110 protein-coding genes, 3 tRNA genes and 1 other RNA gene (2 of these 114 only partly in view) are annotated in these 111,477 nt (G+C 64.9%); 70 read left to right on the top strand and 44 right to left on the bottom strand.

The genetic code is table 11. The features are described from left to right. Window positions 1-412 carry the 3' portion of a VOC family protein gene (locus GR158_RS04370; RefSeq protein ID WP_134650822.1) on the top strand. The gene continues 17 nt to the left of window position 1, outside the view, so the window shows 412 of its 429 coding nt (coding positions 18-429); the start codon falls outside the window, past its left edge; it ends in the stop codon at window positions 410-412. Between the two features lie 70 nt (window positions 413-482). Beyond that, window positions 483-908, top strand: coding sequence for a plastocyanin/azurin family copper-binding protein (locus tag GR158_RS04365; RefSeq protein WP_246665534.1), 426 nt, complete (start codon window positions 483-485; stop codon window positions 906-908). Window positions 909-917: 9 nt separating this feature from the next. Here the strand turns inward: GR158_RS04365 and GR158_RS04360 are convergent, their stop codons facing one another. The 9 genes from GR158_RS04360 to GR158_RS04320 all read right to left on the bottom strand — a co-directional run bounded on the left by GR158_RS04360 (window position 918) and on the right by GR158_RS04320 (window position 8,551). Continuing rightward, window positions 918-1,142, bottom strand: coding sequence for a hypothetical protein (locus tag GR158_RS04360; protein WP_167719318.1), 225 nt, complete (start codon window positions 1,140-1,142; stop codon window positions 918-920). A gap of 84 nt (window positions 1,143-1,226) precedes the next feature. Then, window positions 1,227-1,466 (bottom strand): 30S ribosomal protein S21, encoded by a 240-nt coding sequence (gene rpsU, locus GR158_RS04355; RefSeq protein WP_134650823.1) that lies wholly within the window; start codon window positions 1,464-1,466, stop codon window positions 1,227-1,229. Window positions 1,467-1,530: 64 nt separating this feature from the next. Continuing rightward, on the bottom strand, window positions 1,531-1,821 hold the full coding sequence (locus GR158_RS04350; RefSeq protein ID WP_160870123.1) for a cold-shock protein: 291 nt from the start codon (window positions 1,819-1,821) through the stop codon (window positions 1,531-1,533). 129 nt (window positions 1,822-1,950) lie between these two features. After that, entirely contained in the window at window positions 1,951-2,160 is a 210-nt protein-coding gene (locus GR158_RS04345; RefSeq protein ID WP_134650825.1) for a cold-shock protein, read from the bottom strand. A 335-nt stretch (window positions 2,161-2,495) separates the two neighbouring features. Beyond that, window positions 2,496-4,706, bottom strand: a complete 2,211-nt coding sequence (locus GR158_RS04340; protein ID WP_160870122.1) for an FAD-dependent oxidoreductase — start codon at window positions 4,704-4,706, stop codon at window positions 2,496-2,498. A gap of 151 nt (window positions 4,707-4,857) precedes the next feature. Then, window positions 4,858-6,066 (bottom strand): acetyl-CoA C-acetyltransferase, encoded by a 1,209-nt coding sequence (locus tag GR158_RS04335; RefSeq protein WP_134650827.1) that lies wholly within the window; start codon window positions 6,064-6,066, stop codon window positions 4,858-4,860. 39 nt (window positions 6,067-6,105) lie between these two features. Then, window positions 6,106-6,435 (bottom strand): type II toxin-antitoxin system PemK/MazF family toxin, encoded by a 330-nt coding sequence (locus tag GR158_RS04330; RefSeq protein WP_160870121.1) that lies wholly within the window; start codon window positions 6,433-6,435, stop codon window positions 6,106-6,108. Next, the gene (locus GR158_RS04325) at window positions 6,435-6,695 is read right to left on the bottom strand and encodes an AbrB/MazE/SpoVT family DNA-binding domain-containing protein (RefSeq protein WP_160870120.1); all 261 of its coding nucleotides are present in this window, start codon (window positions 6,693-6,695) and stop codon (window positions 6,435-6,437) included. Before GR158_RS04325 ends, GR158_RS04330 begins: the two co-directional genes overlap by 1 nt. A gap of 59 nt (window positions 6,696-6,754) precedes the next feature. After that, on the bottom strand, window positions 6,755-8,551 hold the full coding sequence (locus tag GR158_RS04320; RefSeq protein ID WP_160870119.1) for an acyl-CoA dehydrogenase C-terminal domain-containing protein: 1,797 nt from the start codon (window positions 8,549-8,551) through the stop codon (window positions 6,755-6,757). 468 nt (window positions 8,552-9,019) lie between these two features. On the opposite strand from GR158_RS04320, the gene GR158_RS04315 reads away from it, so the two are divergent. The 3 genes from GR158_RS04315 to GR158_RS04305 all read left to right on the top strand — a co-directional run bounded on the left by GR158_RS04315 (window position 9,020) and on the right by GR158_RS04305 (window position 15,057). Continuing rightward, complete coding sequence (locus GR158_RS04315) at window positions 9,020-12,883, top strand: peptidoglycan-binding protein (RefSeq protein ID WP_160870118.1); 3,864 nt, start codon at window positions 9,020-9,022, stop codon at window positions 12,881-12,883. A gap of 459 nt (window positions 12,884-13,342) precedes the next feature. Beyond that, window positions 13,343-14,269, top strand: a complete 927-nt coding sequence (locus GR158_RS04310; protein WP_134650832.1) for a sulfite exporter TauE/SafE family protein — start codon at window positions 13,343-13,345, stop codon at window positions 14,267-14,269. Beyond that, window positions 14,266-15,057, top strand: coding sequence for a TIGR02186 family protein (locus tag GR158_RS04305; protein ID WP_134650833.1), 792 nt, complete (start codon window positions 14,266-14,268; stop codon window positions 15,055-15,057). Before GR158_RS04310 ends, GR158_RS04305 begins: the two co-directional genes overlap by 4 nt. A gap of 4 nt (window positions 15,058-15,061) precedes the next feature. On the opposite strand, the gene GR158_RS04300 is transcribed toward GR158_RS04305, so the two are convergent. Next, window positions 15,062-15,502 carry a universal stress protein gene (locus GR158_RS04300; protein WP_134650834.1) on the bottom strand — a complete coding sequence of 147 codons (441 nt, stop codon included), beginning with the start codon at window positions 15,500-15,502 and terminating at the stop codon, window positions 15,062-15,064. 229 nt (window positions 15,503-15,731) lie between these two features. On the opposite strand from GR158_RS04300, the gene GR158_RS04295 reads away from it, so the two are divergent. Continuing rightward, window positions 15,732-16,955, top strand: a complete 1,224-nt coding sequence (locus tag GR158_RS04295; protein WP_160870117.1) for a PQQ-dependent sugar dehydrogenase — start codon at window positions 15,732-15,734, stop codon at window positions 16,953-16,955. Window positions 16,956-16,967: 12 nt separating this feature from the next. On the opposite strand, the gene pdeM is transcribed toward GR158_RS04295, so the two are convergent. Both pdeM and GR158_RS04285 read right to left on the bottom strand, forming a co-directional pair. Then, window positions 16,968-17,693, bottom strand: a complete 726-nt coding sequence (pdeM, locus tag GR158_RS04290; RefSeq protein ID WP_160870116.1) for a ligase-associated DNA damage response endonuclease PdeM — start codon at window positions 17,691-17,693, stop codon at window positions 16,968-16,970. Window positions 17,694-17,706: 13 nt separating this feature from the next. Continuing rightward, on the bottom strand, window positions 17,707-20,229 hold the full coding sequence (locus GR158_RS04285; RefSeq protein ID WP_160870115.1) for a ligase-associated DNA damage response DEXH box helicase: 2,523 nt from the start codon (window positions 20,227-20,229) through the stop codon (window positions 17,707-17,709). Window positions 20,230-20,337: 108 nt separating this feature from the next. On the opposite strand from GR158_RS04285, the gene GR158_RS04280 reads away from it, so the two are divergent. Further along, entirely contained in the window at window positions 20,338-20,835 is a 498-nt protein-coding gene (locus GR158_RS04280) for an Rrf2 family transcriptional regulator (protein WP_134650838.1), read from the top strand. 22 nt (window positions 20,836-20,857) lie between these two features. Next, on the top strand, window positions 20,858-21,322 hold the full coding sequence (locus GR158_RS04275) for a carboxymuconolactone decarboxylase family protein (RefSeq protein ID WP_134650839.1): 465 nt from the start codon (window positions 20,858-20,860) through the stop codon (window positions 21,320-21,322). 4 nt (window positions 21,323-21,326) lie between these two features. Here GR158_RS04275 and GR158_RS04270 read toward each other — a convergent pair whose 3' ends face one another. Then, on the bottom strand, window positions 21,327-21,962 hold the full coding sequence (locus tag GR158_RS04270) for a YitT family protein (RefSeq protein WP_134650840.1): 636 nt from the start codon (window positions 21,960-21,962) through the stop codon (window positions 21,327-21,329). Between the two features lie 55 nt (window positions 21,963-22,017). Then, complete coding sequence (locus GR158_RS04265) at window positions 22,018-22,959, bottom strand: methyltransferase domain-containing protein (RefSeq protein ID WP_160870114.1); 942 nt, start codon at window positions 22,957-22,959, stop codon at window positions 22,018-22,020. A 143-nt stretch (window positions 22,960-23,102) separates the two neighbouring features. Here GR158_RS04265 and GR158_RS04260 point away from each other — a divergent pair, with 143 nt between their 5' ends. The 5 genes from GR158_RS04260 (at window position 23,103) to GR158_RS04240 (ending at window position 25,773) form a co-directional block, all read left to right on the top strand. Next, window positions 23,103-23,369: a DUF6460 domain-containing protein gene (locus tag GR158_RS04260; RefSeq protein ID WP_134650842.1), complete on the top strand. Its 267-nt coding sequence runs from the start codon at window positions 23,103-23,105 to the stop codon at window positions 23,367-23,369. A gap of 2 nt (window positions 23,370-23,371) precedes the next feature. Then, window positions 23,372-23,860, top strand: a complete 489-nt coding sequence (locus GR158_RS04255) for a CAP domain-containing protein (protein ID WP_134650843.1) — start codon at window positions 23,372-23,374, stop codon at window positions 23,858-23,860. A 27-nt stretch (window positions 23,861-23,887) separates the two neighbouring features. Next, complete coding sequence (locus GR158_RS04250) at window positions 23,888-25,249, top strand: MATE family efflux transporter (RefSeq protein WP_160870113.1); 1,362 nt, start codon at window positions 23,888-23,890, stop codon at window positions 25,247-25,249. Between the two features lie 108 nt (window positions 25,250-25,357). Then, the gene (locus tag GR158_RS04245; protein WP_230640316.1) at window positions 25,358-25,594 is read left to right on the top strand and encodes a hypothetical protein; all 237 of its coding nucleotides are present in this window, start codon (window positions 25,358-25,360) and stop codon (window positions 25,592-25,594) included. Then, window positions 25,591-25,773, top strand: a complete 183-nt coding sequence (locus GR158_RS04240; RefSeq protein ID WP_160870112.1) for a hypothetical protein — start codon at window positions 25,591-25,593, stop codon at window positions 25,771-25,773. Before GR158_RS04245 ends, GR158_RS04240 begins: the two co-directional genes overlap by 4 nt. 15 nt (window positions 25,774-25,788) lie before the next feature. Here GR158_RS04240 and GR158_RS04235 read toward each other — a convergent pair whose 3' ends face one another. The 3 genes from GR158_RS04235 to GR158_RS04225 form a co-directional block, all read right to left on the bottom strand. Then, on the bottom strand, window positions 25,789-25,968 hold the full coding sequence (locus tag GR158_RS04235; RefSeq protein WP_134650846.1) for a DUF2934 domain-containing protein: 180 nt from the start codon (window positions 25,966-25,968) through the stop codon (window positions 25,789-25,791). Between the two features lie 136 nt (window positions 25,969-26,104). Then, window positions 26,105-27,190: a quinone-dependent dihydroorotate dehydrogenase gene (locus GR158_RS04230; RefSeq protein WP_160870111.1), complete on the bottom strand. Its 1,086-nt coding sequence runs from the start codon at window positions 27,188-27,190 to the stop codon at window positions 26,105-26,107. Further along, on the bottom strand, window positions 27,190-27,537 hold the full coding sequence (locus tag GR158_RS04225) for a DUF952 domain-containing protein (RefSeq protein WP_134650848.1): 348 nt from the start codon (window positions 27,535-27,537) through the stop codon (window positions 27,190-27,192). Before GR158_RS04225 ends, GR158_RS04230 begins: the two co-directional genes overlap by 1 nt. A gap of 106 nt (window positions 27,538-27,643) precedes the next feature. Between GR158_RS04225 and GR158_RS04220 the strand changes: the two genes are divergently transcribed. Continuing rightward, a complete protein-coding gene (locus GR158_RS04220) occupies window positions 27,644-28,072 on the top strand; it encodes a hypothetical protein (RefSeq protein WP_160870110.1) in 429 nt (142 codons plus the stop codon). A 68-nt stretch (window positions 28,073-28,140) separates the two neighbouring features. After that, window positions 28,141-28,794 carry a response regulator transcription factor gene (locus GR158_RS04215; RefSeq protein WP_134650850.1) on the top strand — a complete coding sequence of 218 codons (654 nt, stop codon included), beginning with the start codon at window positions 28,141-28,143 and terminating at the stop codon, window positions 28,792-28,794. Window positions 28,795-28,796: 2 nt separating this feature from the next. On the opposite strand, the gene GR158_RS04210 is transcribed toward GR158_RS04215, so the two are convergent. Beyond that, complete coding sequence (locus GR158_RS04210) at window positions 28,797-32,297, bottom strand: PAS domain-containing hybrid sensor histidine kinase/response regulator (RefSeq protein ID WP_160870109.1); 3,501 nt, start codon at window positions 32,295-32,297, stop codon at window positions 28,797-28,799. A 220-nt stretch (window positions 32,298-32,517) separates the two neighbouring features. Between GR158_RS04210 and mscL the strand changes: the two genes are divergently transcribed. Next, window positions 32,518-32,964 carry a large conductance mechanosensitive channel protein MscL gene (mscL, locus tag GR158_RS04205; RefSeq protein ID WP_134650852.1) on the top strand — a complete coding sequence of 149 codons (447 nt, stop codon included), beginning with the start codon at window positions 32,518-32,520 and terminating at the stop codon, window positions 32,962-32,964. A 54-nt stretch (window positions 32,965-33,018) separates the two neighbouring features. Here mscL and GR158_RS04200 read toward each other — a convergent pair whose 3' ends face one another. From GR158_RS04200 to GR158_RS04185, 4 genes are all read right to left on the bottom strand, one after another. After that, window positions 33,019-34,626: a 5-guanidino-2-oxopentanoate decarboxylase gene (locus GR158_RS04200; protein ID WP_160870108.1), complete on the bottom strand. Its 1,608-nt coding sequence runs from the start codon at window positions 34,624-34,626 to the stop codon at window positions 33,019-33,021. After that, window positions 34,623-35,813: a pyridoxal phosphate-dependent aminotransferase gene (locus GR158_RS04195; protein WP_160870107.1), complete on the bottom strand. Its 1,191-nt coding sequence runs from the start codon at window positions 35,811-35,813 to the stop codon at window positions 34,623-34,625. Before GR158_RS04195 ends, GR158_RS04200 begins: the two co-directional genes overlap by 4 nt. Before the next feature lie 27 nt (window positions 35,814-35,840). Continuing rightward, window positions 35,841-36,476, bottom strand: coding sequence for a TetR family transcriptional regulator C-terminal domain-containing protein (locus tag GR158_RS04190; RefSeq protein ID WP_134650855.1), 636 nt, complete (start codon window positions 36,474-36,476; stop codon window positions 35,841-35,843). An 87-nt stretch (window positions 36,477-36,563) separates the two neighbouring features. Further along, window positions 36,564-37,442: a dimethylarginine dimethylaminohydrolase family protein gene (locus GR158_RS04185; RefSeq protein ID WP_160870106.1), complete on the bottom strand. Its 879-nt coding sequence runs from the start codon at window positions 37,440-37,442 to the stop codon at window positions 36,564-36,566. Window positions 37,443-37,655: 213 nt separating this feature from the next. Between GR158_RS04185 and GR158_RS04180 the strand changes: the two genes are divergently transcribed. From GR158_RS04180 to GR158_RS04145, 8 genes are all read left to right on the top strand, one after another. Further along, window positions 37,656-38,429: an ABC transporter ATP-binding protein gene (locus GR158_RS04180; RefSeq protein WP_134650857.1), complete on the top strand. Its 774-nt coding sequence runs from the start codon at window positions 37,656-37,658 to the stop codon at window positions 38,427-38,429. Between the two features lie 28 nt (window positions 38,430-38,457). Continuing rightward, window positions 38,458-39,240: a transporter substrate-binding domain-containing protein gene (locus tag GR158_RS04175; protein WP_134650858.1), complete on the top strand. Its 783-nt coding sequence runs from the start codon at window positions 38,458-38,460 to the stop codon at window positions 39,238-39,240. A gap of 70 nt (window positions 39,241-39,310) precedes the next feature. Beyond that, on the top strand, window positions 39,311-40,042 hold the full coding sequence (locus GR158_RS04170; protein ID WP_160870105.1) for an ABC transporter permease: 732 nt from the start codon (window positions 39,311-39,313) through the stop codon (window positions 40,040-40,042). Further along, window positions 40,039-40,857: an ABC transporter permease gene (locus GR158_RS04165; RefSeq protein ID WP_134650860.1), complete on the top strand. Its 819-nt coding sequence runs from the start codon at window positions 40,039-40,041 to the stop codon at window positions 40,855-40,857. Before GR158_RS04170 ends, GR158_RS04165 begins: the two co-directional genes overlap by 4 nt. Window positions 40,858-40,870: 13 nt before the next feature. Beyond that, window positions 40,871-42,040 carry a M20 aminoacylase family protein gene (locus GR158_RS04160; RefSeq protein WP_160870104.1) on the top strand — a complete coding sequence of 390 codons (1,170 nt, stop codon included), beginning with the start codon at window positions 40,871-40,873 and terminating at the stop codon, window positions 42,038-42,040. Between the two features lie 232 nt (window positions 42,041-42,272). Beyond that, a complete protein-coding gene (locus GR158_RS04155; RefSeq protein ID WP_160870103.1) occupies window positions 42,273-43,691 on the top strand; it encodes a cytochrome ubiquinol oxidase subunit I in 1,419 nt (472 codons plus the stop codon). Continuing rightward, entirely contained in the window at window positions 43,681-44,685 is a 1,005-nt protein-coding gene (cydB, locus tag GR158_RS04150; protein WP_160870102.1) for a cytochrome d ubiquinol oxidase subunit II, read from the top strand. The genes GR158_RS04155 and cydB overlap by 11 nt, the downstream gene beginning before the upstream one ends. Window positions 44,686-45,009: 324 nt before the next feature. Then, window positions 45,010-45,309, top strand: coding sequence for a chorismate mutase family protein (locus GR158_RS04145; protein ID WP_134650864.1), 300 nt, complete (start codon window positions 45,010-45,012; stop codon window positions 45,307-45,309). A gap of 11 nt (window positions 45,310-45,320) precedes the next feature. Here the strand turns inward: GR158_RS04145 and galE are convergent, their stop codons facing one another. Further along, the gene (gene galE / locus GR158_RS04140; protein ID WP_134650865.1) at window positions 45,321-46,313 is read right to left on the bottom strand and encodes a UDP-glucose 4-epimerase GalE; all 993 of its coding nucleotides are present in this window, start codon (window positions 46,311-46,313) and stop codon (window positions 45,321-45,323) included. Between the two features lie 104 nt (window positions 46,314-46,417). Here galE and GR158_RS04135 point away from each other — a divergent pair, with 104 nt between their 5' ends. Further along, window positions 46,418-46,945 (top strand): AAA family ATPase, encoded by a 528-nt coding sequence (locus tag GR158_RS04135; RefSeq protein ID WP_160870101.1) that lies wholly within the window; start codon window positions 46,418-46,420, stop codon window positions 46,943-46,945. A gap of 6 nt (window positions 46,946-46,951) precedes the next feature. On the opposite strand, the gene GR158_RS04130 is transcribed toward GR158_RS04135, so the two are convergent. Further along, the gene (locus GR158_RS04130) at window positions 46,952-48,118 is read right to left on the bottom strand and encodes a pyridoxal phosphate-dependent aminotransferase (protein ID WP_160870100.1); all 1,167 of its coding nucleotides are present in this window, start codon (window positions 48,116-48,118) and stop codon (window positions 46,952-46,954) included. 561 nt (window positions 48,119-48,679) lie between these two features. Between GR158_RS04130 and GR158_RS04125 the strand changes: the two genes are divergently transcribed. Further along, window positions 48,680-54,130 (top strand): alpha-2-macroglobulin family protein, encoded by a 5,451-nt coding sequence (locus GR158_RS04125; protein WP_202402153.1) that lies wholly within the window; start codon window positions 48,680-48,682, stop codon window positions 54,128-54,130. A gap of 14 nt (window positions 54,131-54,144) precedes the next feature. Continuing rightward, entirely contained in the window at window positions 54,145-56,229 is a 2,085-nt protein-coding gene (gene pbpC / locus GR158_RS04120; RefSeq protein ID WP_160870098.1) for a penicillin-binding protein 1C, read from the top strand. A 77-nt stretch (window positions 56,230-56,306) separates the two neighbouring features. Here pbpC and GR158_RS04115 read toward each other — a convergent pair whose 3' ends face one another. From GR158_RS04115 to GR158_RS04110, 3 genes are all read right to left on the bottom strand, one after another. Then, complete coding sequence (locus GR158_RS04115; RefSeq protein ID WP_246665533.1) at window positions 56,307-57,413, bottom strand: DUF4041 domain-containing protein; 1,107 nt, start codon at window positions 57,411-57,413, stop codon at window positions 56,307-56,309. Then, window positions 57,346-57,843 carry a hypothetical protein gene (locus tag GR158_RS25285; protein WP_246665532.1) on the bottom strand — a complete coding sequence of 166 codons (498 nt, stop codon included), beginning with the start codon at window positions 57,841-57,843 and terminating at the stop codon, window positions 57,346-57,348. The genes GR158_RS04115 and GR158_RS25285 overlap by 68 nt, the downstream gene beginning before the upstream one ends. A 200-nt stretch (window positions 57,844-58,043) precedes the next feature. After that, window positions 58,044-58,118 (bottom strand) — tRNA-Thr (locus GR158_RS04110). A 148-nt stretch (window positions 58,119-58,266) separates the two neighbouring features. On the opposite strand from GR158_RS04110, the gene GR158_RS04105 reads away from it, so the two are divergent. From GR158_RS04105 to GR158_RS04050, 12 genes are all read left to right on the top strand, one after another. Next, complete coding sequence (locus GR158_RS04105; protein WP_134650869.1) at window positions 58,267-58,467, top strand: hypothetical protein; 201 nt, start codon at window positions 58,267-58,269, stop codon at window positions 58,465-58,467. 168 nt (window positions 58,468-58,635) lie between these two features. Further along, entirely contained in the window at window positions 58,636-59,928 is a 1,293-nt protein-coding gene (murA, locus tag GR158_RS04100) for a UDP-N-acetylglucosamine 1-carboxyvinyltransferase (RefSeq protein ID WP_160870097.1), read from the top strand. Between the two features lie 151 nt (window positions 59,929-60,079). Further along, on the top strand, window positions 60,080-60,520 hold the full coding sequence (locus tag GR158_RS04095; protein ID WP_160870096.1) for a DUF2948 family protein: 441 nt from the start codon (window positions 60,080-60,082) through the stop codon (window positions 60,518-60,520). 45 nt (window positions 60,521-60,565) lie between these two features. Next, on the top strand, window positions 60,566-61,864 hold the full coding sequence (gene hisD / locus GR158_RS04090) for a histidinol dehydrogenase (RefSeq protein ID WP_160870095.1): 1,299 nt from the start codon (window positions 60,566-60,568) through the stop codon (window positions 61,862-61,864). 3 nt (window positions 61,865-61,867) lie between these two features. Next, window positions 61,868-62,344, top strand: coding sequence for a UPF0262 family protein (locus GR158_RS04085; protein WP_134650873.1), 477 nt, complete (start codon window positions 61,868-61,870; stop codon window positions 62,342-62,344). Window positions 62,345-62,348: 4 nt separating this feature from the next. Continuing rightward, window positions 62,349-62,810, top strand: a complete 462-nt coding sequence (locus tag GR158_RS04080) for a low molecular weight phosphatase family protein (RefSeq protein ID WP_134650874.1) — start codon at window positions 62,349-62,351, stop codon at window positions 62,808-62,810. 161 nt (window positions 62,811-62,971) lie between these two features. Further along, window positions 62,972-63,190, top strand: a complete 219-nt coding sequence (infA, locus tag GR158_RS04075) for a translation initiation factor IF-1 (RefSeq protein ID WP_004435948.1) — start codon at window positions 62,972-62,974, stop codon at window positions 63,188-63,190. A 90-nt stretch (window positions 63,191-63,280) separates the two neighbouring features. Continuing rightward, entirely contained in the window at window positions 63,281-63,901 is a 621-nt protein-coding gene (locus GR158_RS04070) for a Maf-like protein (protein WP_160870094.1), read from the top strand. 1 nt (window position 63,902) lies between these two features. After that, window positions 63,903-64,112, top strand: coding sequence for a DNA gyrase inhibitor YacG (gene yacG, locus GR158_RS04065; RefSeq protein ID WP_134650876.1), 210 nt, complete (start codon window positions 63,903-63,905; stop codon window positions 64,110-64,112). Window positions 64,113-64,284: 172 nt separating this feature from the next. Beyond that, window positions 64,285-64,360: transfer RNA gene (locus GR158_RS04060), tRNA-Phe, on the top strand. Window positions 64,361-64,806: 446 nt separating this feature from the next. Beyond that, window positions 64,807-65,403: an alpha-ketoglutarate-dependent dioxygenase AlkB gene (locus tag GR158_RS04055; protein ID WP_160870093.1), complete on the top strand. Its 597-nt coding sequence runs from the start codon at window positions 64,807-64,809 to the stop codon at window positions 65,401-65,403. Between the two features lie 90 nt (window positions 65,404-65,493). Then, on the top strand, window positions 65,494-66,438 hold the full coding sequence (locus GR158_RS04050; RefSeq protein WP_160870092.1) for an AEC family transporter: 945 nt from the start codon (window positions 65,494-65,496) through the stop codon (window positions 66,436-66,438). A gap of 76 nt (window positions 66,439-66,514) precedes the next feature. On the opposite strand, the gene GR158_RS04045 is transcribed toward GR158_RS04050, so the two are convergent. After that, a complete protein-coding gene (locus GR158_RS04045) occupies window positions 66,515-67,306 on the bottom strand; it encodes a cytochrome c family protein (protein WP_160870091.1) in 792 nt (263 codons plus the stop codon). Between the two features lie 152 nt (window positions 67,307-67,458). Between GR158_RS04045 and GR158_RS04040 the strand changes: the two genes are divergently transcribed. From GR158_RS04040 to GR158_RS04030, 3 genes are all read left to right on the top strand, one after another. Beyond that, window positions 67,459-68,214 (top strand): 3-deoxy-manno-octulosonate cytidylyltransferase, encoded by a 756-nt coding sequence (locus GR158_RS04040; RefSeq protein WP_160870090.1) that lies wholly within the window; start codon window positions 67,459-67,461, stop codon window positions 68,212-68,214. Between the two features lie 14 nt (window positions 68,215-68,228). Further along, complete coding sequence (locus GR158_RS04035; protein ID WP_160870089.1) at window positions 68,229-69,080, top strand: prephenate dehydratase; 852 nt, start codon at window positions 68,229-68,231, stop codon at window positions 69,078-69,080. A gap of 70 nt (window positions 69,081-69,150) precedes the next feature. Beyond that, window positions 69,151-69,387: a hypothetical protein gene (locus tag GR158_RS04030; RefSeq protein ID WP_134649606.1), complete on the top strand. Its 237-nt coding sequence runs from the start codon at window positions 69,151-69,153 to the stop codon at window positions 69,385-69,387. On the opposite strand, the gene nudC is transcribed toward GR158_RS04030, so the two are convergent. Together nudC and GR158_RS04020 are read right to left on the bottom strand one after the other, a co-directional pair. Next, the gene (nudC, locus tag GR158_RS04025) at window positions 69,384-70,361 is read right to left on the bottom strand and encodes an NAD(+) diphosphatase (RefSeq protein WP_134649607.1); all 978 of its coding nucleotides are present in this window, start codon (window positions 70,359-70,361) and stop codon (window positions 69,384-69,386) included. The genes GR158_RS04030 and nudC overlap by 4 nt on opposite strands. Beyond that, window positions 70,358-70,768 (bottom strand): HIT domain-containing protein, encoded by a 411-nt coding sequence (locus GR158_RS04020; RefSeq protein WP_160870088.1) that lies wholly within the window; start codon window positions 70,766-70,768, stop codon window positions 70,358-70,360. The genes nudC and GR158_RS04020 overlap by 4 nt, the downstream gene beginning before the upstream one ends. Before the next feature lie 117 nt (window positions 70,769-70,885). Here GR158_RS04020 and ffs point away from each other — a divergent pair. The 3 genes from ffs (at window position 70,886) to GR158_RS04005 (ending at window position 73,257) form a co-directional block, all read left to right on the top strand. Continuing rightward, an RNA gene (ffs, locus tag GR158_RS04015) (signal recognition particle sRNA small type) lies at window positions 70,886-70,983 on the top strand. Between the two features lie 44 nt (window positions 70,984-71,027). Beyond that, window positions 71,028-72,908 (top strand): DNA polymerase III subunit gamma/tau, encoded by a 1,881-nt coding sequence (locus GR158_RS04010; RefSeq protein WP_160870087.1) that lies wholly within the window; start codon window positions 71,028-71,030, stop codon window positions 72,906-72,908. Between the two features lie 25 nt (window positions 72,909-72,933). Beyond that, window positions 72,934-73,257 (top strand): YbaB/EbfC family nucleoid-associated protein, encoded by a 324-nt coding sequence (locus GR158_RS04005; protein WP_134649610.1) that lies wholly within the window; start codon window positions 72,934-72,936, stop codon window positions 73,255-73,257. Window positions 73,258-73,264: 7 nt separating this feature from the next. Here the strand turns inward: GR158_RS04005 and GR158_RS04000 are convergent, their stop codons facing one another. Next, a complete protein-coding gene (locus GR158_RS04000; RefSeq protein ID WP_160870284.1) occupies window positions 73,265-73,876 on the bottom strand; it encodes an MOSC domain-containing protein in 612 nt (203 codons plus the stop codon). 55 nt (window positions 73,877-73,931) lie between these two features. Here GR158_RS04000 and recR point away from each other — a divergent pair, with 55 nt between their 5' ends. Both recR and GR158_RS03990 read left to right on the top strand, forming a co-directional pair. Beyond that, window positions 73,932-74,537: a recombination mediator RecR gene (recR, locus tag GR158_RS03995; RefSeq protein WP_134649611.1), complete on the top strand. Its 606-nt coding sequence runs from the start codon at window positions 73,932-73,934 to the stop codon at window positions 74,535-74,537. Between the two features lie 11 nt (window positions 74,538-74,548). After that, entirely contained in the window at window positions 74,549-75,802 is a 1,254-nt protein-coding gene (locus tag GR158_RS03990) for a lytic murein transglycosylase (RefSeq protein WP_371731609.1), read from the top strand. Between the two features lie 60 nt (window positions 75,803-75,862). On the opposite strand, the gene GR158_RS03985 is transcribed toward GR158_RS03990, so the two are convergent. Continuing rightward, window positions 75,863-77,491: an MFS transporter gene (locus GR158_RS03985; RefSeq protein WP_134649612.1), complete on the bottom strand. Its 1,629-nt coding sequence runs from the start codon at window positions 77,489-77,491 to the stop codon at window positions 75,863-75,865. Window positions 77,492-77,736: 245 nt separating this feature from the next. Between GR158_RS03985 and rimP the strand changes: the two genes are divergently transcribed. The 12 genes from rimP to GR158_RS03925 all read left to right on the top strand — a co-directional run bounded on the left by rimP (window position 77,737) and on the right by GR158_RS03925 (window position 91,549). Continuing rightward, window positions 77,737-78,354 carry a ribosome maturation factor RimP gene (gene rimP / locus GR158_RS03980; protein WP_134649613.1) on the top strand — a complete coding sequence of 206 codons (618 nt, stop codon included), beginning with the start codon at window positions 77,737-77,739 and terminating at the stop codon, window positions 78,352-78,354. 114 nt (window positions 78,355-78,468) lie between these two features. Then, on the top strand, window positions 78,469-80,070 hold the full coding sequence (gene nusA, locus GR158_RS03975; protein WP_160870086.1) for a transcription termination factor NusA: 1,602 nt from the start codon (window positions 78,469-78,471) through the stop codon (window positions 80,068-80,070). 74 nt (window positions 80,071-80,144) lie between these two features. Continuing rightward, window positions 80,145-80,801, top strand: a complete 657-nt coding sequence (locus GR158_RS03970) for an RNA-binding protein (protein ID WP_134649615.1) — start codon at window positions 80,145-80,147, stop codon at window positions 80,799-80,801. 104 nt (window positions 80,802-80,905) lie between these two features. Next, a complete protein-coding gene (gene infB / locus GR158_RS03965) occupies window positions 80,906-83,572 on the top strand; it encodes a translation initiation factor IF-2 (protein WP_134649616.1) in 2,667 nt (888 codons plus the stop codon). Window positions 83,573-83,644: 72 nt separating this feature from the next. After that, the gene (gene rbfA / locus GR158_RS03960; RefSeq protein WP_160870085.1) at window positions 83,645-84,055 is read left to right on the top strand and encodes a 30S ribosome-binding factor RbfA; all 411 of its coding nucleotides are present in this window, start codon (window positions 83,645-83,647) and stop codon (window positions 84,053-84,055) included. Window positions 84,056-84,067: 12 nt separating this feature from the next. Continuing rightward, a complete protein-coding gene (gene truB, locus GR158_RS03955) occupies window positions 84,068-85,000 on the top strand; it encodes a tRNA pseudouridine(55) synthase TruB (protein ID WP_160870084.1) in 933 nt (310 codons plus the stop codon). Between the two features lie 217 nt (window positions 85,001-85,217). After that, entirely contained in the window at window positions 85,218-86,870 is a 1,653-nt protein-coding gene (locus GR158_RS03950) for a sensor histidine kinase (protein WP_160870083.1), read from the top strand. A 37-nt stretch (window positions 86,871-86,907) separates the two neighbouring features. After that, on the top strand, window positions 86,908-87,225 hold the full coding sequence (locus GR158_RS03945) for an SH3 domain-containing protein (protein ID WP_160870082.1): 318 nt from the start codon (window positions 86,908-86,910) through the stop codon (window positions 87,223-87,225). 140 nt (window positions 87,226-87,365) lie between these two features. Next, complete coding sequence (rpsO, locus tag GR158_RS03940; protein ID WP_134649621.1) at window positions 87,366-87,635, top strand: 30S ribosomal protein S15; 270 nt, start codon at window positions 87,366-87,368, stop codon at window positions 87,633-87,635. A gap of 338 nt (window positions 87,636-87,973) precedes the next feature. Continuing rightward, window positions 87,974-90,115: a polyribonucleotide nucleotidyltransferase gene (pnp, locus tag GR158_RS03935; RefSeq protein WP_160870081.1), complete on the top strand. Its 2,142-nt coding sequence runs from the start codon at window positions 87,974-87,976 to the stop codon at window positions 90,113-90,115. Between the two features lie 90 nt (window positions 90,116-90,205). After that, the gene (locus tag GR158_RS03930; RefSeq protein ID WP_134649623.1) at window positions 90,206-91,222 is read left to right on the top strand and encodes a class I SAM-dependent methyltransferase; all 1,017 of its coding nucleotides are present in this window, start codon (window positions 90,206-90,208) and stop codon (window positions 91,220-91,222) included. Window positions 91,223-91,321: 99 nt separating this feature from the next. Then, complete coding sequence (locus GR158_RS03925; protein ID WP_160870080.1) at window positions 91,322-91,549, top strand: hypothetical protein; 228 nt, start codon at window positions 91,322-91,324, stop codon at window positions 91,547-91,549. Between the two features lie 48 nt (window positions 91,550-91,597). Here GR158_RS03925 and fabI read toward each other — a convergent pair whose 3' ends face one another. The 3 genes from fabI to fabA form a co-directional block, all read right to left on the bottom strand. Then, window positions 91,598-92,404: an enoyl-ACP reductase FabI gene (gene fabI / locus GR158_RS03920; protein WP_160870079.1), complete on the bottom strand. Its 807-nt coding sequence runs from the start codon at window positions 92,402-92,404 to the stop codon at window positions 91,598-91,600. A 5-nt stretch (window positions 92,405-92,409) separates the two neighbouring features. Continuing rightward, the gene (fabB, locus tag GR158_RS03915; RefSeq protein WP_134649626.1) at window positions 92,410-93,633 is read right to left on the bottom strand and encodes a beta-ketoacyl-ACP synthase I; all 1,224 of its coding nucleotides are present in this window, start codon (window positions 93,631-93,633) and stop codon (window positions 92,410-92,412) included. Between the two features lie 75 nt (window positions 93,634-93,708). After that, window positions 93,709-94,224, bottom strand: a complete 516-nt coding sequence (gene fabA, locus GR158_RS03910; RefSeq protein WP_134649627.1) for a 3-hydroxyacyl-[acyl-carrier-protein] dehydratase FabA — start codon at window positions 94,222-94,224, stop codon at window positions 93,709-93,711. Window positions 94,225-94,539: 315 nt separating this feature from the next. Between fabA and irrA the strand changes: the two genes are divergently transcribed. Continuing rightward, window positions 94,540-94,959, top strand: coding sequence for an iron response transcriptional regulator IrrA (gene irrA, locus GR158_RS03905; protein WP_134649628.1), 420 nt, complete (start codon window positions 94,540-94,542; stop codon window positions 94,957-94,959). A 5-nt stretch (window positions 94,960-94,964) separates the two neighbouring features. On the opposite strand, the gene GR158_RS03900 is transcribed toward irrA, so the two are convergent. Next, window positions 94,965-95,600, bottom strand: coding sequence for a trimeric intracellular cation channel family protein (locus tag GR158_RS03900; protein ID WP_134649629.1), 636 nt, complete (start codon window positions 95,598-95,600; stop codon window positions 94,965-94,967). A gap of 129 nt (window positions 95,601-95,729) precedes the next feature. Between GR158_RS03900 and GR158_RS03895 the strand changes: the two genes are divergently transcribed. Continuing rightward, window positions 95,730-96,203, top strand: a complete 474-nt coding sequence (locus tag GR158_RS03895; protein ID WP_160870078.1) for a hypothetical protein — start codon at window positions 95,730-95,732, stop codon at window positions 96,201-96,203. A 1-nt stretch (window position 96,204) separates the two neighbouring features. Here GR158_RS03895 and GR158_RS03890 read toward each other — a convergent pair whose 3' ends face one another. Together GR158_RS03890 and GR158_RS03885 are read right to left on the bottom strand one after the other, a co-directional pair. After that, window positions 96,205-96,996 carry a YdcF family protein gene (locus GR158_RS03890; protein WP_134649631.1) on the bottom strand — a complete coding sequence of 264 codons (792 nt, stop codon included), beginning with the start codon at window positions 96,994-96,996 and terminating at the stop codon, window positions 96,205-96,207. A 24-nt stretch (window positions 96,997-97,020) separates the two neighbouring features. Next, window positions 97,021-98,187, bottom strand: a complete 1,167-nt coding sequence (locus GR158_RS03885) for a TMEM43 family protein (protein WP_160870077.1) — start codon at window positions 98,185-98,187, stop codon at window positions 97,021-97,023. 102 nt (window positions 98,188-98,289) lie between these two features. Here GR158_RS03885 and GR158_RS03880 point away from each other — a divergent pair, with 102 nt between their 5' ends. Further along, a complete protein-coding gene (locus GR158_RS03880; protein WP_370359662.1) occupies window positions 98,290-98,607 on the top strand; it encodes a DUF2934 domain-containing protein in 318 nt (105 codons plus the stop codon). 30 nt (window positions 98,608-98,637) lie between these two features. Here the strand turns inward: GR158_RS03880 and GR158_RS03875 are convergent. Next, window positions 98,638-98,713: transfer RNA gene (locus GR158_RS03875), tRNA-Ala, on the bottom strand. A 144-nt stretch (window positions 98,714-98,857) separates the two neighbouring features. Continuing rightward, window positions 98,858-99,247 (bottom strand): TIGR02300 family protein, encoded by a 390-nt coding sequence (locus tag GR158_RS03870; RefSeq protein WP_134649645.1) that lies wholly within the window; start codon window positions 99,245-99,247, stop codon window positions 98,858-98,860. Between the two features lie 251 nt (window positions 99,248-99,498). Between GR158_RS03870 and aroA the strand changes: the two genes are divergently transcribed. From aroA to rpsA, 3 genes are all read left to right on the top strand, one after another. Beyond that, window positions 99,499-100,866, top strand: a complete 1,368-nt coding sequence (gene aroA / locus GR158_RS03865) for a 3-phosphoshikimate 1-carboxyvinyltransferase (protein ID WP_160870076.1) — start codon at window positions 99,499-99,501, stop codon at window positions 100,864-100,866. After that, window positions 100,866-101,498, top strand: a complete 633-nt coding sequence (cmk, locus tag GR158_RS03860; RefSeq protein WP_160870075.1) for a (d)CMP kinase — start codon at window positions 100,866-100,868, stop codon at window positions 101,496-101,498. The genes aroA and cmk overlap by 1 nt, the downstream gene beginning before the upstream one ends. A gap of 113 nt (window positions 101,499-101,611) precedes the next feature. Continuing rightward, entirely contained in the window at window positions 101,612-103,318 is a 1,707-nt protein-coding gene (rpsA, locus tag GR158_RS03855; protein WP_134649648.1) for a 30S ribosomal protein S1, read from the top strand. 69 nt (window positions 103,319-103,387) lie between these two features. Here the strand turns inward: rpsA and GR158_RS03850 are convergent, their stop codons facing one another. Continuing rightward, window positions 103,388-104,920: a hypothetical protein gene (locus GR158_RS03850; RefSeq protein WP_160870074.1), complete on the bottom strand. Its 1,533-nt coding sequence runs from the start codon at window positions 104,918-104,920 to the stop codon at window positions 103,388-103,390. A gap of 369 nt (window positions 104,921-105,289) precedes the next feature. Between GR158_RS03850 and GR158_RS03845 the strand changes: the two genes are divergently transcribed. Both GR158_RS03845 and GR158_RS03840 read left to right on the top strand, forming a co-directional pair. Beyond that, window positions 105,290-106,672, top strand: coding sequence for a nicotinate phosphoribosyltransferase (locus GR158_RS03845; RefSeq protein WP_160870073.1), 1,383 nt, complete (start codon window positions 105,290-105,292; stop codon window positions 106,670-106,672). A gap of 56 nt (window positions 106,673-106,728) precedes the next feature. After that, window positions 106,729-107,064: a DUF6665 family protein gene (locus GR158_RS03840; RefSeq protein ID WP_160870072.1), complete on the top strand. Its 336-nt coding sequence runs from the start codon at window positions 106,729-106,731 to the stop codon at window positions 107,062-107,064. Between the two features lie 3 nt (window positions 107,065-107,067). On the opposite strand, the gene GR158_RS03835 is transcribed toward GR158_RS03840, so the two are convergent. Together GR158_RS03835 and GR158_RS03830 are read right to left on the bottom strand one after the other, a co-directional pair. Next, window positions 107,068-108,324 (bottom strand): hypothetical protein, encoded by a 1,257-nt coding sequence (locus GR158_RS03835; RefSeq protein WP_160870071.1) that lies wholly within the window; start codon window positions 108,322-108,324, stop codon window positions 107,068-107,070. A 96-nt stretch (window positions 108,325-108,420) separates the two neighbouring features. After that, window positions 108,421-109,047, bottom strand: coding sequence for a ribonuclease D (locus GR158_RS03830; RefSeq protein WP_134649652.1), 627 nt, complete (start codon window positions 109,045-109,047; stop codon window positions 108,421-108,423). Between the two features lie 113 nt (window positions 109,048-109,160). Between GR158_RS03830 and GR158_RS03825 the strand changes: the two genes are divergently transcribed. Then, window positions 109,161-109,445 (top strand): hypothetical protein, encoded by a 285-nt coding sequence (locus GR158_RS03825; protein ID WP_134649653.1) that lies wholly within the window; start codon window positions 109,161-109,163, stop codon window positions 109,443-109,445. A gap of 54 nt (window positions 109,446-109,499) precedes the next feature. Continuing rightward, the gene (locus GR158_RS03820) at window positions 109,500-110,531 is read left to right on the top strand and encodes a hydroxyacid dehydrogenase (RefSeq protein ID WP_160870070.1); all 1,032 of its coding nucleotides are present in this window, start codon (window positions 109,500-109,502) and stop codon (window positions 110,529-110,531) included. Window positions 110,532-110,584: 53 nt separating this feature from the next. Here GR158_RS03820 and GR158_RS03815 read toward each other — a convergent pair whose 3' ends face one another. Further along, entirely contained in the window at window positions 110,585-110,839 is a 255-nt protein-coding gene (locus GR158_RS03815; RefSeq protein WP_134649655.1) for a GlsB/YeaQ/YmgE family stress response membrane protein, read from the bottom strand. 621 nt (window positions 110,840-111,460) lie between these two features. On the opposite strand from GR158_RS03815, the gene GR158_RS03810 reads away from it, so the two are divergent. Further along, window positions 111,461-111,477 carry the 5' end (the start) of a globin-coupled sensor protein gene (locus tag GR158_RS03810; protein ID WP_246665543.1) on the top strand. It continues 1,582 nt past the right edge of the window, so only the first 17 of its 1,599 coding nucleotides appear in the window; the start codon lies at window positions 111,461-111,463; the stop codon falls past the right edge of the window.

The following is a 111,477-nucleotide window of genomic DNA, read 5'->3' as shown; positions in this document are numbered from 1 at the left end:
GCATCGCGGCCGGCTGATCGACCATATCCAGCTCGTCGTGCGCGACCTCGAGGCCAGCCGGAGGTTCTACGAGGCGGTGCTCGGCGCGCTGAACATTCCGCTCGGCGGCGCGGAGGAAAAGTATTTCTGGTTCGACGAGCTGTTCGTCTCCGGCAGCGACAGTGCGGCCGCGACAGGAGCCCTGACCGGGCGGCATCACCTGGCGTTCCAGGCTGCGGACGAGGCGATGGTGGAGGCCTTCTACAAAGCGGGCCTCGCCGCCGGCGGCACGGACAATGGCGCGCCGGGAAAGCGCGCCTATCATCCCGGCTATTTCGCCGCCTTCCTGCTCGACCCTGACGGCAACAATATCGAGGCGGTCTTCCACGGCCCGCATAAGCGGAGCGCGCCATCCGTGACGATCACCTTCTGACGGCACCGTTCAGTTGCCCGTCAGCAAACCGGCCTAGCAGGGCGTCGGGCTTTCAGGAAAGGTTGACGCCATGACCCACCGCATGACCACGCTTGCCGTTCTCGCCACGCTCTGCCTCACAGCACCCGCCTTCGCCGCAACGACCGTGAAGGTCGTCGAGGGCGGGGAAGGTGGCGGGCCGATGACGCTGTCGATCGACCAGCCGACGATCAAGGCCGGCGACGTCGTGTTCCAGGTCCACAACGAGGCGGTGGGCGAGGCGCATGAAATGGTGCTGGTGAAGTTGAAATCGCCGGACCAGAAAATCCCCGTCGTCGCGGCAAAGCATCGCGTGGACGAGAAGAAGCTGAAGAGCCTGGGCGAGGTCGCCGACCTCAAGCCGGGTGCCGACGGTACGTTGAAGACAAGGCTGCAGCCCGGTACCTATCTTCTGCTCTGCAACATCAAGGGCCACTACGAGGCCGGCATGCATGCCAGGCTCGTCGTGACGAAATAGGCGGCGCGATCAGCGCTTTCTGGCGGCCGGAGCCTTTTTGGTCTTGGCCGCCGGCTCGGCCTTCTCCTGGATGGCCTCCTGCTCCATGCGCAGGGCGCGCAGGCGTGCGGTCTTCTTTTCGCGCGCGGTCACTTCGCTGGCGATGATGGTACGCGCGGCGCTGTCCGTCGCGGCCGCCTTGGCCTGCGAGGACGGTTTGACCGGGGTGGAAAGCGTATCCTTGGTCATGTCCATGATATCCCCTTTCTGAACCGTTCTGGTCTGAATCGTTCTGGGCGGGTTTGCCGGGTGACGCGGTCGTCACCCGGTCGGCATGTCTCAGCGTCCCGGACGCACGGCCTTCTTGGGCGCAGGCAGCAGGCCTTCGCGCTGCATCTTCTTGCGCGCGAGCTTGCGCTGGCGGCGGATCGCTTCGGCCTTTTCGCGCACGCGCTTTTCCGACGGCTTTTCAAAGGCGCTGCGCGCCTTCATTTCGCGGAAGAGGCCTTCGCGCTGCATCTTCTTCTTCAGCACACGCAGTGCCTGGTCGACATTGTTGTCCCTGACGAGAACCTGCAAGGTATGTCCTTTCTCGCGGCATAGCCGCATTCGGTGGGATTTCGCGCCGGCAATCCGGTCCGGATTACCGTGCGGTGCGGATGGTGAGTGGTTTCAGCCACGGGCTGCCCGCGCGGGGCGCTTCGCGTTTTCCGTTCGTGCGCGGCGCGCCGGCGGTCGTGTCGTCCGCCTCGATATCGCTCTGCACGATGCGGCGTTCGAAGTTTTCGCCTTCCAGGCGCACGCGATACTGAACCTCGCCGTGATCGGCCGGCAGGACGCCGACGATGCGGCAGGTCCGTTCACCCGTGGTCGCGCGGGAAAGGCCGGCCCTGAGCAGGACGTGGTCTCCGATGGCGTAGGTTTTACGGCTCATGAAAGTCTCCTTTGCGGGTGCCCGCAAGGTTGTCGAAACAAAAAGGCCGGGCGTTACCCCGACCTCTTCCCGTCATTCGAACTCTTCACTGCCAGTACATCCGTGGTCAGCGAGGAGGAACGACAATTCTTATGCGGCGCGGAGGCCGTCGGCAGAGTTCTTGCCGGACTTGCGGTCACGGACGATGTCGTACGTGATCTTCTGGCCTTCGTTCAGCGAGCCCATGCCCGCACGTTCGACAGCCGAGATGTGCACGAACACGTCGGTCGAGCCATCGTCAGGCTGAATGAAGCCGAAGCCTTTGGTGCTGTTGAACCACTTTACGGTACCTGAATTCATAACGATATCCTTTTCATCGCTAGTGTAATCGGGAGATGTTTTTCCCGTTATTGATCGATCTTGAAAGGAAATCTGACGAAGAGCGGGGCTCGGTGGCAAAGGTCGCAAGCAGTTATCGATGGCATCTATATAAAGTTTATTCCCGATAATGCAATGGTTTTGCAAAATTTTTCTGGAGGGATTCGCGTGGACCGCCGGAAAATACGGTGATCGATCGCCTCTTTTGGAAATTCAATTTATCGGAATCGCGTTTTTATTTTTGGCCGGAAATCGCGGTGCGCAAAAGAAAAGGGCGACCAGATGGCCGCCCCTGCATGGCGTGTCGGGCAGGGCGCTCAGGCGGCCTTCTTCGCCTCCGGCGCGAAGCGGCCGTAGAAGGTTTCGCCCTTGGCGGCCATGTCCTTCAAGAGCGGCGTCGGCTGGAAGTGGCTGCCGTATCGGGCGGCCAGTTTCTCGCAGAGTGCCACGAAGGCCTTCGCGCCCATGCCGTCGATGTAGGACAGCGTGCCGCCGGTATAGGGGGCGAAGCCGAAACCGAGAATGGAGCCCACATCGGCCTCGCGCGGATCGGTGACGATGCCTTCCTCCATGGTGCGGGCGGCTTCCAGCGCGATGGTGACGAGCAGGCGCTGCTTCAGCACCTGGATATCGACATCCTCGGGCTTCTGCTGCGGGTAGAGGTCCTTCAGGCCGGGCCACAGCTTCTTCTTCTGCGGCTTCGGCGGGTAGTCGTAGAAGCCCTTGCCGGCCTTGCGGCCGAGGCGGCCTTCGCCGTCCACCAGCGTCGTCACCAGCTCCATGTGGCGCGGATCGACGGCCTTTTCGCCGAGATCGGCGATGGCCGCCTTGAAGACCTTGTAGGAGAGGTCGACGGCTACCTCGTCGTTGAGCGACAGCGGGCCGACCGGCATGCCGGCCATCTTGGCGGCATTCTCGATCATCGCCGCCGGCACGCCTTCGATCAGCATGTCATAGGCTTCGGCCATGTAGCGGAAGACGCAGCGGTTGACGTAGAAGCCGCGTGTATCGTTCACGACGATCGGCGTCTTCTTGATGGCGGCGACATAATCCAGAGCGGTGGCGAGCGCCTTGTCGCCCGTTTCCTTGCCGAGGATGACCTCCACCAGCATCATCTTCTCGACCGGCGAGAAGAAGTGGATGCCGATGAACTGGTCCGGCCGCTTCGAATTTCTGGCGAGGCCCGTGATCGGCAGCGTCGAGGTGTTGGAGGCGAAGATGGCATCCTCGCGCAGTACGGCCTCGATCTTCTCCGTCACCTCCTTCTTGACCGTGCGGTCCTCGAAGACGGCCTCGATGACGAGGTCGGCATCGGCGAGCGCGGCATAATCGGGGGTCGGGGTGATGAGGGACAGCAGCCTTTCGCCGTCCTCCCTGGACATGCGGCCCTTGCCGATGGCGCCGGTGACGAGGCCTTCGGAATGGGTCTTGCCCTTGTCGGCGGCCTCCTGGTCGCGGTCGATGAGGACCACCGGAATGCCGGCGGCGGCCGTCACATAGGCGATGGAGGCGCCCATGAAGCCGGCGCCGACGACGGCGACCTTCTTGAACTCCGCCTTGGGAATGCCGGCCGGCCGGCGCGCGCCCTTGCCGAGCTCCTGCATGGAGATGAACAGCGACCGGATCATCGAGAAGGCTTCGGTCGTCTGCAGGATGTGGGTGAAGTAGCGCTGCTCGATCTTCAGGCCCGTCTCGAAGGGAACCTGCAGGCCCTCATAGACGCATTTGAGAATGGCGAGCGCGCCCGGATAGTTGCCGGCGGTCTCGCGGCGCAGGATGGCGGGGGCGGCCGGCCAGAGCTGGGCGGAGGCCGGCGTCCAGATGCCGCCGCCGGGGGCCTTGAAGCCCTTCTCGTCCCAGGGCTGGACGGGCTTGAGGCCGTCCTTGATCATCTGCCTGGCGGCGGGGATGAGCTCACCGGGCTCGACGACCTGATGCACGAGGTTCATCGCCTTGGCGCGCGCGCCGGTCAGCGACGAGCCGGTCGTCATCATCTGCAGCGCGTCCTGCGCATTGGCAAGGCGCGGCACGCGCTGGGTGCCGCCGGCGCCGGGGAAGATGCCGACCTTGACCTCGGGCAGCGCGATCTTGACCGACTTGGCATTCGAGGCGACGCGGCCGTGGCAGGCGAGCGACATTTCGAAGGCGCCGCCCATGCAGGTGCCGTTGATGGCGGAGACCCAGGGCTTGCCGGAGGTCTCCAGCTTGCGGAACAGCCAGGTCATGCGGCCCGTGGTTTCGAACAGTTTCTGCACGGCGGTCGCGGGATCGGCAGCCTGCGCGTCCTTCAGGAGGTCGAAGCTCGCCTTGATCATCGAGAGATCCGCGCCGCCGGAGAAGGAGGACTTGCCCGACGTGATGACCGCACCCTTGATGGCGTCGTCGGCCACGACCTGGTCGATGATCTTGTCCAGCTCGTCCATCACCTCGACGGTGAAGACGTTCATCGACTTGTCGGGCATGTCCCAGGTGACCAGCGCAATGCCGTCGGCGTCGGTCTCGATGGTGAAGTTCTTGTATGCGCTCATGATGGGATTCCTCTCCCTTGAAATCTATCTGGCTTCACACGCTGTCCTCTCCTCCGTCATGGTCGGGCTTGACCCGACCATCCAGCTCCGGGCTGTGGATCCTCGGGTCAAGCCCGAGGATGACGACCGGAGAGAGCGTGGCTTACCTCTCTCAGACCCGTTCGATGATCGTAGCCGTGCCCATGCCGGCGCCGATGCACAGTGTCACGAGGGCGGTGTTGAGGTCGCGGCGTTCCAGTTCGTCGAGCACGGTGCCGAGGATCATCGCGCCGGTCGCGCCGAGCGGGTGGCCCATGGCGATGGCGCCGCCATTGACGTTGATCCTGTCGTGCGGGATGTCGAAGGCTTGCATATAGCGCAGGACGACGGCGGCGAAGGCCTCGTTGAGTTCGAAAAGGTCGATGTCGGACAGCTGCATGCCGGTGCGGGCGAGCAGCTTTTCCGTGACGTCGACCGGGCCGGTCAGCATCAGCGCCGGATCGGAGCCGATATTGGCGAAGGCCTTGATGCGGCCGCGCGCCTTCCTGCCGAGGATCGCGCCGCCTTCCTTCGAGCCGAGCAGCACGGCGGCGGCGCCGTCGACGATGCCGGAGGAATTGCCGGCATGGTGCACATAGTTGATGCCTTCGATTTCCGGATGCGCCTGGATGGCGACGGCCTCGAAGCCGCCCATCTCGCCGGGCATCTGGAAGGACGGCTGCAACTGTGCGAGCGCCTGCATGTCGGTGCCGGGGCGCATGTGCTCGTCACGGTCGAGGATGACGAGACCGTTGATGTCCTTCACCGGCACGACGGAATTGTTGAAGTAGCCGTTCTGCCAGGCATGGGCGGCGCGCTTCTGGCTCTCGACGGCATAGGCATCCACATCGTCGCGGGAGAAGCCGTATTTCGTGGCGATCAGGTCGGCGGAGACGCCCTGCGGCATGAAATAGGCCGGGAAATTGACGGACGGGTCCATGAACCAGGCGCCGCCCGACATGCCGAGCCCGACGCGCGACATGGATTCCACCCCGCCGGCGACGACGAGGTCGTCGGCGCCCTGCGCGATCTTCGCCGCGCCGAAATTCACGGCATCGAGGCCTGAGGCGCAGAAGCGCGAGATCTGCATGCCCGGCGCCTTCGTGGAGTAGCCGGCCTCGAAGGCTGCGGCCTTCGGAATGACGGCGCCGGCGTCCATGACGGGATCGACGCAGCCCATGATGATGTCGTCGACCTTTTCCGTGTCGAGCCCGTTGCGGTCGCGCACCGCTTCCAGAACCTTCGCGGCAAGCCGCACGGACGGTACTTCGTGCAGCGATCCGTCCTTCTTGCCGCGCCCGCGCGGGGTGCGCACATGATCATAGATGAAGACGTCGGTCATTCTCTTCTCCCTGGCGGCGCGACGGCGCCGGATTTTGTTCTATTCAAAGAGGGCCGATACGCGGGCCAGCACCTCGTCGGTGATAAAGTCGGGCGCCTTCTCCACGAACCGTCCGCCGCGGGCCTGGAGGTCCACCGTCCGGATCTGATGGCAAAGCACGACACCCGCCGCCTGCGTGCCGGCACCGGACAAGGAAACCGCGAAGCCGGACGTCCTGGCGAACTGGCCGCCGCTCGTAATCGGCGCTATGATCTGCGTTCCGTGCCGATTCACAGCCTTCGGCGTGAGGACGAGGGCATAGCGCGCCTTCGCCTGCTCTCGTCCGCGCGTCGGCTCCAGGTCGACGAACCAGATATCGCCGCGTTCCATCAGTCGATGACCTCGTTGCCGACGGAAGGCATGTCCAGCCATTCCTGCTCCTCGGCCGTGCGTTCGGGCCAGGGAGTCCATTCCGCGATGAGTTCGTCGAGCGTATATTTCGGGCGCGCCTTCGGCACGGCAATCAGGCGGCCATCCTCGACGGTCACGTCGAGCTTGGCGTTGGCGGAAAGGCCGAGATCCTCGAGGAGCGGCTTGGGGATCGTCATCATCACGGATCCGCCGACATTGCGCAAAGTCGATACTGCCATCTGAGCCTCCTTAAAAAGTTATATGAATGTATAACTTTTTGACGTTTGCCGCAATCTGCTCAAAACGCTTCCGCCGCCAGCTCCATCACCGTGTCCGCGCCGGCCTCGATGCGGGTCTTGCGCAGGGCGGTTTCCGGCATCAGGCGCTCCATGAAGAACTTTGCCGTGACGAGCTTGTTCTTCAGGAAATCCTCCCGCTCTCCGGCACCGCCGGCGAGGCCCGCTTCCGCGGCCTTGGCGATCTTCGCCCACATGTAGCCGATGACGACGAGGCCGAAGAGGTGCATGTAATCGGTCGAGCCGGCGCCGGCATTGTCGGGCCTGGCCATGGCGTTCTGCATGAACCACATGGTGGAGGCCTGAAGGTCGTTCAAGCCCTTCTTGAGGCCCTTCGTGAAAGGGGCAAGCTTCTCGTCGCTGCGGTTCTCCTCGCAGAAATCGCCGATTTCCTTGAACAGCGCCATGACGGCGCGGCCGCCGTTCATGCCGAGCTTGCGGCCGACGAGGTCGAGCGCCTGGATGCCATTGGCGCCCTCGTAGATCATGGCGATGCGCGCATCGCGCACATACTGGCTCATGCCGTGCTCTTCGATATAGCCGTGGCCGCCGAAGACCTGCTGGGCCATGACGGCGTGGTCGAAGCCCTTGTCGGTGAGCACGCCCTTGAGGATGGGCGTCATCAGGCCGAGAATGTCGTCGGCGGCCTGGCGTTCCTTTTCGTCGGCGGAGCGGTGGGCGATATCGGATTTCAGCGCGGTCCACAGCGTGAAGGCGCGGCCGCCCTCCGTCCAGGCCTTGATGGTCATCAGGGTGCGGCGGATATCGGGATGCACGATCAGCGGATCGGCCTTGCCGTCCGGGTTCTTGGCGCCGGAGAGCGAACGGCCCTGGAGACGTTCGCGGGCATACTGGGCGGCGTTCTGGTAGGCGATTTCGGCGATCGACAGGCCCTGAAGGCCGACGCCGAGGCGGGCCTCGTTCATCATGACGAACATGGCGTTGAGGCCCTTGTTCTCCGTGCCGATGAGGAAACCGGTCGCATCGTCGTAATTCATGACGCAGGTGGCGTTGCCGTGGATGCCCATCTTGTGTTCGATCGCACCGCAGGTGACGCCGTTGCGCTCACCCGGCGTGCCGTCGTCCTTGAGGATGAATTTCGGCACGATGAAGAGCGAGATGCCCTTGGTGCCCTCCGGCGCGCCCTCGATGCGGGCGAGGACGAGATGCACGATATTCTCCGACATGTCGTGCTCGCCGGCGGAGATGAAGATCTTCTGGCCTGAGATCCTGTAGGAGCCGTCGGGCTGTGGCACGGCCTTGGTGCGCAGCAGGCCCAGATCGGTGCCGCAATGGGGCTCCGTCAGGTTCATGGTGCCGGTCCAGGTGCCCTCCACCATCTTCGGCAGGTAGGCGGCCTTCTGCTCATCGGAACCGTGCACGAGGATCGCGGCGATCGCGCCCTGCGTGAGGCCCGGATACATGGTGAGCGCCATATTGGCGGACGACATATATTCGCCGACGGCGGTATGCAGCACGTAGGGCAGGCCCTGGCCGCCGAATTCCTCCGGCACGGCAAGGCCGATCCAGCCGCCCTGGCGATAGAGATCGTAGGCTTGCCTGAAGCCCTTCGGCGTCGTCACCGTGGCGTCGTCCGCGCGCTTGCAGCCTTCCTGATCCCCGGAAAGGTTGACGGGAAACAGCACTTCCTCGGCAAGCTTTGCGGCCTCGCCGGCAATCGCCTCCACCATGTCGCCCGTCGCGTCGGCGAAACCGGGCAGGTTGTTGTAGCGCTCCAGCGACAGGACGTCGTTCAGGATGAAAAGCGTGTCATTCACGGGGGCCTTGTAGATCGGCATCGTCTGCGTTCCTCACCTATCCCGCGGACCTCGGTCCGCTCCTTGGGAAGGATAGTATGAAATTTTGACGTTTGCGTAAACGTCAAAACGCACGGTGCGACGAAATTCTCATTCCGGGCAGGGACGGGGAGGGTAACGATCGCTGTCGTGTCCAGCCGCGGCGAAGCTGCGCGGAGCAGGTTGCGGTGCCACAACGGGGCGCACCGCCTTGCGAAAGCCAGTCTATGAGCAAATCGTTAAAAAAATTCCGCGCGGGTTAACTCCTTGTTTACCACGTTTCATGAATTGTGGCGCCTGAGGGCGTGGGATCGGGAATCATTTCGGCTTTCCTCTGCGGTGCCTGGATCGGAGATCCGGGTGAGGCAGGGACGGTACGGTTTCCCGCAAAACGCAGGAAGGGCGCAGCCGGGCGGGCCGCGCCGTCAAGGGTATCTCCCGGCAGGCCGGTGGCCGCCAAAGCGAGGCAAGATGAACGGATCGCGAAACCCGCAACGTCATGGCGAACGGTCTTCGCTCGACGCGCTCAATCGCACCATCGAGGGGCTGGAAGCCCGCATCGAGGGGCTGATGGGCGGCCGCGATCCGCGCGGGCGTGCCGAAGAGCGCTATGCCCCCGAGCGCTATACGCCGCGCGCCGAACAGTCCCGCTACGAGCCGCAGCGCAACCTTCCGTTGCGCGACGATCCGGTTTCGGAAATCCTGCAGCGCCAGCGCGCCATCGACGACACGCGCGAGCGTGCCGTCCAGCGTGTCGAGCGCCGCCCGCTCTCGAACGATCACCATGCCGCCGCCCAGCAGGCGCAGGCCGCCTATGGCAGCCATTCGGTCGCCGCGCCGGCGCGCGGCGACAATTCCGTCGAGGATATCGCCAAGGCGCTCGTTTCGTTGCGTCAGGACCTCAAGAAGGATATCGCCGACGGGCTGGAGCGCGAGATGCACACGCTGCGCTCCGAAATCCGCGGCATCCGCCAGATGGCCGAAGGCCGCGGCAACACGGACGACCTGCGCGCCGAACTGCAGCGCCTCGCCACCGGCATCAACCAGCTCGGCCGCCAGTCCGGCCACACGGATGGCCTGCGCGTCGAGTTCGACGAGCTGCGCTCCGTGCTCGACGGGCTGGCGCGCGAGGATTCCGTGCGCCGCATGGAAGACCGCTGGAACGGCGTCGAGCAGAAGTTGTCGGTCTTCGATCAGGCGCGCGACGACGAACTCGTGGCGCTGGCCTATCGCCTCGACGAGCTGAAGAACCAGATCAGCGCGATGAGCGCCACACCCGCCATCCGCGCGCTGGAAGACAAGATCGAGATGATCGCCGACGCGATCGACGGCCTCGGCCGTCGCGTCGAGCCGGATGGCGGCCGCTTCGTCACGGCCGTCTCCTCGCAGTTCGAGGGGCTCGACGCACGCCTCGACGAGATCACCCGCGCCATTGCGGCGGCCGGGCGCATGCAGCAGGGCGCGTCTGCCGACACCGGCATGATGCAGCGCCTCGAAGGCCGGATCGCCGACCTTGCCGGGCAGCTCGACATGATCGCCCGCCGCCCGGCGCCCGCGCAGGAACAGGGGCTGGGCCTGCGTCTGGAGGCGCTGGCCAGCCGGATCGAGGAATTGTCGAACGAGCGCACGGCGCTGCGCCTCGAAGAGCGCATCGAAGAGCTGTCGCGCATGCTGGAGCAGAGCCAGCAGGTCACGCCGCTCGTCGGCGGCGACGAGCTTGCCTATTACCTCTCCGACATTTCCCGCAAGATCGACGCGCTCGACCAGGGCAGCGTCAACGGCGAGCTGGCCGAGCGTCTCGATACGCTCGCCCGCCGCATCGACCGGCTCGATACGCCTGTCGGCAGCCCGTTCCAGGAGGATCGTTTCTCCGAGATCGAGGGACGCCTTACCGCCATCGCCGACCGGCTGGACGCGACCCGTACGGCGCCCGCGGGCGACCATGAAGCGCTGCGCGGGCTGGAAGCGCAGATCGCCCACCTTTCCACGCTGATCGGCACGCCCTCCGCGCCGGCGGCCTTCGGCGGCGTGCCGTCGGATGTCGAAAGCCGTCTCGCCACCATCGAAGATTACATGGCGACCAATGACGAATATATCGTCGAAGCGGCCCGCCAGGCCGCCGAGGCCGTCATGGAGGCCTATCGCCACGCCGGCCCGGCCGTTGCCGGCAACACCGACATGGACGCGATCGCCGGCCTTGCTTCCGACCTGCGGGCGCTCGAGGAGCTGACGCGGTCGAGCGAGGACCGCACGGCGCGCACCTTCGACGCGCTTCACGAGACGCTGGTGCAGATCGCCGGCCGGCTTGAGGATTTCGACGCGCCGCGCGAAAGCTTCGGCCGACGCGAGCCCGCCGCCATGCCGCGCGCCGAAATGCCGGCCATGGAGACCGCCCACGCCGAAAGCCTCGGCGTTCACGACTATCCGTTCGACGACGACGGTTTCGGCACGCAGCAGCGCCGCAACGCCCCTGTCGACGACCATGAGGAAAGCCGCTTCCCGGAGATCGCGGTCGAGCACATTCCCGCCCCGGAACGCGAGGCGCAGCACGACGCGCTGGCCTCTGCCGCAGAGGCCGATCTCTCCGACGACGGCGCCAAGGACGAGCAGCCTAGGGACGAGCAGCCCAGGGGCCTGCTGGCCGGCCTGAAGCGGCGGCTGTCGCCCGGCCGCAAGGAGCCTGCCGTACGCCAGGTCGAGCGGCAGCATATCGAGCCGACGCCGTCGCTCGATGCGGCCGACGAACTGGCGCCGGAAGTGGCCAACGAACTTCTCGAGCCCGGCTCGGGCACGCCCGACGTCCGCCGTATCCTCGAGCGCGTGCGCGCCGGCCAGGCTTCCGGTGGCCGTTCGAGCGCCGCAACCGAGACGGACAAGGCCGATTACATCGCCGCCGCCCGTCGCGCCGCCCGCCTTGCCGCCGAGGAAAGCGATGCGATGTCGCGCGTCGCTCCGGCGAAGAAGGGCGAAAAGCCCGCCAAGGACGCGAAGCCGGCATCGGGATCGGCCTTTGCCCGTCACCGCCGGCCGATCCTTCTGGCCGTCGGCGCGGCACTGCTCGCCATCATGTCCTATCCGCTCGTCAACACGCTGGTGCGCGGCGACAGCGCGCCCCTCGTCATCGAACAGACGGCGGTGAGCGGTGAGAACACCACGCCCGCCGCCACGGAAACGGGCGAAGCGGCAACGGCGAATGCCGGCACCGCGCCGGTCGCCGGCGAAAAGGCCGTGACCGATCCGGCGCCGGCGGAGCGCAACATTGCCGGCACGACCACCGCCGACGGCACGACGCCGATGTCCGCCGCCACGCGGGGTGCGGACATGCTGACCACGCCCTCGGTGACCGAAGACGCCGACACGGCCGGCTTCGAACCGGTGACGACGCCGGAAGCGGCGCCGCTGGCCGGCCAGGACAATGTGAACGCAACGCAGGAGGCCGCGCCGGTCGATCAGACGCAGACGGCGGCGATCGTCGTTCCCGAGGCGATCACGCCCGCGTCGCTCGCCACGGCGGCAAAGGGCGGCGATCCGCTCGCTTTGTTCGAGATCGGTGCGCGCTATACGGACGGTCGCGGCGTCGCGGTCGATCTCAAGGAAGCCGCCCGCTGGTACGAGCTTGCCGCCGCACGCGGTTTCGCGCCGGCCGAATACCGGCTCGCCAATCTCTACGAAAAGGGCCAGGGCGTCGAACGCGACCTGGAGCATGCCCGCAAGCTCTACGAGGTCGCGGCCAACAAGGGCAATGCGAGCGCCATGCACAATCTCGCCGTCCTGCTCGCCACCGGCATCGGCAATGCGGCGCCGGATTTCGACGGCGCGGCGAAGTGGTTCCAGAAGGCCTCCGAACTCGGCGTGCGCGACAGCCAGTTCAACCTCGCCATCCTCTATGCGCGCGGCAACGGCGTGAAGCAGGACCTGGAAGAATCCTACAAGTGGTTCGCCATCGCCGCCCGTGACGGCGACCGCGACGCCGCCGGCAAGCGCGACGAGGTGGCCAACGCCATGCGCCCCGAGCAGCTGACCAGCGCCAAGGCGAAGGTCGAGCTGTGGAAGCCGCAGCCGCTCGATGAAAAGGCCAACTCCGCCGAACTGCCGGACGAATGGGCCGGTGCGGCGGTCAAGACCGCCAGCGTCGACATGAAGAAGGCCATCCGCAACATCCAGGCCATCCTCAACAACAACGGCTTCAATGCCGGCACGCCGGATGGAGAGATGGGCAACAAGACGGTGGCGGCCATCAAGGCATTCCAGAAATCCGTCGGCCAGAAACAGACGGGCGAGATCGACGATGCGCTCGTCACCGAGCTTCTGAAGCGCAACAAACAGCCGGGCTGACCGGCTTTCGACCGAGGGCCCCGAACAGGGGCCCTCTTCGGTTGACACTTTCCCGGCCCGCAGGCCCAACCCGCAGTCATGACAAAAGCCAAGCAGCGTGTCGTTCACGCCATGTAAAGAAGGCTGTGGCATTTTGAATGCACGGCATGATTCCATCCATAAATCGGCCCTGATTTACGGAATTATGCGGTGCAAATCTGAAGCCGCTTCAGGATGATATCCGTTCCTCAAACGTTATCATCGTGACGGCGGCCATGGTGGGCCGAAAGGCAGCCGCCGTGTGACGAATTCTTGCGTGATGCAAGGCGTGACCAGCCGTGACGGGGGCATCCCCTTCAACGGCGGGGCGCTTTCCTGCATGCGCAGCCTGCCGAAGAGGCGCCGCGGCGGCAGGCATAGGGTGAAAAGCGACTGCCAAGGTAAGCCCGCAAGGGCAAAACTGCCGATCGGGGTTCCGTTGTGACTGTCTACCTGCCCATTGCAGAGCTCTCGGTGAACATCTTCATCATTCTGGGCATGGGTGCGGCCGTCGGTTTCCTGTCCGGCATGTTCGGCGTCGGCGGCGGCTTCCTGATCACACCGCTGCTCATCTTCTACAATATCCCCCCCGTCGTCGCGGTTGCCACCGGCGCAAACCAGGTCGTCGCCTCGTCCATGTCCGGCGCGCTCTCGCATTTCCGGCGCGGAACGCTGGATGTGAAGCTCGGCACGGTGCTGCTCTTCGGCGGTCTGGCGGGCGCCACCGTCGGTATCTGGATCTTCGCGTTGCTGCGCAGCGTCGGCCAGCTCGACCTCGTCATCTCGCTGCTCTATGTCGTGCTGCTCGGCACGGTCGGCACGTTGATGCTGCTCGAAAGCATCCGCGCCATGCGCCGCTCGGCGAGCAACCAGCCCGTTTCGCTGCGCCGGCCCGGCCAGCACAACTGGGTGCATCGCCTGCCGCTGAAGATGCGCTTCAAGAAATCGAAGATCTATCTCAGCGTCATCCCCGTCATCGGGCTGGGCTTCGGCATCGGCATCCTCACCTCCGTCATGGGTGTCGGCGGCGGCTTCATCATGGTGCCGGCGATGATCTACCTGCTGCGCATCCCCACCAATGTCGTCGTCGGGACGTCGCTGTTCCAGATCATCTTCGTCACCGCCTATACGACCGTGGTGCAGGCCACGACCAACTATTCCGTCGATATCGTGCTCGCCTTCATCCTGATGGTGGCGGGTGTCATCGGTGCGCAATACGGCGTGCGGGTCGGCCAGAAGCTGCGCGGCGAACAGCTGCGCGCGCTGCTCGCGCTGCTGGTTCTGGCCGTCGGCGCCCGTCTCGCCGTCGACCTGGTGGTCACGCCCGACGATGTCTACTCGGTCATCAGCGAGGGGGTCTATCGATGAGAACCCTTGCTTTGCTCCTCGTGCTCTTCGTCGGCCTCGTGTCTCCCGCCGCCGCGCAGGAAGACAGGCCGGCCGAAGCGCCCGAGAAGCTGGAAATCGGCATCTCCACCGACGAGATCGCCATTTCCTCGGATTTCCGCGGCGCGGACCTGACGATCTTCGGCGCGATCGAAGGGTACGATCCGGCTTTGCTCGCCCAGCGCAAATACGACATCGTCGTGGCGCTGGAGGGGCCGAAGGACAACAACACGGTGCGCATCAAGGAGCGCGTCTTCGGCATCTGGGTCAACCGCCGCTCGATGACCTTCGAACTGGTGCCGGAATCCTATTCGCTGTCGAGCACGCGCGATGTCGAGACCATCGCCGATCCCGCCGTGCTGAACGGCGTGGGCGTCGGTATCCAGCATATCCGTCTTACGCCCGTCGGCTTCGTCGGCGACGGCAGCAACCTCACGGAGTTCCGGGACGCGTTCCGTCGTCTGAAGGAAAGCGGCGGCTTCTACCAGCGCGATCCGGGCGGCGTGCAGTTCATCAGCGCCAGCCTGTTCAAGGCCACGGTGAAGCTGCCGGCCAACGTGCCCAACGGCACCCATATCGTGCGCGCGCATCTTTTCCGCGACGGCGTCTTCATCTCGGAAAAGGCGCTGCCCCTGCGCGTCATGAAGACCGGTATCGAGCAGATGATCTCGACGGCGGCCTATGACCATTCGCTGGCCTATGGCGCGTTCTCGGTGTTCCTCGCGGCGCTGACAGGCTGGCTGGCGAGCGTCGTCTTCCGCAAGGACTGATTGCTCAGGCGCGGTAGACGAGCACAGGCACCTTCGAATGGCTGAGCACCTTGGTGGTGACGCTGCCCATCAGGAAGGCGCTGACGCCGCGCCGCCCATGCGAGGCCATGACGATGAGGTCGCAGCCTTTGCGCTCAGCCGTGTCGATGATCGCCCGCCAGGCATCGCCGGCCGTTTCCTGAACCGTCTCGACCGTCACGTCGGCCGCTGCCGCCCGCTCGCGCACGGCGCCGAGGATGCGGACGCCGTCCTCTTTGACATGGGTTTCGTAATCCATCCGCAGGCTCGCCGTCGCGGCGGGTGTCACAGGCAGAAAATGCAGCGGTTCGGCCACCGTCAGCGCCGTGACCTGGGCGCCGAGCGCCTTGGCAAGCTGCAATGCCTGGTCGACGGCCGCCGTCGACAGGTCCGATCCATCGGTGGGAACGAGAATATGCGTGTACATGGCGCGATCTCCCTCTTTGCGCAGACTACGGCCAAAGCCGGGTCCTGCCTTGATGGAAATCAAACCTGTCGGCTTCGTCAAGTCGCGGCCATGGGCGCATCGCGTTCGAATGCGCGATAAACATTTCTTGAAATGATGTGTTGAAACAAATCACGCTTTCGCACCCTTGCAACGTCAGGGTGGCGCGCGTCCAAGCGGGCCATCATGCTCGATCAACAAGGGAACCACCATGCGCACGACCAGCTTCTTCCTCGCCGGAACCATGCTTGCCGCCACGCTTCTTGCGGCGCCGGCCTTCGCCCAGACCGCACGCACCGCCGAAACCGGCCAGGCAAATGCGCCCGACCAGAAGCCGGCTTTCGAAGGCCAGACGCGCGCCACGCTGCCCGACAGCACGCCCGAGATCGCCGTGGATGTGGTGGCAAAGGGCCTGCCACATCTCTGGGCCATGGAGTTCCTGCCGGACGGGCGCATGCTCGTGACGGCCAAGGCTGGCACCATGCACGTCGTTTCGCAGGAGAACGGCGAGGCGAGCCCGGCGATCGAAGGCGTGCCGGAGGTGATGTCCGACGGGCAGGGCGGCCTGCTCGATGTGGCGCTGGCCCCGGATTTCGAAAGCTCCAACCGCATCTACTTCTCCTACTCGGAGCCGCGCGAGGGCGGTAACGGCACGTCGGTCGCTTCCGCGACGCTGGCCGAGCAGGACGGGAAATTCTCGTTGCAGGACGTGAAGGTCATCTTCCAGCAGATGCCGACCTATGACGGCGACAAGCATTTCGGCTCGCGTCTGGTCTTCGGGCCGCAGGGTGAGCTCTATGTCACCGTCGGCGAACGGTCCGACGCCGAGACCCGTGTCGGGGCGCAGGATCTCGGCAGCGGCTTCGGCAAGGTCTTCCGTCTCGATGCGCAGGGCAAGGCGCATGCCGACAATCCGTTCGCCACGCAGGACGGCGCGTTGCCGGAGATCTGGAGCTACGGCCACCGCAACCTGCAATCGGCGACCCTCGACGGGCAGGGTCGTCTCTGGACGGTCGAGCACGGGCCGAAGGGCGGCGACGAGCTGAACCGCCCGGAGGCCGGCAAGAACTACGGCTGGCCGAAGGTGACCTACGGCGTCGAATATAGCGGCGGCAAGGTGGGCGAGGGCATCACCGCGCTGGAAGGCACCGAGCAGCCGGTCTATTACTGGGATCCGGTCATCGGCCCTTCCGGCATGGCCTATTACGATGGCGACGCGATCCCGGAATGGAAGGGCGCCTTCCTCATCGGCGGCCTCGTCAGCCAGGGCCTCGTGGTGCTGCACATGGACGGCGACAAGGTGGCGCATGAAGAGCGCGTTCCGCTCGACGCCCGTATCCGAGACGTGAAGGTCGCGTCCGACGGTTCGGTCTTCGCCGTGACGGAGCCGCGCGGCGGCGGCGAATCGACGATCCTGCGGCTGGTGAAGCGCTAGCGCGACGACCCCTCAGCCGCGCAGATTGGCAAACCGCACGGAGTAGATGCGGTCGCGGCCGAGCATGTGGGCGACCAGGCTTGGCCGGTCGAAAAGACCGGTCATCGCCCGGTGGCGCAGGTCGAGCCCGCCCGTCATGATCCCGAAGGCCGGCATCAGCAGGCGCCGGCCGTCGGTGGCGAAGCAGGGCCGCCGCACCGCCTTTTCGCGGCGGATGACGGTGGCGGCGGGATGAAGATGCCCGGCGATCTCGCCGTCGGGCGCGATGAGCGACGGTTCGTGGCGAAAGGCGAGCCCGGCATAATGCAGCTCGTCGGCCGACTGGCCCGGCAGGTTCACGGTGCCGTCGGGGTCGTGGTTGCCGTTGATCCAGATCCATTCGCGGCCGCGCGCCAGTTCCACGATCTTCGCGCGGAAGATCTCCGGCAGGTGGGCGGAACCGATGCGGTCGTGGAAATTGTCGCCGAGGCTGATGACGATGGCCGGGTCGTGCCGTCGGATGACGGCTTCCAGCACCTTCAGTGTGGCGAGCGTGTCATAGGGCGGCAGCATCATGCCGCGGCGGGCAAAGGCGGCACCCTTTTCGAGGTGCAGGTCGGAGACGACGAGCAGGCGGGTTTCCGGCAGGTAGAGCGCGCCCAGCGGATCGCAGACGGCCTCGACGCCGGCAATGACGGTGCGCGCGCAAACCGCGCCGAAATCCTGTATCTCCGTCGATGCCAATGCCAGTCGCTGCACGCCTTCGTCTTTCTTAACGGTCCGGCTCGCCCATCGCTTCGGCGATCAGGTCGTCCGCGGCTTCCGCCAGCAGCGAATCCTGCGCCTCGCCCGCCACCGTTTCCCTGCCGATCTCCAGCATGATCGGAACGGCGAGCGGCGAGATGCGGGTCAGTTGCCGGTGGGTGATGTGCCCTTTGATTCGGGCCAGCATATCGCCCAATCGCTGAATATCCAAAAGCCCCGCCGCCGCATCGTTGCGTGTCGCCTCGAGCAGGATGTGGTCCGGCTCGTGGCTGCGCAGCACGTCGTAGATGAGGTCGGCGGAAACGGTGACCTGCCGCCCGGTCTTTTCCTTGCCCGGATGGCGCTGCTCGATCAAGCCGGCAATCACGGCACAATTGCGGAAGGTGCGCTTGAGCATGTAGCTTTCGTCGAGCCAGGCCTCCAGATCGTCGCCCAGCATGTCCTCGTCGAAGAGTGCCGACAGCGACGGGCGCTCGACGGCAAAGGCATGGCCGAGATCGTCCAGCGCCCAGATGGCGAGCGAATAGTCGGTGGCGACGAAGCCGAGCGGCCGGCGGCCGGCGCGCTCCAGCCGGCGCGTCAGGAGCATGCCGAGCGTCTGGTGGGCAAGCCGCCCCTCGAAGGGATAGGCCACCATGTAGTGCCGGCTGCCGCGCGGGAACGTCTCGATCAGGAGCTCGTCGCGCCTGGGCAGGGACGAGACGTCGCGCTGCAAGGCGAGCCAGTCGCGCACCTGGTCGGGCAGCGCACCCCAGCGCGCGGGATCGTCCAGCATCCCGCGCACCTGATCGGCGAGATAGGTGGAGAGCGGGAACTTGCCGCCGGCATAGGCCGGCACCTTCGGGTCGAGCGCGAAAGCCTGGCTGACGAGGCATTCGTTCTCGCGGATGCCCTCGAAACGCAGCACCTTGCCGGAGAACAGGAAGGTATCGCCGGGCGAGAGCATTTCGAGGAAATATTCCTCGACCTTGCCGAGCGACGCGCCGCCGCGCCCGACCGCACCCTTCGCGCCGCGCTTGACCATGCGCACATTGAGCATGGGCATTTCCACGATGGTGCCGAGATTGAGCCGGTATTGCTGCGCGACGCCGGGGTTGGAGACGCGCCAGAGGCCGTCCGGCGTCCTGCGGATGCGGGCATAGCGCTCATAGGTCTTCAGCGCATAGCCGCCGGTCGCGACGAATTGCACGATGCGGCCGAATTTTTCGCGCGGCAGGCCGGTATAGGGCGAGGCGGAGGTGACTTCGGCAAAGAGGTCGTCCTCGTCGAAGGGGGCTGCGCAGGCCATGCCGAGCACATGCTGGGCGAGCACGTCGAGCGCGCCGTCGCCGACGGGCGGCGTGTCCTGCGCGCCGATATAGTTGGCGTCGAGCGCCGCCTGGCACTCCATGACCTCGAAGCGGTTGGCGGGCACCAGGATGGCGCGGCTCGGCTCGTCCATGCGGTGGTTGGCGCGGCCGATGCGCTGGGCGAGCCGCGAGGCGCCCTTCGGCGCACCGACATGAATGACGAGATCGACATCGCCCCAGTCGATGCCGAGATCGAGCGTCGAGGTCGCGACGACGGCGCGCAACCGGTTTTCCGCCATGGCCTGCTCGACCTTGCGGCGCTGGCCGACATCGAGCGAGCCGTGGTGCAGCGCGATCGGCAAGGTATCCTCGTTGATGTTCCAGAGTTCCTGGAAGAGGATTTCCGCCTGGCTGCGCGTGTTGACGAAGAGCAGCGCCGTCTTGTGCTGCTTGATCGCCTCATAGACCTCCGGCATGGCGTATTTCGCCTGATGGCCGGACCAGGGAACGCGCTCCTCGCTTTTCAGGATGGTGATGATGGGCCTTGCGCCGCCGGGCGCGGTGACGAGACCGGCATGGTTCTCCTCGCCGGCCGATTGCGCGACCAGCCAGCGGCGCAGGTCCATCGGCTCGGCCACCGTGGCGGAGAGGCCGATGGTCCTGAGACCGGGCGCAAGGCGGCGCAGGCGCGCGAGGCCGAGCGACAGCAGGTGTCCACGCTTGGAGGTGACGAGCGAGTGAAGCTCGTCGAAGATGACGTATTTCAGGTCCTTGAAGAAACGCGCCGCCTCGCCGTTGGCAATGAGCAGCGCCACCTGTTCGGGCGTGGTCAGAAGGATATCGGGCGGGTTCAGCCGCTGGCGCTGGCGCTTGGCCTGCGGGGTATCGCCGGTGCGTGTCTCGATGGTGATGGGCAGGCCCATCTCCGAGACGGGCTTCATCAGGTTGCGCTCGATGTCGACGGCCAGCGCCTTGAGGGGCGAGATGTAGAGCGTATGGATACCGGTGAAGGCGGAGCCCGGCGGGATCTTGCCGCGTCGCGTCAGGTCGGTCAGCGCCGGCAGGAAGCCGGCCAGCGTCTTGCCCGCACCGGTGGGCGCGATGAGCAGCAGGCTCTCGCCCGCCGTGGCGCGCGCGAGAAGCTCCATCTGATGGGCGCGCGGCTGCCAGCCCTTGCCTGCGAACCATGCAGAGAAGGTCGCGGGCAGCAGGGCACGGGCGGCTTCGGCGGAATCGGTCATGTCGAAGACAAGCTAGTCCATCCTCCCCGAAAGAAAAGAACCGCAGGCCGGCGATTGACTCCGAAAAGAATCATGGATAATTATTGTCCATGATTATCGGAGGTGCCGGTGAAGCTCAGTGAAGGTGTCGAACAGGCGATCCACAGCGTGGCGATGCTCGCGCAGCTGTCCGCCGACGGCGTGCTGTCGGCCGCTTCGCTCGCGGCGTATCACGGCGTGAAGACGAGCTATCTGTTGAAGCATCTCCAGGCCCTGTCCGGGGCCGGCCTGCTCTCCACCTTGCCCGGCCCCCGGGGCGGTTACCGTCTGGCGCGCAAGGCCGAGCAGATCACGCTTCTGGATATCGTGCTGGCCGTCGAGGGGCCGGAGCCTGCCTTCCGCTGTCTGGAAATCCGCCAGCGCGGTCCCAATCCGCTGCCGGGCAAGCCGACGCGGCCGTGCGAGATCAATGCCGCCATGCTGCGCGCGGAAAAGGCCTATCGCGCCGAACTGCGGCGCGTGACGGTGGCCGATATCCTCGCCGACGTGGCGGCAGGCGACGACGGCTCAATTGCGGCGCGCGGCTGCGCCTTTCTGGCCATTCATGAACGCAAACAGGGCGCATGACGCCCACAACAGGAGAACGACCATGCAGGAACGACTGAACGGCTACAAGGTGGCGCCCGATGCCTACAAGGCGATCATGGGGCTGGAGACCTACATCACGCGGGATTCCGGCCTCGCCCCGGCCCTGATCCATCTGATCAAGCTGCGCGCGTCGCAGATCAACGGCTGCGCCTATTGCGTCGACATGCATGTGAAGGAAGCGCGCCATCACGGCCTGTCCGAACAGTGGATCAACCTCCTGTCGGTGTGGCGGGAATCGCCTGTCTACACCCCGCTCGAACGCGCCGTTCTGGAATGGACCGAGGCCGTGACGCGCGTGGCCGACACCGGAGCGCCTGACGCGGCCTACGAACCGCTGAAGGCCTTTTTCACGGAGGCCGAAATCGCCAAGCTGACGATCGCGATCGGCACGATCAACATCTGGAACCGTGTCGCCGTCAGCTTCCGCAACCAGCACCCGCTGGACGCATCGACGAAGGCGGCATGACGCGTCACATCGCAATGTAGCGGTCGGCGCGGTGGTTGACGGTCAGGAAGAGATTGAGAACCACCGCGCCGACGACCGAGCAGAGCACGATGAAGGGGGCCGCGACCGCGAAGGCGGCGACCAGCACGAAGATATCGAAGGCAAGCTGAACGAGGCCGGCGCGTATGCCGAAGCGATCCTGAAGATAGACGGCGAGAATGCCCACGCCGCCCAGGCTGGCGCGGTGGCGATAGAGCCCGAGCAGGCCGAAGCCGAGCAGGATGCCGGCGAGCACCGCCGTCCACATGGGATGGATGCTCTCGATGCGCACGAAATGCGGCTGCATTTCGGTAATCACTGAAGTCAGCGACACCGCGATGATCGTCTTGACGGTGAAGGCGCGGCCAAGGCGTTTTAAGCCGAGCAGATAGAAGGGGATGTTCACGACCGTGTAGAAGAGGCCGAAGCTGTAGCCCGTCAGGTAATGCAGGATGAAGGCGACGCCGGCGGTGCCGCTCGCAACGAGCCCGGCGCTGCTCATGAGGGCAAGGCCCAATGCGGCGATCATGCTGCTGGCAAGCAGGCCCTGCGCATCCTCCAGCGGCGTGTGGCGCGTGGGGGTGGGATTCCAGAAGCCGAAACGCCGCTTGTCGCCGTCCATGGCCGATCTCCGCTCGTGTCTTGTTGTTGTATCGCGCCGCGCGTCGGACGCAAGCCTATGCCTGGCGTTGCGCGAGGAAGAGAAGGCCGTGCACGGGCTCGCCGGCATCGCGGCGGATCACGCTGCGTTCCAGCGTCAGCAGGTTAAAGCCGTTTTCGGCAAGCCTGCGGCGGATGAAGCCCTCCGGATGGGCATAGCGCAACGAGGGCCGCAGCAGCGGCGTCTCGCCGGGCCCGCCATCCTCGACCGAGAAGGCGAAGAGCCCGCCCGGTCGCGCAAGGCGGGCAACGCTCGGAAAGACTTCCGCGAGGTCGCCGAGATACATCAGCACGTCGGCGGCGCTGACGAGATCGGCGCGCCCCTCCGGTCCATCGGCAAAGAGGCCGCTTGCGGGGGCCGGCAGCGACAGATCGGCCTGGGCGAGGTGATCATAGACCGCCTTTTCGCTGGCCTTGGCCAGCATGCCGGCAGACAGGTCGAAACCTTCTAGGCGCACGGCATTGCCGCGGATCTCCACGCCGAACAGGCCCGTGCCGCAGCCGATATCCGAGACGACGCCGAACCGCGCATCGTCTCCCGTGTGCTTGCGCACGAGGGCCGCGAGCGTTTGCGGAACGGTGTATTCCAGCCGCTCGACAAGGGCGGTGTCGAAACGGTCGGCATAGTCGTCGAAGAGCCGTTCGACATAGGGCGTCGGCGGGGCGGCGGGCGCATCCGTGACGCCGAGCACGGCCAGCTTGAGGCCGGCGCCGAAAATATCCGCCGGGTCGAGCGCGACGACCGTGCGCAGCGCCGTGGCGGCCGCCTCCTTCTGGCCCGATTTCTCGGCATATTCGGCCAGCCGGAACCAGCCGGCGGCCCAGCCGGGCACCTGTTCGAGCGCCTGTTCCATCAGCTCCGCAGCCTCCGCATACTCCCCCGATTCCGCGAACATGCGGGCGTAATCGGCGCGGCGGTCGGCGATGAGATCGCCGGAGGAGAAATGCGGGCTCGTCATGGGGGCTCGGAAACGGGAAGCGGATGCCGCTACATGGCAGGGCCATGACAAAAGGCAAGTGAATTCTCACACGGAGGCTTCGCTTGCCGCCGGATCGGCGAGGGCTTATCTGGAGTGCAGACGAATTTATGGAGAATCAGCGGATGTCCAATGGCGTGAACGGGTTCCTCGGCGACTCGCCGCTGCGCGTGATCATCAAGCTCCTGATCCTGTCGGTGGCCGTGGGCTTCCTGATGTCGATCTTCGGGCTCTACCCCGACGATATCCTCTTCGCCGCCCGCGATTTCGTGCTGGATCTCTGGAACACCGGCTTCAAGACGCTCGGCCGGCTCGGCGACTATCTCCTGCTCGGTGCCGTCATCGTCGTGCCGATCTTCATCCTCATCCGCCTGTTCAGCTACAAGCGCTGACCATGCTGACACGCCGCACCTTCCTCGCCGCCTCTGCGGCCGCCATCGCCGCGCTCGCCGCCGGCTGTTCCACCACCAGCGTTCTTGCGCCTTCCGCCGGGACGGGCAGCGACCAGACGGCCGCCTCGCTCGCCCTCGTCAACAAGCTGAGGGCGGAGCGCGGCCTGCCGCCGCTTGCCATCGACAGACAGGCGCAGCGTGCGGCGATGGACCAGGCGAGCCGCATGGCGTCTGCCGGCAAGATGGAGCACAATATCGGCCTCGGCGCGAATTTCCTCAACCGCATGAAGGGCATGGAAGTTCCGCTTCCGGCGGCCGAGAACATCGCGGTCGGGCAAAGCACGGCGGCGGCGGCCTTCGATGCCTGGTATCGCTCGCCCCGGCACCTGACGAACATGCTGGGTGCCGGCTATCGCGGCCTCGGCGTGGCGGTCGTCTCCAATCCCGCCTCGGGCAACAGGCCTTACTGGGCGATGGTCCTGTCGAGCTGAACACGTAGAGCCACCGGGGGGCAGGGCATGAATGCATCGGCGGTAGGTGAAAACGAAGGCGCCGGCCCCTTCGAGGTGACGCACCGGCTGGTGCTTTCCATCGCCATACCCATGACGCTCGGCTTTCTCACGACGCCGCTGATCGGGCTCACCGATACGGCCGTGGCCGGGCGGCTCGGCTCGGCCAATGCGCTGGCCGGCATGGCCGTGGGCGCCGTCCTGTTCGACCTGCTGCTCGGCAGTTTCAATTTCCTGCGCGCCTCCACCACCGGCCTCGTCGCGCAGGCCTTCGGCCGGGGCGACCGGCGCGAGGAGCAGGCGGTCTACTGGCGTTCGCTCATCATCGCGCTCTGTTGCGGGCTGGCGATCGCGCTGCTCTCGCCGTTCCTGCTCTCGGCCGGCCTGTTCCTGATGGCGCCGTCGCCGGATGTCGCGGCGGTGACCTCGACCTATTTCCTCATCCGCGCGCTCGCCGCCCCCATGGCGCTCGGCAATTACGCGCTGCTCGGCTTCGTGCTGGGGCGCGGGCAGGGCATGACCGGGCTGATGCTGCAAGCCATCATCAACGGGGTGAACATCGTCCTGTCGATCGTTCTCGGCCTCTGGTGGGGCTGGGGCATCGCCGGCATCGCCTGGGGCGCCGTCGTCGGCGAGACCACAGGAATGCTGGCGGGCCTGGCGCTCGTCGTGTCGCGCTTCGACCGGGCGCAGCGGCCCGCGCGGGCGGAAGTCTTCGAGCGCGAACGGCTGAAGGCGCTGTTTTCGCTCAATCGCGACATCATGATCCGCACCTTCGTGCTGATCGGCGCCTTCGCCATCATGACGCGCATCGGCTCGTCCATGGGGCCGCTGGTGCTGGCCGCCAATGCCGTGCTGATGAACATCTTCCTCGTCGCGGGCTACTATCTCGACGGCCTTGCCAATGCCGCCGAACAGCTCGTCGGCAGGGCCTTCGGCGCCAATTTCCGGCCGGCCTTCGACCGCGCCGTGAAGCTCACGCTCTTCTGGTCCTTCGGTCTCGGCATCGTGACGACGCTGCTGTTCCTCGTCTTCGGCACCGATGTCATCGGCCTACTGACGACGACGGAAAGCGTGCGCGCGGAAGCGGCCAAATACCTGCCCTGGGCCGCGCTGACGGCCGTCACCGGCGCGCTGGCCTTCCAGATGGACGGGGTCTTCATCGGCGCGACATGGTCCGGCGCGATGCGCAACATGATGTTGGCGGCCTTTGCCGGCTATCTCCTGGCGCTGGCGCTGTTCGTGCCGCTCCTGGGCAATCACGGCCTGTGGCTGGCGCTCAACCTGTTTCTCGCCTTCCGGGGCCTGTTTCTGGCGCTGCGCCTGCCGGCGCTGGCGGGGCGGCAATTTGCCGGGCAAAGCCGCGTCTAGAGGCGATTTCAGGGTTGAACCCTGCCTCGCCCCGACTACTCTGCGTTTCGTTTGCTCCCCGGAACACACGAAACCAAGACAGAGTGTATGATGAAAATGAAAAGCCTTTTGACCGCGATCGTCGTTTTTCTCGCGATGACGTCCGCTTCCAGCGCCCAAACACGGCCAACCATTCTGGATCTCGCCGCACAGGGATATGAAATCAAATCGACGAGCGGAAACTATGTCTTCCTGCAGAACGAGGAAAAGATCTACGTCTGCTCGTTCCTCCAGATGAGTGAATACAACGTCGCCTCCGGCGAGGTGGACGCCATCAAGTTCGACTGCGCCGCGGTGATCAAATGAAGATAGCCGTCTTCGTCTTCGCGCTGATCCAGATGGCCATCGGTCTGTTGTTCATTGTGGAGGCCGAAGCGGTTCCAAGATTGACTCTCGGAACCATATCCTTCGGCCTCGGGTCCGTTTGCTTCGCGATAGCGGTGGTTATCGGTAAACTGGACGAAATCCGTTCCAATCAACGCTGAGCGTTCACCGCCGTTTCAAAACGACCTGTTCAGCTGCGCGACCCTGTATAGATCCTGAGTGATGGTGTTGGCATCCTCTTCGCGGATCTCCGCTCGGGCGCGCAGCCAGTGGGAATATTCCCGCCCTTCGGGGCTGCCTTCCTGTTTCCAGATTTCATGAGCCCTTCTGCGAATCCTGTCGTCCTGGTCTTCCATTGTGCGTCCCTCCTTGGCCATTCGGCCATTATGGCGGGCTCGGTGCAGGCTACCGTCGATGTGAACCGCTTTTGCCGAACACTCCACCCGCCTCACCAAGAATCCATCAGGAGGGGCTTTGGTTCCGTAACGGTCGTCAGATGTTGCGGTCGGCCCAGTGCGCCGTGCGGCTGCCGCGCAGCGCCGAGATCGACGACACCTGCTCGCGATCGCACAGGCGCGAGAGGCCGCTGACGATTGTGCCCGGCAGGGTGGGACCGGCATAGACCATGCAGGAATAGAGCTGCACGAGGTTCGCGCCCGCGCGGATTTTCTCCGCCGCGGTCTGCGCATCCGAAACGCCACCCACGCCGATGATCGGCAGGTCGTCGCCGACGCGCCGGCGCATCTTGGCGAGCACGACGGTGGATTTCTCGAAGAGCGGCTTGCCGGAAAGCCCGCCGGCCTCGCCGGCCTGGCTTGTGTCGCGCAGCCCATCACGCGAGAGGGTCGTGTTCGAAACGATCAGCCCGTCGAGCGGATGGGCGAGCGCCACCTCGGCGATATCGTCCAAGCCTTCTTCGGTGAGATCGGGCGCGATCTTGAGGAAGACCGGGACCTGCCGGCCGCTGCGGGTCGCTTCCTCGGCCCGCGCCGTCAGCACGGACGACAGCAGTGCGTGCAGGCTTTCCTTTGCCTGCAGGTCGCGCAGGCCCGGCGTGTTGGGCGAGGAAATGTTGGCGGTGAAATAGCGGGCGACATCGTAGAAGGTGCGGATGCCGGCCACATAATCCGCGATGCGATCCGCGCTGTCCTTGTTGGCACCGATATTGACGCCGATCAGCGCATCGCGCCGGCAGCGTTTCAGCCGTTCAAGCGCGGCGGCATGGCCGGCATTGTTGAAGCCGAGCCGGTTGATCACGGCATCGTCGGCGACGAGGCGGAAGATGCGCGGCTTGGGATTGCCCTCCTGCGCGCGCGGCGTCAGCGTGCCGACCTCGGCAAAGCCGAAGCCCAGGCGAATGAGGGCTTCGGGCACCTCCGCGTTCTTGTCATAGCCGGCGGCCATGCCGAGCGGATTGGGAAAATTGAGCCCGGCGACGGTCTGCGCGAGGCGCGGATCGGCCTTGGCCGGGCAGGCGGGCACGATGCCGGTCTTCAGCGCCGCGATCGAAAGGCCGTGCGCGGTTTCCGGGTCGAACAGGAAGAGGCCCTTGCGGCCGAGCGAGGAAAGCAATGACATCAGAGCGGCATCTCCGGAAACTGGTGGGCGCCGTCGGGCCCGAGCGGCAGGGGCTTCTCCCAGAGGACGGCGGAGAGAGGAAGCGCGGCATAAAGATGCGGAAAGAGATCGCCGCCGCGCGAGGGTTCGTAGACGAGCGTATCGCCCAGCGCATCGCCGTCGACCGCGACGAGGAGAAGATCGCCCTGGCCCGCGAAATGGCGTGCGGCGGTTTCTCTCGCCTGCGATGCGGTGGAGAAATGGATGTAGCCGTCCGAGAGGTCGATGGCCGCGCCTTTAAATATTCCGGCCGCCTTCGCTTTTTGCCACAGACTTGACGGAACGATCTTGTAGATTGTCTTGGTCATCTCGTCCGTTTCTCCCGGCTGGCGCGTTCCATGCTAGCGCTTGCCGCAAACAACGGCGAATGTCCACCGGCCACAGCCCGGCAAACCGGCTCCTGGAGGATTTTGCATGCGAATTTCTGCTCTTCCCTTGACCCTCGTTGCCGCGCTCGCCGCCGGCGCCGCCCATGCCGAAGGCGAAGGCCGCTACCGCATGGAGAAGACGGATACCGGCTTCGTGCGGCTCGATACCGCCTCGGGCGACCTTTCGCTCTGCCAGGAAAAGGACGGGCAGATCGTCTGCCGAATGGCGGCCGACGAGCGCGCGGCCTTCGAAAAGGAACTCGATCTCCTGACCAAGCGCGTCGAAGCGCTGGAAAAAGCCGTTGCAACCGACCAGTCAACCGCAAAACCTGCTCTACCATCGGATGAAGAGATTGACCGGACCATGAGCATCATGGAAAAGATGATGCAAAGGTTCATGGGGATCGTGAAAAACCTGGAGGACGGCAAGGAGGAGCCTGCCCCCGGGAAGGACGCGGTCCCGCAGAAGACCTGACGGAGCGTTTTGCCGGCCAAGCCGCGCCTGTTCCGTCGCAGGGTCCATCAACTCTTGGGAGGGAGCGCATGGCATCGGCACTCACGATCATCATTGCGGATGACCATCCGCTGTTCCGCGGCGCGCTGAAACAGGCACTGACCGGAATGGCGGGCAATCCCGATATCGTCGAGGCGGGGGATTTCGAGGCCGCGCGCAAGGCCGCCGAAGCCTGTCCGGATGCCGACCTGCTGCTGCTCGATCTCGCCATGCCCGGCGTCAGCGGCCTGTCGGGCCTGATCGCGCTTCGGGCCGAGTTCCAGAGCCTGCCCGTCGTCATCGTTTCCGCCAGCGACGATCCCGCCACCATCCGCAGGGCGCTCGACCTGGGCGCGTCCGGCTTCATTTCCAAATCCGCCTCCATCGACGATATCCGCGAAGGCATCGGCTCGGTGCTGTCAGGCGATGTCTATACGCCGGGCGGCTATGTGCGCGCGCCCGAACAGGACGGCGAGGTGGCAGACCTCATCGCCCGCCTGCGCACGCTGACGCCGCAGCAGTCGCGCGTGCTCGCCATGCTGGCCGAAGGCCTGCTCAACAAGCAGATCGCCTACGAGCTGGGCGTATCCGAGGCGACCATCAAGGCCCATGTCTCGGCCATTCTGCTGAAGCTCAATGTCGACAGCCGTACCCAGGCGGTCATCCAGCTCGGCAAGATCGGCGCCGCGCAGGCGGCGGCCTGACGTCACTCCGCGGCCGCGCGCTCCACCGTTGAAAGCTGCGTGAGCCAGGCCCGCATCGAGGCGGGGCGGACGGGCTTGTTCTGCACGAGGATATTGTCGCGTTCCGCCTCGGCGCGCACATCCGGCGTACGGTCGGCGGTGACGAGCAGGGCCGGCACCTCGCGGCCGAGTGCCTTGCGCAGCGTCGCGATCGCGGCGATCCCGGTCCCGTCGTCGAGGTGGTAGTCGGCGATGACGGCATCGAATCCGACCGCGCCCTCCGCCATGACCGCGTCGACCGCCGCGACGGAATCCGCCAGCGTCACGGTGCAGCCCCAGCCGGACAGCAGCAGACGCATGCCATCGAGGATCCTGGGTTCGTTGTCGATGCACAGCACCCGCAGGCCCTTCAGCGGCTCTTCGCCCACCGGCGCGCGTGCCGACGTTTCGGCCACGGGCCGGCTTGCCGTGGCGTCGATGGGGACACGGACCTTGAAGCTGGTGCCGCGCCCGGGCGTGGACTGCAACTCGACGGGATGCGAGAGCACGCGCGAGATGCGATCCACGATGGAAAGCCCGAGCCCGAGGCCCGGCGCGGTGCGGGCGCCCTCGTCGAGGCGGGCGAATTCCTTGAAGACCGTGCGGAACTTCGATGCGGGAATGCCGATGCCGGAATCCAGCACCTGGATCACGGCATGCCCGCCCTTGCGCCGCACGCCGACGAGCACCTTGCCGGACTGGGTGTACTTGATGGCGTTGGACACGAGGTTCTGCACGACGCGACGCAGCAGGTTGGGATCGGTGCGGATGGCGAGCGAACTCGGCAGCACCTTGAAGCTCAGGTCCTTGGCCCGCGCGATGGGCGCGAAATCGGTCTCGATGCGTTTCAGCAGGTCCTTGAGAAGAACCGTTTGCACCCGCGGCTTCATCGCTCCGGTATCGAGGCGCGAAATGTCGAGCACGGCGCCGAGGATCGCCTCCACCGATTCCAGCGAGGAATCGATGTTGTGGATCATCTCGCGGTTTTCCGTATCGCCCAGCCGCTCGACCAGCGAGGAGGAGTAAAGCCGGGCGGCATTCAGCGGCTGGAGGATGTCGTGGCCGGCGGCGGCGAAGAAGCGCGTCTTGCCGATATTGGCTTCCTCGGCGGCGGCGCGGGCCTCGGCCAGCGCCGTGTTGACGCGGGTCAGCTCCGCCGTGCGCTCGGCGACGCGATGTTCCAGCGTCTCGTTGACCTGCTTGAGCGCGCGGTCGGCCGCCACCCGGTCGGTGATGTCGGTATAGGTGGAAACGAAGCCCTTTTCCGGCATGGCATTGGTGCGAACCTCCACGATGCGCTCGCCGCCGGCCAGCACCAGCGGGAAGGCCTCGTCGAATGTCATGATGCGGGAAATCGCGGTTTCCCTGTCGCCCTCCGCGATGTCACCGCGTTCGACGAGGATCTCGACGATATCGGCGAGCGGGAAGCCGACCTGGCCGACATATTCCGGCAGGTCGAGCAACTGGCGGAAGCGCCGGTTCCAGACGGTGAGATTGCCGTCGCTGTCGAAGACGGCGATGCCCTGGTCCATCTGGCCGAGCGCCGTCTGGAGCATGTCCTGATTGTATTGCAGCGCCTCGCTGGCCTGGTCGAGCAGCCAGTCGGTGTCCGTCGGCGTGTCATCGATGCGCTGGAGCACGAGCGAGAGCACGAGGCGCGCCGAGGACGAACCGATGGCGCTGCCGAGAAGCTGTTCGGAAAAATGCACGATGGCGGCATCCGCCGGCGCATTGTCCTCCAGCCACCGGCCGACCTGCCGCTCATAGGTGTGGAAGGAGCGCTGCATGCGCTCTTCGCCGAGATATTTGGCGATGGTGGTCTTGAGGTCCCGAACCGTGACCTTGGTGCGGCGGCCGCGGAAGGCGCGCCCCAGGCGGGGCTTGGAGCGGATGAAGGTGCCGGCCTGAAGACGCTCCAGCGATGTCGGATTGCGCGTCAGCGAGCCGATCACATAGGCGCCGACATTGACCATCATGGCGACCAGCGTGGCGTTGACCAGCGGATCCGCAGCCTCGCCGGTGAAGAGCGTGGTGCCGGGGAAGAGGAAGCCGAGGATGGTCTCGGCGACATAGGCGTTGTCGGCAACCCCGATGCTGGGCAGGAACAGCAGGTAGGCCCACACCACGAGGCCGCAGATCATGCCTGCCATGGCGCCGCGTGCATTGGCATTGCGCCAGAACAGGCCGCCGAGCAGCGCGGGCGCGACCTGCGCCACCGCGGCAAAGGCCAGCAGGCCCATCGAGGCGAGCCCGGCATTGGCGGTCGTCGCGCGGTAATAGGCGTAGCCGAGCAGGATCACGAAGAAGATGGCGAGACGGCGGATGCGCAGCAGCATGCGCGACAGGTCGTCCTGCTGCTCGACGCCGCCGATGAGGTTGCGCCGCAGCACGACCGGGATGACGATGTCGTTCGATACCATGATGGACAGCGCCACCGAGGCGACGATGACCATGGCGGTGGCGGCCGAAAAGCCGCCGATGAAGGCGATCAGGGTCAGGAGCGGCTGATCGAGCGCGAAGGGCAGGGTGAGAACGTAGAGATCGGCATCGCCCTGGCCGTTGAAGGTCAGCACGCCGCCGATCGCGACGGGCAGGACGAAGAGGTTGATGGCGATGAGGTAGAGCGGAAAGAGGATGCCGGCCGTCCGCAATTCCCCCGTCGTGCGGTTTTCCACGACCGTGACGTGGAACTGGCGCGGCAGCATGACGATGGCGAAGGCCGACAGCACGATCAGCAGGATCCAGCGCGCAAGGGGCGTCTCGTAGGTCAGCGCCTGCATCACGGGCACGCTTTCGGACGCCCGCTGCCAGAGATCGCCGGGACCGTCGAACATGAAGAAGATGACGTAGAAGCCGACCGAGGCCATGGCGATGAGCTTGACCACCGATTCCATGGAGATGGCGAGGATGAGCCCGTCCTGATGCTCGGTCGCATCCGTGTGACGCGTGCCGAAGACGATGGCAAAACAGGCAAGGAACAGCGAAACGACCAGCGGCAGGTCGATGAGGCCGCCGGAAGCGGCGATGCCGAAGCCGGTCGTGTCGACCATCGCGGCGACCGAACTCGACACGGCCTTCAATTGCAGCGCGATATAGGGAATGTAGCCGATCAGCGAGATGAGCGCGACGACGGCGGCGACGCCCGGATTCTTGCCGTAGCGGGCGGCCACGAAATCGGCGATCGAGGTGAGGCGCTCGGACTTGGCGAGCGTCACGATGCGGCGCAGCAACGGCATGCCGAGCGTGAACATCAGGATCGGGCCGATATAGATGCCGAGAAATTCAAGGCCATGCGTGGTGGCGAGGCCCACGCCGCCGAAATAGGTCCAGGAGGTGCAGTAGATCGCAAGGCTCAGCGCATAGACGAGCGGCCGGCCCTTCGACGCGCGTTCGGAGCGCCGGGCCTTGCTGTCGCCGTAACTTGCGACCGCGAAAAGCAGCAGCAGATAGGCGAGCGCGAGCGCGATGATCAGCGAGCCCGGCATGCTTCCTCCCGTAGTCCTTCGGCCTTTTGCCGGAGAATAGGCGAAAGCGGCAAGGAAGCAAATGATGCGTTGGGCGTAGATGCAAGGCCGCGCGAAGGCACGCTGCGACGGCTGCCCGCGAAATGGCGGTGTGTAACCGTCAGGCGATTGACAATTCGCAGTTCCATCGAAAGTAAAACTCGATTAGTTTCCTTGTCATTCGCAGCAAAAGGAGGCCCTCATGCTCAATGAGTTCAAGGAGTTTATCGCCCGCGGCAACGTGATGGACCTCGCCGTGGGTGTCATCATCGGCGCTGCCTTCAACAAGATCGTCGAATCCGTGGTCAACGACCTCGTCATGCCGATCGTCGGCGCGCTGACGGGCGGCGGTTTCGATTTCTCGAACTATTTCATCGCGCTGTCGGGCAATGTCACGGCGACGTCGCTGGCTGCCGCGCGTGAGCAGGGCGCCGTCTTCGCCTACGGCAACTTCATCACCGTGCTGATCAACTTCCTCATCCTCGCCTGGATCATCTTCCTGATGATCAAGGGTGTGAACCGCATGCGCGCATCGCTGGAAAAGGAAAAGGCCGCCGGCACGCCCGAGGCCGCACCGCCGCCGGAAGACGTGCAACTGCTCACCGAGATCCGCGATCTCCTGAAGAGCCAGAGCCGCCCGGCCGTTTGAGGCCACTTGGCACGCGCATGAGAAAAGGCCCGGGAGACCGGGCCTTTTCGTTTGTCAGGCCGTCGCGCCGGCCGTCCTGGTCTGGTGGATCTCCACAAGGCTCGGGCCCTTGCGGGCCGCTGCCCGCTCCAGTGCCTCCGGCAGGTCGCGGACATCCGCAAGCCGTTCCGAGGGCACGCCGTAGGCCGTGCCGATGGCGATGAAGTCGGGCGCGGACGGCTTGACGCCCTCCGGCGTGATGCCGGCCTCGATCATGTAGTTTTCGATCTCCTGATAGCCGTCATTGTTCCAGACGAGGAAGATGACGCGGGCATCGGCATCGACCGCGGAGCCGATCTCCGAAAGCGAGAATTGCAGCCCGCCATCACCGACAAGGCAGACGATCGGCGCGGCCGGGTCGGCGAGCGCGGCGCCCACTGCGGCGGGTGGCGCAAAGCCCAGCGCGCCGTAGCCGGTCGCGGCGTTGAACCAGCTGCGGGCCCGCGGCGCATCGCAATAGTAGTTGCCGGCATAGACGGCCTGGGTCGAGTCGCCGACGATGATCGCCCTGGGCAGCGTGCGCCAGATCGCGTCGATGACGCCGACTTCGGCCTGCATCTTCGCCGTCAGTTCGCCCCACGACCCCTTGCGGGCGGCTTCCGCGCGCTGGGTGCCGTTGCCGATCGGCTTGTGGCCTTCGAGGAAGCCGAGCATGCCCGCAGCGGCCGTCTTGGCGCTGGAGAAGACGGAGAGCCCCATCTGCGGCGTGCGGGCGAGCTGGGCGGCGTCGATATCGACGCGGATCAGCGACTTGAGCCGCGGAAAGCCGCCGTCGACATTGATGTCGTAGTCGGTCGGGCCGAACTCGGTGCCGAAGGCGATGACCAGATCGGCATCCGACAGCAGGCGGCGCACGGCCTTGAGGCTGGGACTGGCCGGCACGCGCAGCGGATGGCCGGCAAGCATGCCGCGCGCATTGACGGTGGTCACGACGGGCGCGCCGATACGCTCTGCAAGGTCGCGGATCTCGTCTTCCGCGGTTACCGCGCCGCCGCCGGCCAGGATGACAGGGCGCGAGGCATTGGTGCAGAGGATCGCGGCGCGCTGCAGCGTTTCGGCGTCGGCGCGCGGGCGTGTCGCGACCGCCGGCTTGAAGCTGCCGGTCTCGATGGGCTTTGCCATCACGTCCGTCGGGATTTCGATATGCACGGGGCCGGGACGACCCGACAGGAGAACGGCGAAGGCGCGCTCCACGACGAGCGGCAGGTCGGCGGGATTGAGCAGGGTGTGCGAATAGAGGGCGAGCGTCTTCATCATGCCCTGCTGGTCCGGCAATTCATGCAGCAGTCCGCGCCCGTGGCCGAGCGAATCCCGCTTGTTGACGCCCGATATCACCAGCATGGGAACGGAATCCTGCCGCGCCTGCGCCATCGCCGTGATCGTGTTGGTGAGGCCCGGGCCGGTAATGACGAGCGCGACGCCCGGCTTGCCGGAGACGCGCGCATAGCCGTCCGCCATGAAGCCCGCGCCCTGTTCGTGGCGCGGCGTGATGTGGCGGATCTTCGAGGCGGCGAGGCCGCGATAGAGCTCCACCGTATGCACGCCGGGAATGCCGAACACGACATCCACGCCATTGGCTTCGAGCAGGTCGACCAGAACTTCGCCGACGGTCTTGGTGGTCATGCGTAGCGCTCCTTCGGGCTTGTGGCGCGGGCGGCAAGCGCTGCGATGCGCGTGCAGGCCTCGTCTATATGTGTATCGGGGACGGTGAGGCTGAGGCGGATGAAACCCTTCGCCTCTTCGCCGAACGAAGAGCCCGGCATGACGGCGACGTCCTCCTCGCGCAGCAGCGCCCAGGCGAAGTCCTCGCCGCTCAGGCCGGTGCCGGAGATATCGACGACGATGAACATCCCGGCTTCCGGCGGCAGGGGCACGAGGCCCGGCGCGCGTGACAGGGCCTCGGTAAAGCGGGCGGCGCGCGCCTTGTAGGTCTCGCGCATCGTGGCGGCGGTGCCGATGGGGTTGTCCAGCGCATGGGCGGTCATGTCGGCGATGAAGGGCTGCCCGCCGAACAGCATGGTCTCCGACACCGACAGCAGGCGCGTGCAGAATTCCGCCGGACCGATGGCCCAGCCGCTGCGGAAGCCGGGTGCCGCATGGGACTTCGAGATCGAGGAGACGACGATGGTGCGCTCCGCCAGGTCCGGATTGTCGAAGGGCGAGGCGAAGGCGGCGCCGAAGATCAGCTGTTCATAGACCTCGTCGCAGACGATCCACAGGTCGTGCCTGCGGCAGACCGCGCCGATCTCGGCAATCTCGTCCGCTGTCAGCACCGCGCCGGTCGGGTTGTGCGGCGTGTTGAGTAGCACCGCGCGGCATTGCGGCGTGATGGCGGCCTCCAGATCGGCGGCCTTCATGTGGAAGCCGTTTTCCGGGCGCAGCGGCACGGTGATCTGTGCTGCGCCGGTTGCGCGGATGACGCCTTCATAGGTCGCATAGAGCGGATCGCCGACAAGGACGGCGTCGCCGGCCTCGACGAGGCCCAGCATGACGGCGAAAAGCGCGGTCTGCGTGCCGGGAAAGCAGAGCACGTTCTCCTCCGTGACGTCGCCCCGGCGCTTGGCGTACTTGCGCACCAGCGCGCTGACGACGGACGGCTCGCCGCGCCCGTTGGAATAACGGTAGCGGCCGGCATGCATGGCGCGCACCGCCTCTGCCAGAAGCGTCGCATCCGGCGGCACGTCCGGCTCGCCGATGGTCAGCTCGATGATCGGCCGGCCCTCGGCCTTCATGCGCCGTGCCTCCGCATGGATCGTCCATTTCTCGGAGCCGAGATTCGCGAGCCGGTCTGTGATGGATGCGTAGCGCATGGCTGTCCTCCGCATGGAATGATGAGTCTAGGATCGCGGCCCGGCATCGGCCGGTCTCAGCGGCAGCCCGAGCAGCGTTTCGATGGATGTCAGCGCGATCTCGACGAGCTCGCTTTCACCGAAGAGTTCGCCGGCAAGGCAGCACTCCAGCCAGAGGCCGTCGAGAAGGCCGTTGATGGCGATGGCCAGCCGGCGGCAACGCTCCGGCGAGGCATCGACGTTGCGCTCCGCCAGAAAGTCCGCAAGCAGGGTTTCGAGCGCATCGCGGAAGCTCAGATAGCCCTCGCGATGGATTGCCGCCAGTTCCGGATCGACGCTGACCCGGCTGATGAACGAGGCCCAGAGCGAAAGGCTGCGGCTGTTGGCGACCGGTTCCGTCAGGTTGATGACGATGAAGTCGCGCAGCCGGGTTTCGGCGTCGCCGGTGACGCGCTCGGCCTTTTCGGTCAGCCGCGCGATGACGACGCGATAGGCTTCCTGAAGGATGTGCTCCTTCGACTGGAAATAGTGCCGGATCAGGCCGGCGGTGACGCCCGCCTTGATGGCGATCTGCCGGACCGTCGCGCCTTGCAGGCCGTATTCCGCGATGCAGTCGAGCGTCGCCTCGATCAGGTCGTGGCGGCGCTCGGCCTCGGGGGCGCGATGAAAGGTCCGGCGGGCCATGTCATCCTCTCGTTCTGGCTCTCGTTCTGGCTCTCGGCCCGGGCGGTGTCCACGACACGTCCGCCCGAATGCGCTGGCTGATCTGCTTCAGGCCGCCCGGCGCAGCACCGGCCGCGTCAGGCAGGTCGGCCCGCCTTCGCAGGCGATGCAGAGCGCGTCCGCCTCGAAGGTCTGGACGGTGCAGCCGGCGGCTTCCATCGCCGCCCTGGTGGCCGGGAAGCCGTCGACCATGATGACCTCGTAGGGCTTCGTCGGCAAGACATTGAGCGACAGGCCGTTGCTGGCATGGAACTCGTCGGCCGGGGCTTCGATGAGCTGTATGCCGCGCTTCTTCAGGAGCTGGTAGAAGGCGGCGGGCAGGAGCGGCGCGAAGACCAGCGCGAGATTGTCGGCTAGCGGGCTCATCACGCTCATCAGGTGGAGGCATGCTTCTTCGCCCTGCCAGAGCGGGAGATCATAGGCGAGCACGCTCACGCCATGCGGTGCGAGGATGCGCGTGATCTGGTCGATGCCCTCCTGGTTGGTGCGCACGCCGCGGCCGATGACGAGCGTCTTCGCATCGAGCCAGATGCAATCGCCGCCCTCGACGGTGCCGTCGCCCGTGATGCGGCCGAGGATGGGAATCTGCCGTTCGGCATAGGCCTTTTCGTGCAGCGCGGTTTCGGCCACACGCAGCGGCTTGCCCATGCGCAGCAGAATGGCCCCGTGATCCGACATCAGCGACGGATCGTGCGTGAACATCGCGTCGGCGAGGCCGTCGCCATCGTCCTCCAGCCAGATGATTTCGGCGCCGGATTGTTCCACCATCTCCGCGAAGGCCGAATATTGTGCGACCGCGCGCTCGCCATCGAAGGTCGGCCCGTAATGCCATTTGGCAGGATCGGCGGCGCGCAGGCTCGCGCCGGGGCGGCGCATGAGAACGCGCTGAAGAGGGGCAGACATTTCCTGCGAACCGAAGGCGGTCATTCAATACTCCTGGCGGAAACGGGATCGATGGACGGGCGCCGGAATAAAAGTCGGCGTAACGATTATTATACGCTTGAACAATTTCTTAACAAGTGCCACGATGACTTTAACAAAGGAAACGACGGGCCGAAGATGCCCGCGGGAACGTTGAAAAAACAGGGGAATTGGCATGAGTCATGCATCGACTTTCCGTGCGCGCGAGGCGAACGCGCGATGATGGAGCGTGCCGAGGCAATCGCGGTCAGGGACCTGCACAAACGCTTCGGACCGCTGGAGGTTCTCAAGGGCGTATCGCTCACGGCGCATGAGGGCGACGTCATCGCCATCATCGGCGGCTCGGGCTCGGGCAAGTCGACCCTGCTGCGCTGCATCAACATGCTGGAACTGCCGAGCGCCGGCTCCGTGACCATTCACGGCGAAACCATCGCCATGAAGAAGGACGGCCATGGCGGGCAGCTGCCGTCCGACCGCAAGCAGGTGCAGCGCATCCGCTCCCGCCTCGGCATGGTGTTCCAGAGCTTCAATCTGTGGCAGCACATGACGATCCTCGAAAACGTCATCGAGGCGCCGGTGCACGTGCTCGGCGTGCGCAAGGACGAGGCTGTCGACCGCGCCGAGACGCTGCTGCGTCGCGTCGGCCTCCATGAGAAGCGCGACGCCTATCCCGCCTTCCTGTCGGGTGGCCAGCAGCAGCGTGCGGCGATTGCCCGCGCGCTCGCCATCCAGCCCCATGTCATGCTGTTCGACGAACCCACTTCCGCGCTCGACCCGGAACTGGTGGGCGAAGTGCTTTCCGTCATCGGCGATCTCGCCAAGGAAAAGCGCACGATGATCCTCGTCACGCATGAAATGAAGTTTGCCCGCAACGTCGCGAGCCATGTCGTTTTCCTGGCCAACGGCGTCATCGAGGAACAGGGTCCGCCGGACGAACTGTTCGGATCGCCGAAATCGGAGCGGCTGAAGAAGTTCATCAGCTCCATCCACTGAAAATCACAAGACCAACAGAGGGAAGATCATGAAGAATGCCTTGAAGACAATCGCCCTTGCCGCCGCCATCGGTATCGCCGCCGTTTCGGGCGCTGCGGCCCAGCAGGTCCGTGTCGGCTTCGCCGCCGAGCCCTACCCGCCCTTCACTTCGCCGGATGCCTCCGGCAACTGGGAAGGCTGGGAAGTCGATTTCATGAAGGCGATCTGTGCCGAAGCCAAGCTCGACTGCGTGATCACGCCCGTCGCCTGGGACGGCATCATCCCGGCGCTGACCTCCAACAAGATCGACATGATCATCGGCTCGATGTCGATCACCGCCGAACGCCTCCAGACGATCGATTTCTCCGACAAGTATTACAACACCCCGACGGCCGTCATCGGCCCGAAGAGCGAAAGCTTCGAAGCGACGCCCGAGGGACTGAAGGGCAAGACCATCGGCGTGCAGGTCGCCACCATCCACCAGGTCTATGCCAACAAGTATTTCGGCGAGAACGGCGCGACCGTGAAGGAATACCAGACGCAGGACGAGGCCAACAACGACCTCGCGGCCGGCCGCATCGATGCGGTGCAGGCCGATTCCATCGCGCTGTCCGCCTTCCTCAAATCCGAACAGGGCGCCGCCTGCTGCGACCTGAAGGGCAACGTCAAGGACGACCCTGAAATCCTCGGGCTGGGCGTCGGCGTCGGCCTGCGCAAGGGCGAGACGGAGCTGAAGGAAAAGATCAACGCCGCGATCAAGGCCATCCGCGCCAACGGAACCTATGACGAGATCACCAAGAAGTACTTCGATTTCGACGTTTACGGGGGCTGATCGTTTCCGATGACCACCGCGGCGGTGCCCGGCACCGCCGCGCTTCCTACCCGAACGGATACGTGACCCCATGGCCGATGCCGGATCGCTGATCAACTGGAGCCTGCTTGCGCTTGACCCGCCCGGCTGGGGCGGCGTGCTTCTGGGAGGTCTGTGGCAGTCCGTGCAGATCGCCATCGGCGGCTATGCGCTCGGGCTGGTGCTCGGCACGGGCGGCGCGATGGGCAAGCTCTACGGCGGCCCCGTCACCAAGGACCTGCTGGAGGTCTACACCACGCTGGTGCGCGCTGTGCCGGAGCTCGTGCTGATCCTCATACTCTATTATGCCGGCACCGATGTGCTCAACAGGCTGTCGAGCGCCGCCGGCTGGGGGCCCGTCGATATCAGCGGCCTTGCGGCCGGCATCTTCGTCATCGGCGTCGTGCAGGGCGCCTATTCGACGGAGGTGCTGCGCGGGGCCATCAAGGCGGTGCCGGCAGGGCAGATCGAGGCCGCGCGCGCCTACGGCATGTCGCCCTTGCAGATCATGCGCCGCATCACCCTGCCGGCCATGCTGCCGCACGCAATTCCCGGCCTCTCCAATCTGTGGCTGATCGCCACCAAGGATACCGCACTTCTGGCCGTCGTGGGCTTCAGCGAGCTGACGCTGGTGACCCGCCAGGCGGCGGGCAGCACCAAGGCCTACCTGCTATTCTTCTGCGCGGCAGGAGCGCTCTATCTGATGATCACGCTGGTTTCGAACGTGCTGATCGGCTTCATCGAGCGCCATTACCGGCGCGGCATGCCGGAGACCGTGCGATGAGCGATCCGACCGTCGCCGCCATGGCGCTGACCGAACTGCCGACCAGGCAGAGCTTCTTCAAGCCGCATCGTATCGTGCTGATGGCGATCGCCGCCGTGCTCGTCTTCTGCATCGTCTGGTTCATGCGCTGGGACTGGGTGCCGAAATATTCCGGCCGTCTCGTCCATGGCGTCGGCGTCACGCTCATGCTGCTGTTCGTGACGTCGATCCTCGGCTTCCTGCTCGCGGTGCCGATCGGCCTCGTGCAGGTCACCGGGCCGTGGCCGCTGAAGATGCTGGCGAAGGGGTTCTGCACCATCGTGCGCGGCACGCCGCTGCTGCTGCAACTGTGGCTGCTCTATTACGGCCTGGGCTCGCTCTTCCCGCAGTTTCCGGAAATCCGCAATTCCTTCCTCTGGCCCTATCTGCGCGAGGCATGGCCCTATGGGGTGGCAGCCCTCACCATCTCCTTCGCCGCCTATGAGGGCGAGGTGATGCGCGGCGCCTTTGCCGGCGTGCCGCCCGGCGAGCTGGAAGCCGCGCGCGCCTATGGCATGAGCCCCTTTACCGTCTTCCGCCGCATCTGGCTGCCGCGCGCCATCCATCGCGCCCTGCCGACGCTGAACGGTGAGACGGTGCTGCAATTGAAGGCGACGCCGCTCGTTGCGACGATCACCGTGATCGACGTCTATGCCGTCGTTTCGAAGGTGCGGCAGGAAACCTACATCACCTACGAGCCGCTGCTTCTCCTGGCGCTCATCTATCTCTGCCTGACCGCGCTTCTCGTGGTGGGCTTCCGCTATTTCGAAAGCAGGATCCCGACACGGGGCGCCTGATACCGGTGAAGACATGACGATCCACACGACGCTCATCAACAACATGCCCGAAATGGTGGCCATTCGCCGCGACCTGCACGAGCATCCCGAACTCGGCCTGGAGGAGGTGCGCACGTCCGATGTGATCGCGCGCCATCTCGAAAGCTACGGTTACACGGTGTCGCGCGGCATCGCCAGGACGGGCCTCGTGGCGACGCTCGCCAACGGCACGAGCCGCAAGTCGATCGGCATTCGCGCCGATATCGACGCCCTGCCGATCCTGGAGGAAACCGGCCTTCCCTATGCCAGCAAGACGCCGGGCCGTATGCATGCCTGCGGGCACGACGGCCACACGGCCATGTTGCTCGGCGCGGCGAAGGCCATTGCCGAGCGGCGCAATTTCGACGGCACCGTGCATCTCATCTTCCAGCCGGCAGAGGAGAATTTCGGCGGCGCGAAGATCATGGTGGAAGAGGGGCTGTTCGACCGCTTCCCCTGCGATGCTGTCTTTGCGCTTCACAACGAGCCGGGCCTTCCCTTCGGCCAGTTCGCGCTGCGCGACGGCCCGATCATGGCGGCGGTGGACGAGGCGCGCATCACCGTCAACGGGCGCGGCGGCCATGGCGCGGAACCGCAGGAAACGCTCGATCCCATCGTCTGCGGCGCCTCCATCGTCATGGCGCTCCAGACCATCGTGTCGCGCAACATCCACCCGATCGATCCGACGGTGGTGACGGTCGGTTCGTTCCATTCGGGTTCGGCAAGCAACATCATTCCCAGCCGCGCCGAGATCGTGGTCGGCATCCGCTCCTTCGATGCCGATGTGCGCGACGAGCTTGAGCGCCGCATCCGCCTCGTCGCCGGTGGGCAGGCGGAAAGCTACGGCATGACGGCGACGGTGAATTACCAGCGCTTCTACGATGCGACCATCAACCACAAGGCGGAGACGGATCTGGTGCGGGACCTTGCCATCCGCTTTGCCGGCGCCGACAAGGTCGTCGATCTCGAGCGACCCTTCATGGGCAGCGAGGATTTCGCCTATATGTTGAAGGAACGCCCGGGCACCTATTTCTTCCTCGGCGGCAAGAGCGGCGAGAACGACCATTCGCTCCACCATCCCGCCTATAACTTCAACGACGACCTGCTGCCCGTCGGCGCCGCCTTCTGGACCGAACTGGCCGAGCATTATCTTCGCCCGGAGTGACCCGGAATCCCCGGCCGATCGGCCTGCAACGTTCGTAGCGCCTTACGGAAACATTTGGCACTTCGTGCGTTTGAAGGAAGGATTCGTGGCGGTGCGAAATGCCGCACGCGTGTGATTGTCGCGGTGCGGCAATGCGGGCAGGCCGGCGGAATTGACCTTTGCCAGGCAGGGGAACATCCTTGAAGAGACGCAGCGCCCGAAGCGTTGCGACGTCTTCAGAAAGGCCGGCCCGATGTTCGAATCCCTGGACGCAACGCTGCTTGCACGGTTTCAGTTTGCCTTCACGGTGTCCTTCCACATCATCTTCCCGGCGTTCTCCATCGGGCTTGCCAGCTACCTGGCCGTGCTGGAAGGGTTGTGGCTCTGGACGAAGGACGAGGTCTATTTCGCGCTCTTCAATTTCTGGAAGACGATCTTTGCGCTCGCCTTCGGCATGGGCGTCGTGTCCGGCATCGTCATGTCCTATCAGTTCGGTACGAACTGGAGCGTCTTCTCCGACAAGGCCGGCCCCGTCATCGGGCCGCTGATGGGCTATGAGGTGCTGACGGCCTTCTTCCTGGAGGCAGGCTTCCTCGGCATCATGCTGTTCGGGCTCAACCGCGTCGGTCCGAAGCTGCATTTCTTCGCCACGCTCATGGTCGCCGTCGGCACGCTGATCTCGGCGACATGGATTCTCGCGGCCAATTCCTGGATGCAGACGCCTGCGGGCTTTTCCGTCAACGACGCCGGCCAGTTCGTGCCTGTCGACTGGTGGGCGGTGATCTTCAATCCTTCCTTCCCCTACCGGCTGGTGCACATGGTGCTGGCCGCCTACCTGACGACGGCCCTCGTGGTCGGCGGCGTCGGCGCCTTTCACCTGCTGCGTGGCGACGCGCCCAAGCGCGCCCGCAAGATGTTCTCCATGGCCATGTGGATGGCGGCGATCGTCGCGCCGATCCAGATCTTTGCCGGCGACATGCACGGCCTCAACACGCTCGAGCACCAGCCTGCCAAGGTCATGGCGATGGAAGGGCATTACCAGAGCCATCCCGACGGCGCGCCGCTCATCCTGTTCGGCATTCCGAATTCCGCCGAGCAGCGGGTGGATTACGCCGTCGAAATCCCCAAACTGTCGAGCCTCATTCTCAAGCATGACCTGAACGCGCCGCTTGCCGGCCTCGATACGGTGCCGCGCGAGCTTCACCCGCCCGTCGGCATCGTTTTCTGGGCCTTCCGGATCATGGTGGGGATCGGTTTCGCCATGCTGGGCCTCGGCCTCTGGTCGCTGTGGTGTCGCTGGCGCGGCACGCTCGGCGATAACCGCTGGCTGCACCGCGCCGCCGTCGTGATGGGACCGGCCGGCTTCGTCGCCGTGCTCGCCGGCTGGGTGACGACCGAGGTCGGCCGGCAGCCCTACACCGTCTATGGCCATCTGCTGACCTCGCAATCGGTGGCGCCCATCGCGGCACCCGCCGTCGCGACATCGCTTATCGCCTTCATCGTGGTCTATTTCCTGATCTTCGGTGCCGGCACATTCTATATCCTGCGCCTGATGGGCCGCCTGCCGCGCGATCCGATGCCAGACCTCGGGGAGGGGCCGATACGCTCCGCCGGCATCACGCCGGCCCCGGCCATTGCCACCAAACCCGGGAGCCAGCACCATGGCGCTTGACCTTCCCTTCCTCTGGGCGGCGATCATCGCCTTCGCGGTGCTTGCCTATGTCATTCTCGACGGTTTCGACCTCGGGGTCGGCATCCTGTTTCCCTTCTTCAAGGAAAAGCATGACCGCGATGTCATGATGAACTCGGTCGCGCCCGTGTGGGATGGCAACGAGACGTGGCTTGTGCTGGGCGGGGGCGGGCTGATGGCGGTTTTTCCGCTGGCCTATGCCACCATCCTGCCGGCGCTCTACATGCCGCTCATCCTCATGCTGCTCGGTCTGATCTTCCGGGGCGTCGCCTTCGAATACCGCTGGCGCACGCGGCGCGGCGAATTCCTGTGGGACTTCGCCTTTGCCGGCGGCTCGATGGTCGCCTCGTTCACGCAAGGGGTGGCGCTCGGGGCGCTGGTGCAGGGCATCGACGTCGAGAACCGCGCCTATGCCGGCGGCTGGTGGGACTGGCTGACACCGTTCTCCATCGCGACGGGCCTGGCGCTGCTTGTCGGTTATGCGCTGCTCGGCGCCACCTGGCTGGTGATGAAGACGAGCGGCGATCTCGCCGCCCGCGCCCGCCATTATGCCATGCGGGCGGGCATCGGCACGCTCGCCGCCATGGGCATCTTCAGCCTCTGGACGCCGTTTACCGAGCCGCTCTACTTCGAGCGGTGGTTCGGCTGGCCGACCGTCATCTTCAGCGTGCTCGTGCCGGCACTCGTGCTCGGATGTTTCGCGCTGCTCGTCTACGGCCTGAAGACCCGGCACGATGCCTGGCCGTTCGTGGCGGCGCTCGGCCTCTTCGTGCTCGGCTTCGCCGGCATCGGCATCAGCTTCTATCCCTATATCGTGCCGGCCTCGCTGACGATCTGGGAGGCGGCGGCACCGCATGAGAGCCTTGCCTTCCTCATCGTCGGCGCGTTGGTGCTCGTACCGATGATCCTCGGCTACACCGTTTATGCCTACTGGGTGTTCCGCGGAAAGGTCGATCCGGAGGAGGGGTATCATTGATGGCGGAACGCTCGCTCGGCCGCAAACTGCTGTGGTTCGTGGCGCTGTGGATGGCCGGCGTCCTGACGGTCACCGCCGTCGGTTTCGTCATCAAGCTGGCGATCGGAACCTGACTTCACGTAACGTCAATCGCTCCAGCCTGACGCCAGCTTGCCGCTTTAGGTTCCGCGTCGGCCAGCATGCAGGCCCGCCAGCAGAAGACAGGACCGCACCCTCCTTCCGCTCACGCCCCGGGCCTGCATGTGGCCTTGTGTCCCGTCACCGACAGATGCCTTTCCCCCCAAACGTTCCTCTGCTATCCGGGTGCTCATGAAGGAGACCGGAATGGCGAAGACTGCGGCAGACTGCACGACGATGGCGGAAATCCGGGAAAACATCGATCGGGTCGACAAAGCCCTGATGGCGCTTTTCGAGGAACGCTGGAGCTTCATCCGCCGCGCCGCTGAGATCAAGGCGGGCCTTGGTATTCCCGCCGATGTCCCGGCGCGCGTGAAGGAAGTGCGCGACAATGCCAACCGCAACGCGCAAGCCCATGGCCTCGACGGCGATTTCTACGAGGAGATCTGGGCGCAGCTCATCGAGCACGCCATCGCCTATGAGAAGGCGCAGCTCGGCGAGGGCTGAAGTGCCGCGGGTCAGCGCTGGTTGCGCTTGCCCAGATGGTCTTCCCATTCGAGCGCGGTCCGCACGATGAAGGGCAGGTCGTCATATTGCGGCGTCCAGCCGAGTTCCTTCATCGCGACCGAAGGATTGGCGACGATCAGAACCGCGTCGCCCGGGCGGCGGCCGGCGATGCGGACGGGAAAATCCTTGCCGGAGACGGCTTTCACCTGCTCCAGCACTTCCAGCACGGAGAAGCCGCGCCCATAGCCGCAATTGGCGACGATCGAGCCGCCGCCGGCGCGCATGCGCTGCAGGGCCTTCAGATGCGCATTGGCAAGATCGGAGACGTGGATATAGTCGCGGATGCAGGTGCCGTCGGGGGTCGGGTAGTCCGTACCGTAGACATCCATGCCGTCGCGCTTGCCGAGTGCGGCTTCGCTCGCCACCTTGATGAGATGCGTCGCGCCCGCCGTCGACTGGCCGGTGCGGCCACGCGGATCGGCACCGGCCACGTTGAAGTAGCGCAGCGCCGTATAGGTGAAGTCATGGGCGGCGGCGGTGTCGCGCAGCATGATCTCCGTCATCAGCTTGGAGGAGCCGTAGGGCGATTCCGGGCGCAGGGCCGCACTTTCGAGCACGGGTTCGGTGCCGTCGGGCGTGCCGTAGACGGCGGCCGTGGACGAGAAGACGAAATAGGGCACCTTCGCCGCGACGGCGGCGGCGATCAAGGCGCGTGACTTGACGGTGTTGTTTTCGTAGTAGGAGAGCGGATCGGCGACCGATTCCGGCACGATGATCGAGCCGGCGAAGTGGATGATGGCGTCGATGCTGTTTTCGGCGAAGATCGTGGCGAGCAGCGCGGCATCGGCGATGTCGCCCTCGTAGAACCGCGCTTCCGGCGCCACCGCCCAGCGGAAGCCCGTGGACAGGCGGTCCAGCACCACGACGTCTTCGCCTGCATCCACCAGCGCCCAGACCATATGGCTGCCGATATAGCCCGCGCCGCCTGTGACAAGAACCGCCATGGAAAATCTCCGAATCGCCTGAATTTCAGGCATATCACTCTGCCTGCCCGCGAGACGCAACCGCTTATTGTACGGTGCCGGCACACCAATATGAGGGATGCAGCATGTCCGATCGCTTCATCGTGCTGTCCGGCTGCTCCGGCGGCGGAAAATCGACCCTGCTCGACGAATTGCGCCGGCGCGGCCATGCCACGGTCGAGGAACCCGGCCGCCGGATCGTGCAGGCGGAACTGGCGGCGGGCGGCAGCGCGCTGCCGTGGCTCGACATGGCCGCCTTTGCCCGCCGTGCCATCGATCTCGCGCTGGCGGACCGGGCCCGCATGCAGGACCATCCCGGCTTCGTCTTCTTCGACCGCGGGCTCATCGATGCGGCCTGCGCGCTGGAGGCCCATGGCGGCGAGCGGGTCCTGGAGGGCCTGGCCGCCGCCCACCGCTATCATCGCAAGGTGTTCCTCACGCCGCCATGGCCGGAAATCTATGCCGGGGATGCGGAACGCCGGCACGGCTTCGATGCCGCGCTGGAGGAATATGAGCGGTTGAAGCAGGCCTATCCGCGCCTCGGATACGAAACGGTCGTGCTGCCGAAGGTTCCGGTGGAGGCGCGGGCGGATTTCATGCTTGCCCGGCTGTGAGGGCCGTCAGCGTGCCGCGATGTACCGTGCCAGCCGGTCGGCTGCTTCCAGGATGTCTTTGGGGTCGCGCAGGAAGCAGGCGCGCATGAACAATTCGCCGCCCGGCCCGAAGGCGGTGCCCGGGGCGAGGCCGACATTGGTGCGGTCGACGATATCGAGGGCGGCACGCCGCGAATCCGTGACGCCGTCGATCTTCAGGAAGGCATAGAGCGCCCCGTCGGGTTTCAGCGTTTCCACCCGGTTGGTCGCGATCAGCGCGTCGCAGAAGACGTCGCGGTTCTTCGCCGCCTTGTCGATATTGGCCTGCACGAAGGCATCGCCCTCGTCGAGCGCGGTAATGGCGCCCTGCTGCAGGAATTGCGGCACGCCCGAGGTGGAATACTGGACGAGGTTCTCGATCACCTGGCCCATTTCCGGTGGCGCGACGATCCAGCCGACGCGCCAGCCGGTCATCGACCAGTTCTTCGAGAAGGAGTTGACGAAGATGACGCGGTCGCCCTCTTCCATCACGTCGAGGAAGGACGGCGCACGGCCGCCGGCATAGTGGTAGAGCGCATAGATCTCGTCGGCCATGATCCACAGGCCATGGCGGCGGGCCATCGCAAGCAGGTCCGAAAGGTCCTCGCGCGTCGCGGTCCAGCCGGTCGGATTGGATGGCGTGTTGATGAAGAGCACGCGGGTCTTCGGCGTGATGGCGGCCTCCACGCGGGCCAGATCGATCTGCCAGCGGCCGTTTGCGAAATCGAGCGGCACCGCGATAGGATTGGCGCCGGAAAGCTCGGCCGCCGCCGCGAAATTCGGCCAGGTCGGCGTGAGGTAGACCATGTCGTCGCCGGGAGAGACCAGCGCTTCGATGGCGAGCTTGATGGCCTGCATGCCGGAGCCGACGACATAGAAGTGCTCGGGCGGCAGCGAGATGCCGAAGCGCCGGGCATAATAGCGCGACAAGGCTGCCCTGAGTTCGGGAATGCCGCGCTGCCAGGTGTAGAAGGTCTCGCCGCGCATCAGGGCATCGGAGGCCGCGCGGGCAATGAAATCCGGCGTCGGCAGGTCCCCTTCGCCCACCCAGAGCGGGATCAGCCCCTCGCGGCCGCGCGCATAATTCACGACTTCGACGATGCCGCTCTCCGGCGCACGCAGCGAACGGGGGCTGAGGCTTTCGGCGATGGTCATGCAAATCTCTCCGGAAAATCGCGACAAGACGTGCCCGTCGGGCAAGGTCACCAAGCTCTAACCGGTTTTGCAGGACCATTCACGCGCGTTTCTTTGACACATGCATCGAATTCGGTGATGGGACGACGCGCGGGGCAGGGCCCTTCCGCCGTGTCGTAGACATGAAAAAAGCGAGGGTGGCCCCTCGCTTCCTCATCCCGGCCGGGCCGGGGAAGTGCTTCGCGCAGTGCCAGTACATCCGTGGTCACGGCGTTGCGAAACACGACTTTCGTGTCTGACGGCAGGTCTATCGGCTCGCTGTAACAGCGGTATGACAGGGTCCGGTCCGTCGGTGATATGAAGTCTGTGCCTATATGGTTAACAAAAGGTTAAAATTCCAGGCCGTGAAAAAATTCGCCTTTCGGGGCGATGGAAGTGTGCATGCCAAACGTCTTCCTCGTGGTCTCAGTGCGAGCTGTGGGTGATCACCCCCGATGTCGTCGTCTTTCGATTGACAAGCCGGGGCACGCTCCACGACAGTGGCGGCAGCGAGACGGGCAGCGGTAGGAGGACTTGATGTCTATGCGCGCAATCTTCGGTTTCTCGGCACTTCTTTTCTCCGCCGTAGCGTCACCATCCATCCCGGCCCATGCCGCGGAAACACGCACCGTCGTGACGACGGAAAACAGCGATTATTTCGGCTTCGACCTGCGCACCGTACAGGATGTGACACTGGACCAGTGCAAGACGGCTTGCGTCGACGACCTGTCCTGCCGCGCCTTCACCTACAATCCCAAGGTGAAGTGGTGCTTCATGAAGAGCGATTTCAATCAGCTCAACCACTTCCAGGGCGCCATCGCCGGCAAGATCGTCAAGGCCGACGATGCCGCCGATATCGGCGCGCCGCCGGCCCTTGCCTTCATCAGCGAATATATGACGGCCGACGCCCGCGCGTTCCGCGACAATCTCGCGCTCGCAAGCGGGCAGGAAGGACAGGGTGCCGAAAGCCTGGCCTCGCTCGGCCGCATCGAGACGGCGTCGAGCCGTTTCGACGAGGCGCTGGCCGCCTACAAGGGCGCGCTGTCGCTCGCCCCGGATGATTTCTTCCTGTGGATCGAAACCGCCGAATCCATGGGTCGCGCCAACAACAACAGCTACCTCGCGGGGCAGGGCGCGCTTGCGGCGATCAACGCCTACCAGCTCTCGCGCACGACGGAGACGCGCGCCCGCGCGCTGGCCGTGCTCGCCGATACGCTCGACAAATCCGGCAGCTACCGCGCCGGCATCAACGCCTACAAGGCGAGCCTCGACCTGAAGGACGACGTGGCGATCCGTTCGGCCTATCTCGGCCTGCGTGCGCGCCAGGGCTTCCGCGTGGTCAACCACACGATCGATTCCGACAGCGCGACGCCGCGCGCCTGCGTCGAGTTCTCCGAACCGCTGGTCAAGTCCGGCGCGGACTATGCCTCCTTCGTCACGCTCGACGGCGCGGCACCCAAGGCCGTCGAAGCCAAGGACCGGCAGATCTGCATCGAGGGCCTCACGCACGGCCAGCGCTACAAGATCGCGTTCCGCCCGGGCCTGCCGTCCGCTGTGGACGAGCCGCTGGCCGCGGCCGTCGATCTCGACATCTACGTGCAGGACCGCGCCGCCATGGTGCGCTTCACCGGCGACGGCTTCGTGCTGCCCGGCAGCGTGCGCCGCGGCATTCCGATCGTTTCGGTCAACACCGACAGCGCCGACCTGAAGCTCTACCGCGTCGGTGACCGCGCCATTGCCGGCCTGCTCGCCGAAAGCCGCTTCCTCACCCAGCTCGACGGCTATTCCGCCAGCAATATCGAGAGCCAGAGCGGCGAACTCGTCTGGCAGGGCAAGATCGATATCTCGCCGGAACTCAACAAGGACGTCGTCACCAGCTTCCCGGTCGACGAGGCGCTGCCTGAGCGCAAGCCGGGCGTCTATGTGCTGACCGCCGCCGCCTCCAACGGCCGCAGCAATGAATGGGATGCGAAGGCCACCCAGTGGTTCGTCATTTCCGATGTCGGCCTGACGACCTATGCCGGCACCGACGGCCTCAATGTCTTCGCCCGCTCGCTCGACAGTGCGGGCCCGCTGGAAGGCGTCGAACTGCAACTGATCGCCAAGAACAACGAGATCCTCGGCACGGCAACGACGGACAGCGACGGTCGCGCCACCTTCACCGCCGGCCTGATGCGCGGCACGGCGGCCAACACGCCGGCCGTGATCTTCGCCAGGAAGGGTGAGGACGATTTTGTCTTCCTCGACATGACGCGCGCCGGCTTCGACCTGTCGGACCGTGGCGTGACCGGCCGCCCCGCTCCGGGCGCCATCGACGTGCTGGCCTGGACCGAGCGCGGCATCTACCGTGCCGGCGAGACGGTGCACGCCTCCGCGCTTGCCCGCGACATCGAGGCCAACGCCGTCGAGAAACTGCCGCTGACCTTCGTCTTCAACCGTCCGGACGGGGTGGAAGACCGCCGCATGGTCTCCGACGGCGCGGCTCTCGGTGGCCATGCCATCGATCTGGCGCTCCAGGCCAACAGCATGCGCGGCACCTGGACCATGCAGGTCTTCACCGATCCCAAGGGCACGGCGATTGCCGAAAAGCAGTTCCTCGTCGACGACTTCGTGCCCGATCGTATCGAATTCGACATGACGAGCGAGGCCAAGGAAATCGAGGCCGGCGTTGCCGCGCCCGTCTCGGTCGAAGGCCGTTACCTCTATGGCGCGCCCGGCGCGGGCCTGGAAATCGAGGGCGATGTCGCGCTGAAGCCGACCCGCGAGGACCCGGCCTATCCCGGCTATGTCTTCGGCCTTGCGGATGAAGAGGCGATCGAGGAAAGCCGCATTCCGCTCGAAGGGCTCGGCGTGCTCGACGAGGCGGGCAAGACGACGTTCGACGTGCTTGTCAACGACATGCCCTCGACCACCCAGCGCCTCGAAGCGCTCGTGACGCTGCGCATGAACGAAGCCGGCGGCCGCGCCGTCGAGCGCAGCCTCACCCTGCCGGTCAAGGCGTCCGGCCCGATGATCGGCGTGAAGCCGGAATTCCAGGGCGAGCTTTCGGAAAACAGCGTCGCGAACTTCACCGTCGTCGCGGTGACGCCGGACGGCGCCCGCGAAGCGATGCAGGGCCTGCCCTGGAAGCTGCTGTCCGTCGAACGGGATTACCAGTGGTACCGCGATGGCAGCTCGTGGCGCTACGAGCCCATTCTCTCGACGAAGCAGATCGCCAACGGCACGCTCGATGTCGCCGCCGACGGCGGCAAGATTTCCGTGCCGGTCACCTGGGGCCGCTATCGCCTGGAAGTCGAAAGCCCCGAGCCGGATGGCCCGGCGACGAGCGTGGAATTCGATGCCGGCTGGTATGTCGCCGCCACGTCGACGGAAACGCCCGACGCGCTGGAAATCTCGCTCGACAAGGAAAATTATGCGGTCGGGGACACGGCCAAGCTGAAAGTCTCGCCGCGCCATGCCGGCCAGCTTCTCATCACCGTGGGGGCCGAAAGCCTGATTTCCACCCAGACCGCGGAAATCGGCGCCGAGGGCGGCGAGGTGGACATCCCCGTCACCGAGGCGTGGGGGCCGGGCTCCTACATCACCGCAACGCTCTTCCGTCCGGGCTCCGACCAGGAAAGCCGCATGCCGATGCGCGCCATCGGCGTCACCTGGCTGAAGGTCGATCCGGCCGATCGCAAGCTCGACGTCTCGCTCGACGTGCCGGAAAAGACGCTGCCGCGCCAGCCGCTCGACATTTCGCTGAAGGTCGCCGGTGCGGGGGCGGATGAAGAGGCCTATGTCACGGTCGCAGCCGTCGATGTCGGCATCCTCAACCTTACGCGCTACGAAGCGCCCGATCCGGCTGGCTGGTATTTCGGCCAGCGCCGCCTCGGCATGGAAATCCGCGACCTCTATGGCCGCCTGATCGACGGTTCGCTCGGCGCCACCGGGCGCTTGCGCACCGGCGGCGACGGCGGCGAGGGCGCCCTTCAGGGCAACCCGCCGACGGAAAAGCTCGTGGCCTTCTTCGCAGGTCCCGTAAAGCTCGATGCGGACGGCAACGTCAAGGTCAGCTTCGACATTCCGCAGTTCAACGGCACGGCCCGCATCATGGCCGTCGCCTGGACGAAGACCGGTGTGGGTAGCGCGTCCAAGGACGTCGTCATCCGCGATCCGATCGTGGTGACGGCAAGCCTGCCGAAGTTCCTCGCACCCGGAGACCGTTCCGATCTCAGGCTCGATATCGTCAACACCGATGCGCCGGCCGGCGACTACAAGGTCGCGATCACGCACAACGCTTCCGTCATGGTCGAGCAGACCGGTGCGGGCCAGACGTTGACGCTGGAACCCGGCGCCAAGACCGCGCTCACCCTGCCGCTCATTGGCGGCGAGATCGGCGATGGCCTCGTCACCGTGACGCTCACCGACGGCAACGGCCTGTCGCTCGAGCAGGCGCTGAACGTGCCCGTGCGTCCGGCGGCCATGCCGATTACCACGCGCCGGCCGATCGAGATCGCCGCCAATGGCAGCCTGACCATCGACGACCAGCTGCTGGCCGACAGCCAGCTCGGCGGCGCCTCGGTCAGCCTCAGCGTGTCGCGGGCCGCCGCCTTCGACATTCCGGCCCTGCTGATGTCGCTCGATCGCTACCCCTATGGCTGCACGGAGCAGACGACGAGCCGCGCGCTGCCGCTGCTCTATCTGAGCGAACTGTCCAAGCAGTCCGGCCTGCCGGAGGATACCGAAACGCAGAAGCGCGTGCAGGAGGCGATCTACCGCGTGCTCGCCAACCAGTCCTCCTCGGGCAGCTTCGGCCTGTGGTCGCCGGGCTATGGCGACCTGTGGCTCGATGCCTTCGTCACCGACTTCCTGACGCGGGCCCGCGAACAGAAGTTCGACGTGCCGGAACAGGCCATGCTGCAGGCGCTCTCCAACCTGCAGAACGCGCTGTCCTATGACGTCAATGTCTCCAACCAGGGCAGCGAGATCGCCTATGCGCTCTATGTGCTCGCCCGCAACCGCAAGGCCGCGATCAGCGACCTGCGCTACTACGCCGATACGAAGCTGTCCGAGTTCACCTCGCCGCTCGCCCGTGCGCAGCTTGCCGGTGCGCTCGGCCTCTACGGCGATGCGCAGCGGTCCATGGCGCTCTTCTCCAATGCGCTCGGCCTGTCCCGCGACAGCATCATGAATGCAAGCCTCTCGCGCAGCGACTATGGTTCGTCGCTGCGTGACGGCGCGGCAATCCTGGCGCTGGCCGCCGAAGCCCGTCCCGTGCCGACGATCATTCCCGAACTGGTCAAGCAGGTCGGCACGCAGTGGGAAAACAAGCGCTGGACCAGCACGCAGGAGCAGACCTGGATGCTGCTTGCCGCGCGCTCCGTGAAGGACGCCGACAAGAACCTGAAGCTCGAAATCAACGGCGCCGAACACGCCGGCGGCTATGCCGCGCAGATGACGGGCAAGTCCCTGCTGGAAAATCCGCTGACCGTCGCCAACCGCACCGGCGAGCCGGTCTCGGCCATGCTGACGACGGTGGCGGCCCCGGCCGATCCGCTGCCGGCAGGCGGCGACGGCTTCGCTATCGAGCGAACCTACTACACGCTCGACGGCGAGGAGGCCAACATCACGGAGGCCCGGCAGAACGAACGCTACGTCGTCGTGCTCAAGGTGACGGAGCATAACGACTGGGCCTCGCGCATCATCATCACGGACCTGCTGCCGGCCGGTTTCGAGATCGACAATCCGAGCCTGGTCGACAGTGCGAAGCTCGCCAATTTCGACTGGCTCGGCGAGACCGAGACGGCGCATACGGAGTTCCGCTACGACCGCTTCGTCGCGGCCTTCAACCGCAGCGAGGGCAACAACCGCGACGTGACGGTCGCCTATGTCGTGCGCGCCGTGACACCCGGCACCTATGACCTGCCGGCCGCACAGGTGGAAGACATGTACCGTCCGCAATACTCCGCCCGCACCGCGACCGGCCGCATGCAGGTCGTCAAGGCCGAGTAGGAGAGGGCGGGCCGATGGCGCTCTGGCGCAAGCTCCTGATCGGCTCCCTCGGCGGGGCGGCGGCAATCGCCGCGCTTGCCGCGGGGCTGGATTATGCGGACCGTGCCTATCCGCCACCGGTCGATGTCGCCGGCATCGTGTCGAAGGAGGTGCTCGACCGGGACGGCCGCCTGCTGCGCGCCTTCGCCACGCCCGAGGGGCATTGGCGGCTGAAGACCACGGCCGCCGATGTCGATCCGCAGTTCCTGCGCATGCTCGTCGCCTATGAGGACCGCCGGTTCGCCGCGCATTCCGGCGTCGATCCGCTGGCCCTGCTGCGCGCGGCCGGGCAGTTCCTCACCAATGGCCGCATCGTCTCGGGCGCCTCCACGCTTTCCATGCAGGTCGCGCGCCTGATCGAGCCGCGCGAAAACCGCTCGCTGCTCGCCAAGTTGCGCCAGATGGCGCGCGCCATCCAGCTCGAGCGGCGGCTGTCCAAGGCCGAGATCCTGGATCTCTACCTGACGCTCGCGCCCTATGGCGGCAACCTGGAGGGCGTGCGCGCGGCAAGCCTCGCCTGGTTCGGCAAGGAGCCGAAGCGCCTGTCCGTCGCCGAAGCCGCGCTGCTCGTCGCCCTGCCGCAATTGCCGGAAAAGCGCCGCCCGGACCGGCATCGCGCCGCGGCCGAAGCGGCCCGCGCCCGCGTGCTGGACCGCATGGCGGTGTCCGAGCTGATCGGCGAGGGGGAGGCGGAGCGTGCAGGCGGCGAGGCGGTGCCGGACCGACGCCGCCAGCTTCCCGCCTTCGCCGCGCACCTGTCGGAGCTTGCCTTGCGCAAGGAGCCGAAGGCGACGGAGCACCGCACGACGCTCGATCGCACCGTGCAGGACGGCCTGGAGACCGTCGCGCGCGAGGCGGCCGAACGCCTCGGGCCGAAGGTCTCCATCGCCATGGTCATGGCCGATGCTCGCACCGGCGAAATCCTCGGCGAGGTGGGCTCGGCGGACTATTTCGATGGCAGCCGCGCCGGCTGGATCGACATGACGCGCATCCGCCGCTCGCCGGGCTCGGCCCTCAAGCCCTTCATCTACGGCCTTGCCTTCGAAGAGGGGCTCGTCGCGCAGGAAACCATCGTCGAGGACCGCCCCTCCGATTTTTCCGGCTATCGCCCGCGCAATTTCGACATGACCTACCAGGGCGACGTCAGCGTGCGCAAGGCGCTGCAGATGTCGCTCAATGTGCCGGCCGTCCGCCTGCTCGAGGCGGTCGGTCCGACGCGCATGATGGTGCGTTTCCGGCGCGCCGAGGTGCGGCCGGTCCTGCCGCCGGGCGAGACGCCGGGCCTTGCCATCGGCCTGGGCGGCCTCGGCATCACGCTGCGCGATCTCACGCAGCTCTACGCGGCGCTCGCCAACCGCGGCATGCCCGTGCAGCTCGGCGACGGCATCACCGGCGAGGCCGCGGTGATCAACGGCGATCCGCTGCTCGATCCGGTGGCCGTCTGGCAGGTTTCGGATGTGCTTTCGGCCGTCACGCCGCCCGCCGGCAGCCGCCGTCTCGGCATCGCCTACAAGACCGGCACGAGCTATGGCTACCGCGATGCCTGGTCCGTCGGCTATGACGGCCGCCATGTGCTCGGCGTCTGGGTCGGCCGGGCCGACAACGGCGCGGTGCCCGGCCTGACCGGCTACGGCGCTGCGGCGCCCATCCTCTTCGAGGCCTTTTCCCGCTCGGGCCTTGCCATCACGCGCCTGCCGCGCGCGCCCTCCGGCGCGGTGCGCATCGCCCAGTCCGAGCTTCCCGCGAGCCTGCGCCGTTTCTCGACGACGGCAAACGGCCTCGTCGCGACCGTGGCGCGCGAGCCGGCCCCGCAGATCGTCTATCCGCCGGAAGGCGCGCATGTCGAGCTTGGCGCCACGACGGGTGCCGACATCGCCCCGCTCGTGCTGAAACTCCAAGGCGGCCGCGCGCCCTTCCGCTGGCTCGCCAACGGCAAGGTCCTCCCCGACGCCGCCCGCCGCCGCACGACGCAATGGATGCCCGAAGGCGCCGGCTTCTCGACCCTGACAGTCATAGACGCCGCCGGCCGCGCGGCGAGCGTGCGGGTGTTCATCGAGTGACGATGTGGCGCATCACTTACTCTCGCCGGTGTACGTTTAGTTATTGGCGGCAATTTTTGGGAGCTACCCAGCGTCCCTTAAAGTGAATGAGGAAATGGTTCCGCGATAGCCGCTTCTGCCGCCAGCAGCGCATTTCTTTTTGCCAATGTCTCGCGATAGTCCTGCGCTTCCACATCTTTAAAGAACGGCGCTCCTGGGGCCAGTCGTGCAACCGCGGCTTCAACGTCATCCAGCTTTGCGCGGAAGAATTCCTTTCGATAGTTTTGCGCATTGACACGGACAGCCTCGAACTCGGCATGGAGGGCTCTTTCGAGAGCCGGCGCGTCGTCACTATAGATTATGGCGTGCGTATCGAAGATGAAGGGTACGCTCGCGTCCCCAAGCTCTCGCACGCGGTCTGCGGGATCGAGGCGGCGTGTCAGACCGATTTTAACGACGTCATCTCCGAAGGAACCGACGTTTGAAATGATATAGACGTACCCCGAGCGGGTTCGCTCGGCCATAGCCTGTGCGCGTTCGAATTTTGCATGGGCTTCCGCGAGGTCTCGTTCAAGCATTGCGATCTGTGAATTGAATGCATCCAATTTCGGCCCGATCGCGCTTTCCGCTTCAGCCTTGGCTTTGTCTAGGAGTCGCTTATAGCGGGCCTCTTCTTCTTCTGCCCGTTCCATATCGCGGATGAGCTTTTGTTCCTCCTTCGCAGCCCGAGCCATCTCCGCTCGCTCTTCGCGTTCAGCCTTGAGTTTTTCCCGATACTCATGCGTAAGGAACAGCTCTTTGAATTTCAGCTTCACATAATTCGGTGTGATGCTGACATGATTGGACTCGTTAAGGCTGTTGATTTGAGCGAAGGCACTGGCGATGCGCTTCTCCATCGCATTGACGTTGTTCCACCGCGTATTCGCGATAGCAGCCTCGCACTCATTATTGAAAACTCTGAGCGTGAGCTTGATGTTACGGTTCGTCATCACTTTGCCTTTGGCAAGGCTGCCCTCGACATGCCATTGTGTCGGACACACCACCGCGGACTTTTCGGAAATCATCGCCTTTTGAGCGGCGCGCACCATGTCGATATTGCGCTTATATTCCTCGCTGTCGCTGTACTCGAAGTGTGGCTCATATACGCCCATTTCCGCGAAAGCTAATTTCTCGTCGAAAACGGCGACCTCCTTTAAGACGGTCAAATACCGCTTTCTTGTCGGCATAGGAGGCCCGAAGCTCGACCAACTTCGTTTTCCAGTCTTCGATTTGGGCTTTGATCGAGTTGCATTCCGCTTCGAGATCTAGAACCGGCTTGAAACGCTCCTCCATTGCTTTCAGGCGCGTGGTGAGGTTTAGCCTTTCTGCTTCCAGCGAGCGACCGAGGGCGACAATCCTCTCCGTAGCCGCCGGAGTGTCCACGAGTTTAGTTCTCGCTGCGGATGAGACGTCTTCGGCCATGGATTGAGTATCCATGAGTTTCGTCGCCAGGTCTTGGATGGCCTGTTCGAGAGAAAGTCGCTTGCGCTTCTCACGCAAGGCTTTGGCGATAAAGAAAACAAGAATGAAAGGCATCGCCAAAATGACGAGCACAACCCCCACAGCAACGTACGGCGAAATCACAAAATCCCCCAAGCAATTTTTCGCTAGGGTTGTATTTCTCGCCGGAAGAGTCAATCGATCGTATATTAGGCGGATATGATCGAGAGGCGGCTACATCAATCGCGGCACCGCTATGTTGTCTTGCGAAGGTGCGGGAAAGTGGATGCAGCGCTATAATGAGACCGGGGTGATGCTCGCAACGGTCTTAAAAACGATAATTCGTGGAAGAAAAATGGTGCTGCTAGAGAGATTTGAACTCTCGGCCTCTCCCTTACCAAGGGAGTGCTCTACCCCTGAGCTATAGCAGCATCCGGCGAAACGGGATCTGTTTCGCGTGAGCGAGGGCCTATTGCCATAGGTGGTTCGGCAGTGCAAGCGGCGAAATGGCGATTGTCGCAACAAATCTGTCGGGGCACACGCTTTTTTCGTTCGCTGGAATTCGTTATGAGAAACGGCATGAGCGGCAAGGACGAGACGAAAGACAGGAAGACCAGGACGGAAGCGGAGATTCGCGCCGAGCGGCTGGCAAGGACGCTGCGCGACAACCTCCAGCGCCGCAAGCAGCAGGCGCGCGCCCGGCGCGCGGGCGCGGCCGACGAGACGATGGGTCTGCCGGCTGCGCCCTCTGCCGCAAAAAAAGACGAATCGGACGGTTAGTCGAGCCTGTCTTCAGCAGAAGGCGACGGGGGTGATTTTTCAAACCGGGGCACGCCTGAGGCGGGCGACCGGCGCGGGCTTCATTTTTCTTTTGCGATGCTCTAAAGAGGCCGCCATCTCCGAACGCCGATATTCTTCGAGAAAGGCGGGCCCGGCCCGTAATCGCACATGGATCGTATCAGGATTGTAGGCGGCAACGAACTCAAGGGTATCATCCCGATTTCGGGTGCCAAGAATGCAGCACTGCCGCTGATGATCGCGTCGCTCCTCACCGACGACACGCTGACCCTGGAAAACGTGCCGCATCTGGCCGATGTCGAACAGCTCATCCGCATTCTCGGCAACCACGGCGCCGATATCACCGTCAACGGCCGCCGCGAGCGCCAGGGCGAGGGCTACTCCCGCACCGTCACTTTCACCTCGCGCAACATCGTCGACACGACGGCGCCCTACGAGCTGGTCTCGAAGATGCGCGCCTCCTTCTGGGTCATCGGCCCGCTCCTGGCGCGTGAAGGCAAGGCCCGCGTCTCGCTGCCCGGTGGCTGCGCTATCGGAACGCGTCCGGTTGACCTCTTCATCGAGGCCCTTGCGGCGCTCGGCGCCAAGCTGGAGATCGATGGCGGTTATATCGAGGCAACCGCCCCGGCTGGCGGGCTCATCGGCGCGCGCTACACCTTCCCGAAGGTTTCCGTCGGCGCGACGCATGTCCTCATGATGGCGGCGACGCTTGCCCGCGGCATCACGGTCATCGGCAACGCCGCGCGCGAGCCGGAAGTGCAGGATCTCGCCAAGTGCCTCAACGCCATGGGCGCGAAAATCACGGGTGCGGGCACCTCGACCATCACCATCGAGGGCGTCAACCAGCTCTCCGGCGCGCGCCATCGTGTCCTGCCCGACCGCATCGAGACCGGCACCTACGCCATGGCCGTCGCCATGACGGGCGGCGACGTGGTGCTGGAAGGCACGGATGCGTCCCTGCTCGAAACGGCGCTTGAGGCGATCCGCCGCTCCGGCGCGGAGATCACCGCCACGGAAGGCGGCATCCGCGTGGTGCGCAACGGCGGCGGCATCAAGCCGGTCGACGTCGTGACCGATCCCTTCCCGGGTTTCCCCACGGACCTGCAGGCGCAGTTCATGGGCCTGATGACCAAGTCGAACGGCATGTCGCACATCACCGAGACGATCTTCGAAAACCGCTTCATGCATGTGCAGGAACTGGCCCGCCTGGGCGCGAAGATCTCGCTTTCCGGCCAGACCGCCAAGATCGAAGGCGTCGAGCGCCTGCGCGGTGCGCCGGTCATGGCGACAGACCTGCGTGCCTCCGTGTCGCTGGTCATCGCGGGGCTGGCCGCCGAAGGCGAGACCATGGTCTCGCGCGTCTACCACCTCGACCGCGGCTTCGAACGCCTGGAAGAGAAGCTCACCCGGTGCGGCGCCATCGTCGAACGCGTCAGCGACTGACGGATCGGCAGCGATAAGATTGAACACGCCGACGAGGGGCGGGGCGTTTTTGTAAACGCTCCGCCCCTTGCCGTTGCAGTCGGCCGCGCGCCGTCCTATTTCGTGATCGACTATTCGAGATGCCGCACAGCCCGGCGCAAAGGACCCGACCATGGACAGCCTGAAACTGCTTGCCCTCGACACGGAAGATCTCGCCGTCGTCTCGGCCCACCTGCAGGACGCGGTCTTCAAGACCGACGGCCTCGCCTATGATGCCCGCCACCACGTCTTCTCCGTCGTCGTCAACCGTTTCGTGTGGGAAAAGGCGGCGCGGGCGCGCGGCAAGAGCTTCGAGCGCCGGCGGGCGGCGATTGCCTTCAAGCGCGTCAATGCCGTACGTTCGATCGGCATCGACCGGAAGGACAAGGACGCGGTCCTCTCGCTGCTTGCCATCAACTTCACGCCGAGCGGCGAGGGGCCGGATGGAACGCTGGAACTCGTGCTTTCCGGCAGCGCCTCCATCGCGCTCGATGTGGAATGCGTCGAAGTTCAGCTTGCAGATACGGGCGGAGCATGGGAAACCAGCTTGAAACCCCGCCATCCAGCGGTTTGAGAGCATGAGCCGGCCTTTGTGCCGGAGACGACAGGGACGGACGACTTGGCGATCAGACTTGACTACCAGAGCAGTGATTTCGAAAGCCGGTTCGCTGCCTTCCTGACCACCAAGCGCGAGGTCTCCGAGGACGTCAATGCCACCGTGCGCGCGATCATCGACGACGTGCGTGCGCGTGGCGACAAGGCGCTCGCCGACTATTCCCGGAAATTCGACGGCCTCGATTTCGCGACCACCTCCATGCGCGTCTCGCTTGAGGAAATCGACGCGGCCTTTGACGCGGTCGATCCGAAGATCATCGCCGCGCTGGAGCTTGCCGCGCAGCGCATCGAGAAGCACCACGCCCGCCAGAAGCCGAAGGACGACATCTACGAGGACGATATCGGCGTGGGGCTCGGCTCGCGCTGGACGGCGATCGACGCCGTCGGCCTCTATGTTCCCGGCGGCACGGCGAGCTATCCGAGCTCCGTGCTGATGAATGCGGTGCCGGCCAAGGTGGCCGGCGTGCCGCGCGTCGTCATGGTCGTCCCGGCCAGGGAAGGCGCGATCAACCCGGCGGTTCTCGCCGCCGCGCGCATTGCAGGCGTCGACGAGATCTACCGCATCGGCGGCGCGCAGGCCGTGGCGGCCCTTGCCTATGGCACCGAGACCATCGCGCCCGTGGCGAAGATCACCGGTCCCGGCAATGCCTTCGTCGCCGCCGCCAAGCGCCAGGTCTTCGGCACTGTCGGCATCGACATGATCGCTGGCCCCTCGGAAGTGCTCGTCATCGCCGACGGCGACAATGATCCGGATTGGCTGGCCGCCGACCTGCTCGCCCAGGCCGAGCACGATGCCGGCGCCCAGTCCATCCTCGTTACCGACAGCGTCGCCCTGGCGGATGCCGTCGAGGCGGCCGTCGAGCGGCAGCTGAAGACGCTGGAGCGCGCAGAGACCGCTGCCGCGAGCTGGCGTGATTTCGGCGCGGTCATTCTCGTTCCGGACCTGAAGAAGAGCATCCCGCTCGCCAACCGCATCGCCGCCGAGCACCTGGAGATCGCGACGGCCGATCCGGACGCGCTGATGGCGGAAATCCGCAATGCCGGCGCCATCTTCGTCGGCCGCCATACGCCGGAAGTCATCGGCGATTACGTCGGCGGTTCCAACCACGTCCTGCCGACGGCCCGCTCCGCCCGCTTTTCTTCTGGCCTCTCGGTGCTCGACTACATGAAGCGCACCTCGATCCTGCGGCTCGGCGCCGAGCAGCTTCGTGCGCTCGGCCCTGCCGCCATCACGCTTGCCGAAGCCGAAGGGCTCGGCGCCCATGCCCGCTCCGTTGCCATCCGGCTCAACCTGGAAGGCTAGGCCATGGCCGCGACGGGCAACTTCCGCCTCTGCGATGTGGTTCTGGACGAGACGATCGGCCGCGCCACGCCTGACGTGGAGCACGAACGCGCCGTTGCCATCTTTGACCTCATCGAGGAAAATTCCTTCGAGCCTGTCGGCCATGCCGGCGGGCCCTATCGCCTCCATCTCTCGCTGGTCGATTCCAAGCTCGTCTTCGCCATCCGCACGGAGGGCGGCGAGCCGGTCGCAACGCATATCCTCTCGCTCACGCCCTTCCGCCGCATCGTGAAGGACTATTTCATGATCTGCGAGAGCTACTACCAGGCGATCCGTTCCGCCACGCCCAGCCAGATCGAGGCGATCGACATGGGCCGGCGCGGCATCCACAACGAGGGCTCCCAGACGTTGATGGACCGGCTGTCGGGCAAGATCAAATTCGACTTCGACACGGCCCGCCGCCTGTTCACGCTCGTCTGCGTTCTCTACTGGCGCGGGTGAGCGGATGGAGGGCGTTTCCCCGGCACCCGATATCGATGCGCCGCGAACGCCCCGTTCGATCCTCTTCATGTGCCGCATGAATGCCGTGCGCTCCCCGATGGCCGAGGTGCTGGCGCGCGACATGCTGCCCGGCATCTACGTCGCCTCGGCCGGCGTGCGCCCCGGCGAGCGCGATCCCTTCGTCGATGCGGTGCTGGGCGAGGTCGACCTGTCGCTCGGCCGCCATGCGCCGCGGTCGCTGGAAGACCTGGAGGACGACTATTTCGACCTCATCGTCACGCTCGCGCCGGAAGCCCACCACGCCGCGCTCGAGCTCACCCGCTCCATGGCCGTTGACGTCATGTACTGGCCGACGCCCGATCCGACGGTCGCAACCGGCACACGCGACCAGATTCTCGCCGCCTATCGCGAGGTTCGGGAGTTCCTGAAGGCGCTGATTGCGAAGCGGTTGAAGGGGCCCGGCTGAGCGGCCGGAGGCATGGATAAGACCAAATGCAGAAAGCCGCTGCTTCGGTGTTCACAAAGCATCGGGGATTGTGTAGTTTCCGGCAACTTTTCCGAGGCGGACCATAAAGCCTGCCCCGAATCTACCTTCCCGAATCTATCTTCAAGGAATATCGCTCAAACATGGCAAAAGAAGAAGTCCTCGAATTCCCCGGCGTCGTGACGGAACTGCTTCCGAACGCGACCTTCCGCGTCAAGCTCGAAAACGAGCACGAGATCATCGCGCACACCGCGGGCCGCATGCGCAAGAACCGCATCCGCGTTCTGGCCGGCGACAAGGTGCTGGTCGAGATGACGCCCTACGACCTCACCAAGGGTCGCATCACCTACCGTTTCAAGTAAGTCCTCTTGCAAGCCGAGGGGGCCGCGCCCCCGCCCGGCCGATGGCCGACGCGCGAACAGCGGCGCACCCCGGAGCCTCCCGGAGCCCTCATGGCGCAGACCGAAAAGCTCATCCTCGCCTCCGGCTCGCCGCGCCGCGTCGAACTTCTCGCGCAGGCGGGCATCGAAGCCGCGCGCCTGATGCCGATGGATATCGACGAGACGCCGAAGCGTTCCGAGCATCCGCGTTCGCTCGCCCGCCGGCTGTCGACCGGCAAGGCGCAGGCAGCCCTTGCCGCCATCAAGGGCGACCCCGCCCATGCGGGCAGCTACATCCTGGCGGCCGATACGGTCGTCTCTGTCGGCCGGCGCATCCTGCCGAAGACGGAGATGGTCGACGAGGCGTCGAGCGCGCTGCACCTGCTCTCCGGCCGCAGCCACCGCGTCTTCACCGGCGTGTGCCTCATCACGCCGGACCGCACCGTGCGCCAGAAAGTCGTCGACACGAAGGTGCGCTTCAAGCGCCTGTCGACCACCGATATCGAGAACTATCTCGCCTCGGGCCAGTGGCGCGGCAAGGCGGGCGGCTATGCCATCCAGGGCATCGCCGGCAGCTTCGTCGTCAAGCTGGTCGGCTCCTACACGAATGTCGTCGGCCTGCCGCTCTATGAGACGCTGACGCTGCTGTCGGGCGAGGGCTTCGACGTGCATGCCGGCTGGGCGAATGCCTGACATGGCGGGTGAGAACGAGAAAGCCGCGTCCAATGTCGCGCCGCTGCGCAAGGCCGTGCCCTGCCCGATCTGCCGCCGTCCCTCCGCCCGCGAGCATTACCCGTTCTGTTCCGAACGCTGCCGCGATGTGGATCTCAACCGCTGGCTCTCCGGCTCCTATGCCATCCCCGTCGCGGATGACGAAGCCAAGGCCGACGACGAGGATATGTGACGGCTGTCACGAGCGAAAAGCGCAGTCTTTTCCACAGCTTGAAATGCGTCTCAAATTTCCCGCAAAAAACCGGCCTTGGGGCTGGACACATTTTTGCAAGATGCTATAACCCCGCTCGCTCCCGGGGCGAAACCAAGCGCCCCAAGGATTTCCAACGGAAATCCACCCGGATGCCCGGATAGCTCAGTTGGTAGAGCAGCGGATTGAAAATCCGCGTGTCGGTGGTTCAAATCCGCCTCCGGGCACCACTTCAAGCTATTAAGATCATTGAATTTCCATAAGGCTCTTCGGGCCCGTTCGAGCTTGGCATGCGCTCGTACAGCCTGCAAATCGCTCCTTTCCTTCAAGACCCGCGGTGCCTGACCGGCATTGGATCAGCGCAGCTTCAGGACGGTGTGTGTTGCGAACGTGGCGCCGGACGGCCGTATTGCAGCAGCGATGCACCCCAAGCAGCCGTTGTCCTTGTGCACCCCCCGGGCGCCATCCGTGCGTTTCCCGTTGGCGGCTGGCAGGTCAGGGAAGGTTTGGAAGGCAGGGAAATACGATAACGGTCATCACGGCGTTATCGTCCCCCGTTTCCGGAATATGCAGGATACTTGCATGTTAAAACGAAGAACGGCGGCGATGAGGCTATCGACAAGACCGACGAATTTGTGACCTATGTGTTTCGGTTAAAGCAGAGGGTAGGCCATCAATGGATCACGCCTCAGATGCGGTGAACCTGCCTTCGGGTGCCATATACATTCGCGAATTCCTTTCCCGGCAAGAGGAAGGGGCAATCAAAGATCAGCTTGACGCCGGAGAATGGAGCAATACGCTTAAGCGCCGCGTGCGGCATTTTGGCTATCTCTATGACTATAGAGCGCGTGCCGTTTCGGCAGACGCTTATCTAGGTAGGCTACCTCCATGGCTTGAAACGCTTGCAGAACGATTGGTCACGCGGGGCTATTTCGTTGATTTGCCTGACCAAGTGATCGCAAACGAGTATTTGCCGGGTCAAGGCATAAGCGCGCATATCGACTGTGCGCCGTGTTTCGATGATACGATCATTTCGATAAGCCTTTTATCCCAATGCGAGATGGTTTTTCGGGAACGGTCCGGTTCCAGATCAATTGCTGTGGTGCTCCATCCACGTTCAGGCATAGTGCTGAAGGGGGCGAGCCGATATGACTGGACGCACGAAATTCCGGCCCGAAAGTCAGATGTCGTGGACGGTACGAAAGTGGATCGCCGCAGAAGGATATCCCTAACGTTTCGAAAGGTGATCCAGACGACGGGAAAACCTCTCTAAAGTGGTCCTCAGCTCTTAGCGGGTTGAGGACAGCCAACCGCGCGCCCACCCAACCCCCATACTGCTCCTCTTCCTTTTCGAGATCATTTGATGTCCGATGTCGCCCTGAATGTGTTGCCGGTTTTTGCGCTGATCCTGCTGGGGTGGGTTCTGGTGCGGGCGGGGTATCTGCGGGAGGAGTTGGGCGAGGGGCTGGGGGAGTTTGTCTTTCGCGTCGCGGTGCCGGTCCTGTTGTTTCGCACCATTGCGGAGGCGGATTTTGCGGGCGGGGCGCCGTGGCGGATCTGGGTGGCCTATTTTGCTGGCGTGGCGGTTACATGGGCGATCGCGCATCTTGTTGCGACGCTCGGCTTCAGGCGGGACCGGCGGATCGGCGTTCTCGCGGGCGTCTCGGCGGCCTTCGCCAACACCGTGTTCATCGGGCTGCCGCTGGTCTCGCGGGTGGTGGGTGAAGACGGGCTGGTGGCGATCTCCGTGCTATTGTCCGTGCATCTGCCGACCATGATGATCGCCGGCACCGTCCTGATGGAGCGGGCGGAGCGCAAGGAAGGGGTGCGGGAGCCGCAAAGCCTCTCCGCGCTGTTGCTCGGCATCGTCAGGAACCTCGTGCGCAATCCGCTTGTGATCGGCCTTTTCGCCGGCGCGCTGTTCCACACGGGTGGCGTGCCGCTCGTGGGGCCGGTGAAGGTGATGGTGGACCAGGTCGCCGGCATGGCGGCGCCTGCCGCGCTCATGTCGATCGGCATGGCGCTCGTCCGGTACAAGGTCGCCGGCAATGCGCGCATCGCGCTCGCCATGACCGCCTTGAAGCTCCTGCTGCTGCCGGGCTGCGTCTACGTCGCCTGCCGGCTGCTCGGCCTCACGCCGGAATGGACGGCGGCCATGGTGCTCACCGCGTCCGTGCCGACCGGCGTCAATGCCTGGCTGCTCGCCAATCATTTCGGCGTCGGCCATGCGCTCGCCTCCTCGACCATAACGATGACGACGGCGCTCGGCGTCTTCACCGTGTCGTTCTGGGCGTGGCTCCTGGCCTGAGGAGCAGCGGCTGTCGCCGGAAATGAAAAACCCGGCGCGAAGGCCGGGTTTTCGAAGTCTCTGCCAGCGGCTGCCCTTACTGGGCGGCCGGCTGTTCGGTCGTCGTGCTGCCTTCGGCAGGTGCCGCACCCTCGGTCGCCGTGCCGTTGTTGCCTTCGGCCGGCGTCGTGGTGGCGCCTTCGGTGGTCGTGGCCGCGCCGTCCTGCGTTGCGGCAGCGCCGCCCTGGGTCGTGGCGGCTGCGCCATCGGCCGGAGCCGCACCTTCGGTCGTCGCTGCGCCATCCGTTGCGGCGGCGCCGGCATCCGCACCCTCGGCGGCCGGCGTGGGCAGCGGAACCGGGTTGTCGGAGAGCGTGCGCAGATAGGCGATGAGGTTGGCGCGCTCGTCGTCCTTCTTCAGGCCGGCGAAGCCCATGGCGGTGCCCGGGACATGCTTCTTCGGCGCTTCGAGGAAGTAGTTCAGGTGATCATAGTCCCAGACGACCTTGTGGCCTTCGGAGAAGGTGGTCATGCCTGCGGAATAGCTGAAGCCTTCATGCGAAGCGATCGGGCGGTTGACGACATCCCAGAGACCGGGTCCGACCTTGTTCGGGCCGCCCTTCTCCGAGGTGTGACAGCTCGCACACTTCTTGAAAACGGTTTCGCCGGCGGTAGCATCGGCGCTGGCCAGCAGGGTTGCGATCGGAACGGCCGCAGCGGCTTCGCCGCCACCGGCTTCCGCACCGCCGGTTTCCTCGGCGACTATCGTGAAACCTTCCTTCTCGGGCGCGCCCGAATGGAAGATGCCTTCAGAAGCGATCGACACGGACATCAGTACGAATACGGTGCCGAGCAGGGCACCTACGCCCATGTTCACATAAGAGTTCATCCAAACGCTCCCCTAGCAACCGGCGGACGTGACACCGGCCAGTCTTGAAATCGCGCGGAACCTATGTCTTTTGCTGCTTCGTTGCAACAGTGATTGTAGCCCCCGCACTGAGACTTTTTGACACTTTTCCCGGGGGTTTTGAAGGGCCTGAGATGAATCCCGCCAATTTTGACAAGAGCCTCGTGCTCATTCCGGCGCGCATGGCCTCCACGCGGCTTCCGGGCAAGCCGCTGGCCGATATCGCGGGCCTGCCGATGATCGTCCAGGTGGCGCGGCGCGCGGCCGCGGCCGATGTCGGTCGCGTGGTGGTCGCGGTGGATCATCAGGACGTTTTCGAAGCGGTCGTCGCGGCGGGTTTCGAGGCCGTCATGACGCGCGGCGATCACCAGTCCGGCTCCGACCGTATCCACGAGGCGCTGACGGTATGCGATCCGCAGGGCCATGCCGAGATCGTCATCAATGTGCAGGGCGACCTGCCGACCATCGACCCGGATACGATCCGCGCCGCGTTGCGCCCGCTCGAAAACGCCGCCACCGATATCGCGACGCTGACGACGGAAATCCGTGACGAGCACGAGAAGACCAATCCGAACGTCGTGAAGGTCGTGGGTTCGCCGATCGGCGAGAGCCGCCTGCGCGCGCTCTACTTCACCCGGGCGACGGCGCCGCACGGCGCGGGCCCGCTCTTCCACCATATCGGCCTCTATGCCTACCGCCGCAAGGCGCTCGAAACCTTCGTCGCGCTCAAGCCCTCGACGCTGGAAAAGCGGGAATCGCTGGAGCAGCTGCGGGCGCTCGAAGCGGGCATGCGCATCGATGTGGAGATCGTTGACACCGTTCCGCTCGGTGTCGATACTCCCGCCGACCTCGAAAAGGCCCGTGCCATGCTCGCGGCCCACCCCATCTGATACGGATCCCAGCCATGACAACGAAGACCAACAGGATCGCCTTCCAGGGCGAGTACGGCGCCAATTCCGACATGGCCAGCCGGGACATGTTTCCCGACATGGATCCGCTGCCGTGCCAGACGTTCGAGGATGCGTTCCTGGCCGTGGAGAACGGTGACGCCGATCTCGCGATGATCCCGATCGAAAACACGATCGCCGGCCGCGTTGCCGACATCCATCATCTCCTGCCGGAATCGCGCCTGCATATCGTCGGCGAGTATTTCATGCCGATCCGTTTCCAGCTCATGGTGCTGCCGGGCGTGACGAAGGAGGAGGTCCGCACGGTCCACAGCCATATCCATGCGCTGGGCCAGTGCCGCAAGATCGTGCGCCTCAACGGCTGGAAGCCGGTGATCGCCGGCGATACCGCGGGTGCGGCGAAGCTGGTTTCGGAAACCGGCGACCGCTCCATGGCAGCGCTTGCGCCGCGCCTGGCGGCCGATCTCTACGGCCTGTCGATCATTGCCGAGAATGTCGAGGACACGGAAACCAACGTCACGCGCTTCGTGGTGCTCTCACGCGAGGAAAAGCCGGCGGAACGGACGGGCGAGGGCATCATCGTGACGACCTTCGTCTTCAACGTGCGCAACATCCCGGCCGCGCTCTACAAGGCGCTGGGCGGCTTTGCGACGAACGGCATCAACATGACGAAGCTCGAAAGCTACCAGATCGGCGGCAAGTTCATCGCCACGCAGTTCTATGCCGATATCGAAGGGCATCCGGACGAGGCGCATGTGCGCCAGGCGCTCGACGAACTGCGCTACTTCTCTGAAAAAGTGCGCATTCTCGGCACCTATCGTGCCCATCCGATGCGAAGCGCCTTCTAGAATTGACGATCGTCAGGGAGCCCGGAACCGGGCTTCCGCAACGGCATTTCCATCATGAAAGGAGATGCCCATGCGCACGATTACCTATATCACGATCATGGTTTCGATGATGGTGAATGCCGTCGTCTTCGGTGCGGGCGCCATCGCCATCCTGGCGGTGCCGGCCCTTGCCGATCATGCCAAATACCTTCTGCCGGCCTGGATCGCCATCACGTTCCTCGTCAGCCCCGTCATCGCCCGCCTGATGGCGCCGAGGCTGAGGCTGCGCGAGCATCCCGGCGACCGGCCGACCTTCGGCTGGCGCTAGTCCAGCTTCCAGTCCAGCCAGTCGCGCATCAGGCGATGCGCGATGGCGCCCTTCGGCGGGGGTGTCGTGGTGCCCGGTGCCACGCCGGACATCGCGCTGCGCTCGATCATCGCCGCCGTCTCCTCGCGGGTGAACCAGCGGCAATCCTCAAGCTCCTGCTCGTCGCGGCGGATATCGAAGGAGATCGCCTCGCCGTAACAGCCGATCATCAGGGAATGCGGCATGGGCCAGGGCTGCGAGGCGTGGTAGCGCACGCGTCCGACCCTGATGCCCGCTTCCTCGAAGGTCTCGCGGCGCACCGTATGCTCGACCGTCTCGCCGGGCTCCAGGAAGCCGGCAAGGCAGGAATACATGCCTTCCGGGAAATGCGGCGAGCGGCCGAGCAGGCACAGATCCCGCTCCACGTCGATGACCAGCATGATCGCGACGGGGTCGGTGCGCGGAAAGATGATGTGGCCGCAGGCCTCGCAGATCCGGCGGTAGCCGCCGAGTTCCGAGCGCGTCGGCGAACCGCACTTGCCGCAGAAGCGATTGTTCGCATTCCACGTCATCAGGCTGGAAGCCTGGGCGAACTGGCCGAGCAGGTCGTCGTCCAGCATCTGCTGGCGATAGAGTGTCCGGCTGTCCGTCGCCTTCAGCGGTTCCTGCAGCGTATCGGGGTCGGCGCGGACGGGAATGGCCAGACGCGGCTCGCCGTTCTTGAGATAACCCAGCAGGATCGCGTCTTCCGGCACGGGGTCGAGTTCGGCCAGCTCGTAGGGCGCAAACAGCGGATCGATGATCTTCTCGTCGTGCTTGACGACGAGCTTTCCGCTGGCGAGCGCGAAGGCATGGACGTTTTCGGCCTTGAAGGCCTGCTCCAGGCAATCCGGCGCGCGATATTCCGAACGGCGGTCGAGCGTGTTCTCCGCGAAGGCCACCATCGTGCTGGGTTCGGCATGCGGGCGATAGAGATCGAATAGCGAAGGCTTCATGGGTTCAGCGCATCCAGGAGCTTGGCGGAGAGTGCCTTGGCGTCCGCCTCCGCGCGCGGCACGGCCGTGCCGTGGCCCCAGACGGGACCGGGCCAGTTCGGATCACCTTCGCTGCGGGCGATGACATGCACATGAAGCTGGCGCACGATGTTGCCCAGCGCGCCGGTGTTGATCTTCGTTGCGCCGGTAACCTGTTTCAGGGCCTCGGCAACCAGCGTCGTCTCGAAGGTCAGCATGGTCTGGTCGAGCGGCGTGAGATCGAAAATCTCGCTGACATCCGGGCGCTGCGGCACCAGCACCAGCCAGGGCCAGCGGCCGTCCTTCATGAGGCGCAGTTCGCACAGGCCGATCTTCGTCAGAAGGTCGCTGTCGCGCTCCAGCCGTTCGTCGGTTCGAAAATAGCTCATCGGAGTTCTCACGCATGCTTCTTGTTTGGTGATTCATGACACGCAGCGGATTTCCGTCCAACAGTTTTTTATCGGCTCCGCTTGCATTCGGCTGGAATATTGCCGATATGGAGGCCGGGAGGTTGGTGGTGGACGAGCCACTCGCCAACCGGGTCAGGTCCGGAAGGAAGCAGCCCTAACGAGCCCCGGCACGGGTCATCGTGCCAGCCTCCCACCTTTCCGTCCTGTCGGGACAGACGTTCGATTAACGGCAGGGTCGATGAGCGACGAAACGCAAAATCCGTCCACTGAAAAGCCCGCCGCCTATCGCGTGCTTGCGCGAAAGTACCGGCCGAAGGACTTCTCCGACCTCATGGTCGGCCAGGAACCGATGGTCCGCACGCTGACCAACGCCTTCGAGACGGGCCGCATCGCCCAGGCCTACATGCTGACCGGCGTTCGCGGTGTCGGCAAGACGACGACCGCCCGCATCCTCGCCCGCGCGCTCAACTACAAGACATCAGACATCGACAAGCCGACGATCGACCTGCGCGTTCCCGGCGAACATTGCCAGGCGATCATGGAAGGCCGGCATGTCGACGTCATCGAGATGGACGCGGCTTCCCATACCGGTATCGACGATATCAGGGAGATCATCGAGCAGGTGCGCTACCGCCCGGTTTCGGCGCGCTACAAGGTCTATATCATCGACGAAGTGCACATGCTCTCGACGCAGGCCTTCAACGGTCTCTTGAAGACGCTCGAAGAGCCGCCGGAGCATGTGAAGTTCATCTTCGCGACGACCGAAATCCGCAAGGTGCCGATCACCGTCCTGTCGCGCTGCCAACGCTTCGACCTGCGGCGCATCGGCGCCTCCGATCTCGTCGGCCTGTTCACGACCATTCTCGGCAAGGAAGGCGTGGCGTTCGAGCCGGACGCGCTGGCCATGGTCGCCCGTGCCGCCGAAGGCTCCGCGCGCGACGGCCTCTCGCTGCTCGACCAGGCGATCGCCCACGGGGCGGGCCGCGTCGAGGTCGATGCCGTGCGCTCCATGCTCGGCCTTGCCGACCGCGCGCGCATCGTCGATCTCTTCGAGCATATCGTGAAGGGCGATGCGGCAGCGGCTTTGGCCGAGTTCGCCGCGCAATACGAGGCCGGCGCCAGCCCGTCCGTGGTGCTGACCGACCTTGCCGATTTCACCCATCTCGTCACACGCATGAAATATGTGCCCGATGCCACCGGCGACCAGTCGCTGAGCGAGATCGAGCGCGTGCGCGGCGTGGAATTCGCCAACTCCATAGCGGTCACGGCGCTGTCGCGTATATGGCAGATGCTGCTGAAGGGCATTCCCGAGACGGAAGCCTCCAGCCGTCCCGCCGGGGCTGCCGAGATGGTCATCATCCGTCTTGCCCATGCCGCAAACCTTCCCTCGCCGGAAGATGCCGCACGCAGGCTTGCCGAGCTTTCGAGCGGGGACGGCGGCGGCAACGGCGCGCGTGCGCCGCAATCCGGCGGCTATGGCGGGCAACCGTCGGCGCAGGGTTCGGTGTCCGCGGTCGCGCGCCAGCCGGATGCGCCGATGCGCGCCCAGGCGGGCGGCGGAACCGTCACGATGCTGCGCCCGGTGCCGCAGGCCGAATCCGCGCCGCAGCCGGTCGGCCGCGTCGAGACCGCGCCCGCCGAGCAGCCGGCAGCGGCGCCGAAGGTGCCGGTCAAGTCGATCTCCGATATTGCCGACCTCTGCACCAGGAACCGGGACATCAGGCTTCGCGCGCTGGTGCGCGCCTTCATACGGCCCGTGAGCGTCGAAGCGGGCAAGCTCGAAATCAGCCTGACCGACGACGCGCCGAAATCGCTGGTCTCAGAACTGTCGAACCGTCTCCTGGAATGGACCGGCACGCGCTGGCTCGTGATCCTGTCGCGGGAAGCCGGCGGCCCCACGCTGGCCGAGGCCGAGGCGATGGCGCAGGAAGCGCGCGTGGCCGATGCCCGGCAGGACCCTGATGTCGCCGCCATCCTCCAGCGCTTCCCCGGTGCGAAGATCACCGACGTGCGCATCAAGGTGCCGGAGACGGAAGACGAGCCGGAGACCGTCGAGGCCGCCGCCATCGCGGAATCCGCCGAGGGCGATATCCTGCCCGGCGACGATATCGAACATTAAATCAGAGAATCGAGAGGAGAGGCCGATGCGCGACATCATGGGCATGATGGGCAAGGTCAAGGAAATGCAGGCCAAGATGGAGAAGATGCAGGAGGAGATCGCCGCCCTCGAGGTGAACGGCACCTCCGGCGGCGGCCTCGTCTCGGTCACGCTCGACGGCAAGGGCAACCTCAAGGCGCTGAAGATCGACCCTTCGCTGTTCAAGGAAGACGACGTCGAAATCCTGGAAGACCTGATCGTGGCCGCCCATAAGGATGCCAAGGACAAGGCCGAGGCCGAAACCGCCGAGCGCACCAAGGCGTTGACCGCCGGCCTGCCGATCCCGCCCGGCTTCAAGCTGCCGTTCTGATCACGCCTCAGCCGGTCAGCGAGGCACGCAGCTTGTCGCTGATCGGCGCCGCCAGGTAGCGCAGCCTATCCTCTTCGGAAAGGTTGCGCCCATAGGTGCGCAGCAATTCCGGCATGGTGACGGGCTCGCCGTCGAAGGGTGTGTAGGTCGCCGGGTCTCCGGCCTGGATCACGCCGTCGCGCAGCACCCGGCAATAGAAGCCGGGGCGTCCCGCGCTCATGAAGCGCCGTGCGAAGCCGGGATCGCCCATGCGGGCATTGAAGGTCGCGCAGGGCGTGCGCGTCGAGGTCACTTCCAGAAGCACGCTTTCCGTCTCGAAGCGATCGCCGACGCTGATGCTGCGGCTGTCGATGCCCTCGATCACGATGTTTTCGCCGAAGGTGCCGGGCTCGATTGAGCGGCCAAGGTCCTTCGACCACCAGTCGAGATCGACCGAACCCAGGCCATAGACCGCCTGTTCCGGGCCGCCGTGATGCTTGCGGTTGCAGATGGCATCGCCGAGCAGGCCCTCGCGGTCGACGACGATGGCCGCGTCCGTCGGCGTCTTGAAAATGCCGGTCTTGTAGCTTTTGCCGGGAACAGGGCGGGCGACGCCCGTGCATACCGCGAGGATTTTGATCAAGCGTCGATCTCCAAAGATTCCGTTTCCCCGTGATATGGGCTAGATAGCGCCAATGGCAAAACGAGTCACCGGTCCCGAAATCGAAAAACTCATCCAGCTCCTGGCGAAGGTGCCGGGCCTCGGGCCGCGCTCGGCGCGCCGGGCGGCGCTGCATCTCGTCAAGAAGAAGGACCAGCTGCTGGGGCCCCTCGCCGAGGCGATGGGCGAGGCGCATCGCAAGGTGCGCATCTGCTCGTGCTGCGGCAATGTCGATACCAGCGATCCCTGCACCGTCTGCACGGATGTGCGCCGGGATCATGGCATGATCATCGTGGTCGAGGACGTTTCCGACCTCTGGGCGCTGGAGCGCGCCGGCGCGATGAACGCGGCCTATCATGTGCTCGGCGGCACGCTGTCGCCGCTCGACGGCGTTGGCCCTGACGACCTCAACATCCGCGGCCTGGTCGACCGGGTGGCGAAGGGCGGCGTGCGCGAGCTGATCATCGCCGTCAACGCCACCGTCGAGGGCCAGACCACCGCCCATTACATCACCGACCAGCTCGCCGGCCTGGAGGTCAAGATCACGCGGCTTGCCCATGGCGTGCCCGTCGGCGGCGAGCTCGACTATCTCGACGAAGGCACATTGACGGCAGCGCTTCGCGCCCGCACGGCGATCTGAGGAGACCCATTTTGAGCATTCGCAAAGTCTTGAAGGCCTCCGTCGGCATCGTCCTGTTTTCGCTTGCTCTGGCACTGCCTGCAAACGCCGCCTCCAAGGCGGAGGTCGAGAGGATGTTCCGGGTCTGGATCGACAAGGACCTGTGGCCGGCCGCGCAGAAGACCGGCGTCAGCGAAAAGACCTTCCGTGCGGCGATGGAGGGCGTGACCCTCAACTGGGACCTGCCCGATCTCGTGCCGCCCGGCTCGAAACCCACCAAGGAGCAGGCGCAGAGCCAGGCGGAGTTCTCCTCGCCCGGCGCCTATTTTTCCGAAAAGCGCCTGCAGGGGCTTGCGGCGACGGGGCGCGGGCTGGCGAAGACCCATGCGGCGACGCTGCGCAAGATCGAGCAGCGTTTCGGCGTGCCGGGCGAGATCGTCGTTGCGGTCTGGGGCCGCGAATCGGGCTTCGGCAGCGCGAAGATCCCCTATTCGGCCGTCGATGTCCTCGCCACCAAGGCCTTCATGTCGACGCGCAAGGACATGTTCCGCAAGGAGCTGATCGCCGCGCTGCATATCGTCGACGGCGGGGACCGCACGGTCGCGCAACTGAAGGGTTCCTGGGCGGGTGCGCTCGGCCAGCCGCAGTTCATGCCCACCAGCTATCTGCAATATGCCGTCGATTTCGATGGCGACGGCGTGCGCGACATCTGGGGTTCGGTGCCCGACAGCCTCGCTTCCATCGCCAATTATCTGGCGAAGAAGGGCTGGCAGGCGGGCCGCAGCTGGGGCTACGAGGTCTCGATCCCGGCCAGCGCGAGCTGCGCACAGGAAGGGCCCGATCTCGCCAAGCCGATCTCGGCCTGGGCGGCCACCGGCATCACGCGCATTTCCGGCAAGGGCTTTCCCACCGGCGAAAGCAAGGCGTCGGGCATGATGCTCGTGCCGGCCGGCACGCATGGCCCGGAATTCATCGTCACGCCGAACTTCTACGTGCTCAAGGAGTACAACAACTCCGACCTCTACGCGCTCTTCATCGGCAATCTCGCCGACCGCATCGCCTATGGCAGCGGTTCGTTCCAGGGCCAATGGGGCGATGTCGGCAAGATGCTGCGCTCGGACGTGCTGGCCATGCAGAAGGCGCTGGTCGCCAAGGGCTATGACGTCGGCAAGGTGGATGGCCTTCCCGGCTACAAGACGCGCCGTTCGCTCGGCGACTGGCAGGCGAAAAGCGGCCTCAAGCCGACCTGCTATCCCGATGCCTCGCTGAAGACGAAGCTGCGCTGAGCATTTCCAGCCGAAGCGAAATCGCTTCGGCGTCGGATAATGCGACAAGACCCTCCAGCCTCAATGCATCTCGACATTCTGCTTGAAGCGCTCGTATTCGTGCGGAATGATCGTCTGGCGCTCGATCATGCGGTGGACGCGCGGGTCTTCCGCGCCGCGGTGCAGCTGGCGTAACCGCTCGCCGTTGGCGGCATCGGCATGGGTGCGGCGCTGGTTGTGGCGCACATATTCCACCCAGGTCGGAACGTGGTAGGTCTCCGTCCAGATCGTCGGGTTCTCGAGATCGCGCATCAGCGCCCATTGTCCCGCGCCGTCGCGAATGCGGATGCGTCGTCGCTCGGTCATCGTTTCCAGGAACTGCGGTATGTCTTCCTCGGCGATCTCGTAGTCGATCAGGATGACGATGGGGCCGCTGCGGGGCTTCAGGTCGAGCGGCAGGTCCGGCTCGCTGAAGCGGTTGAGTGGATCGACATTGAGGCTTTGCAGTTCGGGCAGCGTGAAACGCAGGCCGATCGCCGCCCCGGCGATCATCGCCACGGCCGAGGCGAGCAGGGCCGCTTCCGCCCCATGGGTGTCGGCGGTCGTGCCCCAGATCCAGCTGCCGGCCGCGATGCCGCCGAAGGTCGTGGTCTGGTAGAGCGAAAGTGCGCGGGCAACGACCCAGCGCGGCGTCGAAAGCTGGACCGTGGTATTGAAGAGCGAAAGCGCCATGACCCAGGACGCGCCTGACAGAAGCAGGACGGCGCCGGTGAGCAGTGCGGAGCCGCTGACGGCACAGACGGACGCGCTGATCGCAAAGCCCGCAAAGGCCATGCGGGCGATGGTTTCGCTCGCAAAGCGTTCGCGCAGCCGCGCGTTCATCAGGGCACCCGCGATGGCGCCAAGCCCGAAACAGCCGAGCAGGATACCGAAGGTCAGCGGCCCGCCCTTGACGAGGTCGCGCGCGATCAGCGGCAGGAGCGACAGGATGGAGCTGGTGGAAAGACCGAAGGCGAAGCCGCGCAGCAGCACCTTGCCGATATTCGGCGACATCGAGACATAGCGCAGGCCCGCAGACACCGCGCGGCCGAAATCCTCACGCGGCAGGGTGCGCGGCGACACGGGCGGCTTCCACCGGAACAGCGCGAAGAGAAGGGCGAAATAGCTGCAGGCATTCACGGCAAAGGCCGCCGCCGCGCCGGCCGCGGCGACGATGGCGCCGCCGATCGCAGGGCCGACGCTGCGGGTCAGGTTGAAGCCCATGCTGTTGAGCGACACGGCGGCGGGCAGGTCCTCGCGCGGCACCATGTCGCCGACCGATGCCTGCCAGGCCGGATTGTTCAGCGCGGTGCCACAGCCGATGAGAAAGGTGAAGGTCAGGAGCAGCCAGGGCGTGATCAGCCCCTGCCAGGCGAAGACCGTCAGCATGACGGAGACGACGAACATGAATGCCTGCGCCGTCAGCATCAGCTTGCGCCGGTCGAAATTGTCGGCAAGCGCGCCGGCCGCGACGGAAAACAGCATGATCGGGAGCGAGGTGGAGGCCTGCACCAGCGCGACCATGTTGGCGGAGGAGGATATCGAGGCCATCATCCAGGCCGCGCCGACCGACTGGATGAGCCCGCCGAAGTTCGAAATCAGGCTCGCTGCCCAGATCACGCGAAACGTCTCATTTCGGAAAGGGGCGAGGGGGGATTTCCGGTCCGGCACGGTGGGTACTCATTCTCGAAGCAGCGTTGGCTAGCAATCTAGTCCATGCGACGAAAGCGGCAAGTCGATGGCTGGAAATAGCTCGCCCACAGGGTCCGCCGTCGCCGACCTTGCATTTGTGACGAACCCGGTCTATATCAGCGTCAAATTCTTGATCGTCAGATGAAGAGTGGGCCCGCGAGGACCCGCTCTTTTTTATTGCCTCGATCAGGCGCATGATAACGACCATCCCGGGAGGGCACGCCATGTCCGACACGACCCAGACGGAAAATGTGGCCATCGAGCCGCGGCTGATCGTCGAAACCGGCCTCGACCGCCGCGTTGCCGACATCATCGAGCCGACCATCGAGCAGATCGGCTACCAGCTGGTGCGCGTGCGCCTGTCGGCGCAGAACGGCGCCACCTTGCAGATCATGTGCGAGCGGCCGGACGGCACCATGACCGTCGAGGACTGCGAGCAGGTCTCGATGGCGGTCTCGCCGGTGCTCGATGTTGAGGACCCGATCGATAAGGCGTATCATCTCGAAGTGTCGTCTCCCGGTATCGACCGGCCGATGGTCCGCAAGTCGGACTTCAAGCGCTGGACCGGGCACCTGCTGAAATGCGAGACGTCGATCCTGGTCGATGGCCGCAAGCGCTTTCGCGGCACGATTACTGCCGCCGACGAGGACGGCTTCACGCTCGACCGGGACCAGCCCGCCGCCGGCGATGCGCCGACGGTCGTCATTCCCTTCACGGCGCTTGCCGAAGGCCGGCTGATCCTGACCGACGAACTGATCCGCGATGCGCTGGCCGCCGACAAGAAGGCCAAGGCCGCGCAGGCCGCCAACCAGAACGACGAAGACGGCGGCGACGAAGAATAATGTGTGAGTGCGCTCCGGCCGAGTGGCGGGGCGGAGAGGACGCAACCGGAGCGGTGTTCCGCTTCAGATAGGTCGGAGGCACAGGCCCCGGCCCGACCATGGAGACCTGAGACAATGGCAGTCAGTGCGAACCGGCTTGAGCTTCTGCAGATCGCGGATGCCGTGGCCCGTGAAAAGGTCATCGACCGCGAGATCGTGCTTGCCGCGATGGCCGACGCCATCCAGAAGGCAGCCCGCTCGCGTTACGGCACGGAATCGAACATCCGCGCCGACATCAATTCCAAGACCGGCGAAATCCGCCTCCAGCGCCTGCTTGAGGTCGTCGAGCACGCCGAGGACTATTCGACCCAGATCCCGCTGGAACTGGCACGCGACCGCAACCCCGACGCCAAGCTCGGCGACTTCATCGCCGACCCGCTGCCGCCGATGGACTTCGGCCGCATCGCCGCCCAGTCGGCCAAGCAGGTCATCGTGCAGAAGGTGCGCGAAGCCGAGCGCGACCGCCAGTTCGACGAATACAAGGACCGCATCGGCGAAATCGTCAACGGCACGGTCAAGCGCGTCGAATATGGCAACGTCATCGTCGATCTCGGCCGTGGCGAAGGCATCATCCGCCGCGACGAGATGATCCCGCGCGAGAACATGCGCTACGGCGACCGCGTCCGCGCCTTCGTCTACGACGTGCGGCGCGAGCAGCGCGGCCCGCAGATCTTCCTGTCGCGGACCCATCCGCAGTTCATGGTGAAGCTCTTCACCATGGAAGTGCCCGAAATCTACGACGGCATCATCCAGATCAAGTCGGTTGCCCGCGACCCGGGTTCGCGCGCCAAGATCGCCGTCATCTCGAACGATTCGTCGATCGATCCGGTCGGCGCCTGTGTCGGTATGCGCGGTTCGCGCGTCCAGGCCGTCGTCGGCGAGCTGCAGGGCGAGAAGATCGACATCATTCCGTGGAGCCAGGATCCGGCTTCCTTCATCGTCAACGCCCTTCAGCCGGCTGAGGTCGCCAAGGTCGTTCTCGACGAAGATGCCGAGCGCATCGAAGTCGTCGTTCCCGACGAGCAGCTGTCGCTGGCCATCGGCCGCCGCGGCCAGAACGTCCGTCTTGCCTCGCAGCTGACCGGCTGGGACATCGACATCCTGACGGAAGCCGAAGAGTCCGAGCGTCGCCAGAAGGAATTCAACGAGCGCACCAACCTCTTCATGGAAGCGCTCGACGTGGATGAGATGGTCGGCCAGGTTCTGGCCTCCGAAGGCTTCGCCGCCGTCGAGGAACTCGCCTACGTCGATCTCGACGAAATCGCCTCGATCGACGGCTTCGACGAAGACACGGCCCAGGAACTCCAGACCCGCGCCCGCGAGCATCTCGACGGCCTCGAGGCCGAGATGGATGCCAAGCGCAAGGAACTCGGCGTTTCCGACGACCTGCGCCAGATCGACGGCATGACGAGCCAGATGCTCGTTGCGCTGGGCGAAGACGGTATCAAGACGATGGAAGACTTCGCAGGCTGCGCCGCAGACGATCTCGTCGGCTGGACCGAGCGCAAGGATGGCGAGACGAAGAAGTTCGAGGGCCTGTTCTCGAAGTTCGAGGTTTCCCGCGCCGAGGCCGAAGCGATGATCGTTCAGGCCCGTCTGGCGGCCGGCTGGATCACGCAGGAGGATCTCGCCGCCGAGGAAGAAGAAGTCGTCGAGGGCGGTGAAGAGGACGCCTGATCGGCGTCTTCCACGTTGGCATGCCGCCCGCTGATTTTGCATAGCGGTTTGCGTTGACAAGAGCGGAAACCTATATGGGCAGGAAAGACGAGGACGGCGTGAACGACCGCATGTGCATCGTGACGCGCGAAAAGGGCGAGGCGGATGATCTGATCCGCTTTGTCCTGGGCCCGGACGGCAGCGTCGTTCCGGATCTCAAGCGTCAACTTCCCGGACGCGGATGCTGGGTGAAGGCAGAACGGGCGATCGTCGACAAGGCGGTCGCCAGAAAGCTTTTCGGGCGTGCGTTGAAGGCGGAGGCGAAGGCCGCGCCGGAACTCGGCGCGGAAGTGGACAGGCTGATCGCGGCCCAGCTCGGCGGCATGATGAACATGGCGCGCAAGGCCGGACAGTTCATCACAGGCTCCTCCAAGGTCGATCAGGCGGTTCGCGCTCTGGCGGCATTGGCCGTCTTCCACGCGACGGATGCGGCGGCGGACGGGGTGCGAAAGATTGACCAGGCGAGGAAGGCCGCAAGCTTCCTTACCGATGACGAAACGGAAATTCCCTCCTTCAGGCTCTTCTCCGAGAGCGAATTGGAGGGGCTTTTGGGCCAGAATGCGTTTATCCATGCCGCAGCGCTTGCAGGGCAGGCGGGTGAGGGTGTAGTGAAGCGCGCAATCATGCTCGAAAAATATCGGGGCGACAGCCTGATGATGACAAAAGGTGGCGCTGGCCAGACGAACCAATGACGCGGTTACCGGCATTCGGCCGGCCGAATTCGCATTGGGTGAACACAATTGAACGACGGGGTCTGGTGATACGCATCCGGCCCTGATCTTAGGAACGGAACGGAATGACCGACAACGAAGACGACAAGACGATCAGTGTGGCTGGCAAGAAGACCCTGAGCCTGAAGCCCTCGGGGGTTCAGCAGGGAACCGTGCGCCAGGACATGGGTCGTGGCCGCACGAAGGCCGTCGTGGTCGAGACCCGCACCAAGCGCCATTTCAGCCGCCCGGGCGAAGACCGCCAGGCGTCGGCGCCTGTCACGCCCGTGCAGCGCCAGCCCGAACCTCAGCAGACGCGTCCCGCGCCGCAGCAGTCGCGGCCGGTCCAGCAGCAGCCTTCGCGTTCGGCCGAGCAGAGCCGTCCGCGTGTCGGCGTCGTGCTGAACCAGCTTTCGCCCGATGAGGTCGAGGCCCGCCGCCGCGCGCTTGCCGAAGCCCAGATCCGCGATGCCGCCGAAGCGCGCCAGCGCGCCGAGGACGAGGCCCGCCGCAAGGTCGAGGAAGAAGCCCGCCGCAAGGCTGAGGAAGAAGCCCGCATCCAGCGCGAGAAGGAAGAGGCCGAGCGCCGCGCCAACGAGGCCGCCGCACCCGCGCCCGAACCGGAAGTCGTCGAACCGCAGCCGGTCGCACGCGCTGCTGCTCCCGCTGCTGCCGAAACGCGTCCGCAGCCGGGCCGCGTGCCCGTTGCCGCGCCGGCCGGAGTTCCCGGTCGTGGTCGCCGCGATGCGGACGACGATGACGACAAGCGTCCGCGTGGCGGCGTGCCCGCCAACCGCGGCGCCATCAAGCGTCCCGAGCCGGCCAAGGCTCCGGCCCGTCCGAAGTCCGACGACGGCCGCCGCCAGGGCAAGCTGACGCTCACCACCGCTTCGACGGACGAGGACGGCTCGCAGCGCGGCCGCTCGCTGTCGGCGATGCGTCGCCGCCAGGAGAAGTTCAAGCGCAGCCAGATGCAGGAAACCCGCGAGAAGGTCATGCGCGAGGTCATCCTGCCGGAAACCATCACCATTCAGGAACTGTCGCAGCGCATGTCCGAACGCGCCGTCGACGTCATCAAGTACCTGATGAAGGAAGGGCAGATGATGAAGCCCGGCGATCTGATCGACGCCGACCTGGCTGAACTCATCGCGGGCGAATTCGGCCACACCGTCAAGCGCGTTTCGGAATCCGACGTCGAAGAAGGCATCTTCAACGTCACCGACGATGCCGGCGATCTGCAAAGCCGTCCGCCGATCGTGACCATCATGGGTCACGTCGACCACGGCAAGACCTCGCTGCTCGATGCCATCCGCCAGGCCAACACGGTCGCCGGCGAAGCCGGTGGCATCACGCAGCATATCGGCGCCTACCAGGTCGAGCACAACGGTCACAAGATCACCTTCATCGACACCCCCGGCCACGCCGCGTTCACCGCCATGCGTGCCCGTGGTGCGCAGGCGACGGATATCGCGATCCTCGTGGTCGCCGCCGACGACAGCGTGATGCCGCAGACGATCGAGTCCATCAACCACGCCAAGGCGGCCGGCGTGCCGATCATCGTGGCGATCAACAAGATCGACAAGCACGAAGCCGACCCGCAGAAGGTGCGCAACCAGCTCCTCCAGCACGAGGTCTTCGTCGAATCCATGGGCGGTGAAACGCTCGACGTGGAAGTGTCGGCCAAGAACCGCCTCAACCTCGACAAGCTGCTCGAAGCCGTCCTGCTGCAGGCCGAAATCCTCGACCTCAAGGCGAACCCGAACCGCACGGCCGAAGGCGTCGTCGTCGAAGCCCAGCTGGATCGCGGCCGCGGCGCCGTTGCAACCGTGCTGGTTCAGACCGGTACGCTGAAGCCCGGCCAGATCCTGGTCGCAGGCGATCAGTGGGGCCGCGTGCGTGCGCTGGTCAACGACAAGGGCGAGCACGTCAAGGAAGCCGGTCCGTCCATGCCGGTCGAGGTGCTTGGCCTGTCCGGCACGCCGGCCGCCGGTGACAAGTTCGCCGTCGTCGAGAACGAGAGCCGCGCCCGCGAGATCTCCGAATACCGCCAGCGCCTCGCCCGCGAGAAGCAGGTGGCGCGTCAGGCCGGTTCGCGCGGTTCGCTCGAGCAGATGATGAGCCAGCTGCAGAACACGGGCCTCAAGGAGTTCCCGCTGCTCATCAAGGGCGACGTGCAGGGCTCGATCGAAGCCATTGCCGGCGCGCTCGACAAGCTGGGCACGGACGAAGTGCGCGTGCGCATCGTGCATTCGGGTGCCGGCGCCATCACCGAGTCGGACATTTCGCTCGCCGAAGCGTCCAATGCCGCGATCATCGGCTTCAACGTCCGTGCGAATGCCCAGGCACGCACGGCGGCCGAACGCGCCGGTCTCGAAATCCGCTACTACAACATCATCTACGATCTGGTGGATGACGTGAAGGCGGCGATGTCGGGCCTGCTCTCGCCGGAGCGTCGCGAAACCTTCCTCGGCAATGCCGAGATCCTCGAGGTGTTCAACATCACGAAGGTCGGCAAGGTCGCGGGTTGCCGCGTCATCGAAGGCAAGGTCGAGCGTGGTGCCGGCGTGCGCCTCGTGCGCGACAACGTCGTCATCCATGAAGGCAAGCTCAAGACCCTCAAGCGCTTCAAGGACGAAGTCGCCGAAGTGCCGATGGGCCAGGAATGCGGCATGGCCTTCGAGAACTACGAGGACATCCGCGCGGGCGACACGATCGAGTGCTTCCGCGTGGAGCACATCACCCGCACGCTGTAAGCGTCCGGCGATCCCAATATCGTGCGAGCGCCGGACCTTTTCGGCGCTCGCATTTTTTTGAAGGTAACGACCATGGCAAGAGCAACTACCTCCGCACCGTCGCAACGCATGCTGCGCGTCGGCGAGCAGGTGCGCGCGGCCCTGACCCAGGTTCTCCAGCGCGGCGAAGTGCGTGATCCGCTTCTCGAAAAGACGGTGATCTCGATTTCGGAAGTCCGCATGTCGCCGGACCTGAAGCATGCGACGGCCTATGTCACGCCGCTGGGCGTCAAGGATCACGACACGGTCATCGAGGCGCTCAACCGCAATGCGAAGTTCATCCGCGGCCGCCTCGGCCCGCAGCTGCGCCAGATGAAATACATGCCGGACGTCCGCTTCCGCGACGATACGAGCTTCGACAATTACAAGAAGATCGACGAGCTCCTGCGCTCGCCCGAAGTGGCGCGCGACCTTTCCGCCGATGGCGGCGACGACGACAAGTAACCCAGGATAAAGATGTCCAAGCCCCGCAAACCCAAGGGCCGGCCGGTTTCCGGCTGGCTTATTCTCGACAAGCCGTTCGATTTCGGCTCGACCGAAGCCGTCGCCAAGATCAAGTGGCTTCTCAAGGCCCAGAAGGCCGGTCATGCCGGCACGCTCGATCCGCTCGCCTCCGGCATGCTGCCGATCGCGCTGGGCGATGCGACCAAGACCGTTCCCTACGTCATGGACGGCCGCAAGATCTATGAGTTCACGGTCACCTGGGGCGAGGAGCGCACGACGGACGACCTCGAAGGCGAGGTGACGCAGAGTTCCGGCAAGCGCCCGACCGCCGAAGAGATCAAGGCGATCCTCGGCGACTATACCGGCACCATCCAGCAGATCCCCCCGCAGTTTTCGGCCATCAAGATCGATGGCGAGCGTGCCTATGATCTCGCCCGCGAAGGCGAGACGGTGGAAATCCCGTCGCGTGAGGTGGAAATCCACCGCCTGACGCTGATCGCGTCGGACGAGAACACCGCGCGCTTCGAAGTGGAGTGCGGCAAGGGGACCTATGTGCGCGCGCTCGCCCGCGATTTCGGCCGCCAGCTCGGCTGTTACGGTCATATCTCGGCGCTGCGCCGCACCTTCGTCGCGCCGTTCGGCGAGGACGACATGGTGCCGCTCGCCGATCTGGTGGCGCTGGAAAAGATCGAGGACGAAGCCGAGCGCCTCGCGGCGCTGGACGCCTTTCTGATCGATACGGGCGAGGCCCTCTCCAACCTGCCGCAGATCATCATCAACGATGACCAGGCGCATCGGCTGCGCATGGGCAATCCCATCATCCTTCGCGGCCGCGATGCGCCGGTTTCCGCCGACGAGGCCTATGCCACGGCGCGCGGCAAGCTGGTGGCGATCGGCGAAATCGGCGGCGGCGAGTTCCGCCCCAAGCGGGTCTTTCAAGGTTGATATGGGGGCGGAACCAACCGCCCCCGACTTGATTTCACCACAAGCAACAGGCTTTATGGGCCTGCAAGGTTCGCTCCGGGGCGGGGTGGGCGGCGTGCGCCGCCGTGATCGCTCCTGAGGGAAGGGTGAAAAGGGCTGGCCGTTGACGATTGCGCCGACTGACAGAACGATCTCTGCCGGAGACGCGGAGGCAAAACCTGCCGTCGGACGCCGGCGCATGCACTATCCGGTCCTCTTCTATCTCGTCTGCATGATCCTCGTCCTGATCGTGCCGGCCTTCCTGTTTTCCATGGTGGTTCTGAAGCGCACCAACGAGGCGCAGGAGCGGATTTTCGAATCGCTGCTGCGCACCTCGACGAGCGCCGTGAACCGCGCCGTCGAGCGTGAAATTTCCGGCATGTTCTCGACGCTGAACTTTCTCTCCACATCGGAGAGCTTGGTGCAGGGCGACTTTGCCGGGCTGCATGCGCAGGCCAGCAAGACGCTCGAAGGCACGGATATCCATTTTCTCGTCATCGATCCGGCGATGCGTCAGCTCGTCAACACGCGCGTGCCCTATGGCACTGCCCTCAACATGGCGTCCGATCCGACCTCCGCAAGCCTGGCGCTGGCGCGCGGCGAGCGCATGGTCTCGGATATCTTCTTCGGCCGGACGGCGCAGCAATGGGTCTTCAACGTCTACCAGCCCATGCGGCTTTCGAACGGCCGGCAGGTTCTGCTGACGCTGACGAAGAATGCCGACGCCTTGCGCCGTGCGGTCAATCCGGATGTCCTGTCCCCCGGCTGGAACGCCGCGGTCATCGACAGCACGGGCACCGTGATCGCCTCGACGGACGAGAAACAGAAGACCGGTACGGAATTTTTCCTGCGCGTGGTGCCATCCCTGCGCCTCGGCGTCAGCACCATGCGGCAGGACGGCACGAATTATCAGATCGTCACCGAGTTCTCGTCGCTGGCGGGCTGGCGCATGATCGCCTGGGCGAAATCCTCCGACGTGCAGGCGCCGGCGGCCTCGTCGATACGCTGGCTGGTGATCGGCGGCGTGGTCTTCGCGCTGCTGGCCGCGATCGGCGCGGTCGGCATCGCGCGGGTCCTGTCGCGGGACGTCCGGCTGCTTGCGCATGATGCCCGCAGGCTCGGGCATGGCGAGCGCGTCGCCGCACGGCCCTATGCCATCACCGAACTGGAGACGGTGTCGCGTGCGCTGGCGGAAGCGGCGGACGCGCGGGTTAAATCCGAAAACGAGGTTCGCTTCCTCATGCGTGAGGTGGCGCACCGCTCCAAGAACCAGCTCACCGTCATCCAGGCCATGCTGAACCAGTCGGCAGCCGGCGCGGAGAATGCCGCCGATTTCGCAGAAACCTTCCGCAAGCGCGTGGCGGGGCTGGCCCGCTCGACCGACCTGATGATCGCCAATGCATCCGACGGCATCAACCTGATGGAGCTTGCCAAGAACCAGTTGAAGCCGTTCACGCCCGACGATGCGGCCCGCGTGCGCATTACGGGCCCTGCCGTTCTGCTCGATCCGCAGGCCTCGCAAACGCTCGGCATGGCGCTGCACGAGCTTTCGACCAATGCAACGAAATACGGTGCGCTGGCAAACGAAAGGGGCATCGTCTCGCTGAGCTGGGTGGCGAAGGGCGAGGATCTCAATCTCGTCTGGCGCGAGAGCAAGGCGTCGATCGACAGGGAGGCCATCGCGGCTAGCCGGAAGGGCTTCGGCAGCGTGGTCCTGGAGCGCATGCTCGGCATGGCGCTGGATGCCAAGCTCGACTTCATCGTGCACGACGACGGTATCGAATGGCGTGTCACGATCCCGCTTGCGCGGTTGCGCGATGAGGAAGCTCATCACGCACGCCACAATTCATGATAGAACGGCGGCTCCTTCTCATGCTCGGGGCTATTCCATGAGATTTCTTCTGCGTGCTGCGGCTCTTGGCGGCCTCCTCCTCGTCTCGCCGGCGCTGGCCGGGGAGTGCCTGGTCGACGATCCCACGGGCACGCCCCTCAACGTGCGCGCCGCGCCGAACGGTCCTGTTCTCACGACGCTTGCGAATGGCACCGGCGTCGTCATCCTCGACCAGCGCAAGCTCGGCACGAAACGCTGGCTGCTGGTTTCGGTGCACGGTCGGCAGCTTGGATGGATCTTTGCAGCCTATGTCGTTTGCCCGGCGACGAGCGATGCGGCGAAGGCCGCACCCAGCCTGCCGGTGCCGCAGCGGTAGAACGGGCCTTCCCTTTCACAAGCGAATGGTTTATAGGCACCGCCAGCAATGCGGGCTTTTGCCCCTTGCCTCACGGCCATCGCTGGACGACATCCCGGCTTTTGGCGACTTCTGGTTCTCCATTCATGAAAGGACATACGATGTCGATCACTGCTGAGCGCAAGGCTGCGCTGATCAAGGAATACGCAACTGTCGAAGGCGACACCGGTTCGCCGGAAGTCCAGGTTGCGATCCTGACCGAGCGCATCAACAACCTGACGGAACACTTCAAGGGTCACAAGAAGGACAACCACTCCCGTCGTGGCCTTCTGACGATGGTGTCCAGCCGCCGCTCGCTTCTTGACTACCTCAAGAAGAAGGATGAATCCCGTTACAGCAAGCTGATTGCTGCCCTGGGTATTCGCCGCTAAGCAATTTCGGCGGGCGTTCTCACGAGCGCCCGCCGCATTCTTTTGCGGAAGACAATTCCGCCGTACCGTTTCGCCAGTGCCGGTCGAGGCCGCCTCGCGAGATGGCATTATCCAGCAGGCCGGATGGGCCGGACCTGCGGAACCAACCGATGACCTGTCATGGGGCAGGATTGCAGGATGCTTCCCTGAGAAGCGGTTCCAGAACGGTTTCCGTCCGGAATTGCGGCCAGCAAACACGAAGCCTCCCGTTGTCTTGCCCATGATGCGTCATGAAGCGGATAGACCACCTGCGCCTTTTCGGGCGGCGGTGCGCGTATCCGCCTTACGAAGGACAAGACATGTTCGATACCCATACGGTTGAAATCGAATGGGCGGGCCGTCCGCTCAAGCTGGAAACCGGCAAGATCGCCCGCCAGGCTGACGGCGCGGTTCTCGCGACCTACGGCGAGACCGTCGTACTCGCCACCGTCGTCTCGGCCAAGGCGCCGAAGCCGGGCCAGGATTTCTTCCCGCTCACCGTCAACTACCAGGAAAAGACCTACGCCGCCGGCAAGATCCCGGGTGGCTACTTCAAGCGCGAAGGCCGTCCGTCGGAAAAGGAAACGCTGGTTTCCCGCCTGATCGACCGTCCGATCCGCCCGCTTTTCCCGGAAGGCTACAAGAACGACACGCAGGTCGTCGTCACTGTCGTCCAGCATGACCTCGAAAACGATCCCGACGTTCTGTCGATGGTTGCCGCTTCCGCAGCGCTCACGATCTCCGGCGTTCCCTTCATGGGCCCGGTCGGCGGCGCACGCGTCGGCTACATCAACGGCGAATACGTCCTGAACCCGCATCTCGACGAGATGGATGAATCGGTTCTCGACCTCGTCGTCGCCGGCACCCAGGACGCCGTCCTGATGGTGGAATCCGAAGCCAAGGAACTGAACGAAGACGTCATGCTCGGCGCTGTCATGTTCGGCCACAAGGGCTTCCAGCCGGTCATCGACGCGATCATCAAGCTCGCCGAAGTGGCTGCCAAGGAACCGCGCGACTTCCAGCCGGAAGACTATTCCGAACTCGAAGCCGAAATGCTCGGCATCGCGGAAACCGAACTGCGCGCCGCCTACAAGATCACCCAGAAGGCCGACCGTTACGCCGCCGTCGACGCCGTCAAGGCCAAGGTGAAGGCACACTTCCTGCCCGAGGGCGTCGAGCCCAAGTACTCCGCCGAAGTCATCGGCTCGGTGTTCAAGCACCTGCAGGCGAAGATCGTTCGCTGGAACATCCTCGACACCAAGAGCCGTATCGACGGCCGCGATCTCGACACCGTTCGCGCCATCGTATCGGAAGTCGGTATCCTGCCGCGCACGCACGGCTCGGCTCTCTTCACCCGCGGTGAAACCCAGGCCGTGGTCGTTGCCACGCTCGGCACCGGCGAAGACGAGCAGTATGTCGACAGCCTGACCGGCATGTACAAGGAACGCTTCCTGCTGCACTACAACTTCCCGCCCTACTCGGTCGGTGAAACGGGCCGCATGGGCTCCCCGGGCCGCCGCGAAATCGGCCACGGCAAGCTTGCATGGCGTGCTATCCGCCCGATGCTGCCGACGGCGGAACAGTTCCCCTACACGCTGCGCGTCGTTTCCGAGATCACCGAGTCGAACGGCTCGTCCTCGATGGCCACGGTCTGCGGCACCTCGCTCGCGCTGATGGACGCCGGCGTTCCGCTGGCCAAGCCCGTTGCCGGTATCGCCATGGGCCTGATCCTCGAAGGTGACCGTTTCGCGGTTCTCTCCGACATCCTCGGTGACGAAGACCACCTCGGCGACATGGACTTCAAGGTCGCCGGCACCGCCGACGGCATCACCTCGCTGCAGATGGACATCAAGATCGCCGGTATCACCGAAGAGATCATGAAGGTCGCGCTCAGCCAGGCACAGGGCGGCCGCAAGCACATCCTCGGCGAAATGGCCAATGCCATCTCCGAAGGCCGCTCGCAGCTTGGCGAGTTCGCGCCGCGCATCGAAGTGATGAACATCCCGGTCGACAAGATCCGTGAAGTCATCGGCACGGGCGGCAAGGTCATCCGCGAGATCGTCGAAAAGACCGGCGCCAAGATCAACATCGAAGACGACGGCACGATCAAGATCGCATCGTCCTCCGGCAAGGAAATCGAGGCGGCCCGCAAGTGGATCCACTCGATCGTGGCTGAACCGGAAGTCGGCATGATCTACGAAGGCACGGTCGTCAAGACCGCCGACTTCGGCGCCTTCGTCAACTTCTTCGGCCCGCGCGATGGCCTCGTGCACATCTCGCAGCTCGCGTCCGAGCGCGTTGCCAAGACCTCCGACGTCGTCAAGGAAGGCGACAAGGTCTGGGTCAAGCTGATGGGCTTCGACGAGCGCGGCAAGGTTCGCCTCTCCATGAAGGTCGTCGACCAGGCAACCGGCAAGGAGATCGTTGCCGAGAAGAAGGCCGACGGCGAAGCCGCCGAGTAATCGGACCCTCTACCTTTGGGAAGGGGCGCGGAGCGGCATGTTCCGCGCCCTTTCTTTTGAACGTCTGAAACCCCACGCTGTGAGCCGACCATGACCCGCGATGCCCTGAAGACCCTGTTCCACCCCTTTGCCTCCGGCACGCTCGGCATGCCCGGCGAGGGCGAACGTTACCTCTTCCTCGGCGCGGAAGCCGGCCAGCGCCCGCCGGAAGGTTTTGCCGCGTCGCTGGAGGCGGTCCAGCCGCTGCGGTCGCTCTATCGTGGCCTGGAAGCCGTGCGCCAGCCGGTGACGCCGCTCATCGAGGGCGAGGATTTCGACGGCGCGCTCATCCTGATGAACAAGCACAAGGGTGAAAACGAGAACCGCATTGCAGAGGCCCTGCGGCGCGTTCGCACCGGCGGCCTGATCGTCGTCGCGGGCAGCAAGGAAGACGGCGTGCAGTCGATGCGCAAGCGTCTCGACCAGCTCGGCCTGACGGGCGATTCCATGCCGAAATATCATGGCCTCGCCATCTGGTTTGCCCGTCCGGAGGATCCGGCGGAGGCGATTGCCAAGCTGGCGGCCAAGCCGGTGCGCGTCGACGGCCGCTTTACCGCGGCACCGGGCATGTTCTCCCACGACCGCATTGACGACGGCTCCGAGCTGCTTGCCAGCCGCATTCCCGAAGATTTCAACGGCCACGCCGCCGATTTCGGCGCGGGCTGGGGCTACCTCTCCGTCATGCTCGCCGATCGTGCGCCGCAGGCGAAGGGCGTCGACCTGTTCGAGGCGCATTACGAGGCGCTGGAAGCGGCCAAGGAGAACATGGCGGAGAACTGCCCGAACGTTCCCGCGCGCTTCTACTGGTTCGATCTGACGGCCGAAACCCCGCGCGATCACTACGACCTCATCGTCATGAACCCGCCCTTCCACGAAGGCCATGCCGCCGATCACTCCCTCGGCGCCGGCATGATCCGGATGGCGGCAAAGTCCTTGAAGATCGGCGGCCGCCTGCTGATGGTCGCCAATCGCGGCCTGCCCTACGAGCCGGTGCTGAAGGAAGCCTTCAAGGAAAGCGGCGAAGTCTGCCGCAACGCCCGCTTCAAGGTCCTCTTCGGCCGTCGTTGAGGTTCAGGGGGGACCGGCGTCGGCTTCCGGTTGCGCCGATTGCCATTTTCCTGAAACAGGTCCACCATGACGGGACCGTAGCCGTTCAGGAGGCCTGCAATGGCTTTTGGACCTGCCAGACCGCCGATCATGGAAGACGTGGCGGAAGTCATCGCCAAGGACGTGAAACAGGGGGAGGGGCATACGCCGCCTTCCGAATCGCCGCTCGCTTTCTTGAGGCGAGGGGCTGATGGCAAGCCGATCGAAATGAACAGCCGCGTGCGCACGATGCTGCTTGGCATCCTGGTCGCGATGGTCCTGCTTGTCGGTATTCTCTTGGTGCTTTGATCGATCAAGGAGAAACGGCGCGAAGTGTAACTCCGCGCCGTTTGTTCGTTACTCGCTGTCTGCCTTGGCCAGCCGCTCCAGCGTCGGCATGGAGGTGATGTTGTAGCCGGAATCCACATAGTGGATTTCGCCGGTCACGCCGCTCGACAGGTCGGAAAGCAGGTAAAGCGCCGAATTGCCGACATCCTCGATCGTGACCGTGCGGCGCAGCGGTGCGTTCTTCTGCTGCCAGGAGAGCATGGCGCGCGCATCCGAGATGCCCGCACCTGCCAGCGTCCGGATCGGGCCCGCGGAGATCGCATTCACACGGATGCCCTGCGGGCCGTAGTCGCCGGCGAGGTAGCGCACGGAGGCTTCGAGGGCCGCCTTGGCAACACCCATGACGTTGTAGTTCGGCATGATGCGGGTGGAACCGCCATAGGTCAGCGTCAGCATCGCGCCGCCGTCCGTCATCAGCTCGGCCGCACGCTTGGCGATTTCGGTGAAGGAGAAGCAGGAGATCACCATCGTGCGCGAGAAGTTCTCACGCGTGGTGTTCGCATAGAGGCCCTTCAGCTCGTTCTTGTCGGAAAAGCCGATGGCATGCACCACGAAGTCGAGCTTGCCCCACTTTTCCTTGATCGCCTCGATCGTGGCGTCGACCGATGCGATGTCCTCGACATCGCAGGGAATGACGAAATCGGAGCCGAGCTCGGCGGCCAGCGGCTTCACCCGCTTGCCGAGCGCCTCACCCTGATAGGTAAAGGCGAGTTCCGCGCCCTGGTTCGCGAGCTTCTGCGAGATGCCCCATGCGATGGAGTGGTTGTTCGCGACCCCCATGATGAGGCCGCGCTTGCCGTTCATGATCCCCGTCATGCCTGTCATCCGTTGTGGCGCTGGAAGACCAGCGTGGCGTTCGTGCCGCCGAAACCGAAGGAATTGGAAAGAACCGTATCGATCTTCGCATTGTCGATGCGCTTGCGCACGATCGGAACGCCGTCGAATTCCGGGTCGAGCTCGGTGATATGCGCGCTCTCGCCGATGAAACCCGCCTGCATCATCAGCAGGCCGTAGATCGATTCCTGCACGCCGGCGGCACCCAGCGAGTGGCCGGTCAGCGACTTGGTCGACTGGATGTGCGGGATCTTGTCGCCGAAGACTTCGCGGATCGCGCCGATCTCCTTGGAATCGCCGACGGGCGTCGAGGTGCCGTGCGTGTTGATGTAGTCGACATCGCCCTTCACGGTGGCGAGCGCCTGGCGCATGCAGCGCACCGCACCTTCGCCCGACGGGGCGACCATGTCGTAACCGTCCGATGTCGCGCCGTAGCCGGTGATTTCGGCATAGATCTTCGCGCCGCGCGCCTTGGCATGTTCCAGTTCCTCCAGAACCAGAACGCCAGCACCGCCGGCAATGACGAAGCCGTCACGGGTCGCGTCATAGGCGCGCGAGGCCGTGGCGGGCGTGTCGTTGTACTTGGAGGACATGGCGCCCATCGCATCGAACAGGTTCGACATGGTCCAGTCCAGATCCTCGTGGCCGCCGGCGAACATGAGGTCCTGCTTGCCCCACTGGATCATCTCGGCGGCATTGCCGATGCAATGCGCCGATGTCGAGCAGGCCGACGAGATCGAGTAGTTGACGCCGTGGATCTTGAACCAGGTGGCGAGCGTCGCGGATGCCGTGGACGACATCGCCTTCGGCACGGCAAAGGGGCCGATGCGCTTGGGCGAGTTGTTCTTGAGCGTGATTTCGGCGGCTTCGATCAGCGTGCGGGTGGAAGGACCGCCCGAACCCATGATGATGCCCGCGCGCGGATTGGCGGCATAGTCGGCCTCTTCCAGGCCGGCATCGGCGATCGCCTGCTTCATGGCGACGTGGTTCCACGCACCGCCCTGGGAGAGGAAGCGGGCGGCCCGGCGATCGACGAGTTCCGTGGTGTCGATATTAGGCGAACCCCAGACCTGGCACTTGAAGCCGTGGTCGGCGAAATCCTGCGAGAAGCTGATGCCCGAGCGCGCGTCGCGCAGCGAAGCCGTCACCTCGTCAGCATTGTTCCCGATCGAGGATACGATCCCCAAGCCCGTGACAACTACCCGTCTCATATTCATGACCTTTTCTAGAACGTCTCATGGTGAGGGCGAATGCCGCCCTCAGGCTGCCGGTGGCTGGCGCCGCCCTTAAGCTTCCTTGTCCTTCGACAGGCCGACGCGCAGGTCGCTCGCCTGATAGATGGTTTCGCCATCGGCCTTCAGCCAGCCGTCCGCCGTGCCGAGCACGAGGCGGCCGCGCATCACGCGCTTGAAGTCGATGCCGTATTCGAGGAGCTTGGTATCGGGACGAACCATGCCCTTGAACTTCACTTCGCCCGTGGACAGCGCCATGCCGCGGCCGGGCTCGCCGAGCCAGCCGAGGAAGAAGCCGGTCAGCTGCCACATGCCGTCGAGGCCAAGGCAGCCCGGCATGATCGGGTTGCCCTGGAAGTGACAGGGGAAATACCAGTCGTCCGGCTTCACATCGTATTCGGCGCGGATATAGCCCTTGTCGAAGGCGCCGCCGGTTTCGGAAATATCGGTGATGCGGTGGACCATCAGCATAGGCGGCAGAGGAAGCTGTGCGTTGCCGGGGCCGAAAAGCTCGCCACGGCCGCAGGCCAGAATTTCCTCGTAGTTGTAGCTGGATTGCCTGCTCGTCATCGAATGTCTCATCCCCGGTCTTGAGCGACCCTTGGTTCGCATGGATTTGGTGGAGGCAGGATGCGGATTGAAGCGCTCCTGAACTCCTCGTCTTCTCGCCGCGCCCTGTCAGGGCGAGACGTTGTTTCCGCTGTCCGCATACATGATGCTCGCCATGACAGCCAGTGCAAAGTACAGAACGGCGGGTGGGAGCCCGGTTTTTCCGCATGTTGCGCGTGTTGAAGCCGACGTAATCCTATTGAATACCGCTCCAGCAAAAGTTATATCGAAAGTTCAGGATTAGAGTTCAAGGCCAGACAAGCGGATACGTCGATCATGACGCATGCACACGAGATGCCCATCGAAGAGCGCCTGCGCCATTGCGGCCTGCGCCCGACGCGCCAGCGTGTGGCCCTTGCCGACCTGCTTTTCGCCAAGGGCGACCGCCACCTGACGGTGGAGGAACTGCACGAGGAAGCCGTCACCGCCGGCGTTCCGGTCTCTCTGGCCACCGTCTACAACACGCTGCACCAGTTCACCGAGGCGGGCATGATCCGCGTGCTCGCGGTCGAAAGCTCGAAGACCTATTTCGATACCAACGTTTCCGATCACCATCACTTTTTCGTTGAAGGTGAAAACCACGTCCTCGACATTCCCGTGAGCAATATCGAGATCGGAAATCTGCCCGAGCCGCCGGAAGGCATGGAAATCGCCCATGTCGACGTGATCATCCGCCTGCGTCCGCGCAAGGGCTGAAATTTCTACATCACATCGTCGGGGTGGCGACCGGGCCGGGCCTTGTAGACCGGGAACCGCCAGCCGAACTTCAAGGCGCCGCCGCGCACGATGAAGGCCGCGGCGATGCCGATGGCCGATGCCAGCCAGAGCGGCGCGCCCGCGACCGTCGCCGCCGTGAAGCCCGCCGCACCGATGAGGGCGGCGGTGACGTAGATCTCCGGGCGCAGCAGCACCGAAGGCTCTCCCGCCAGCAGGTCGCGGATGATCCCGCCGAAGCTTGCCGTCAGCACGCCGGTGGTGATTGCCACCGTCGGCGAGCCGGTTGCCGCGAAGCCCTTGGCTGCCCCCATCACGCAATAGGCCGACACACCCATCGCATCCAGCCACAGCAGCAGGCGGTAACGGGATTCGATGCGGTGCGCGAGCACGAAGACGATGAGCGCGACCGAGACGCAGACGATGAGATAGGTCGGGTTCACCACCCAGAAAACGGGCGTGGCCCCGAGAATGACATCGCGGAACGTACCGCCGCCGATGCCCGTGGCGGCTGCAAGAAACAGGAAGCCGATGATGTCGAGCTGCTTGCGCGAGGCCGAAAGCGCGCCGGTCGCGGCAAAGACGGCCACCCCCGTATAGTCAAGCAGTTCCAGGATCGACACGGTGTTCCCCTCTCATGCGGGCCAAGCCTCGCGACAGCCTTGCCGCAGTAGAGTGCGCCGGCAGAATCACGCCGCGCACCGTCAGCGGCCCATAATGACCGAATCGCGTGCCATGGAAAGGTTTGAGAGATGGCTATCCGCATGAGTTTTCTGGCGCTCCTCTCCGCCGCCATCGTTTCGATGGCCATGCCGGCCCGCGCCTCCAACATCGTGCCCGATGCGCTGTCCGCCGTGCAGGCGGAGGTCGCCAAGCGCTGCAAGACGGCGGTCTATGGCGAGGATTTCGCCGACTATGTCGACTTCAACAACGACCGTCTGGTGGACGCGATCTTCAATCTCGGCGCGGTCAACTGCGATGGCGTGCCGGGCGGTCTCTGCGGCAATGTCGGCTGCCCGCACCACTTCTATATCCGCGTCGCCGAGGGCGGGTTCTTCCTTGCGGCGGTCGCCGATCTCTACGGCTACGACATGAAGAAGCGGTTCGGAAACATGGTGCTGGAGCTGAAGGCCAATGCCGCCAGCTGCGGCCGCGACGACAGCGAATACTGCGTGATGACGATCCGGGTGCGCAATGCCCGTTTCGAGACGATCTCGAAGAAGTAGCCTATTCCGGCAGGAACGCGCTCGTGCGGCCGGCCATGGAATAGAAGGCGAGCCCGATCCACTCGCGAACGGCCATCGTCATCAACTGGCTGTTGACCGAAGGCTGGGTCAGGTCGAGGCCGAGGCTCGCCTTGCCGGTCGTACGGAAATCGGTCGGCCAGGGCAGCATCTCGAGACCGCGTTTGCGGAAGAGCCCGATCGAGCGCGGCATATGAAAGGCCGAGGTGACGAGAAGGCAGCGTTCCAGGCCGTTTTCGGCAAGCAGCGCCTGCGTGTAATCCGCATTCTCGAACGTATCGCGCGATCCCCCCTCGCGGATGAGCCGGGTTTCGGGAATGCCGAAGGCCGCGAGGAAGCGGCTGCCGATCACCGCGTCGCCTTCGAAATCACCGCTCAGGGAGCCGTCACCGCCGGAAATCAGGATGCGCGCCTGTGGAAACTCGCGGGCAAGCCGCAGCGTCTCCACGAAGCGATCCCCCGCCTGGTTCATCTCGTAACCGCCGCGCGCGGTGGTGACGTCAGCCTCGAAGCCGCCGCCGAGCGTGATGATGCAGGCCGGTCCGCCCTCGGGCAGCGCGGCGCGGGGGATGCGGTCCTCCAGCGTCTGCAGCAGCACCGCGCCTGTCGTCGTGAACAGGGTGAGGAACAGGACCAGCGCGGCCAGAACGCTCGAAAGCGTCCTGATGCGGTTCCACTTCAGCAAACCGGCGAGCAGGCCGGCGACGATGAGGAAGAAGGCCAGCGAAAGGGGTTGTGCGACGAGCCAGAAGATCTTCGAAATGTAGAAGGTCACGCGTCGCTTACCCCGCTTTTCGTGTCAGGCCGGTACGGCGGCGGGTGCCGCCTTGCCCCGTCGCAGATAAAGGATGCCCGCCGCCAGCGCAATGCCGGCGGCCAGAACGGCGACGGCGATGAGCGGGCGGTAGGTGATCCAGGCGATGGCGATCACGCTCGGGCCGATCAGAAGGGTGAAGATCAGCGCGATCGCGGTCGTGCCGAAGCGGACGATCGAGCCGATGAAGGGCACGAGATCGGCGATGACGCCGAGGATCGACAGGATGAAGACGAAGCCGATGAACAGGCCGATGAGCCCGCCGGCGCGCACCAGCCAGGTGATGACGGTGTTTTCGCTCTGTGCCGCGTCGAACATGGCGGGCGCTTCCACGAGGCCGGCCTGGCTCAGGAAGAGCGCCCGTCCGTTCGAGGTCGTATAGGGCACGAGGCCCGCGCCGCGTTGCGCGCCGACGAAGCTTGCGCTGTCGATGTCCGAGCGCGTGAAGGACATGCGGATGTCGCCGATCTCGGGGTTCTGCGGATTGGCGGAAAAGATCGCCTGGCCGCCGACGACGGAGGCCGGCTTGCCGAGGGCGGCGGCCTGGCCGAGGCGGGTTGCGTCCGACGCGCTCAGCGGGATCGGCCGCTCGTCGCCCAGTCGCGCGGCGGCCCGGCCATCGACGCTGAAGGCCCCGATCGTCGCCGATGGGACGAAGAAGCTCGCATCGTCGATCGGCATTTGCGGATTGTCGTGTCCAGCCTGACGGAAATTGCTGGAGTTGACGGCATCGCGCTTCCATTCCTTGCTGTAGGAATAGGTGGTCACGGTTTCCTCGCCGCCGCCGAGCTGCTTGCGGGTCTCCGACCGGGATGTTTCCACCCACTGGTACATCTCGACGACGCGTTCGAGGCCCGCCGCGCCTTCCGCCGAAATGCCGAGCACATTGTCCTCGGGCACGCCGACCGGCTTTACCGGCCCGGACACATGGACGAGCTTGCCGTCATTGGCCGGGTCGACGCGGCTGTTGTCGACGGAGACGACGAGCCCGGCGCCTTCGACAAGCGCCCTGTAGGTCTTCACCGAGCGCCCTTCGTTCCAGAAAAGCAGCCAGATGCAGGCGACAACGAGGATCAGGCCGACCACGATCCTGATCAACGCCCCCTTCAGTCTGGAGAACCAGGATGTGGTTGTCGTTTCGGTGAAGCTCATTGTCGTCCCCAGCAAGACTGATCTACGTCATGGAACATACATCCCAATCTGCTTATTCTCGCCGACGGTATCGCGCAAGCGGCGCCGGGCTCAAGGAACATCCTGCCGGCCGGCCCGTTCTCGCGTTACGGAACCAAAGGGAGAAGGCAGATGGACGAAACAAGGGAAGATCGCATCCGCAAGCGCGCCTACGAACTGTGGCAGCAGGCCGGTGCGCCGGACGGCACGCCGGATGATCACTGGTATCAGGCCGAGCACGAAATCGATCAGGGCAACGGTGAGATCGAAGGAGACGACGAGCCCAACCTCGCCGCACTCCGCGAAGCCGCACGCCAGCACTCGGACACGTTCCTGGTGAAGACCGACCTCGAAGACGCCGACCAGCGCGAAGCCACACCCGGCATGCGCGAGCAGCCGTAAGAGCAGAAAACGTTTGGTCTAGGGAAGGTTTGGTGGAGCTAAGCGGGATCGAACCGCTGACCTCTTGCATGCCATGCAAGCGCTCTCCCAGCTGAGCTATAGCCCCATAACGGGTCCGGCGAGGCCGGTTTCCGGGAACCGAAGCGGCGTTGCCGTTCGGTGTGCGGCTTATTACTTGCCGTGCCGGAGGATGGCAAGCCGAAAAATCATTTCCGGCCGATTTTTTTAAAATCGGCCGGAAATCAGGGTGTTACGCTTCGTCTTCGTCGCCGGTGACGCCAATGAGGTCGCTCATGTCGTCGTTGTCGTCGTCTTCGTCCTGTTCCAGGAACGTGTCGTCGTCGTCGCCGTCGATTTCGACGTCGTCATCGCCGAGATCCGGAATGTCGTCGCCGCCGGATGCATCTTCATCGGCATCCTCGAGCGAAACCAGTTCGACTTCCGTGTTCTCGGTATCGACTTCGTTGACGTCTTCTTCCTCATCCTTCTCCATGACGGCGGCCGCGGAGGTTTCCTCGAAGAAGGAAAGCGGATAGGACTTGCCCGTATAAGGCGACACGATCGGATCGCGGTTCAGGTCGTAGAACTTCTTGCCCGTTTCCGGGTCGATGCGTTTGGTTCCGAGTTCCGGTTTTGCCACTGTCAAAGCCTCTCAGGTGCCGATTGTCTCAGGCGGGGCCGGGTGACCGGCGCGTTAAAGGGAAAATGATTAGCCGGTCCCCTTAATCGTCTTGCGCTATCCTGTCAAAGCGAAACTGAGGGTGCGACGGAGCGCGCATTCGGGCCGAATGTTTTTCGGCGGGAGGATGACGCTTTAAATCGTTTGTGATAGCAAGCGCGCGATCTCCCCGGAGTGCCTGGCGGAGAGCCGACCATATAAGGAAGACGCCCATGTCGCACGGCGCCCATGCACGGCCCGCAACCGCCCGCAAATCCTCCGGCCTTTCCGGCACCGTCCGCATTCCCGGCGACAAATCGATTTCCCACCGTTCCTTCATGTTCGGCGGCCTGGCGAGCGGCGAAACACGCATCACCGGCCTCCTGGAAGGCGAAGACGTCATCAACACCGGCAAGGCGATGCAGGCCATGGGCGCCAGGATCCGCAAGGACGGCGATACCTGGATCATCAATGGCGTCGGCAACGGCGCGCTGCTTGCGCCGGAAGCGCCGCTCGATTTCGGCAATGCCGGCACGGGCTGCCGCCTGACCATGGGCCTTGTCGGCGTCTACGACTTCGATTCGACCTTCATCGGCGATGCCTCGCTCACCAAGCGCCCGATGGGCCGCGTGCTCAACCCGCTGCGCGAAATGGGCGTGCAGGTCACGTCCGCCGAGGGTGATCGCCTGCCGGTCACGCTGCGCGGTCCCAAGACCCCCACGCCGATCACCTACCGCGTACCGATGGCCTCCGCCCAGGTGAAGTCCGCGGTTCTGCTCGCCGGCCTCAACACGCCCGGCATCACCACGGTCATCGAACCGATCATGACCCGCGACCACACGGAGAAGATGCTGCAGGGCTTCGGCGCGAACCTGACGGTCGAGACGGATGCCGACGGCGTTCGCACCATCCGGCTCGAAGGCCGCGGCAAGCTCACCGGCCAGATCATCGACGTTCCCGGCGATCCGTCCTCCACGGCCTTCCCGCTGGTGGCGGCGCTGCTCGTTCCGGGCTCCGACATCACCATTCTCAACGTGCTGATGAACCCCACGCGCACCGGCCTCATCCTGACCCTTCAGGAAATGGGCGCCGATATCGAGGTGCTGAACCCGCGCCTTGCCGGCGGCGAGGACGTGGCGGACCTGCGCGTGCGCTCCTCCGTGCTGAAGGGTGTCACGGTCCCGGAAGACCGCGCGCCGTCGATGATCGACGAGTACCCGGTGCTCGCCGTCGCCGCATCCTTCGCGGAAGGCACGACGGTCATGAACGGCCTCGACGAATTGCGCGTCAAGGAAAGCGACCGCCTTTCCGCCGTCGCCGAGGGCCTGAAGCTGAACGGCGTGGATTGCGACGAGGGCGAAGCCTCGCTCGTCGTGCGTGGCCGGCCGGATGGCAAGGGCCTCGGCAATGCCGCGGGCGCCGCCGTCGACACGCATCTCGATCACCGCATCGCCATGAGCTTCCTCGTCATGGGCCTCGTCTCCGAGCATCCCGTCACGGTGGACGACGCGACGATGATCGCGACCAGCTTCCCCGAATTCATGGACCTCATGGCCGGGCTTGGCGCGAAGATCGAGCTTTCCGACGTCAAGGCCGCCTGATGACGTTCACCATCGCCATCGATGGTCCCGCTGCCGCCGGCAAGGGGACGCTCTCGCGCCGTATCGCGGAGGTCTATGGCTTTCATCATCTCGATACCGGCCTGACCTATCGCGCGACGGCGAAGGCGCTGCTCGATCGCGGCCTGCCGCTCGATGACGAGGCGGTCGCGGCCGATGTCGCCCGCGGCCTCGATCTCGCGGGGCTCGACCGCGCCGTCCTGTCCGCCCACGCCATCGGCGAGGCGGCCTCGAAGATCGCGGTCATGCCGTCGGTGCGCCGGGCGCTTGTCGAGGCGCAGCGCGGCTTTGCGATGCGCGAGCCCGGCACGGTGCTCGACGGCCGCGACATCGGCACGGTCGTCTGCCCGGATGCGCCGGTGAAGCTTTATGTGACGGCGTCGGCCGAGGTGCGCGCCAGGCGCCGCTACGACGAGATCGTGGCCGGCGGCGGGGTGGCCGATTACGGGACGATCCTGGAGGATATCCGCCGCCGCGACGAACGCGACATGGGGCGCGCGGACAGCCCGCTGAAGCCCGCTGACGATGCGCACTTGCTCGATACCTCGGAAATGAGTATAGAGGCGGCGTTTTCTGCGGCAAAGTCGATCATCGACGCTGTCCTTAAAGACTAGAACGAAGCCTGTCCCCGCGCCGGATTTGCTGCCGAAGGGTAGCGGATAGCGCCTCGTTCATCACCAACACCAACCCCCGGCGCCCGTGCCTTACAGGCACATCAGGAGTTTCAATGTCTCAAGCAAACCCCACGCGCGAAGATTTCGCAGCCCTTCTGCAGGAATCCTTTGCGTCCAACGATCTCGCCGAAGGCTATGTTGCCAAGGGTATCGTTACCGCGATCGAAAAGGACGTCGCCATCATCGACGTCGGCCTCAAGGTTGAAGGTCGCGTTCCGCTGAAGGAATTCGGTGCCAAGTCCAAGGACGGCACGCTGAAGGTCGGCGACGAAGTCGAGGTCTATGTCGAGCGCATCGAAAACGCGCTTGGTGAAGCCGTTCTGTCGCGCGAAAAGGCTCGCCGCGAAGAGAGCTGGGCCAAGCTCGAAGTCAAGTTCGAAGCCGGCGAGCGCGTCGAAGGCGTCATCTTCAACCAGGTCAAGGGTGGCTTCACCGTCGATCTCGACGGCGCCGTTGCCTTCCTGCCGCGTTCGCAGGTCGACATCCGTCCGATCCGCGACGTCACGCCGCTCATGCACAACCCGCAGCCCTTCGAAATCCTCAAGATGGACAAGCGTCGCGGCAACATCGTCGTTTCGCGCCGCACGGTCCTCGAAGAGTCCCGCGCCGAGCAGCGTTCTGAAATCGTTCAGAACCTCGAAGAAGGCCAGGTTGTTGACGGCGTCGTCAAGAACATCACCGATTACGGTGCGTTCGTCGACCTCGGCGGCATCGACGGCCTGCTGCACGTCACCGACATGGCCTGGCGCCGCGTCAACCATCCGTCGGAGATCCTGTCCATCGGCCAGCAGGTCAAGGTTCAGATCATCCGCATCAACCAGGAAACCCACCGCATCTCGCTCGGCATGAAGCAGCTCGAGTCGGATCCGTGGGATGGCATCGGCACGAAGTACCCGACCGGCAAGAAGATCTCCGGTACGGTCACGAACATCACCGACTACGGTGCGTTCGTCGAGCTGGAGCCGGGCATCGAAGGCCTGATCCACATCTCCGAAATGTCCTGGACGAAGAAGAACGTTCACCCCGGCAAGATCCTGTCCACGAGCCAGGAAGTCGACGTGGTCGTTCTCGAAGTCGACCCGACGAAGCGCCGCATCTCGCTCGGTCTCAAGCAGACCCTCGAGAACCCGTGGCAGGCCTTCGCGCACAGCCACCCGGCTGGCACGGAAGTCGAAGGCGAAGTCAAGAACAAGACCGAATTCGGTCTGTTCATCGGCCTCGAAGGCGACGTGGACGGCATGGTGCACCTCTCCGACCTCGACTGGAACCGTCCGGGCGAGCAGGTCATCGAGGAGTACAACAAGGGCGACGTCGTCAAGGCTGTCGTTCTGGATGTTGACGTCGACAAGGAGCGTATCTCGCTCGGCATCAAGCAGCTCGGCAAGGACTCGGTCGGCGACGCCGCCGCTTCCGGCGACCTGCGCAAGAATGCCGTCGTCTCGGCTGAAGTCATCGCGATCAACGACGGTGGCATCGAAGTGAAGCTCGTCGGCCATGAGGACCTCACGTCCTTCATCCGCCGCGCTGACCTTTCGCGTGACCGTGACGAACAGCGTCCGGAGCGTTTCTCGGTCGGCCAGACCGTCGACGCCCGCGTCCTGAGCTTCTCGAAGAAGGATCGCAAGATCCAGCTTTCGATCAAGGCTCTGGAAATCGCTGAAGAGAAGGAAGCCGTCGCACAGTTCGGTTCGTCCGACTCGGGCGCTTCGCTCGGCGACATCCTCGGCGCGGCTCTGAAGAACCGCAACAACGCCGAGTAAGCCTCGCTTGCTTTGAAATGAAGAGCCCGCGGAGAGCGATCTCCGCGGGCTTTTTCTTGGGCCTCCGGTTCAGGTCCAGTATTCGCCAAGCTTCTGGTAGAACACGAGTCCGGGCTCGATGACGCCGACCATATCCGCCGTCTTTTCGCGCCGCCGCGCCATGTCGGGACTTTCCGGCTCGCTCTCACCGGTTTCGCCGTCCGCGTCCGCCGCGGGCTCTTCGCCGGACCGGTCATCGCCCTCCAAGCCGTCGTCTTCCGCCGCCTCTTCGCGCTCGGCCTCGCGGTCGTCTCGCCACTCGGTCTCGTCTTCCGCGGGAAGGTAGGGAACGAAGGCGAGGGGCACGCCTTCGCGCAGCGGCAATGCCGCCAGCAGCCGCTCGGGTGTCGCATCGGCGATTGTTGCCTGCGCGGCCTCGCGCGTCTGGGGCAGCGCAAGCGGCTTTCCGTCGTCATCGGCGGCTTGCGGCAGAGAGGTCGGCTGCTGTGCCGCCTCCGTCGCCGACTTGGCGGACTTTGCCGCGCTTTCGACCGCCTCCTCGGGCAAATCCGCGGAGGCCAGTGCTATGTCCTGCTCTGCGGAAGGATCGAGCGGCCGATCGAGCAGGGCGCGCAGAAAGTTCGCCTCCTCCGGGGATAGGGTCTCCATCAACTGCGTCACCGCCTGCATCAGAAGGGCGGGCGGCATGTCGCGCGCAACGGCTTGCAGCACGGTGCGGGCGAGGACCTGGCCGACGGCAAGCTGGGCCCGCCCGGCCTGGCCCCCTCGCCGCGCGGCGGGCAGCGTCGTCTCGATGTCCTCGGCATCGCCCATATGACGGGGGGCTGCTTCGATGGTCTCGACAGGCTGTCCGGCGGCGCGGCCGGCGGTGAGGGGCGGGCGGTTCTCGGCTTTCGGCAGGCTGCCGGGGTCGGCCGGCAGGCGGCTGGTCGCCGTCGTCGGCTGGCGGGCCGCATCCGCATCGCCTGTCCGGCCGGCGATGGTGCTGGGCCGGCCGGTATCGAGGTCGAACACGCGCTTCAGCGCCGACTGGAGGGCGCGGATATCGCCGGCCACGGGGTCGGCGAGCGGCGGCGTGCCCTGCCGTGCAACGGCCGCCAGCTGCTGCGCGGTCAGGCCCACCGGGCGCGCCTGCCGGTCGTTGGGCGGGGTGGACAGGGCTGCCGTGTTCACATTCGCCGCGATGATCGTGGCGAGCTTCTGCGCGTCCGGCCCGTTGGGATTGCGCACGATCTCCATGAGGGTTCGTGTCGGCATGGATGACAGCACGGTGTTGATCAGCTTCTCGACGGCAGGCCGCAGCTCCGGCGGCAGCTTGGCCAGGAGGTCGGCGAGCTTGCGGCCGTTTTCGCCCTCCCGTCCCGGCGCCGTCTTCAAGGCGGTAAGCAGCGTCTCGAGCAGGTCGCGGCCGGCATTCGGCTCCGCGGCGGGCGGCATGTGCTTCAGCATGGTCTCGATGAGGCGAAGCAGCACGTCTGCGCGCAGATTGGCAAGCGTGGCGGCGCTCGGCACCGGGCGGGCGGCGGCATCGGACGACACGCCCGCCGGAAGGGCGGAGGCGGTCTGGGCCGTGCCGGTCGTCGGTGCCACGCGCGGTAGCATGCCTGCCTCCTTTGCCGATGCCCTGCGCACCGCAGGAGCTTGCCAAGAATGGTCCATCGTTCGTCGGATGGCGCATCATGCGCGACGCTGCTGCTGATGAGCTTCGACCCGGCGAACCGGGTATTCATGCGGGAGGCGGCGGGTAGACCGGCAATGCACTGAACCGCTGACTGGGCCGGACGGGAAAACCCTGGACTCCGAACAACCTGTGATTCCTACATTTGACAGTTCATGGTTAATGAAACACTAACGAACCCGGCAACGCGCCCTCACGCGCCGTCCGAAACGGCTCTTGCCCCTTATGCTCGGCTCGCGTAAATCTTCGCGGCACTTGCGGGCTGGAACTGCGGATGCGGCGGAGACCTTTCGATGAACCTCACCAACCTCATCCTCAACACCGACAGCTACAAGCTGAGCCATTACCTGCAATATCCGCCGGAAACGCGCGCGATCTCCTCCTATGTCGAGGCCCGCGGTCACTCCGATCACGCGGAAGTGGTGTTCTTCGGCTTGCAGATGTTCCTGAAGGCGTATCTCGCCAAGCCGGTGACGATGCAGGATGTGAACGAGGCGGAAGAAATCGTCCTCGCCCATGGCCTGCCGTTCAATCGCGAGGGATGGATGCATATCGTCAATCGCCATGGCGGTTACCTGCCGCTCCTCATCGAGGCGCTGCCGGAGGGCACGATGGTTCGCCGCGGTGTGCCGGTCGTGCAGGTGGTGAACACCGATCCCGCCTGCTACTGGCTGACATCCTATATCGAGACGGCGCTGCTGCGCGCCATCTGGTATCCCAGCACGGTCGCCTCGAACTCCCGCAAGGTGAAGCAGATCATCCGGCCGATTCTGGAAAAGACCTGTGACGATCCCGATTCCGTCCTGCCCTTCCGCCTGCACGATTTCGGCGCGCGTGGCACGACGAGCCTGGAGCAGGCCGGCATCGGCGGCGCCGCGCATCTCGTCAACTTCATGGGCACGGATACGGTGACCGGGGTTCTCTATGCGCGCCGCTACTATGGTGCGCAGATGGCGGGCTTTTCCATTCCCGCCTCCGAACATTCGACCATGACCTCTTGGGGCCAGGACCGCGAGGCGGATGCCTACGCCAACATGATCGACAAGTTCGGCGCCAAAGGCCTCTATGCCGTGGTCTCCGACAGCTACGACATCAACAATGCCGTCGCGGAGATCTGGGGCAAGCAGCTGAAGGAGCGTGTGCAGACCGCCGGCGGCACCCTCGTCGTGCGCCCAGACAGCGGCGATCCGGTGGAAACGCCGGTGCAGGTGGTGCGCCAGCTCGCCTATGCCTTCGGCACGCATCTGAACGGCAAGGGCTACAAGGTCCTCGACAACAGCGTGCGCGTCATCCAGGGCGACGGCATCTCGTCGTCCGATATCGCTCTGATCCTCGGCCGGCTGGAAGCCTTCGGCTTTTCCGCCGAGAACATCGCATTCGGCATGGGCGCTGGCCTGCTCCAGCGCGTCAACCGCGACACCTATTCCTTCGCCATGAAGGCCAATGCCCGGCAGGATACATCAGGCACCTGGCATGATGTCTACAAGCGCCCGGCAACCATGAACCTGAAAGCCTCGAAGGCCGGCCGGCAGGCGGTGGTGGAAGGCTATATCGGGCTGGAGGCCGCGCGTGTCGATCAGCTCGCGGGCCGTGCCAACATGCTGCAGCCGGTGTGGCGCGACGGGGAGCTTCTACAGGACTGGACCTTCGACGCGGTACGCGCCCGCGCCGCCTGATCCCTTGCATCCGCGCGCCGGCCGCTCCATCTTTTCCCCATGACGGGAGATCGAAGATGACGGTTCGTCCGCCCCAGGCACTTGCCCCTTCCTTCACCAAGGAAACGGGTCTCAATATCCTTGAATATGAACTGATGTCGGAGCGGGCGGATTCGCTCGGACGGCACGGGCTGAAGGTCGAGAAGGCACTGGCGCTGCTTTCCGAGCGCCTTGCCGCCGGATGCCCGCCCGAGGAACGCGACGCCCTGCTCGACGATGCCGCCGACAAGGTCTGGGCGTTCTTCATTCAGCGCGAAATGTGCGGCCTGCGCAGCCAGAAGGACGCGATCAGCCGTTACGGCATTCCGCCCGAGGTCATCGCCCGGCTGGGGATCGTGCGCAAGAAGGCTTGAGCCTCAGGCGACGAGCTGGCGCGTGATCAGGTCGTAAATGCCGTTGTCGTCCACGCGCAATGCGAAGATTTCCTTCCTGGCATCTTCCCGCTCGGCCTTCTCCTCGTTGCCGGCGGCATCGAGGTTTCGCACCGCATCTTCCGTCGTTTCGACCTGGTCGCTTGTGTGCTCAGAAGAGGAGGCATTCGAGGAGGACGCCGTCTTTTCCGGGCCGTCGCTCGCCTGCGCACCGGCGGCCAAGAGCTGGATCGTGTCGAGGGCGTCCGTCGTCGCGTCGCCCGACGTCTTCGTCTCGGGCCTCGGTTTCGTCGCCTCCGCGTGGGCGCGACCGATGGCCTCCTGGAGGTCTTTCACATCGTCGAGCTTTTCGCCGGCTTCCAGCGCGCGGATCGTCTCTTCCCGCTCCTTGCGGACCTCCGCATCCTCCACGCGGGTCGGATCGGGCCGCACCCGTTCGAGCTTAAGCTCCTCGATGGATTTCGGATCGGCGGTATCCTCCAGACGCGCGAGGATCTTGCGCATTTCGGGCGTGAGGGACTTTTCATCCTGCGCCTTCTGCGCAAGGGCATCCTTCACGCGCTGGGCTTCGGCGCCGTAGGGATTGCGGATGGCGGCAACGAGATCGGTGGCCTCGAGGCCGAGGTCATCCAGCCCGCTCTTCTGCTCGAGCGTCGACACGGTCTCCGGCAGTTCGCCGCGCTGGCGTGTCAGCAGGTTGGAGAGGCGCTTCTCGAAATCCGCGTCCGGCTCATCCTCGCCCTGCGACACACCCGCCGCAGCGGCAAGGCGGGCGACGAGGTTGGCGGCGGCATCGTCCGCGTTCCCCTTGATCGCCAGCTGCACGGCCGACAGGCTCGTGCCGAGGGAGGTGAGCGTTACATTCTGATTGCTGCCCTTCGCCGGCAGGGAAATCTTTCCGATCAGCGCCAGCTGATCCGTGAGGCGCTGGGCGAATTGCCGGCCTGTCTCGCTGTCGCCCTGGCTGATGCCCAGCATCGCGCTGAAGCGGGAGACCAGCTTGGCGAGCGTATCCTGGCCGCGGGTATTGTTGCCGAAGAAGTGCTCGTTGATGCGCGCGTTGGCCTGCCGCGCGGTATCATCGGACGCGACCTGCGCCTGCTGGCGTTTCAGGACGTCGTCGTCCTTGCGCCCGCTCGCCTTCTCTGCTTCTTCGCGCCGGCGCTCCTCGAGCGTCTCGGCGATCGATTGCATGGCCGATACGGCCGCGCCTGCTTGCGCGCTCTGCAACGGTGTCAACATGGCAGCCTCCAGTCTCCCGGAGGATAGACCGGCCTCGTTAACCGGCCGTTAAGCCTGTAACGCCTGATTTCCGGGGCTTTCGGCCGCCGGAAAGGCTCAGCTGTGCGCGAAAATGTCCGTCTCTTCCCAGCCGAGCAGGTCCAGCTTGGCGCGGGTCGGCAGGAAGGCGAAGCAGGCTTCGGCATGGGCAAGCCGACCGTCACGCACGAGGCGGGCATTCAGCTTGTCGCGCAGCGCATGCAGATGCAGCACATCCGAGGCGGCATATTCGAGCTGCGCGGGCGAAAGCGTCTCCGCGGCCCAGTCGGACGACTGCTGCTGCTTGGAAATGTCGACGTCGAGCATTTCCTTGAGATTGTCCTTCAGGCCATGACGGTCGGTATAGGTCCGCGTGAGGCGCGAGGCGATCTTGGTGCAGAAGACCGGCGTGGTGGTGACGCCGAAGGTGTGGAACAGCACTGCGATGTCGAAGCGGCCATAGTGGAAAATCTTCTGGCGGGACGGATCGGCGAGCATGGCGACGAGGTTCGGCGCATCCTTCTGGCCTGCGGCGATGCGGATGACATCGGCCGTGCCGTCGCCGGGAGACAGCTGCACCACGCACAGCCGGTCACGGCGCGGGATGAGGCCGAGCGTCTCCGTGTCGATGGCGATGGCGCCGGTATAGCGCGCGGCATCCGCCGCCGAAATGTCGCCTTCATGATACCGGATTGCACTTGCCATGAAAAACCCCATCTATGTCTTAGCTGTCGAATTATCCGCAGGCCTATAGCGCATGTTGCCAGCCAGCGGTATCTCTTTATGGATTGCGAAAGGCCGGCTTTGCCGGGAAGACGATGAAGATAAGCGCCGCCCTCGTCATGATAGCCGTTCTGGCGTCCCCGCCCGTCGTGCAGGCGCAGGTGTTCGAAAACCTGCCCGGCGTGGTGCCGAGCGATGCGACCGACGCCTATAGCAGCAAGGGTGACATGGTCTGCGAGCAAAAGGTGGATGTGCGCCGCAGCGGCAGCCGCCACTGGCTCCCGCGCGATGTCTATGTCTGCGAGAAGAACGGCATTTCGTCGAGCAGCACCGTGCTCCCGCCGTCCAGCATCCGCGCGCTGCGCGGCCTCGGCTACTAGTCGCGGCCCTTCGGTTCTCGTGCTACCACTCGTGTGGAACGATCCGGAGGAGACATGACCGACAATAGCCTGCCATTGGTGATCAGCGCGCCCGAGCCGCGCACACTGGACCTTATCTTCACGCCCGCGGCGCGCGCCGAGCTGCACCGCACCTACCGCATCGTCGAGGCCGATCCCGACAATATCGCCGGACTCGGTGACGCGGTGCTGGCGCAGGCGCGCTACATCATCGGCCAGCCGCCGCTGTCGGCCGAGACGCTGGCCCGGATGCCGGCGCTGCGCGCCATCCTGAATGTCGAGAGCAATCTCATCAACAACATGCCCTATGAGGTGTTGTTCGCGCGCGGTATCCATGTCGTGACGACGGGGCAGGTCTTTGCCGAGCCGGTCGCCGAGCTCGGGCTTGCCATGGCGCTGAACCTCGCGCGCGGCGTGATCGATGCGGATGTGGATTTCCGCGAGGGTCGTGAATTGTGGGGCGGGGAGGGCAATGCCTCCGCACGGCTTCTGTCCGGGTCGGATATCGGCATCATCGGCTTCGGCGATCTCGGGCGTGCGCTGAACCGCGTGCTATCCGGCTTCCGCGCGAGGATCCGCGTGTTCGATCCCTGGCTGCCGCCGTCGCTGCTGCGGGAAGCGGGCACCGAGCCGGCGTCCCTTGCGGATGTCCTCACCATGAGCGACTTCGTTTTCGTCGTGGCATCGGTGACCAGCGACAACAAGGGCTTTCTGGGCGCTGACGCCTTTGCCTCGATGCGCAAGGGCGCGGCCTTCATCCTGCTCAGCCGCGCCGACGTAGTGGATTTCCCGGCGCTGATGAATGCCGTCGGTTCCGGGCATATCGTGGCGGCAAGCGATGTCTATCCCGAGGAGCCCTTGCCGCTCGACCATCCGGTGCGCCGTCTCAAGGGCTTCGTGCGTTCCGCCCACCGCGCCGGCGCGCTCGACGTCGCCTTCAAGAGGATGGGCGACATGGTGCTGGAGGATATGGCGCTGATGGATCGCGGACTGCCGCCGATGCGCTGCAAGCGCGCCGAGCGCGAAACCGTATCGCGCATGCGCTCCAAACCGGTGAGCGTCAACTGATGCAAAAGGCCGTGGTGGTGTCCCGCCACGGCCTTTTGTTTCGCAAGGGAAAATCAGGCCCGCTTGATCACCTTGATCAGCACGAGCAGGACCACCGCACCGATCGTCGCATGGAGGATGGCGGCGAGGATGCCGCTGCCCAGGCTGACGCCGATGGCGGGAAAGAGGAAACCGGCGATGAAGGCGCCGACGATGCCGACGACGATGTTGCCGATAAGGCCAAAGCCGAAGCCCGAAACGATAAGGCCTGCGAGCCAGCCGGCAATGGCGCCGACGATCAGAAATACGAGAATGCTTTCGATGCCCATGATGTGCTCCCTATGACAGCTGAAGTCTGTCGGGACTGAATCTGGCAGTCTCTGCAAGGAAAGCAAGGGGCTGGCAGCGAAATCTCGCCGCTCAGAAGACCCGTACTTTTCCAGGCGCGCGCGTCGCGTCTATGTCGATCAGAAGATAGATTGCCGCAAGCGTGGTTGCTGCAATCAAAGTGGCGCCCAGCCCCAGAACAATCATTGTCCGTTCCTTCTGACGTCATTGCCAGTTGAGGACTTGTTGTACGCGCGCGAGCTTGCGCGGGGCTGATGTGAGAGGAAGCCACGTTAATTTTAGCAAAGCCAGAAGCTGCCAATGAACTATTAACCTTCAGGCAAGGAATTAACCATAAACATGGCTTTACACGTCGGAATGGGAAAATCGCCTTTTCTCACCCAGGCATGATGCCGAACCGTCGTACCGGGTCTGAGCCGGTATTCGAGTCTCATCGAATTTGATCATGGATCGACGGGCGGCATGCTCGTGCGCCGGAATTCAGGCGGCACGCCGCCGCGTGGCCACGGCCCGCGGGCCGGCCTTCTCCCCATGTGACAGTTCAGACGTCCGCCCGAAACGGCGGCCGGGCATTGTTGGTTTGGAGCGGATTGGTGCAGGAAATGCCGGCAGAACAGGC

Origin of the sequence: Shinella sp. AETb1-6, from assembly GCF_009826875.1 — a bacterium.
GTDB lineage: Bacteria > Pseudomonadota > Alphaproteobacteria > Rhizobiales > Rhizobiaceae > Shinella > Shinella sumterensis.
This window is presented reverse-complemented; position numbering and strand designations above follow the sequence as displayed.

Excerpts from the sequence above, each read along its gene's own strand:
- GR158_RS04085 (WP_134650873.1), top strand. The coding sequence starts at position 61,868 with ATGGCCGCGACGGGCAACTTCCGCCTCTGCGATGTGGTTCTGGACGAG.
- GR158_RS03845 (WP_160870073.1), top strand. The coding sequence starts at position 105,290 with ATGAACCTCACCAACCTCATCCTCAACACCGACAGCTACAAGCTGAGC.
- GR158_RS04270 (WP_134650840.1), bottom strand. The coding sequence starts at position 21,962 with ATGGACGGCGACAAGCGGCGTTTCGGCTTCTGGAATCCCACCCCCACG.
- GR158_RS03815 (WP_134649655.1), bottom strand. The coding sequence starts at position 110,839 with ATGGGCATCGAAAGCATTCTCGTATTTCTGATCGTCGGCGCCATTGCC.
- rbfA (WP_160870085.1), top strand. The coding sequence starts at position 83,645 with ATGGCAAGAGCAACTACCTCCGCACCGTCGCAACGCATGCTGCGCGTC.
- GR158_RS03950 (WP_160870083.1), top strand. The coding sequence starts at position 85,218 with ATGCACTATCCGGTCCTCTTCTATCTCGTCTGCATGATCCTCGTCCTG.
- GR158_RS04300 (WP_134650834.1), bottom strand. The coding sequence starts at position 15,502 with ATGTACACGCATATTCTCGTTCCCACCGATGGATCGGACCTGTCGACG.
- GR158_RS04320 (WP_160870119.1), bottom strand. The coding sequence starts at position 8,551 with ATGCCGATCTACAAGGCCCCCGTGAATGACACGCTTTTCATCCTGAAC.
- GR158_RS04190 (WP_134650855.1), bottom strand. The coding sequence starts at position 36,476 with ATGGCCCGCCGGACCTTTCATCGCGCCCCCGAGGCCGAGCGCCGCCAC.
- GR158_RS04325 (WP_160870120.1), bottom strand. The coding sequence starts at position 6,695 with ATGGCAGTATCGACTTTGCGCAATGTCGGCGGATCCGTGATGATGACG.
- GR158_RS04095 (WP_160870096.1), top strand. The coding sequence starts at position 60,080 with ATGGACAGCCTGAAACTGCTTGCCCTCGACACGGAAGATCTCGCCGTC.
- GR158_RS04040 (WP_160870090.1), top strand. The coding sequence starts at position 67,459 with ATGAATCCCGCCAATTTTGACAAGAGCCTCGTGCTCATTCCGGCGCGC.
- galE (WP_134650865.1), bottom strand. The coding sequence starts at position 46,313 with ATGGCGGTTCTTGTCACAGGCGGCGCGGGCTATATCGGCAGCCATATG.
- aroA (WP_160870076.1), top strand. The coding sequence starts at position 99,499 with ATGTCGCACGGCGCCCATGCACGGCCCGCAACCGCCCGCAAATCCTCC.
- GR158_RS03830 (WP_134649652.1), bottom strand. The coding sequence starts at position 109,047 with ATGGCAAGTGCAATCCGGTATCATGAAGGCGACATTTCGGCGGCGGAT.
- GR158_RS04315 (WP_160870118.1), top strand. The coding sequence starts at position 9,020 with ATGAACGGATCGCGAAACCCGCAACGTCATGGCGAACGGTCTTCGCTC.
- GR158_RS04165 (WP_134650860.1), top strand. The coding sequence starts at position 40,039 with ATGAGCGATCCGACCGTCGCCGCCATGGCGCTGACCGAACTGCCGACC.
- GR158_RS04070 (WP_160870094.1), top strand. The coding sequence starts at position 63,281 with ATGGCGCAGACCGAAAAGCTCATCCTCGCCTCCGGCTCGCCGCGCCGC.
- GR158_RS04145 (WP_134650864.1), top strand. The coding sequence starts at position 45,010 with ATGGCGAAGACTGCGGCAGACTGCACGACGATGGCGGAAATCCGGGAA.
- GR158_RS04260 (WP_134650842.1), top strand. The coding sequence starts at position 23,103 with ATGTCCAATGGCGTGAACGGGTTCCTCGGCGACTCGCCGCTGCGCGTG.
- GR158_RS04125 (WP_202402153.1), top strand. The coding sequence starts at position 48,680 with ATGCGCGCAATCTTCGGTTTCTCGGCACTTCTTTTCTCCGCCGTAGCG.
- GR158_RS04330 (WP_160870121.1), bottom strand. The coding sequence starts at position 6,435 with ATGGAACGCGGCGATATCTGGTTCGTCGACCTGGAGCCGACGCGCGGA.
- GR158_RS04305 (WP_134650833.1), top strand. The coding sequence starts at position 14,266 with ATGAGAACCCTTGCTTTGCTCCTCGTGCTCTTCGTCGGCCTCGTGTCT.
- GR158_RS04220 (WP_160870110.1), top strand. The coding sequence starts at position 27,644 with ATGCGAATTTCTGCTCTTCCCTTGACCCTCGTTGCCGCGCTCGCCGCC.
- GR158_RS03840 (WP_160870072.1), top strand. The coding sequence starts at position 106,729 with ATGACGGTTCGTCCGCCCCAGGCACTTGCCCCTTCCTTCACCAAGGAA.
- GR158_RS03820 (WP_160870070.1), top strand. The coding sequence starts at position 109,500 with ATGACCGACAATAGCCTGCCATTGGTGATCAGCGCGCCCGAGCCGCGC.
- GR158_RS04360 (WP_167719318.1), bottom strand. The coding sequence starts at position 1,142 with ATGGACATGACCAAGGATACGCTTTCCACCCCGGTCAAACCGTCCTCG.
- GR158_RS04155 (WP_160870103.1), top strand. The coding sequence starts at position 42,273 with ATGTTCGAATCCCTGGACGCAACGCTGCTTGCACGGTTTCAGTTTGCC.
- GR158_RS04345 (WP_134650825.1), bottom strand. The coding sequence starts at position 2,160 with ATGAATTCAGGTACCGTAAAGTGGTTCAACAGCACCAAAGGCTTCGGC.
- GR158_RS04195 (WP_160870107.1), bottom strand. The coding sequence starts at position 35,813 with ATGCGCTACGCATCCATCACAGACCGGCTCGCGAATCTCGGCTCCGAG.
- GR158_RS04285 (WP_160870115.1), bottom strand. The coding sequence starts at position 20,229 with ATGACCGATTCCGCCGAAGCCGCCCGTGCCCTGCTGCCCGCGACCTTC.
- cydB (WP_160870102.1), top strand. The coding sequence starts at position 43,681 with ATGGCGCTTGACCTTCCCTTCCTCTGGGCGGCGATCATCGCCTTCGCG.
- GR158_RS04170 (WP_160870105.1), top strand. The coding sequence starts at position 39,311 with ATGGCCGATGCCGGATCGCTGATCAACTGGAGCCTGCTTGCGCTTGAC.
- GR158_RS04180 (WP_134650857.1), top strand. The coding sequence starts at position 37,656 with ATGATGGAGCGTGCCGAGGCAATCGCGGTCAGGGACCTGCACAAACGC.
- rpsO (WP_134649621.1), top strand. The coding sequence starts at position 87,366 with ATGTCGATCACTGCTGAGCGCAAGGCTGCGCTGATCAAGGAATACGCA.
- GR158_RS04210 (WP_160870109.1), bottom strand. The coding sequence starts at position 32,297 with ATGCCGGGCTCGCTGATCATCGCGCTCGCGCTCGCCTATCTGCTGCTG.
- GR158_RS04105 (WP_134650869.1), top strand. The coding sequence starts at position 58,267 with ATGAGCGGCAAGGACGAGACGAAAGACAGGAAGACCAGGACGGAAGCG.
- GR158_RS03835 (WP_160870071.1), bottom strand. The coding sequence starts at position 108,324 with ATGTTGACACCGTTGCAGAGCGCGCAAGCAGGCGCGGCCGTATCGGCC.
- recR (WP_134649611.1), top strand. The coding sequence starts at position 73,932 with ATGGCAAAACGAGTCACCGGTCCCGAAATCGAAAAACTCATCCAGCTC.
- GR158_RS03885 (WP_160870077.1), bottom strand. The coding sequence starts at position 98,187 with ATGAGCTTCACCGAAACGACAACCACATCCTGGTTCTCCAGACTGAAG.
- GR158_RS04020 (WP_160870088.1), bottom strand. The coding sequence starts at position 70,768 with ATGAGCTATTTTCGAACCGACGAACGGCTGGAGCGCGACAGCGACCTT.
- GR158_RS04295 (WP_160870117.1), top strand. The coding sequence starts at position 15,732 with ATGCGCACGACCAGCTTCTTCCTCGCCGGAACCATGCTTGCCGCCACG.
- GR158_RS03825 (WP_134649653.1), top strand. The coding sequence starts at position 109,161 with ATGAAGATAAGCGCCGCCCTCGTCATGATAGCCGTTCTGGCGTCCCCG.
- rpsA (WP_134649648.1), top strand. The coding sequence starts at position 101,612 with ATGTCTCAAGCAAACCCCACGCGCGAAGATTTCGCAGCCCTTCTGCAG.
- fabB (WP_134649626.1), bottom strand. The coding sequence starts at position 93,633 with ATGAGACGGGTAGTTGTCACGGGCTTGGGGATCGTATCCTCGATCGGG.
- GR158_RS04055 (WP_160870093.1), top strand. The coding sequence starts at position 64,807 with ATGGATCACGCCTCAGATGCGGTGAACCTGCCTTCGGGTGCCATATAC.
- irrA (WP_134649628.1), top strand. The coding sequence starts at position 94,540 with ATGACGCATGCACACGAGATGCCCATCGAAGAGCGCCTGCGCCATTGC.
- GR158_RS04130 (WP_160870100.1), bottom strand. The coding sequence starts at position 48,118 with ATGACCATCGCCGAAAGCCTCAGCCCCCGTTCGCTGCGTGCGCCGGAG.
- fabI (WP_160870079.1), bottom strand. The coding sequence starts at position 92,404 with ATGACGGGGATCATGAACGGCAAGCGCGGCCTCATCATGGGGGTCGCG.
- GR158_RS04185 (WP_160870106.1), bottom strand. The coding sequence starts at position 37,442 with ATGACCGCCTTCGGTTCGCAGGAAATGTCTGCCCCTCTTCAGCGCGTT.
- pbpC (WP_160870098.1), top strand. The coding sequence starts at position 54,145 with ATGGCGCTCTGGCGCAAGCTCCTGATCGGCTCCCTCGGCGGGGCGGCG.
- truB (WP_160870084.1), top strand. The coding sequence starts at position 84,068 with ATGTCCAAGCCCCGCAAACCCAAGGGCCGGCCGGTTTCCGGCTGGCTT.
- GR158_RS04030 (WP_134649606.1), top strand. The coding sequence starts at position 69,151 with ATGCGCACGATTACCTATATCACGATCATGGTTTCGATGATGGTGAAT.
- GR158_RS04005 (WP_134649610.1), top strand. The coding sequence starts at position 72,934 with ATGCGCGACATCATGGGCATGATGGGCAAGGTCAAGGAAATGCAGGCC.
- GR158_RS04350 (WP_160870123.1), bottom strand. The coding sequence starts at position 1,821 with ATGAGCCGTAAAACCTACGCCATCGGAGACCACGTCCTGCTCAGGGCC.
- fabA (WP_134649627.1), bottom strand. The coding sequence starts at position 94,224 with ATGACGAGCAGGCAATCCAGCTACAACTACGAGGAAATTCTGGCCTGC.
- GR158_RS04200 (WP_160870108.1), bottom strand. The coding sequence starts at position 34,626 with ATGACCACCAAGACCGTCGGCGAAGTTCTGGTCGACCTGCTCGAAGCC.
- GR158_RS04235 (WP_134650846.1), bottom strand. The coding sequence starts at position 25,968 with ATGGAAGACCAGGACGACAGGATTCGCAGAAGGGCTCATGAAATCTGG.
- nudC (WP_134649607.1), bottom strand. The coding sequence starts at position 70,361 with ATGAAGCCTTCGCTATTCGATCTCTATCGCCCGCATGCCGAACCCAGC.
- infA (WP_004435948.1), top strand. The coding sequence starts at position 62,972 with ATGGCAAAAGAAGAAGTCCTCGAATTCCCCGGCGTCGTGACGGAACTG.
- GR158_RS04050 (WP_160870092.1), top strand. The coding sequence starts at position 65,494 with ATGTCCGATGTCGCCCTGAATGTGTTGCCGGTTTTTGCGCTGATCCTG.
- GR158_RS03970 (WP_134649615.1), top strand. The coding sequence starts at position 80,145 with ATGGGCAGGAAAGACGAGGACGGCGTGAACGACCGCATGTGCATCGTG.
- pnp (WP_160870081.1), top strand. The coding sequence starts at position 87,974 with ATGTTCGATACCCATACGGTTGAAATCGAATGGGCGGGCCGTCCGCTC.
- GR158_RS04175 (WP_134650858.1), top strand. The coding sequence starts at position 38,458 with ATGAAGAATGCCTTGAAGACAATCGCCCTTGCCGCCGCCATCGGTATC.
- GR158_RS04365 (WP_246665534.1), top strand. The coding sequence starts at position 483 with ATGACCCACCGCATGACCACGCTTGCCGTTCTCGCCACGCTCTGCCTC.
- GR158_RS04215 (WP_134650850.1), top strand. The coding sequence starts at position 28,141 with ATGGCATCGGCACTCACGATCATCATTGCGGATGACCATCCGCTGTTC.
- GR158_RS03930 (WP_134649623.1), top strand. The coding sequence starts at position 90,206 with ATGACCCGCGATGCCCTGAAGACCCTGTTCCACCCCTTTGCCTCCGGC.
- nusA (WP_160870086.1), top strand. The coding sequence starts at position 78,469 with ATGGCAGTCAGTGCGAACCGGCTTGAGCTTCTGCAGATCGCGGATGCC.
- infB (WP_134649616.1), top strand. The coding sequence starts at position 80,906 with ATGACCGACAACGAAGACGACAAGACGATCAGTGTGGCTGGCAAGAAG.
- murA (WP_160870097.1), top strand. The coding sequence starts at position 58,636 with ATGGATCGTATCAGGATTGTAGGCGGCAACGAACTCAAGGGTATCATC.
- GR158_RS03850 (WP_160870074.1), bottom strand. The coding sequence starts at position 104,920 with ATGCTACCGCGCGTGGCACCGACGACCGGCACGGCCCAGACCGCCTCC.
- GR158_RS03925 (WP_160870080.1), top strand. The coding sequence starts at position 91,322 with ATGGCTTTTGGACCTGCCAGACCGCCGATCATGGAAGACGTGGCGGAA.
- GR158_RS04135 (WP_160870101.1), top strand. The coding sequence starts at position 46,418 with ATGTCCGATCGCTTCATCGTGCTGTCCGGCTGCTCCGGCGGCGGAAAA.
- GR158_RS03945 (WP_160870082.1), top strand. The coding sequence starts at position 86,908 with ATGAGATTTCTTCTGCGTGCTGCGGCTCTTGGCGGCCTCCTCCTCGTC.
- GR158_RS04035 (WP_160870089.1), top strand. The coding sequence starts at position 68,229 with ATGACAACGAAGACCAACAGGATCGCCTTCCAGGGCGAGTACGGCGCC.
- GR158_RS04080 (WP_134650874.1), top strand. The coding sequence starts at position 62,349 with ATGGAGGGCGTTTCCCCGGCACCCGATATCGATGCGCCGCGAACGCCC.
- GR158_RS04255 (WP_134650843.1), top strand. The coding sequence starts at position 23,372 with ATGCTGACACGCCGCACCTTCCTCGCCGCCTCTGCGGCCGCCATCGCC.
- GR158_RS04010 (WP_160870087.1), top strand. The coding sequence starts at position 71,028 with ATGAGCGACGAAACGCAAAATCCGTCCACTGAAAAGCCCGCCGCCTAT.
- mscL (WP_134650852.1), top strand. The coding sequence starts at position 32,518 with ATGCTCAATGAGTTCAAGGAGTTTATCGCCCGCGGCAACGTGATGGAC.
- rimP (WP_134649613.1), top strand. The coding sequence starts at position 77,737 with ATGTCCGACACGACCCAGACGGAAAATGTGGCCATCGAGCCGCGGCTG.
- GR158_RS04275 (WP_134650839.1), top strand. The coding sequence starts at position 20,858 with ATGCAGGAACGACTGAACGGCTACAAGGTGGCGCCCGATGCCTACAAG.
- GR158_RS04045 (WP_160870091.1), bottom strand. The coding sequence starts at position 67,306 with ATGAACTCTTATGTGAACATGGGCGTAGGTGCCCTGCTCGGCACCGTA.
- GR158_RS04240 (WP_160870112.1), top strand. The coding sequence starts at position 25,591 with ATGAAGATAGCCGTCTTCGTCTTCGCGCTGATCCAGATGGCCATCGGT.
- GR158_RS03895 (WP_160870078.1), top strand. The coding sequence starts at position 95,730 with ATGGCTATCCGCATGAGTTTTCTGGCGCTCCTCTCCGCCGCCATCGTT.
- GR158_RS04265 (WP_160870114.1), bottom strand. The coding sequence starts at position 22,959 with ATGACGAGCCCGCATTTCTCCTCCGGCGATCTCATCGCCGACCGCCGC.
- GR158_RS04335 (WP_134650827.1), bottom strand. The coding sequence starts at position 6,066 with ATGACCGACGTCTTCATCTATGATCATGTGCGCACCCCGCGCGGGCGC.
- GR158_RS04340 (WP_160870122.1), bottom strand. The coding sequence starts at position 4,706 with ATGAGCGCATACAAGAACTTCACCATCGAGACCGACGCCGACGGCATT.
- GR158_RS04225 (WP_134650848.1), bottom strand. The coding sequence starts at position 27,537 with ATGACCAAGACAATCTACAAGATCGTTCCGTCAAGTCTGTGGCAAAAA.
- GR158_RS04230 (WP_160870111.1), bottom strand. The coding sequence starts at position 27,190 with ATGTCATTGCTTTCCTCGCTCGGCCGCAAGGGCCTCTTCCTGTTCGAC.
- GR158_RS04250 (WP_160870113.1), top strand. The coding sequence starts at position 23,888 with ATGAATGCATCGGCGGTAGGTGAAAACGAAGGCGCCGGCCCCTTCGAG.
- cmk (WP_160870075.1), top strand. The coding sequence starts at position 100,866 with ATGACGTTCACCATCGCCATCGATGGTCCCGCTGCCGCCGGCAAGGGG.
- yacG (WP_134650876.1), top strand. The coding sequence starts at position 63,903 with ATGGCGGGTGAGAACGAGAAAGCCGCGTCCAATGTCGCGCCGCTGCGC.
- GR158_RS04160 (WP_160870104.1), top strand. The coding sequence starts at position 40,871 with ATGACGATCCACACGACGCTCATCAACAACATGCCCGAAATGGTGGCC.